Source organism: Undibacterium sp. TC4M20W (assembly GCF_049340245.1).
Taxonomy (GTDB): Bacteria; Pseudomonadota; Gammaproteobacteria; order Burkholderiales; family Burkholderiaceae_D; genus Undibacterium.
Genome location: NZ_JBMPPI010000001.1, coordinates 1 through 112,408, shown reverse-complemented (window position 1 = coordinate 112,408; position 112,408 = coordinate 1). Strand labels below are relative to the sequence as shown.

Below are 112,408 nucleotides of genomic sequence, written 5' to 3'. Positions count from 1 at the left end.
CAGGGAATTGGTGCCAGCAACCAGGCCGCCGCCCAGCAATTCGTCGAAACTGGGCAGCCCGGTAGAGGTGATGCGGGTTTCAAATTCTCTATAGTGTTCAGCTGCCACCAGCCGTGGGAATATTTTAAGGCCGCCAGTTTCAAGGATATAGTCGTGGTAGCCACCACGAAACTTGATGCCACGCATCTTGATGATATTGACACGGCGCCGCTCTTTGCCAAACTCTTGCGCAATTTGCTCCAGGCTGATGACGCCGTGGGCAATACTGTGCAACTGCTGATCAGGGCTATTCGACTTGTCGTCCAGCAGCAATACCGTGCAATCGCGCTGTGAGAAGAACTGTTTCAATGCCAGTATCTGCCTGCGGTAACGCAAGGGGTTTTGTGCCAGCAAGCGCATTTCTGAGAGACTGTCAAAAACCACGCGCAGGGGCTTTAGTTCATTGACGTGGTCCATCACAGTCTTGGTAGTTTCACCGAGTTCAACTTCAGATGGATGGAATATCGATTGCTGCGCATCCGGATGCAGAGAATTGTCATTGGCCAGTTCAAATACCGTGATCTTGCTGATGTCCCAGCCATGACTTTGCGCTACCGCATCGAGTTCATCTACCGTTTCTGACAAAGTAATGTACAGCCCGCGTTGGCCGTGCGCCACACCATCCAGCAAGAATTGCAAGCCCAGCGTAGTTTTGCCCGTGCCTGGTGAGCCCTCTACCAGATAAACACGTTGTGCAGTCAGGCCACCACAAAGAATATCGTCCAATCCCGCAACTCCAGTGGAAATGCGTGTGGTCGATGCAGCTGGTTTGCGGGTTTCGCTTGAATAGGATGTCTCTGTCATAGAAGGTCAGCGCATGATGCGTAAAATTTGAACAATAAAATGCATGAAATAGGAGCCAATCTACATCAGATTTTGCCAGGGAGTATTCGCTTACAGCTAAGTCACGATGAATTGTAATTCTTCGCGGTGATGCCGTATGTGCGAAAACATACATAACGCCCCAGTCCTCATGGCAAAAAGCCGGGTAGCGACTTTATAGAAAGTAAATCATAAATCACCATGAATTAATAAGTTAGGAGCGAGAATATTGTTATAAATATAGAAATAATGTGTTTTTATTTCAACACCTTGAAATGACAATGCATAGACTTTGCTCCTTCCATTTCTGCTGATTTCTAAATGCAAATGTCCGTGCTTTTTAGCGCTAATTTGTCATTTTCTTGTAATAACTCTGCCATCAGCCTGTTCGTAGGCCCTAGACATACTTGCTCAGTCGTAATGCCAATTACATCCCTGTCAACTAACCTCAAGGAGCTTTTATGCCGATCACCATTTCCCCTTTGCGCGCCATTGCTGCAATTACCTCGGTCTTTTTGCTGGCACTGGCTGCCGCGCCAGCGTCTGCTGACCCAGTCAAGAACATCATCCTGGTCCATGGTCAGTTCGCCGATGCTTCTGGCTGGAAACCCGTCTATGACATACTGACCAAAGACGGCTACAACGTGACCATGGTGCAGGAGCCCATCACCTCGCTGGACGAAGATGTTGCGGCCACGATCAGGGTAGTGGCTCGTCAGGATGGCAAAAGTATCCTGGTTGGGCATAGCTATGGCGGCGCAGTCATCACACAGGCCGGCTCTGATGCGCGGGTTGCTGGCCTAGTTTATGTCGCCGCACATGCACCGGATGCAGGCGAATCTACTGCATCCAACAAGAATAAAATCCCCGGCAAGATACGCACAGTCACCACACCTGACGGCTTCGTCTTCGTTGATCCTGCACATTTCCATGAAGACTTTGCTGCTGATCTGTCGGCCGACGTGGCCAACTTCATGGCACGCTCGCAAATACCTGCTGCGGCACGCGTCAACACGACACTGATCACCAATCCGGCATGGCGCCTCAAGCCAAGTTGGTATATGGTGGCAAAGCAGGACAGGGCGATTAATCCGGACCTGCAGCGCATGTATGCAGCACGCGCTGGTAGCCAGACCGTTGAACTTGACGGCGCGCATACTATTTATATCTCGCGCGCCAAAGAAGTGGCCGCGATGATAGAAGATGCTGCCAGATCGGCCAGCAAATAAGCTTGTCTTTTTCAGCGGTTTTCAGGATGGCGGTGAAGGGCCACGCTGATGCAGGTGATGATTTGGCTGGCTCTTTGCATCAGCGCTGCCGCCAATACTGAAGGAAGTGTGCATGAAAATACTGGTCATTGAAGACGAATCCAAAACGAGCGAATACCTGCGCAATGGTTTGACAGAGTCAGGCTATATTGTCGATACCGCATGCAACGGTATTGACGGGCTACATTTAGCCCGTGAGCTAGATTATGACCTGATCTTGCTGGATGTCATGATGCCCGATCTTGATGGCTGGGAAGTGATACGGCAATTGCGCCAGGGCAGCCACCGTTCTGAAACACCAGTGCTTTTTCTATCAGCAAAAGCTACGCTGGAAGATCGCCTGAAAGGCTTTGAGCTAGGCGCAGAAGATTATTTACTGAAGCCTTTTTCATTTGCAGAATTGCTCGCACGCGTGAAAATCATTTTGCGTCGCGGCGGACAAAAGCAGCTCGATAGTGTGCTGGTGCTGGCTGACCTTGAACTTGATATTCCCAAACGCAAAGTCATGCGTGCAGGCACGCGCATTACTTTGACAAACAAAGAATTCGCCCTTCTGCAATTTTTTCTGCAAAATCAGGGGCAGGTGCTACCCCGTTCTCTGATCGCTTCAAGAGTGTGGGATATGAATTTCGATAGTGACACCAATGTTGTTGATGTTGCCGTGCGCAGATTACGAAAAAAAATAGACGAACCTTTTGCTGTCACGCTTATTCACACCGTATATGGTGTTGGTTATCGTTGCGAGCTTGAAACTTGAAAACCCGTTCTTACTCCCTGGTTACCCGCCTCGCATTATTGTATGCCATGCTGTCATTCACAGTCTTGGCAGCCGTTGGATATGCGTTGTACATCGCTTTGGTAGCACAACTTGAGACGCGCGATGACGCCGCCCTGGTGGTAAGAGTGGAACAGATACGGGCCCTGATGCGCGATGTGAATATCGTCGATCTCGCCCGCGAAAAACCTGAAGTCTTTGCAAACATGCTGGGAAACCGCGAAGCATTACTGATCATAAAATATCCGGGTGAAAAGCCGCTGATTGAAGTCAACCCAGCAAGCATCGCCATTCCCGGCATACAACCAGTTGCTACAAACTCTGTACTGGCCTTGTCCTCAGTCATCCATTCCAGTATCGATGACACCCCTTTCATCATCGCCTCTGCATTGGTGAAAACTGGTGATGCCAGACAACAGGGAAAAGATTTGCAAATAACCACAGGCCGTCTTTTGACAGAGCGAACGCGCATGTTGATGGTATATCGCAACCAGGTATTTGCCGTTGCATTGCTGGCTGCATTGCTGACAGCCATGCTCGCGTACTGGCTGGCGCGGCGCAGTTTGCGTCCCCTGTCTTTGTTTGCAGCACAGACCAATTCCATCAGCATGGCCAAGCTCTCCACCCGCATTGATGATAGCAGCGGTAGCAACAGCAGCGCCAGCCCGCAAGAATTGCAGCCCCTCATAGAAGGTTTCAACGCCATGCTGCATCGCCTGGAAACCGGTTTTTCACAACTGAGCCAGGTCTCAGCAGACATGGCCCACGACCTGAGAACGCCTATCAATAATTTGCTTGGCCAGACTGAAGTCGCCTTGGGGAAAAAACGCAGCAATGAGTATTATGAAAAATTACTCGGCTCCAATTTCGAAGAATTGCAACGCCTGTCCCACATGACAGACAACATGCTGTTTCTAGCCCGCGCAGAACACGCGGACCATGCAATCGAACGCAAGGAACTGGACGTAGCATCAGAATTTACCCGGCTTGCTGAATACTTCGAAGGACTAGCGGAAGAGCGGGAAATAAAAATCCTCTGGCAAGGCAATGGCAAGATCTGGGCCGACCCGGACTTGCTACGCCGCGCACTGGCAAACCTGCTGTTAAATGCAGTCCGCTATGCAGACACCGGCACTACCATCACATTGGCAGCAAAAAAAGAAGACGACGGCACGTACATCAGTGTAGAAAATACCGGCGCAACAATCGAGCCACACCACCTCGCCCGCCTGTTCGAACGTTTCTATCGCGCCGACGTATCCCGCCGCGATTCTGCTGGTGCAAGTGGGCTAGGCTTGTCTATCGTCCGCAGTATCATGTTGCTGCATCAGGGCCGCTGGAGCGTGACAAGCGAGCAGGGCCTGACGTGCTTTAGTTTGTTTTTTCCAGATCGTTGCGATTTGTCAGGCGATAAATGAAGTGCAGACGGACTGGATTTTGAATAGAAGTTAAATGCATAGAACTATTTCTTAAAGGATAAGTCAAACGGCTAGTCTCGCAGCCTTGCGTGAAATACAAGCATTTGTCCTTCTTTTGGAAAGCAGATTTCAATGACAAAACTGATTGTCTCACTTTGCGTAGTCTGTAGTTTTATAGGAGCGACAGTCACTACTAATGCTGCAAATGCCAGTGACACGTCCGCAAAATCCCAACCCTCCGACACAGAAATCAAACAACAAATCGACCTCTACATAAAAAGCGAAATGCAGGAACGCCGCATACCCGGCATGCAACTGGCTGTGGTCAGGGGTGGCAAGATTGTTTTGTTGAAGTCGTATGGCTTGGCTGAGATACCCAATGCGGTCGCTGTGAATGACCAGAACGTGTTTTCCATTAACTCTGCGACCAAGTCATTTACTGGTGTTGCCGTCATGCAGTTGGTGGAGGAGGGCAAGTTGGATTTATCTGCGCCGGTGTCGCGTTATCTGGATGGTTTGCCTGTGGCCTGGCAGACGGTGACTGTGCGGCAGTTGCTCACGCACACATCGGGTATTCCTGACATCATCAGCAGCAAGATACCCTCGCTGGCGACGCCGCAAGAGGTGGATGCTGCCTGGGCAGCGATACAGACCTGGCCTATGGAGTTCAAGACGGGTGAGCGGTATCGCTATAACCAGACCAATTATATTTTGCTGGGCAAGATCATAGATCGCTTGAGTGGCATGCCGTTTATAGCGTTTTTCCAGAAGCGTCAGTTTGCTGTGGCGGGTATGCGCAGTGTGGGCTTTGGTGAGTCGCGCGATGTGATACCGCACAAGGCGGTGTCGTACAGGTATGAGGAGCCGGGTGGCAGCTTGCGGCATATCGTTGAGACCTATCCGCCTTTCTTGCGCACTGGTGCGGGCATGAATAGCAGTGCCGAGGATGTGGCGAACTGGCTCATCGCGCTGCAACAGGGCAAGCTGATTTCTGCTGCGGGTTTGAAGCAACTCTGGACGCCGGGTACTTTCAATAACGGGAAGCCGACTGTGTGGGCGCTCGGTTGGCCAGTGATGCGTCAGGGGGAGTATGCAGCGGTGGCTGGCGTGGGTGGTGCGCGTTCGGCGTTTTATGTATATCCCGGCCATGATCTTGCCATCGTCACGCTGACTAATCTGGCGGGTGCTGATCCGCAGGGCATGATCGATGATATCGCTGGCTTTTATTTGCCTGGTTTGAGAAAAGTGCATGGCGGCGCTTATACTGCGCATCTTTTGCGTGAACAGATTGCGCAGGATGGCTATGCGGGGCTGGCGGCGAAATTGAACAAGATCAAAATCGATAAGGGCTTGCCTGATCCTTCTGAAGATGATTTCAACTCCTGGGGTTATCGTTTGCTGAGCAAGAAGATGGTTGAGCAGGCGGTGACGGTGTTTGGTCTTGGTGTGCAGATTTATCCCAACAGTGCGAACCTGCATGACAGCCTGGCGGAGGTCTATGAGTTTCAGGCGGACAAGGTCGCGGCCTTGAAGCATTACCGTTTGTCGCTGGGGCTGGATGCGCAGAATACGCATGCGGCGGAGCGTATCGCGGCGCTGGGTGGGAAGTAAGTGTTCCCGTGTTGACAGCTGGTTTTAGGGCTAGCTGTCAACATTGCCATATCCGCTTGATATGCTGGTCACACTCCCCACAAGCGGCGGGCTTCTTCCGCAATCACATCTGGATATTCTTCCTGAAAAAACAGCTTCCCTTCTGGTATGACGCGTATGCCGTGCGACTGCGGAAATAACCGGTCAAGGTATTCCGCGTCAGCCATGGAAAACAAAGTATCGCTGCCGCCCCATACTATCCTGACGGGGATGCGGCTGCGCTTGAGAGTTGCCTCTATGCCCGCCAAGGGGTTAGGTTCCAGCGCAAGGTGGAAGTCGTGGTATTGCTGGCGGCGCAGTGCTGAGCTGACCAGTGGCGTGACGTAACAGGCGATATTGTCAGCAGTCAGTATTGCAGGGTTGTGGAAGACGGCAGCACCAAAGGTGGCACGGGCCAGAGCGGTGTCGCTCAGCCATTTGGCGGTTTCGTCAGCCAGGGTGCCAGCGCGAGCCATCTTGATGGCTGGCTGCACGCCTGCTGGCGGGCTGTCTGGCTCGACATCGCAGTTTGTCAGCAACATGCTGCGAACGCGTTCTGGATAGCGCGCGGCAAATAGCTGTGCTACTGCGCCGCCACTGTCGCTGGCGATGATATCGACTGCTACTATCTTTAAGTGATCGAGCAGGCTGATCAGCATGTCCAGCTGTGCATCAGCTGTTAGTGATTGCTGTGCTGGCACTTGCGTATAACCCAGGCCCATGAAGTCGGGCGCGATGCAGCGGCGGTAAGGTGAGAGCAGGTCTATCGCACCACGCCACTGGAAACCATTCAGTGGAGCGCCGTGCAAGAACAGGGCGGCGTCACCCCTACCTCGTTCGACATAAGCGATTTTACCGAATGGCAGGTTGGCAAAGCGTCGCATGGCGTGAAATGCTGCGGCATCCGTTGCTGGCTTCTGTATATCTGGTTCTTTGGATAGTGCCTGGGCTGGCATCAGCATTGCGGCGCTGAGGTTGCCAACTATGCCAACGCTGCCAACAATGGCTGCGGGGCTGAGTTGCAAGAAAAGCCGTCTCTTCATTTTTATCTCCAGATGGGATTTATTCGTGAACCGAAGCAATGGAGACGATGCTAGCAACATCAATTTGAAATGGCGCGCACAAATAGCCGACCATGAGCACAGACGGATGATTTGCGCTACATTAGTACTTCTTCAAGTGTGCATACTTTGAGGGCGCGATGACCAGACCTACATGTTATCCCCAGCCATCTGCAGCGCTGCTGGGCAGTGCTGGCAGCCATGATTTGCCGCTGCTGGATGTGCTGACTTCACCTGTGCCGATTGGACTGTTCAATTCCCCTGTTGATGCACGCCATGTACTCTGCCTGCATCTGGGCGACCCTGTACCTGTGTCTTATCGCGCTGGTTCTTATGAACGCCAGGGCGTGCGCCTGCATGGTCAGTTCTGTGTCGTACCTGGCGGCTCCAGCACACGCTGGACACTGACTCAGCCCGCCACATCCTTGCTGTTGCGCCTGTCACCGCAAATCCTGAGCGACACTGCTGAATCCATGAACTTGGGCACCCAGCATGTCGAATTGGCGCCCGCCATCCATATCCGTGACCCGCAGATAGAATGCATAGGCTGGATGATGCAGGCCGAGGATCATGATGCTTACCCAGGAGGTCGCATTTTTGCAGACAGTCTGGCAGTCGCCTTGGCTGCCCGCCTGTTTACCTTGCAGTCACGCCAGCCTGCGACAGATCAGCTAACTGGCCCCGGTTTACCAGGCTGGCGGCTGCGTCATGTCATTGATTATGTCGAGACACATCTCGATAGTGACCTCACCCTGGCTGAACTCGCTGCCGTGGCCGGGTTCAGCCTGTCGCACTTCAAGGCCTTGTTCAGACAGGCGACAGGTATGCCGGTGCACCGCTATGTCATGGAACGCCGCCTGCATCGCGCACGCCAGCTCATGATGGAAGGCAAGCAGAGCATGACAGACATCGCGCTGGAAACCGGTTTCGCCCACCCCAGCCATCTGGCCCGCAGCATGCAGCGTGTGCTGGGCTTGAGCCCGGCGCAGATTCGCGGGATGATGACATTCATTTGATGCTCAGAGATTTATCTTGTTTTGGAGTTCAAAAATACAGCAGCGCTGCTTAGTTATAGCCTCATGTCGTTCCACCGCCCAGTGTTGGGCTGATGAAGCGTAGCCCAACCTACGTAACTGGCGAGGTCCGTTCCAATCTGCGCAGCTCACAAAAAAATGGCTCATTATTCTGAAAATAATGAGCCATTTTTTTTGCACTTCTATTCTTAAACTTTTACATCCGTCCCCACACCATGCGCTTGCTGATCAGCATGGTAGCTTGAACGCACCATTGCACCAACGGCGGCATGGGCGAAGCCCATTTTGTAGGCTTCTTCTTCATACATCTTGAATACGTCTGGGTGGACATAGCGGCGTACTGGCAAGTGGTGGCCGCTAGGTGCCAGGTACTGGCCTATGGTCAGCATGTCGACGTTATGGGCGCGCATGTCGCGCATGACCTGTAAAACTTCTTCATCGGTTTCACCGAGGCCCACCATGATGCCGGATTTGGTTGGAGTGTTCGGGTGTTGTTCCTTGAAGCGCTTCAGCAGGTTCAGGGAGTACTCATAATCAGAACCCGGGCGCGCTTCCTTGTACAAACGCGGTGCGGTTTCGAGATTGTGGTTCATGACATCTGGTGGTGCCATATTGAGAATTTCCAGTGCACGGTCCATGCGGCCACGGAAATCCGGTGTCAGGATTTCTATGCGTGTCATTGGGGACAATTCGCGCACGCGGGTAATGCACTCGGCAAAGTGGGCGGCACCGCCGTCACGCAAATCATCGCGATCTACTGAGGTGATTACGACATAGCTGAGCTTCAATGCAGCGATGGTTTTTGCGAGATTGGCTGGTTCATCGACATCGAGTGGGTCTGGGCGTCCATGGCCGACATCGCAGAATGGGCAGCGGCGCGTGCATTTGTCGCCCATGATCATGAAGGTGGCCGTGCCTTTGCCAAAGCATTCGCCTATGTTGGGGCAGGAGGCTTCTTCGCAGACTGTCACCAGTTTGTTGGCGCGCAGGATGTCCTTGATTTCATAAAAGCGGGTGGTCGGTGAACCGGCCTTGACGCGTATCCAGTCTGGCTTGGGCAATCTTTCCATCGGGATGATCTTGATGGGGATGCGCGCAGTCTTACTTGCCCCTTTTTGTTTCTCGGTGGGATCGTAAGCGGCGGTGGCGACGTTGGTGTTTTCGGTTGTCATGGTATGAAGCGATGTCGAAAAATCAGGGGGCAGTCAAAAGATCTTGCAAATTCTGTGCGAGTGCATTCTGGACTTGGCTTAGCGGCACGGTCACGCCCAGGGTTTTCATGTCTACGGTGGCAAGGCCCGCATAGCCACAGGGGTTAATCCAGGAAAACGGTGTCAAATCCATATCTACATTCAGTGATACGCCATGATAGGTGCAGCCGTTGCCGCGCACTTTCAAGCCCAGGGCGGCGACTTTGGCGCCTTGCCATTGGCCATTGCTGACATAGATGCCTGGCGCGCCTTCCTTGCGTTCACCAGCGAGATTATACGCTTCCAGGGTGTTGATGACTGCCTGTTCTATCTTGTTGACGAATTCGCGGGCGAATAATCTTGCCTTAGGATGGCTGCGGCGCAAGTCTATTAGCAAGTAGATCACAACCTGGCCGGGGCCGTGGTAGGTGACTTCGCCACCACGGTCGGTCTGCACTACCGGGATGTCATGGGCGGCCAGCACATGTGACTGGTCGGCACCCAGGCCCAGGGTATACACGGGCGGGTGTTCCACGATCCAGAATTCATTTTGCGTATGCTCATCACGGGCATCAGTGAACGCGCGCATGGCGTCGAAAGTGAGCTGATAGGGCTCAATGCCGCGATGGATGATGCGGGGTGTTACGTTGGGGGCGAGGGCAGCTTGCATAGACCTCTAGTGTAACATTTTGTGGGGGCGAGGTCTTTGCTTGTGTAAATGCTATCCTAGATGAATAAGTGATAAGTTTATGGTGGGAGAGGGGATTGTAGGTTGGGACATAACGTAGGTTGGGCCGGGCCTCGCTAGGCTACGCTTCACCAGCCCAACACTGGGCCTTTAATAAACGAATACGTCATTGATAGGCTGAGTGTTGGGCTGATAAGGCGTAGCCCAACCTACAACACATTATGGCCTGCCCCATCAAATCCTGACCGCCATGGTCTTCTCCACTCTCGCTCTGCCACCCACCATAAGACTGGGTATCTGCCCCTGCTGTATCTCCAGTTCCACCTTGATCAGGCTGGGAGAGGCGGGTTCCATGAGTACACCTTGTTCTATTTGCAAGGTGGGGCCTTGGATGTTGTATTGGCTGTAGAGCAGGCAAGCCAGCGGCCCGGCGGCGGTGCCGGTGGCGGCTTCTTCGCCTATGCCGTAGCGTGGGGCGAACATGCGGGTGCTGGCGGCGTGGCTGCGGTCTTGCACATCGAGGGTGAAGGGGTAAAAGCCGACAAGGTCCAGCTCTTCGCTGATGTTGCCGATTTCTTCATGGTCGGGCTGGATATTGGCCAGGCATTCGCGGCCTATGATGGGGATGGCGAGAAAGGCATTGCCGGTATTGACGATGGTGGGCAGGCGGTCGCGCAGCAGGTCATGCTCGGTCAAGCCCATGCTTTGCAAGATGCGCTCATACAGGCTGGCAAAGCCATCACTGTCGTCTGCAGAAATGCTTTGATAGCGTGGCGTGCTTTGCTGCATGAAGGCGAGCTCACCCTTGATGAGGATGTCGCGGTTGCCATCTATGGTTTGCTTGCTGCACAGACCTTCGCTGACTTTGCCAAGTTCACGCAAAAGTGAAAACGTAGCGACTGTGGCGTGGCCGCAATGGGCAATCTGGCGGTTTGGGGTGAAAAATTCCAGCTTGTAGGTGGCGCAGTCTGAGCTGGAGACGAAGGCGGTTTCTGATAATCCTACGGCGCGGGCGATCTGTAATTTTTGCTGGGAGGTGTAAGTGTCGGCATTCAAGACCACACCAGCCGGGTTGCCGCCTTCGTTCTGTTGGGTAAATGCGTGAACGATATGCACTTCTACTGGCTCGCCCATGTCCATTCCTGAATTTGTTGGAATGGACATTATAGGAGTTTAATCCCCTGACTTGCCAGTTGGATTTCTAGAGGTATTACTTGGTATGCGCAGCAATGACGTCAGCAGTATTTTTGACAACGCAAAATTCATTGTGCAGGCTGGCGAGGTGAATGCGGTGGATTTCATCTGCTGGTATCAGTTCACCATTGACACCAGGGCGGTCAAAGGTGGCGCAGGCATCGGCCACCAGCTCTACGCTGAAGCCAAGGTTGCCCGCCATGCGGGTGGTGGTTGATACGCAGTGGTCTGTAGTCAAGCCGGCAATAACAAGCTGCTTGATGCCCTTGGCTTGCAACCATGCTTCGAGCTCAGTACCAATGAAGCCGCTATTCACTTTTTTGGTGAAGATGGCTTCACCTGGCAATGGGCGTGCGAGGGCTTTGAATTCAAAACCCTCTTGCCCGGCACGCAAAGGCGAATCTGGCTCTTGCGACTGGTGGCGTACATGGATCACAGGTAACTCTTGCTCACGCCAGTGTTGCAGCAGGGCAGCCATATATTGCTCGGCTGCCGGATTATTGCGCTGTCCCCACTTGGGATGATCAAAGCCTTGTTGTACGTCAATCAAGATCAGTGCAGTCTGTGCCATATTCGCCCCGGTGCTGCTTTTCTTTAAAAATCAAGCGAATGCCTGGCTCAATTTACGTGTCAGTTTTTGCAGGTAACTGGTGCCGGCCATGGTTTTAACGTTGATTACGCTGGATACAGCGGACAATTCGATAACGCTGGCTTGAGTTTCAGCTTCGATGACGACGAATTGATTCGCTGGTATGACCATGGATTCGCCAGTGCTGAGCCAGTAATCATCGACCTGGCCAGCAACTGTCAACCAGACGCGGCCGCATGCTACTTCAATTTTACGGGCCTGTTCGGCTGTGCCAGACAATGTGCCACCGGCGGCGATCATGTATGATGGGTTTGCGAAATTATTTGTCATTTCCTTACTCCTGGTATTTTACTGCTAAAGTGGCAATGCATTTACTAAACAGAGAGGGAATTCACTTTGTTGCACTGCGATGAAAGCATTGTAGTCTTGCATCACAAGAAAATAAAACGAGTAATTTTTGAATGCCTTGCTAAAATAATTCACAGTAAAGCTGTAATAAGCTTATAACAAATTCACCCTCAGCTGACGCCCCGTTTACCTACTATGGATTTTCGACGACTCCCCAATCTAGCTGCCCTGCGTGCCTTTGAAGCGGCGGCGCGCCATCAGAATTTTTCCAAGGCTGCGCAAGAAATTCACCTGACCCATGGGGCGATCAGCCATCAGGTCAGGGCATTGGAAGAAGAGCTGGGCGTACCGCTGTTCATCCGCCATGGCAAACGCATCAGCATCACGCCTGATGGTGAGCAGTTTGCTGCCACCATCAGAAAAGCCCTGATTGACCTGGGTGACGCTGCTGATTTGCTCAAGAAGCGCAACAAGCAAAAGCGCCTTGGTATTACCTCGCTGCCATCGTTTGCGGCGCGCTGGTTATCGCCGCGCCTGGGGCGGTTTATCGAACATCATCCTGACCTGGAAGTCAGCCTGCAGTCGAGTAGCCACCTGGCTGATTACAATATGGAATCGATAGATGTGGGCATACGCTTTGGCCTTGGCAATTATCCCGGCATGATCAGTGAGTTGTTGATGGGAGATTATTATTACCCGGTCGCCAGCCCGCATTTCCACGGCGGGCAGTTGCCACAAACACCAGCCGAACTGGCGCGCACGCAGTTATTGCGCTGTGATGGCGAACCCTGGGAGCCCTGGTTTCGCGCAGCAGGTCTGAATAATGAGGAGCCGACTGGTGGCCTGGTATTTCAGGACTCATCGATGCTGGCGCGTGCTGCGGTAGATGGTCAGGGCATAGCGCTGGGCAGGCATATTATTGTGCAGCCGGATATCAAGGCGGGCCTGCTGCAGCGCCTGTTCAATATCGATATACCTTGTGAAGTTGCCTATTACCTGGTGTACCCACCAGAGGCGCTGGCCAAGCCACAGGTAAAGGCATTCAGGGAATGGCTGCTGGCCGAAGTCGCTGAAGAGAAAAAGCAAATGGACATGTCAGGGGCTCTGACATAAGGATGTGCCTGACTGGCTGTGACCAGTCAGGCAAGATCGCTTACAGTACGAATTTCACCATAGGGTGAGAAGACAGTGCACGGTACAGATTATCCAGTTGCTCGCGGCTGGTGGCCAATACGGTCACCGTTACCGAGATGTAGGCACCTTTGCTGGATGGGCGCATCTCTACCTTGCCTGCATGAAAGGTCGGGTCAAACGAAGTCACGACTTCCACCATGGTCTGGGCGAAATCATCATGCATAGGTCCCATGACCTTGATGGGAAACTCACTAGGGTATTCAATCAGACTTTCTTCGGGGGGGATGGGTCTCATTTCCATAATGTTTCCAAATCTTAAAATAACTTAATGTCAGTATATGGGGTCTTGCTATTAAATTCCAATAGCATCGCTCGCTGCCCGCATGTCACCATGCCAGTTTTTGCTTCAGGCATGAAAGGCTGCAAGAGATGACAAAGGCACATGCAAAGATTCGGTTTGCGCCAGTTCTTCCAGCAAAAAATCCACCGTCGCCTTGACGCGCGGTGCAATCAGGGCGCGGTGTGGATATTGCAATACCATCTGCCGGTTGCCTGCCTCATGAAAAGTGCCCAGCACTATCTTGAGCTTGTTGTCGCGTAAATAACGCCATGAATGATGAACTGCCACCTGGGCAATGCCCAGGCCCATGACGGCTGCCTGCACTGCAGATTCTGGCGCTGACACTGTCAGGTCAGGTTCACGCGGGTAGGGGCGGTTTATCTCACCCTGCCTGAGTTTGAGGTTCCAGGTCGTCATTTTGCCATTCAAAAAACGCACGGCGATTTGCTTGTGCTGATCCAGGTCACTGATCTGTTGCGGCACGCCATATTGCTCAAGGTAAGAGGGAGCAGCCGCCAGTATGGTATACAGAGGGCAGACTGCGCGCGAAATGATGCTGGAATCTTCTATCATGCCGCCGCGCAAAGCGAGGTCATAACCGTCACGCACCAGGTCTATGCGATGGTCGTCAAAGTCTATTGCCAGTCGCAAGCCGGGATGACGCTGCCGTAATTTGGGCAGCAAGGGCAGCAGGTAATGCTGACCAAAGGCATTGCCCGTCGATATCCTGACTTGGCCCACCACTTCTGCATGCTGGCGGCTGACGCTTTCTACTGCATGGTCAAGTGCATCTATCGCTGCACGTGCGTTTTCCAAAAAAGTCTGACCCTCACTGGTCAATTGCAAAGAGCGGGTGCTGCGGTTCATGAGGCGCACGCCCAGGGTTTGCTCCAGACCTGCCACATTCTTGCTGACCGCTGCTGCCGATATATGCAGCGCTCTGGCCGCAGCCGCAAAGCTGCCACGGTCTGCCGCCTGTATGAAAGACAGCATGGCGGGAATACGTTGAGAGGCATCGAGCTTCATATTCGTAACCTGAAGTTGTGAGTGAAAATAAGAATAGCTGGCTTATCAGCATTAATCAATGAGATCACAATCGCTCCTATCAACACACAGACAGGAGAAACAAAATGCAAACAGCTACAAAGACAGTCGCAGTTCTGGGTAATGGTATCGTCGGCGTTGCCATCGCCAAAGGCTTTGCCAACCTCGGTTATGAAGTGATCTTTGGTACCCGCAACCCTGATAGCGATAAAAGCAAGGGGGCGCTGGCTGCAGTGCCAACGGCAAAGGCCAGCAGCTATGCAGATGCGGTCAAGGCTGCCGATCTGGTTTTCCTGGCTCTGCCATGGGATGGCTTATCTGAAAGCCTGGCACTGGCTGGTTCTGCCAACTTCGCTGGCAAAACCGTCATTGATGCTGTTAATCCACTACTGGATTTTGCTACAGGCTCGCCAAAACTGGCGGTAGGCTTCAGTGATTCTGCCGGTGAGCTGGTACAAAGACTGCTGCCGCAGGCGCGGGTGGTCAAGGCTTTCAATACCATCGTCACCACGCATATGGTGCAACCAAAATTCTCGGATGGTCAGCCGGATATGTTTATTGCGGGGAATGATGCTGGGGCCAAACAGGAGGTGACCGCCATCTTGCGTGATTTTGGCTGGCGTGGCGCGATAGACATGGGTGACATTACAGCGGCACGTTTGATCGAACCGCTGGCGATGTTGTGGATCAGCTATGCATTCCAGCGTCAGCATTGGACGCATGGGTTTAGTTTGTTGGGGCAGGCGAAGTAGGTTCCAATCGGTGGCAATGTCGTAGGTTGGGCTACGTTTCATCAGCCCAACACTGGGCTTTTAAGTAACGTATACGTTTGCAGAGGCCGAGTGTTGGGCTGATACCCCGTAGCCCAACCTACGCGTAATACGTTTTCGGTATTTTTAAGCTGCCTTGGCCGCCTGATAAGCCGCATACAACTGATGATAAACCGCACCGGGTTTGCCATCGCCTATCACCGTATCATCGAGCTTCACTACCGCCAGCACTTCCTTGGTGGCAGATGACAGCATGACTTCATCTGCGGCAAACACTTCTTCGCGGGTAATGCGGCGGGCTTCGAGCTTGATATTGTTGGCGGCACACAGTTCTTCTATCAGACCGTAGCGTATGCCTTCGAGTATCAGGTTGTCTTTCGGTGGGCCCATGAGGATGCCGTCTTTGACTATCCATACATTCGAGGCCGATGCTTCGGTCAGGTAACCGTCGCGGAATTGTATGCTCTCAGTCACGCCGTTTTCGGCGGCGTTTTGTGCTGCCAATACATTGCCCAGTAGCGAGATGGATTTGATCTCGCAACGCAGCCAGCGTTTGTCTTCCATAGCCACACAGGCCACTCCGTTTTCACGTGCAACTGCTGTTGGCAGCACGATGGGGTTGGTCATGATGAAGACCGTAGGTGTGACTTCATCCTTGGGGAAGGCATGGGCACGCTTGGCTACACCACGGGTGACTTGCAGATAGACCATCTGGTCGTCTGAATCATGTGCTGCCATGACCTTGGCGATCAGGGCCAGCCACTCGTCTTTGCTATGCGGATTGGTGATGCCTATGGCTGCCAGACTGCGGAACAGGCGGGCCAGATGCTGGTCGGCACGGAACATCTTGCGACCATACACAGGGATGACTTCATAGATACCATCACCAAAGATAAAGCCACGGTCAAGTACCGGGATTTTGGCTTCGGAAAGAGGCGTCATTTCGCCATTGAGATAGACCAGGGCTTCGTTCATGATAGGCAGGGCAGACAAAAAAAGTGAGAGACTTATTCTTACATGGAAAGCCGTTTTCGCTTATGCAAATACGGCATACAGCCATAGCCAGGGTTTATGTGCGAGCATCAACCCTGGCTAAGCGTTTACATCATTACTTGAACATCAGGCGTATTGAATCCCAGGCGCGGCCAAAGATGCTGGCCTGGTTGACTTGTTCCAGCGCAATCACCGGTACTTCGGCAACGGCTTTGCCATCGAGCATGACTTTCATGACGCCGACCTTGCTGTTCAAGGCAATCGGTGCGACCAGCGGGTCTTTGCGTTCCAGCGCCGGTTTCAGTTTGGCGGCAGATCCTTTTGGCAATGTGATATACAGTTCACGGTCAAAACCTATCTTGACCTGAGGCTGCGTGCCTTTCCAGACTTCTGGCGTGGCAATCGCCTGGCCTTTGTCATACAACTTCAGGGTTTCAAAGTTCAGGTAGCCCCAGTTCAGCAATTTCAAACTTTCTTGCGCACGTACTGAGTCACTTTCGGTGCCGATAACGACCGAGATCAGGCGGCGCTGGCCTGTGCCATTCGGGCGGTTGGCCGACGAGATCAGGCTATAGCCACCGCCAGTAGTATGGCCGGTTTTCATGCCATCGACGGTAGGGTCGAGCATCAGCAGGCGGTTGCGGTTAGGCTGGGTGATCTTGTTATAGGTATAGCTCTTGGTGGAGTAATAGGTCTTGTAGAACTCTGGATGATCAATGATCAGGCGTGCTGCCAGGTTAGACAAATCCTGTGCAGTTGAATAATTGTCCTTGCTCGGTAAACCATGTGGGTTGGCAAAGCGGGTGGCCTTCAGGCCCATGCGTTCTGCTTCGCGGTTCATTTGTACGACAAAGGCTTCTTCACTACCGGCTACCGCTTCTGCCAGGGCAACGGCGGCATCATTGCCGGATTGTACGATCAGGCCATACAGCAATTCATTGATGGTGACTGGCTTGTTCGGTTCAATAAACATCTTTGAACTGCTGCCATCAACCTTCCAGGCGCGGGTAGAGACATTGATGCTCTGGTTCAGGTCCAGCTTCTTGTCCTTGAGCGCAGAAAACACCAGATAGGCCGTCATGATCTTGGTCAGCGAGGCTGGCTCTACGCTCATGGTGGGTTCTTGTGCGGCGATGACCTGGTTGCTGGTGGCATCAAGCAAGAGCCAGGCTTTGGAAGCAATGGTAGGTGAAGGCAGGGTTTGCGCGACTGCGGCTGTCATGGTCAGCAGCGAGACGGCAATTGAGGCGAGGAATTTTTTCATTGATGAACTAGTAAAACAAAGGGTGACAAAAAACGAATAGTAGTGGGCTCGCCAGATGCATGGTCAGCTGTTGTCTGCATGGAATCTGGCGGTGACATCATCAGGCTTTATCCCACATGCTGATGATATGTTGTTTGATATGGTGCAGGCGACGGTGGAAGAAATGGTCTGCGCCGGGTATGACGGTGACGGGTATATCTTGCGGGCGCAGCCAGTCCAGCACGGCAGAGAGAGGGATGGTTTCATCGAGCTCACCATGCACCAGGACGGTATTTGCCGGTATAGCAGGCATATCCCATTTGCCAGCCGCTGCACCAACCAGTGCCAGGCGTTCTGCCGGCTTGCCATTCTCTTGCAAACGCTGTTGCAGGCGGGCCTGTACAAAGGTGCCAAATGAGAAACCCGCCAACGCCAGGGGCAAATCCGGGAAACGTGCACGCATGCTGTTGAGCAAGATTTCCATATCGTCAGTTTCACCTATCCCGGCATCGTATACACCCTGGGACTGATCGACCCCGCGAAAGTTCATGCGTACTGCGACATAACCCAGTGCAGTAAAGGCGCGCGCCAGGGTTTGCGCTACCTTGTTGTCCATGGTGCCGCCATATAGCGGATGCGGGTGGGCTACCAGTGCCAGGCCTATCGGCGCGGCATGTGTTTCAGGATCAGGCAAGTCCAGCGCGCATTGCAAATTGCCTGCTGCACCCTGGAGAGAAAAATGTTCAGTCTGGGCGTTCATGATAATTAAACCCTCAGACTTTCAAACGTTCGACGACACCGCCGCCTATCAGATCGACATCAATGATTTCATCAATATCGGATTGATCGACAAAGGTATACCAGGTGCCTTGTGGGTAAACCACGAGGACCGGGCCTTCTTCGCATCGATCGAGACAACCTGCTTTATTGATGCGGATTTTGCCCTGGCCACTCATGTTTAATTGTTTGACGCGGCGTTTGGCATGTTCCTGGGCGGCTTGTGCACCACGGTCTGCACAGCAGGGGCGGCCATCTTCGCGTTGATTCAGGCAAAAAAAAACGTGTTTTTGAAAATAAAGTTCTTCAGACATAAGATATCCAGCCTGCGGTTGATACCGCCACCGGGTGATGGCGCTTGTTGCCCGCTATGATACTGCAATTGTGCAGTCAGGTGACTTTTACCGCCGGGCGCGGCTTGCGTAGCAGCGCCCAGATCGCCAGAAACGGCCAGAACAAAGACAGGAATTGCGCCGCGCCATTAAAGTTCAAAAACTTGCCCTGCACCCAGGTTTGCATCGTCGCCGCAAAGTAGGGATTGTCCGAAACCAGGTTGATGACAATCAGCGATATCGTCAGCATCAGCAAGGCCAGCCGCTTTTGTACATGGGCCGGGGCAAAAGAAAAACCGTACAGCATGATGATGCTGATCAGCAAACCACCACGCGCGCCCGGAGTCAGCCAGGCAAACGCATATTCAGGTTTGAACAGCAGGGCGCTGGCCAGTGCCTTGATCGTCAATGCTGCACCCAGCAACAAGACTGACAAAATGGTTTTAGGTGCGTGGCGGTTCAGCAGGCTCAGGCAAATCAGCAGGGCACCGGTGCAACTGCAGGCAGTGATAATGGTTTCCGATAACAGGTATTCCTCTGCACTGAGTTCAAAACCCTGCAGCAGGAAGGCACTAATATCAATATCCATATCCATCATTTCGCTCAGGGTTTGCGAAATCACGGGCAAGACCTGGCCCAGGCCAAACAGATAGGCCTGGGGATAAATCTGTGCCATGGTCCACAAGCCAAGTACCAGGATTTCGCGGCTGGATTCCTTGTGTGTCCATTGCTTGCGCAATAATTGCAGGCGGCCTTTTTCCAGTATCAGTGGCGTTAGCAAGGCACCCAGTATCGCGCCCAGCATGGCACCTGAGCTATTCGTCAAAAAATCCAGTAAGGAAGTCACCCGGCTGGGCAAGAAGTTTTGCACTATTTCTGCCGTAGCCGATAACAGTGCACCGGCCAGTGTTGCCAGCAAGGCAGCCCACCAGCGCCTGACCAGTGGGTAAAGCGCAAACACTACCAGCATGCCAAAGGGGATATAGCCCACCACATTGATGGCGGCATCAAAGCCACCCCAGTAACGTGGCCATTGCTTGATCAGTTCAGGTAGCGCTGCCCAGCTATTGGTTTGCCAGCCGGTAAACGGATACCAGCTCGCATAGATGATCAGAAACAGATAGGCAACCAGGCTCACTCTGGCAAACGGCGAACTGCGCAAGCTTTGCAGTTGTTCGCTGGCTGGCGGGCTGATGGGCTCACCAGTTGGTGTATCTGGTAGTGCCTGATTGTGATCTGGCTGCATGCGCTTGGTTTCAGGAAGCAATAGGCTTGTGATGTCAGCTTATTTTAAAGGCAGGCCCACGATCCAGGCCTGGATGTCGTTGATGCTGGCATCAGCAGCTTCGCGCATTGCTCTTGCACCACCAGGTGCATCGGCAGTAGTTGCTGCAACTTTTTGCTGAAAGCTTTTCTGGGCGATCAGCTTGTGACCCTTGATAACAGACGCGCGCAGGCTGATCTGGGCCTCGCTTTGGCTGGCTGTCGTAAATATCTGGGAAAACTCATCAAGCTCCAGGCGCAATACCGGCAGGTTGGCGGCGCCATCGGTATTTGCCAATACATCGGCACCTTGCGCCACCAGACCGGCTTTCAGTCTTTGTGCCAGCAATTGTGCTGGTGGCATGCTCCAGCGGTGCAGGGAATATGCCTTGAGTTGCTGCACATTGTCATATTGCAGTCTGTATAACATGGCATTGCTGTCCAGCGCCGGTGCGATGTTGATTTCTGCAATGCTGATCTGGAATTTCGCAGGACTGGGTTGTGCGGGTGCAGTCACGGCAAGCGGGCCAAAATCATATTGCTGGGACTGTTGTACTACCGGTTTACTGCTACATGCAGATAGCAAAGTCAGCAAGGACAGGGCAAATAGTGAAAATGCGGTCGCGCCAGTGTTGCCGAATTTACTGAAGTGGCGAAAAAATGCAGGATAGCTCATACGGATTCCTTTACTTGGGAGCGACAAAGCCAGGCTCGCCCGGGCCAGGTGCAGGGGCGGGATTGCCAAACAAAAGGCTTTGCGGCCTTTCCTTGAGTGAATCTGACAGGCGGCCAAAAGAGCGCAGGCTGGATTTTGCATCACCTGCCACGCTTTGTACCTTGGGCAGGGTGTCCAGGATCAGGCTGTTGCCTACATTGTCCATGACCAGATTGAATTTTGCCAAAGGGCCATCTTCTGCCTGCAGGCTGGTGGTCAGTTGATTCAGGTTGTTGCTGAGCTTGCCGACATTGCCAGACAGGGTGCGTACTTCAACCATGGTCATTTTGGCCTGGTCTGCCAGCTCCGGCAGGCGCGCCAGAGTGGGTTCAAATTTGGCTGGCAACTCTTTCCATGCAGTAGCGGCCTGGCCCATGTTCTCTACCGCAGTCATCAGCGATTTTTGATTGGCCGGATCGAGCATGGTATTGAGCCTGCGCGTCAGTTCTTCTGCCTGGGCCAAGATGGCCTGGCCGCGTTTTTCGAGGTTTTGCATCATGCCCGGGCGCATGGGTATGCGTGGCACCACGTCAGGCTTATGGTTGGCTACCAGTAACTGTTTGGATGTGCCTTCATCATCCAGTTGTACGAAGGCGATGCCGGTAACGCCCTGATAGCCCAAGGTTGCATAGGTGGAGCTGGTGACCGGTGCATCGGGAATGATTTCCAGGCGCAGGATGATTTGCCCCGGATTATTGTCATCAAAATCAATATCAGTGACATTGCCGACCTTGATGCCCTTGTAGCGCACTGCTGCCTGCAGGTTCAGCCCGGACACTGCCGATGATGTGACCACGTCGTAAGGTATGCGCTTGATTTTGTCGCGTCCCAGCCAGATAGCCAATACGGTTGTGAGTGTCAGCAGGGCAATGGTAAAAAAGCCTGCCATGAGCGCATGAGATCTGTTTTCCATCGCTTATATCTCCTGATGCGTTTGGGGTGGTAGTGCTTCCATGGCGCGCTCGCCGCGCCCACCAAGGAAGAAACTGCGTATGAATGGATGTTGGTAAGCCACGACTTCTCTCGGTGTACCTATGGTAACCACATGTTTTTCTGCCAGCACGGCAATCCGGCTGGAGAGGGCAAACAGGCTGTCCAGGTCATGTGTCACCATGATGACGGTCAGGTGCAATTGCTGGTGCAGCGATAATATCAGTTCGACAAAGCTGTCTGAGCGGTCGGGGTCCAGCCCCGCTGTTGGCTCATCGAGGAATAGCAACTCCGGGTCCAGTGCCAGTGCACGCGCCAGCGCAATGCGCTTGATCATGCCACCCGACAAATCGGCGGGCATCTTGCGCGCATGTTCAAAGGCAATATCAACCATGTGCAGCTTCAGATAAACCAGATCATTGATGAGGTCTTCCGGCAGCGTGCCCAGTTCACGCATGGGCTGTGCGACATTGTCGAATACGCTCAGGGCAGAATACAGTGCACCATGCTGGAACAGCATGCCAGAACGCTTGCGCAGATAATCCAGATGCCGCGCTTGCGAATCATGCAAGTCTTCGCCAAACACCTTGATACTACCGCGTGTCGGTGTTTCCAGCCCCAGCATCTGCCGCATCAGCACCGTCTTGCCCGAACCTGAGCCGCCGACAATGGAAAGAATCTCGCCACGTTTGACATTCAGTTCCAGCCCGTCATGCACTACGGCGCGGCCAAACTGAGTACGCAAGTCGCGGATTTCTATGATGTTTTCGCTCGTCATCAGTAACCTGCCTTGCTGAAGATAATGGCGAATATGGCATCGGCGATGATGACTACCGTGATAGCAACCACCACGGAACTGGTGGTGCCGCGCCCCAGGCTCTCGGTATTTGGTTCTATGCGCAAGCCATAGTGGCAAGCGATCAGCGCGATCAGTATGCCGAAGGTGATGCCTTTGGACAGACCTATCCAGAAATTCAGCAACGGCACGACCTCTGGTAATTTATAGATGAAAAATTCTGGTGACATGCCCAGCAAAGCCTGGGCCGAGATCATGCCGCCCGTCAATGCCATAATATCTGTCCAGATCACCAGCAGGGGCATGGCAATTGCCAGCGCCAGTACCTTGGGCATGATCAGGCGAAATCCCTGCGGTATGCCCATGACGCGCATGGCATCCAGTTCTTCCGTCACCCGCATGACACCGAGTTGCGCCGTAATGGCAGAGCCAGAACGTCCGGCCACCAGGATCGCCGCCAGCATGGGCCCCAGTTCACGGATGATACTCATGCCGAGAATATTGACGATATACAGGTCACCACCAAAGGTGCGCAATTGCTGGGCCGACAGATACGACAACACCACGCCTATCAGTATGCCGACCAGGGCTGTAATGCCGAGTGCCTGCGTACCTGTGTGATAGATGTTGGCCGACAATTCTTTCCATGGTGCTTTGATGGGGTGGCGGACAAAGCGCAGCAAATCCAGCATGAGCTGGCCGAGCAGGGCAGTGAAGCTGTATAAATGCTGGAACAGGCCCAGCACTTTTGTGCCGAGCTGCATGATGCGCGTCAGCCTTTGTTTGGGCGGGCGCGGTACCAGGATTTTGCTGACTTCTTCCAGTCTGGCAAACAAGCCTTCATGGGCTGGCAGGATATTGACGTGTTCCGGTCTTTGCTTGCCCCAGGCCCGCCATAACATTTGCGCACCGATGTGATCGAGCGAGCTGATCTGACTTAAATCCCAGCGTACACCAGGCTGACGGGCGGCCTGGCTTAACTGAGTACTGATCTCCTGCATGGTGGCAGGTGGTGACAGGGCATGCACCAGCCAAGCACCTGCGACGATAGCAGTGGGCTGTTGCTGATGACTGATTTGCAGGGTGGGCGCGATCTCAAGAGGCATATTTTTGCAAGTGTAAGTGAGAAAGTACATTTGCTGCAATGAATGCCCCCTGGTAATCAGCTCGTATCAGTTTTTTATACCAATAGTTTATTTTTCTTGTACCAAAGGGGTCTTTTTATCCATGACTTCGCGGCAATCACCTTTGAGAGTGGCATTGTCATAATTGGTCCAGCCATAACTATCGACATAACGAGTATGTGGCTTGAGTTGCTTGCTGAGTATGCTCCACTCCAGTTTTTCATCCGGGTAGCGAATATTCGCCATATCCAGCAGGCTGTGAAAAATGTTTTCTGTCGATAGCCTGGCTTTCTGGTGCAAACGCAACTGCACTACCTTGTCAGGGAAGTGTTCCTGATACGCATCCGAATACCACATCAATGCTGGCACATGGAATTCATAATCAGTATTGTGACCATGAAAAGCCAGGTTGCAACTACCGTCATACAAGGTCTGCCCATGATCAGATATATATACTAGCGACGTTATCTGCGAGCTGGTTTTCAACTTCTGTATGACTTCTGACAGCATCCAGTCTGTATACAAGATGGAGTTGTCATAGCTGTTATTCAAGGCCTGCTTGTTTTTCAGGTCGGTATAAGCGGGATTGATAACCCCGTATAGCGACGGTTTCCAGTTATCAAAAGACTTTGGATGGCGATGGCTGTAATTCCAGTGATTGCCCAGAGTATGCAAGACGATGAGTTTTTTCGGTGCGGCATCTCGCATGGCATTTGCCATCGGTTCCAGCAAGACCTGGTCAAGATTGGAGCTATTGGTAAAGCCACCGAGGTTTAAAAACTGGGTGACATCAGCTTCCTTCGCGAACACCGAGGTGGGCGTATCAAACTGACCAAAGCTCATTTGATTGGATAACCAGTAAGTCTTGAAGCCGGCCTCCTTGAAAGCCGTCAAAAATGATTTTTCAGAAAATCCTGCCTTCAGGCTTTGTGCCGCCGGTTTGCGCGAGACGATGATGGGCACCGACAAACGGGTGGCAGAGACAGCAGTGACCACATCGCTGAAGCTGACCAGATTGCTCTCTTGTTTGAGCAGGGGATTGGTGTCACGTTCATAGCCATTCAGGCTCCAGCGGTCAAAGCGTGAGGATTCGCCTATCACCATGATGATGGTTTGCGGCGTTGCGGGATTGCCATCCAGATGTGCCTGGAAGCGGAAAGCCCGGCTTTTCTCTGACAGTTTGGCCAGGTAATCACGCTCTACCCAAAAATCATTGCCGCGCAAGACCAGGCCAAATGGCCAGCTGCGTATATAAATTTCTTCGTCATAGGGGATTTTGGCCCATTGCGGTAGCGGTGGCAGGTTCTGTTTAAGACTGGCATGCCAGCGTGCCAGTGTGCCTGCATCAGCGGCTGGAGCAGAGGACGCTGATGCAGAAGCTGAAGCGCTGGCTTCCTCCTCTTCATCTTCGTCTTTTTCTTCATCTTCTGTTGAGGCTGAGCTTGATGCTGCGTTTGAGCTTGAAGTTGCCCCTGAAGTTGGTGCCGCACTGGAGCTGGCCTTGCTGGTACTGGCAGATGGTGCAGCTTTGGCAACGCCTATCTGTTCGCCATAAGTCCAGGTGCCAATGCCGATGACAAACAGCAGTAATACTACCCAGCGTGAACGGTGGGTCCAGTCCAGGTGACTATGGGTTTTTGCAACGCGTAGCAGGCTCCACCACCAGGCCGTTACTGCAATCACCAGTAATAACAGCAGCCAGACTTTGTTGCCGAGGAACTCCATCGCTTCTTTAGGGCTGGTTTCCACCATGATACCCAGGTGATGAGTAGAGATACCTTGTCCAAAATATAAGCGCAGGTAAACTTCGACAGGTACGGCAAAGAAGGCAGGCAGCAACAGGTAATGAAACCAGCGTGGCCTTTGCAGCAAAGCCCAAAACCCCAGCCATGACACCAGCTCCATTGCCAGCAGATGCCAGGTTTTTTCCACGGGCTGGCCTTGCAGCAGCGGGAAAAACGGCAGACTGGAAATCAGCAGGTAACTGAGTAATAAATACAGCGAGGCTGGGCGAAACAGGGCGGGCATTGTGTTTTTGTACTTGCAACAGGGTTGGCCGCAGTCTGAGGCAAACCGGGATATCAATGCTGAGGCCCTGGTCTTGCGTGACGCGGCAGTTTAAGGGCGTAAATAGTAAATGATTTACTTTGGATTGGCGTCATATTGACGTCACATTCACCCGGTGAACGTCAGATTTAAGCATATTTTGCCTTTCAATCACATCCTGCAAGTCATTCAGCCCTTCCCCTTGTCCGGTAAACCTTGATTTCCTGCTGAAATTTTCTACCCTGAAAGGCTGCTCGCACATCCCCAAAATGAGCTAAGCGCTTGAATTGTAGAAATAAAAAGCGTTGACATGCTTGCGCAAGGCAGCATAAAATTGTGAGTTCTCGATTTTGGGTTTGCATTTGCTATTGTTGTTTTGCCCGGTTTTGTCAGGCTGACAATGCTTAAAAAGCAGGCAAAAGCAGGCGGCTGAGTCGGGTTGGTCTGAGGATTCAGGCTGAAAAATGATTTTAAGTTCCCGGGCAACCGTTTCCGGGTTTGTGTTTAACGTTGTATTTTGTTGGATTAAAAACGATGCCAACCATCAATCAACTGATTCGCCAACCACGTGTTTCTGCACGTGTGAAAAGCAAATCGCCGGCGCTGGAAAACAGCCCGCAAAAACGTGGCGTTTGCACCCGCGTTTATACGACAACTCCAAAAAAGCCTAACTCGGCTTTGCGTAAAGTTGCCAAAGTTCGCCTGACTAATGGTTTCGAAGTTATTTCGTACATTGGCGGTGAAGGCCATAACTTGCAAGAACATAGCGTAGTTTTGCTGCGCGGTGGTCGTGTAAAGGATTTGCCAGGTGTTCGTTACCATATGGTTCGCGGTGCTTTGGATACTCAAGGCGTTAAAGACCGTAAGCAAGCTCGCTCCAAATATGGTGCTAAGCGTGCTAAGGCAGTTAAGAAGTAATTATCTCGTAATTTAATCTCCGTAAACTATTACGGATCAGTGTCGGTTTGGAAATAAGCCGAGTAAGTGACCGGTTATGATGGCCTGTCGCGAGCGTGGAGCAAAATGTTGCTTTGTGCTCAACTGAAGATTGAAAGGAATTGAAATGCCACGTCGTCGTGAGGTCCCGAAACGGGACGTACTGCCGGATCCAAAATTCGGTAATGTAGAAGTAGCAAAATTTGTAAACGTTTTGATGTTGTCCGGCAAGAAGTCTGTTGCTGAAGGCATCATCTACGGCGCATTCGATCACATCCAACAAAAATCTGGTAAAGATCCTTTGGAAGTGTTTGCGCTGGCAATCAGCAACGCCAAGCCACTGGTTGAGGTTAAATCCCGCCGTGTTGGTGGCGCGAACTACCAGGTGCCTGTAGAAGTGCGCCCAGTTCGTCGTCTGGCTTTGTCTATGCGTTGGTTGCGTGAAGCCGCTAACAAGCGTAGCGAAAAATCCATGCCACAACGTTTGGGTGGTGAATTGCTGGAAGCCGCAGAAGGCCGCGGCGGCGCAATGAAGAAACGTGATGAAGTCCATCGTATGGCTGAAGCCAACAAGGCCTTCTCTCACTTCCGTTTCTAAGAGTAGGAGTAAGGAGCTGTTGTATGTCTTTAGTGCAACGGCTCTGGCAAGTATTTTGAATCAGGCCGGGCGCGATTTTTGTAAAAAAATGCGCTCGGTTTTGTCCATTAAAAGATTTAGGATTAGCTATGGCCCGTAAGACCCCCATTGAGCGCTACCGCAATATCGGTATTTCCGCTCACATTGATGCCGGTAAAACAACAACGACAGAACGCGTACTGTTTTACACAGGTGTAAACCACAAAATTGGTGAAGTGCATGATGGCGCGGCTACCATGGACTGGATGGAGCAAGAGCAGGAACGTGGTATTACCATTACTTCCGCTGCGACCACATGCTTCTGGAAGGGCATGGCGAACAACTTCCCAGAACATCACATCAACATCATCGATACACCAGGCCACGTTGACTTCACTATTGAAGTTGAGCGTTCCATGCGTGTTCTGGATGGCGCCTGCATGGTTTACTGTGCAGTAGGTGGCGTTCAGCCTCAGTCTGAAACCGTATGGCGTCAGGCTAACAAGTACAAAGTCCCACGTTTGGCATTCGTCAACAAGATGGACCGTACTGGCGCGAACTTCTTCAAAGTGTACGATCAAATGCGTGCACGTCTGAAAGCCAACCCAGTTCCTCTGCAAGTACCTATCGGTGCTGAAGACCTGTTTGAAGGCGTTATCGATCTGGTCAAGATGAAAGCAATCATTTGGGATGCAGCATCTCAAGGTATGAAATTTGAATACCGCGATATCCCTGAAAACCTGTTGGCTGACGCACAAAAGTGGCGTGAAAACATGGTTGAAGCAGCTGCTGAAGCCAGTGAAGAGCTGATGAACAAATACCTTGAAGAAGGTGATTTGACTGAAGAAGAAATCAAGGCTGCTTTGCGTCAACGTACTATCGCTTCTGAAATCGTTCCTATGATGTGCGGTACTGCATTTAAGAACAAAGGCGTTCAGGCGATGTTGGATGCGGTTGTTGAATACCTGCCATCCCCATTGGACATCCCACCAGTTCCTGGTGTGAACGAAGATGACGAGCCAGTTGTCCGTAAAGCTGAAGATACAGAGAAATTCTCTGCTCTGGCATTCAAAATCGCAACTGATCCATTCGTTGGTCAATTGTGCTTTATCCGTTGCTACTCCGGTACTTTGAATTCTGGCGACAGCGTTTACAACTCTGTTAAAGAGAAAAAAGAACGTATCGGCCGTCTGGTTCAAATGCACGCGAACCAACGTGAAGAAATCAAAGAAATGATGGCGGGTGATATCGCTGCCGTGGTTGGTCTGAAAGACACAACAACTGGTGATACGCTGTGTGACGAAAAAGCAATCGTTGTTCTGGAACGCATGATATTCCCAGAGCCAGTTATTTCTCAGGCTGTAGAACCAAAAACTAAAGCCGACCAGGAAAAAATGGGTCTGGCATTGAACCGTCTGGCCGCTGAAGATCCATCTTTCCGCGTACGTACTGACGAAGAATCTGGTCAAACAATTATCGCCGGTATGGGCGAGTTGCATCTGGATATTATCGTTGACCGTATGAAGCGTGAATTCAACGTTGAAGCGACAGTGGGTAAACCACAAGTTGCTTACCGCGAAACTATCCGCAAAACTTGCGAAGAAATCGAAGGTAAATTCGTTAAGCAATCCGGTGGTCGTGGTCAGTACGGTCACGTTGTTCTGAAGATCGAACCGCAAGAACCAGGTAAAGGCTTTGAATTCGTTGACGCGATCAAAGGCGGTACAGTTCCACGCGAATACATCCCTGCAGTTGAAAAAGGTGTTCGCGAAACACTGACTTCCGGTGTATTGGCTGGCTACCCGGTTGTTGACGTTAAAGTCACATTGTTCTTCGGTTCCTACCATGACGTTGACTCCAACGAAAACGCCTTCCGTATGGCGGGTTCGATGGCGTTCAAAGATGGCTGCCGTAAAGCAAGCCCAGTTATCCTGGAACCAATGATGGCTGTTGAAGTAGAAACACCTGAAGACTACGCTGGTACAGTCATGGGTGATCTGTCTTCACGTCGTGGTATGGTTCAAGGTATGGACGAAATCGCTGGCGGCGGTGGCAAGATCATCAAAGCTGAAGTGCCTTTGTCTGAGATGTTTGGTTATTCCACATCCCTGCGTTCTGCTACACAAGGTCGTGCAACGTATTCCATGGAATTCAAGCACTACTCTGAAGCACCTAAGAACGTGATTGACGCTATCGTCACATCCAAAGCTAAGTAATAAAGAATCAAAGGCCTGCCCCATGCCGGGGTAGGTTTTCTATTGTTGATAAATCGTTCTTTTTGAAGGAAGAATAAAATGGCAAAAGGTAAGTTCGAGCGCACCAAGCCGCACGTCAACGTCGGTACAATTGGTCACGTTGATCACGGTAAAACCACACTGACAGCAGCGATTGCAACAGTCCTGTCGAAAAAATTCGGCGGCGAAGCTAAAGCATACGACCAGATCGATGCAGCACCAGAAGAAAAAGCGCGCGGTATTACTATCAATACAGCCCACGTTGAGTACGAAACAGCTGGTCGTCACTACGCCCACGTTGACTGCCCAGGCCATGCTGACTATGTTAAAAACATGATCACTGGCGCGGCTCAGATGGACGGCGCGATCCTGGTTTGCTCCGCAGCAGACGGCCCAATGCCACAAACTCGTGAACACATCCTGTTGGCCCGCCAAGTTGGCGTTCCATACATCATCGTATTCCTGAACAAATGCGACATGGTTGATGACGCTGAGTTGCTGGAACTGGTTGAAATGGAAGTTCGTGAATTGTTGTCCAAATACGAATTCCCAGGCGACGACCTGCCTATCATTCAAGGTTCCGCTAAACTGGCCCTCGAAGGCGACAAAGGTCCTCTGGGCGAAGAAGCCATCATGAAACTGGCTGATGCTCTGGATACCTACATCCCAACACCAGAACGTGCTGTTGACGGCGCCTTCCTGTTGCCAGTAGAAGACGTATTCTCCATCTCCGGCCGCGGGACAGTTGTTACTGGCCGTATCGAACGCGGTATCGTCAAAGTTGGCGAAGAGATCGAAATCGTCGGTATCAAAGACACAGTCAAAACAACATGTACTGGCGTTGAAATGTTCCGCAAACTGCTCGACCAAGGTCAAGCAGGTGACAACGTCGGCGTATTGCTGCGTGGTACAAAACGTGAAGATATCCAACGTGGTCAAGTGTTGGCAAAACCAGGCTCAATCAAGCCTCACGCCCACTTCACAGGCGAGATCTATGTTCTGTCCAAAGATGAAGGTGGCCGTCATACACCATTCTTCAACAACTACCGTCCACAGTTCTACTTCCGTACAACGGACGTCACTGGTTCGATCGAGTTGCCGAAAGACAAAGAAATGGTCATGCCAGGTGATAACGTATCTATCACTGTTAAATTGATCAACCCGATCGCGATGGAAGAAGGCTTGCGCTTCGCTATCCGTGAAGGTGGCCGTACAGTCGGTGCTGGCGTTGTTGCTAAAATCATCGAGTAATATCTGCCGTAATTTGTAGTATACTAGTTGGCTGTCGTATTGAATTTAATGCGGCAGCCAATTTAGTTTTCGCTCTTTATTAAATATGCCGGCGGCTCTGCCGTACCTGGCTCGCTCTTTATAGGAATGAACATGTCCACACAAAATCAAAAAATCCGTATCCGTCTGAAGGCTTTCGATTACAAACTGATCGATCAGTCCGCTCTGGAAATCGTAGAAACAGCCAAGCGCACTGGCGCTGTTGTTAAAGGCCCGGTTCCTTTGCCTACACGTATCCAGCGTTTCGACGTACTGCGTTCCCCACACGTGAACAAAACTTCCCGTGATCAATTTGAAATCCGTACTCACCAGCGTTTGATGGACATCGTTGACCCAACTGACAAAACAGTTGACGCGTTGATGAAGCTCGATCTGCCAGCTGGCGTTGACGTAGAAATCAAACTGCAATAATTCTTATTGATTTGAAAATACTGATGCAAATTAGTATTCTCAGAAAAATACTGAAAATTCGACATACCACAATTTTTCGAAAATTCAAATAAATTAGTCTTGTAAATAAAAAATTTGCGGGCTATAATCGAAGGCTTAGATGTAGGTCAGCTCCGGCTGGCCTATTCGTTTAAGTTTTTTAAACATCAGCCTCACCCAATCGTAGGTGAGAATGGAGAAAACAATGAGCTTGGGCCTAGTTGGTCGCAAGGTTGGTATGATGCGCATCTTTACAGATGATGGGGATTCGATTCCTGTTACTGTTTTGGACGTATCCAACAACCGCGTGACGCAAGTCAAAACTCCTGAAACAGACGGTTACTCCGCTGTTCAGGTAACTTTCGGTCAGCGCCGTGCATCCCGCGTAACAAAAGCGGCTGCCGGTCACCTCGCAAAAGCAGGTGTTGAAGCTGGTACTGTATTAAAAGAATTCCGTATTGATGCTGCTAAAGCTGCTGAACTGAAAGCAGGCGATGTTGTGCCTGTTGGTATGTTCGAAGCTGGTCAAAAAGTAGACGTGCAAGGCGTAACGATTGGTAAAGGCTATGCCGGTACGATCAAACGTCACCATTTCTCTTCTGGTCGTGCAACTCACGGTAACTCCCGTTCGCATAATGTACCTGGTTCTATCGGTATGGCGCAGGATCCAGGTCGTGTATTCCCTGGTAAGCGCATGACTGGTCATCTGGGTGATGCAACTCGCACTGTGCAAAATCTGGAAATCGCTCGCGTAGATGCAGAGCGTCAGTTGTTGCTGGTGAAGGGTGCCGTGCCGGGTGCAAAAAATGGTCAGGTGATTGTATCTCCTGCTGTTAAAGTTAAAGCCAAGAAGGGAGCCTAATCCATGGAACTGAAGCTCCTAAACGAACAAGGTCAAGCAGCGTCGAACGTAGCCGCTCCTGATACTATCTTTGGTCGTGACTACAATGAAGCCTTGATCCATCAAGTCGTCGTTGCATTCCAAGCCAATGCTCGTAGCGGTAATCGCAAACAAAAAGATCGTGAAGAAGTCCATCACACAACCAAGAAGCCTTGGCGTCAAAAAGGTACTGGTCGTGCACGTGCTGGTATGTCTTCTTCTCCATTGTGGCGTGGCGGTGGTCGTATATTCCCGAACTCGCCTGATGAGAATTTCTCTCACAAAGTTAACAAAAAGATGTATCGCGCAGGTATCTGCTCGATTCTGTCTCAGTTGGCTCGTGAAGGTCGTTTGAATGTGGTTGACGATGTGACTGTTGACGCACCTAAGACAAAACTGTTGTCCGAAAAACTGAAAGCAATGGGTTGCCTGGATTCCGTCCTGATCATTACTGACGAATTCAATGAAAACCTGATGTTGGCAGCGCGTAACCTGGCAAACGTATTGGTTGTTGAGCCACGTTATGCTGATCCAGTTTCTTTGGTGTTCTACAAGAAAGTGTTGATCACTAAGCCAGCACTGGCAAAGATTGAGGAGATGCTGGCATGAGCGCACAAGTCAAAATTAGCGAAGAACGCCTGATGAAGGTGTTGCTGGCTCCTGTTATTTCTGAAAAAGCAACTATGGTTGCTGAAAAGAATGAGCAAGTGGTTTTCCTGGTTATGCCAGATGCAACCAAGCCAGAAATCAAAGCTGCCGTCGAATTGCTGTTCAAAGTACAAGTTGAATCTGTACAAGTGGCAAATCGTCAAGGTAAACAAAAACGTACCGGTAAATTTAATGGCCGCCGCAATCATACAAGACGCGCTTTTGTATGCTTGAAGCCAGGTCAGGAAATTAACTTCACTGAGGGGGCATAAGCATGGCACTCGTTAAGATGAAGCCAACCTCACCAGGTCGTCGTGGTATGGTGAAGGTAGTGACAGAAGGCCTGTACAAAGGTCGTCCGTTCGCTGCTTTGTTGGAAAAGAAATCAAAAACTGCTGGCCGTAATAACAACGGTCACATCACTACCCGTCATATCGGTGGTGGTCATAAGCAGCATTATCGTCTGGTTGACTTCAAACGCACCAAAGATGGTATCCCTGCAAAAGTAGAGCGTATTGAATACGATCCTAACCGTACAGCACACATTGCTTTGTTGTGCTACGCGGATGGTGAACGTGCATACATCATTGCCCCTAAAGGTATGGCTGCTGGTGATCAGGTCATGAACGGCTCTCAAGCGCCGATCAAATCTGGTAACTGCTTGCCTATCCGTAATATCCCGGTCGGTACAACTATGCATTGCGTAGAAATGCTGCCAGGTAAAGGTGCTCAGATTGCACGTACAGCTGGTGCTGGCGTTGTCCTGATGGCACGTGAAGGTACTTACGCTCAGGTTCGTCTGCGCTCCGGTGAAGTTCGTCGTATTCATATCGAATGCCGCGCGACTATCGGTGAAGTAGGCAACGGTGAGCATAACCTGCGCAAAATCGGTAAAGCTGGTGCAATGCGTTGGCGTGGTGTTCGTCCTACCGTTCGCGGTGTGGTCATGAACCCGGTCGATCACCCGCACGGTGGTGGTGAAGGTAAAACTGCAGCCGGCCGTCACCCAGTATCACCATGGGGTCAGCAAACCAAGGGTAAGAAGACTCGTCGCAACAAGCGCACTACTTCGATGATCGTCTCACGCCGTGGCAAGAAATAAGGGATAAAACATGACACGTTCATTGAAAAAAGGGCCGTTTTGCGACGCCCACCTGGTGAAGAAAGTCGAAACCGCTCAAGCGACTAAAGACAAAAAGCCAATCAAGACTTGGTCCCGTCGTTCGACAATTATGCCGGACTTCATCGGTTTGACCATTGCGGTTCATAACGGTAAGCAACACGTACCAGTTTATGTTTCCGAAAACATGGTTGGTCACAAGCTCGGCGAATTCGCGCTGACCCGTACGTTCAAGGGTCACGCTGCCGATAAAAAGGCTAAGAGATAAGGACCGATGATGGAAACTAAAGCAAATTTGCGCGGTGTGCGTCTGTCTGAGCAAAAAGGTCGCCTGGTGGCTGACCTGATTCGCGGTAAAAAAGTAGATCAGGCATTGAATATCCTGGCATTCAGCCCTAAAAAAGGTGCTGCGATCATCAAGAAAGTGTTGGAGTCTGCAATTGCAAACGCCGAGCACAATGATGGCGCGGATATCGACGAGCTGAAAGTAAAGACTATCTATGTCGAAAAAGGTGCGATTCTGAAGCGCTTCACAGCACGCGCTAAGGGTCGTGGTGATCGTATCTCTAAACAATCCTGTCACATTTATGTGACCGTTGGTAACTAAGGAGTCACGATGGGACAGAAGATACATCCAACCGGTTTTCGTTTGGCAGTAACACGTAACTGGTCTTCTCGTTGGTATGCTGGCAATGGTAACTTTGCCTCCATGCTCATCGAAGATCTGAAGGTACGTGAATACCTGAAGAAGAAACTGAAAAACGCGTCTGTAGGCCGCATCGTTATTGAGCGTCCTGCTAAAAACGCACGCATCACGATATACAGCTCCCGTCCAGGCGTTGTGATCGGTAAAAAAGGCGAAGATATTGAAGTATTGAAAGCTGAATTGTCGAAATTGATGGGCGTGCCAGTTCACGTCAACATCGAAGAAATTCGCAAGCCAGAAATCGATGCTCAACTGATCGCTGATTCTATCGCTCAGCAACTGGAAAAACGCATCATGTTCCGCCGCGCGATGAAACGTGCGATGCAAAATGCAATGCGTTTGGGCGCTCAAGGTATCAAGATCATGTCTGGTGGTCGTTTGAACGGTATTGAGATCGCACGTAAAGAATGGTATCGCGAAGGCCGCGTGCCTCTGCATACTCTGCGTGCTGACATCGACTACGGCTTTGGCGAAGCATCCACAACTTACGGCATCATTGGCGTAAAAGTATGGGTCTACAAAGGCGATCGTTTGGCAAATGGCGATGCGCCTGTTATCGAATCGACACCGGAAGACGACAAAAAACGTCGCGGTCCACGTCGTGATGATGGCAAGCCAAATAGCCGTCCACGCGCCAAGCGTCCAGAAGGACAAACACCGACGACCGGCGCAGCAGCCCCGGCAGCCAAGCGCGTACGCGCAAAAGCTGACGCTGCAGCACCGGCTGAGAAAGCAGGAGAATAATCATGCTGCAACCAGCACGCAGAAAATATCGCAAGGAACAGAAAGGCCGTAACAAGGGTATCTCGCATACTCGTGGTACAGCAGTTTCCTTCGGTGAGTTTGGCTTGAAGGCAGTTGGTCGTGGTCGTATCACAGCGCGTCAGATTGAAGCAGCGCGTCGTGCAATGACTCGTCACATTAAACGCGGTGGCCGTATCTGGATCCGCATTTTCCCGGACAAGCCAATTTCCCAGAAACCAGCGGAAGTCCGTATGGGTAATGGTAAAGGTAATCCAGAGTACTACGTTGCCGAGATTCAACCGGGCAAAATGTTGTACGAAATGGATGGTGTCGATGAGACGCTGGCACGCGAAGCGTTCCGCTTGGCTGCAGCTAAATTGCCGCTGTTGACAACGTTCGTCGTCCGTCAAGTCGGCCAATAATAGGAGTTGTAAATGAAAGTATCTGAACTCCAAGGTAAGGATCAGGCGGCTTTGACCAAAGAACTGAATGAATTGTTGAAGGCGCAATTCAGCCTGCGTATGCAAATCGCTACGCAACAGCTGACTAACACTTCTCAATTGAAGAAAGTTCGTCGTGACATCGCACGTGTGAAAACCGTCATGAACCAGAAGGATGCCAAATAATGAACGATCAAGTTAAAGTCGCACTGAAGCGCACATTGATTGGCAAGGTTGTTTCCGACAAGATGGACAAAACCGTAACAGTGGTTGTTGAACGTCACGTCAAGCATCCTTTGTACGGCAAGATCATCGTCCGTAGTGCTAAGTACCACGCACACGATGAAGCGAACCAGGCAAAGGCCGGCGACACCGTTGAAATTCAAGAAGGTCGTCCTATCTCCAAGACTAAAGCTTGGACAGTGACACGTGTGGTTCAAGTCGCACAAGTAGTATAAATTTATTGCACAAATCGTTTTTTGGTGTAATAATAATGGGCTGTCATTTGCAAAGTATGCGAGTGACAGCCTAAATGTCTTTCATAACGCCCTCTTGTTGTGAAAGTGTTAAAAAAATCGTCCACCTAATCAGTTGGCTCGTGCATTGTAGGTTATGTAGGGGTTAGCTGGCGGGACCAAGACTGACTACAAATTTGCATTGTGCAAGTTGTGTGGATTAAGTTGGGAAAGAGAACATTATGATTCAAACAGAAAGCCGGCTGGAAGTGGCTGACAATACTGGTGCGCGCGAAGTTTTGTGCATTAAAGTGTTGGGCGGTTCCAAGCGTCGTTATGCGGGTATTGGTGACGTAATTAAAGTCACTGTTAAGTCTGCTGCTCCGCGCGGTCGTGTAAAAAAAGGTGAAATTTACAACGCCGTTGTCGTGAGGACAGCTAAGGGTGTTCGTCGTCAAGATGGCTCGTTGGTCAAATTTGATGGCAATGCTGCAGTATTGTTGAATGCAAAACTTGAGCCTATCGGTACTCGTATTTTCGGCCCAGTAACACGCGAACTGCGTACTGAGCGCTTTATGAAAATCGTGTCTTTGGCTCCAGAAGTGCTGTAAGGGGTCGTGATGAACAAAATTCGTAAAAACGACGAAGTCATCGTCTTGACGGGTAAAGACAAAGGTAAGCGCGGTCAGGTGCAAGTTTGCATCGATAGCGATTACGTTGTTGTTGCAGGTATTAACGTCGCTAAAAAAGCTGTTAAGCCTAACCCAATGACTGGCGCAGTAGGTGGCATCGTGGATAAAGTGATGCCGATTCATGTGTCGAATGTTGCATTGTTTAATGCAGCGTCTGGCAAAGCAGACCGTGTAGGCTTCAAGGTAGTGGATGGCAAGAAAGTCCGTATCTACAAGTCGACTGGCGAAGTTGTGAAGGCATAACATCATGGCCCGTCTACAAGCAATATATAAAGATAAAATCGTTGGTGAACTGACTGAAAAGTACGCGTACAAATCAGTTATGGAAGTTCCACGTATCTTGAAAATCACCCTGAACATGGGTTTGTCTGAAGCAATTGCAGACAAAAAGATTATTGAGCATGCAGTTGGTGACCTCACCAAGATTGCTGGTCAAAAACCAGTAGTTACCAAAGCTCGCAAAGCGATCGCTGGTTTTAAAATCCGTGAAGGTTATCCAATTGGTTGTATGGTAACTTTGCGTGGCGCTCAGATGTATGAATTCCTGGACCGTTTCATCACAGTGGCACTGCCACGTGTACGTGACTTCCGTGGCGTTTCTGGTCGTGCGTTTGATGGTCGTGGTAACTACAATATCGGTGTCAAGGAACAGATCATTTTCCCTGAAATCGAATACGACAAGATCGACGCGTTGCGTGGTATGAACATCAGTATCACGACAACAGCAAAGACCGACGACGAAGCGAAAGCACTCCTCGCCGCATTTAAATTTCCGTTCAGAAACTGAGGTCGCCATGGCAAAACTGGCACTGATTAATCGTGAGCAAAAGCGTGCAGACCTGGTGAAGAAATTCGCTGGTAAGCGTGCCGAATTGAAGGCCATCATTGATGACCAATCAAAAACTGAAGAAGAGCAGTACGCTGCCCGTCTGAAGTTGCAGGCATTGCCACGTAACTCCAATCCGACTCGTCAGCGTAACCGCTGCGCTTTGACAGGTCGCCCACGTGGCACATTCCGTAAATTCGGTTTGGGCCGTATTAAACTCCGTGAAGTCGCCATGCGTGGTGAAATCCCGGGTATGACTAAAGCCAGCTGGTAATAGGAGAATAAGCAATGAGTATGAGCGATCCTATCGCCGATATGCTGACCCGCATCCGTAACGCACAAGTTGTTCAAAAGACTGTCGTCGCGATGCCGTCCTCTAAAGTAAAGATCGCAATTGCGAACGTACTTAAAGACGAAGGTTACATTGAAGATTTCGCAGTTTCTGAAACTGCAGGTAAGTCCGAATTAAAAATCGGCTTGAAATATTACGCAGGACGTCCTGTGATTGAACGCTTGGAACGTGTATCACGTCCAGGTCTCCGTATTTACAAAGGTAAAGACGAGATCCCAAGTGTCATGAACGGTTTGGGAGTGGCGATCGTTTCCACACCACAAGGCGTCATGACTGACCGCAAAGCGCGCGCAACCGGTGTCGGTGGCGAAGTGATTTGCTACGTCGCCTAAGGAGTGAAAGATGTCTCGAGTAGGTAAGATGCCAATCGCTTTGCCGGCAGGTGCTGAAGTCACCATTTCGACAGAGCAGATTACAATTAAAGGCCCACAGGGCGTATTGTCTCAATCCTTGAACGGCTTGGTGACAATTGCGAACGACAATGGCACTTTGAGTTTTTCCCCAGCAAATGATGGTCGTGAAGCCAATGCGATGAGCGGTACCTTGCGTGCCCTGGTCAACAACATGGTTAACGGCGTCACTAAAGGTTTCGAAAAGAAACTGAATCTGGTCGGTGTTGGTTACAAAGCGCAAGCTCAAGGCGACAAATTGAATTTGTCTCTTGGTTTCTCGCACCCGGTTGTTCACGCAATGCCAGCTGGCGTTACATGCGCAACACCAACTCCAACTGAAATCCTGATCAAAGGGATTGATAAGCAAAAAGTTGGTCAGGTTGCCGCTGAAGTTCGTGCATACCGCAGTCCAGAGCCTTATAAAGGCAAAGGCGTTCGCTATGCGGACGAAGTGGTTGTGATTAAAGAAACCAAGAAGAAGTAATAGGGGTTGACGATGGACAAGAAACAATCACGTCTGCGCCGCGCACGTCAAACCCGTGCCAAGATCGCAGAACTCAAAGTGAACCGCCTGGCCGTGCATCGCACAAACCTGCACATCTATGCAAACATCATTGGCCCAGACGCCAAAGTGTTGGCATCTGCCTCTACAGTAGAAGCAGAAGTACGTGCAGAGTTGGCTGGCAAGTCTGGTGCAGGCGGCAACGCTGCTGCAGCGAGCTTGATCGGCAAACGTGTTGCAGAGAAGGCAATCAAAGCAGGGGTTACCGAAGTTGCGTTTGACCGCTCCGGTTTCCGTTACCACGGTCGCGTCAAGGCGCTTGCAGAAGCAGCCCGTGAAGCTGGCTTGAAGTTCTAAGGAAAATTTGTCATGGCAAAAATGCAAGCAAAAACAGCAGCCGACAAGCCGGATGATGGCATGCGCGAAAAAATGATCGCGATCAACCGCGTGACCAAAGTGGTCAAGGGTGGTCGTATCATGGGTTTCGCGGCGCTGACAGTCGTTGGTGACGGCGATGGCCGTATCGGTATGGGCAAAGGGAAATCGAAAGAAGTTCCAGTTGCTGTACAAAAAGCGATGGAAGAAGCACGTCGTAAGATGATCAAAGTGACTTTGAAGAACGGTACTCTGCAACACACCGTTACTGGCAAGCACGGCGCGTCTTCCGTCATGATTTCTCCAGCAAAAGAAGGTACTGGCGTTATCGCTGGTGGTCCAATGCGCGCGATTTTTGAAGTAATGGGTATTGTAAACGTCGTGGCGAAATCCAACGGCTCCACAAATCCATACAACATGGTTCGTGCAACTTTGAATGGTTTGGCCAAGATGAGTACTCCATCTGAAATCGCTGCAAAGCGTGGCAAAACTGTTGAAGAAATTCTCGGTTAAGGAGCACCTCATGTCTAAGACAGTAAAAGTGCAATTGGTTAAAGGTTTGATCGGCACACGCCAGGATCACCGTGCAACTGTACGTGGCCTGGGTCTGCGTCGTGTTAATTCAGTTTCCGAACTGGAAGACACACCATCCGTACGTGGCATGATCAATAAAGTCTCGTATCTTGTGAAGGTTGTATCGTAAGCCGTCAGGTTTGCGATCGGAGCAAATTATGGAATTGAATACAATCCAGCCAGCTGATGGCGCAAAACACTACAAACGTCGTGTTGGTCGCGGTATCGGTTCAGGCTTAGGTAAAACAGCGGGTCGCGGTCATAAAGGCCAAAAATCCCGTTCAGGCGGCTTTCATAAAGTCGGTTTCGAAGGCGGTCAGATGCCTCTGCAACGTCGTTTGCCAAAACGTGGTTTCAAATCACTGGCAACACCGTACAAAGCAGAAGTTCGCTTGACAGATCTGGAAAACCTGCCAGTGACAGAGATCGACGTTTTGGCTTTGAAACAAGCCGGCGTAGTTTCTGAGCTCGCACGTGTAGTCCGTGTGATCTTGTCTGGTGCTATCACCAAGAAAGTTTCTTTGAACGGCTTGATCGTCACTAAAGGCGCTAAAGCTGCAATCGAAGCTGCTGGTGGCACAATCGCTTAATCGAAGCAGACAACCGGAGCATTAATTGGCAACATCTCCACAACAAGCTAAAAGTGCTGCAAGCGGGTTTCCCTGGGGGCGACTCTGGTTCTTGCTGGCGGCACTGGTTGTCTACAGGATTGGTGCACATGTTCCTGTGCCGGGTATAGACGCCAAAGTGCTGGAAGACATGTTCAAACAAAACCAGGGTGGTTTGCTGGGTATGTTTAATATGTTCTCTGGTGGTGCGATGCAAAGATTCACTGTATTCGCTCTGGGTATCATGCCGTATATTTCTGCGTCGATCATCATGCAATTGATGTCGATCGTCTCTCCTCAACTGGAAGCGCTCAAAAAAGAGGGCGAGTCCGGTCGTAGAAAGATTACGCAATTTACACGGTATGGCACTGTGGTTCTGGCCCTGATCGAAAGTTATTTTATTGCGTTCGGTCTCGAAGGTCAGGCCGGTCTGGTACTTGATCCTGGCATGGCATTTCGTTTGACGACGGTATTGTCGCTGGTGACGGGCACTATGTTCCTGATGTGGTTAGGTGAGCAAATCACTGAGCGCGGTCTGGGAAATGGTATCTCCATCATCATTTTCGCCGGTATTGCAGCAGGTTTGCCTGGTGGTCTGAGTAATTTGTTTGAACTGGTCCGTACTGGTCAAATGGGTAACTTTGCCGCACTGGTTATCTGTCTTGTTGTACCTGCAGTAACGTTTGCTGTCGTGTTTGTAGAGCGTGGTCAACGCAAAATCCTGGTGAATTATGCAAAACGCCAGGTTGGTAACAAGATCTACGGTGGTCAAAGCAGTCATTTGCCACTGAAGTTGAATATGGCTGGTGTTATTCCTCCTATTTTTGCTTCATCGATTATCTTGTTCCCGGCGACGATTACGAGCTGGTTTACCAAGGGTGCAGAATCTTCTACAAGTGGTTTTATCACTTTCCTGAAGGATCTGGCAGCGTCGATGGCGCCTGGTGAACCGATACACGCTTTGTTGTATGCAATAGCGATCATTTTCTTCTGCTTCTTTTATACCGCTTTGGTATTCAATAGCAAAGAAACCGCTGATAACCTGAAGAAGAGTGGTGCTTTTGTTCCCGGGATACGTCCAGGTGACCAGACCGCACGCTACATCGACAAGATATTGATGCGTTTGACGCTGGCAGGTGCGATTTACATTACGCTGGTTTGTCTGTTGCCAGAATTTTTGATTGCGAAGTGGAAAGTACCATTTTATTTCGGCGGAACGTCTCTGCTGATTATCGTGGTGGTAACCATGGACTTTATGGCGCAGGTACAGAACTATGTTATGTCCCAGCAATATGAATCGCTTCTTCGTAAAGCAAATTTCAAGGGCGGGATTCCTTCAAGGTAATCGCCCAGGGGACAGCAGATCGAATGGCAAAAGACGACGTTATACAGATGCAGGGCGAGATTCTTGAGAATCTTCCGAATGCAACATTTCGAGTTAAGTTGGAAAACGGGCATGTTGTACTTGGCCATATTTCCGGGAAGATGCGGATGAATTATATCCGTATCCTTCCAGGTGATAAGGTGACAGTGGAATTGACGCCTTATGATTTGAGCCGGGCGCGAATAGTGTTCCGTACCAAGTAAATTTAAAATGAACTAGAAGGAAAGAGGGCAAAAATGAAAGTTCTCGCATCAGTTAAGCGGATCTGCCGCAACTGCAAAATCATCAAGCGCAAGGGTGTTGTTCGTGTTATTTGCACAGAACCACGCCATAAGCAGCGCCAAGGTTAATTAACGTTATTGAACGAGGAATAACGAATGGCACGTATCGCAGGGGTTAATATCCCAAATCATCAGCATACCGTAATCGGCTTAACAGCTATCTATGGTATTGGCCGTCCACGCGCACAGAAAATCTGTGACGCAACAGGTGTTTTGACCAATAAAAAGGTTAAGGATCTGGATGACAACGAACTCGAGAAGCTTCGCGACGAAATCGGTAAATTTATCGTCGAAGGCGACTTGCGTCGTGAACTGTCCATGAACATCAAACGCTTGATGGACTTGGGTTGCTACCGTGGTCTCCGTCATCGTAAAGGCTTGCCTTGCCGTGGCCAACGTACACGTACAAATGCGCGTACTCGTAAGGGTCCACGTAAAGCAGCGCAATCTTTGAAGAAATAATCCAGGCTAGCCCGGATCCAAGGAAAACATTATGGCAAAAGCTCAAAATAACGCTGCAGCAGCACGTGCGCGTAAGAAAGTTAAAAAGAACGTTGCGGAAGGTATCGCTCACGTTCACGCTTCTTTCAACAACACCATCATCACGATCACTGATCGTCAAGGCAATGCGTTGTCTTGGGCAACAGCCGGTGGTGCTGGTTTTAAAGGCTCACGTAAATCTACTCCTTTTGCAGCGCAGGTCGCAGCAGAAGCAGCAGGTAAAGTGGCTGTTGAATGCGGTATCAAAAATCTGGAAGTTCGTATCAAAGGCCCAGGCCCAGGTCGCGAATCTTCAGTACGCGCTTTGAACAATCTGGGTATCAAGATCTCCCTGATTCAAGACGTTACTCCAGTTCCACATAACGGCTGCCGCCCTCCAAAGCGTCGTCGTATCTAAGTTGGAGCTCTAAGCCGCTTATTATTTAAGCGATTTAGGCAAGCAGATTTATTCTCTGCTGGCATTCTTGCGGAATCTCCGTTAGAATGCAGACCCGCCATTTCGTTGGCGGGTTTTGTGTTGTGGAAATTTCAGAGTACAAAAAAATAATCAAAGGCACAGCCTTTGTTGTTAAGACCACCGTCTGGTTGCAGGCAGATCAGACTAGCGTAGTGTAGAAAACATTACGTCATTTACAAGGAAAACATCGTGGCACGTTATATCGGACCAAAAGCAAAACTTTCCCGTCGCGAAGGCACGGACCTGTTCTTGAAGAGCGCACGTCGCTCCCTGGACTCTAAATGCAAACTGGACGCAAAACCAGGTCAACATGGTCGCACTTCTGGTGCTCGTACCTCTGACTACGGTAACCAATTGCGCGAAAAGCAAAAAGTTAAACGTATGTACGGCGTTTTGGAACGTCAGTTCCGCCGCTACTTCGCTGAAGCTGACCGTCAAAAAGGCAACACAGGCGAAACACTGTTGAAATTGCTGGAATCCCGTCTGGACAACGTTGCTTACCGTATGGGCTTCGGCTCCACACGCGCTGAAGCACGTCAGCTGGTAAGCCACAAAGCATTCACAGTCAACGGTATCGTTGTCAACATCGCTTCTTACCAGGTTAAAGCTGGTGATTTGATCGCTGTTCGTGAAAAAGCGAAAAAACAAGTTCGTATCGCTGAAGCGCTGTCTCTGGCAGAACAATCCGGCATGCCTACATGGGTAGCTGTTGATGCGAAAAAACTGGAAGGTACTTTCAAGTCCATGCCAGATCGTAGCGATATCGCTCACGATGTCAACGAATCCCTGATCGTTGAATTGTATTCTCGTTAATATTCAAGTTTCACCGCCTGCCTGTTTTACTACAGGCAGGCTTTTTTCTTTAATGCCGTCAGCCTTATCGGTGTAACGAACCGAGGGTATTGAAAAGGACATTCATGCAAAACAATCTGTTAAAACCACGTATTATCGATGTGGAAATGTTGGGTGCCGGTCACGCTAAAGTCGTGATGGAACCATTTGAACGTGGCTATGGCCACACACTGGGCAACGCTTTGCGTCGCGTACTGTTGTCCACTATGGTTGGTTATGCACCGACTGAAGTTGTGATCGCCGGTGTAGTTCATGAATACTCTTCCCTCGATGGCGTACAAGAAGACGTCGTCGACATCCTGTTGAACTTGAAAGGCGTAGTCTTCAAGTTGCACAACCGTGATGAAGTCACGCTGACATTGAAAAAAGATGGCGAAGGCGCTGTATTGGCTTCCGACATCGATCTGCCGCATGACGTAGAACTGATTAACCCAGATCACGTTATCGCCAATCTGACAGCCGGTGGTAAGCTGGACATGCAGATCAAGGTAGAAAAAGGCCGTGGCTATGTGCCAGGTAACGTTCGTCGCTTGTCTGAAGATGCGAACAAAACCATCGGTCGTATGATACTGGATGCGTCTTTCTCTCCAGTACGCCGTGTTTCCTACGCTGTGGAATCTGCCCGCGTTGAACAACGTACTGATCTGGATAAACTGGTTATCAATATTGAGACCAATGGCGTTATCTCCCCAGAAGAAGCAATCCGTCAATCTGCCCGCGTGCTGGTTGATCAATTGAATGTCTTCGCTGCACTGGAAGGTACTGAAGCCGCTGCTGAAGCTCCATCCCGCGCACCTGCAGTTGATCCTGTCCTGTTGCGTCCAGTCGATGATCTGGAATTGACAGTACGTTCAGCCAACTGCCTGAAAGCAGAAAACATTTACTACATTGGTGATCTGATCCAGCGTAGCGAAAATGAACTGTTGAAGACACCAAATCTGGGTCGCAAGTCCTTGAACGAAATCAAGGAAGTTTTGGCTTCCCGTGGTTTGTCTCTGGGCATGAAACTGGAAAACTGGCCACCTGCTGGCCTGGAAAAATAATTTTGTCCCAACGGGTGGGCTGAGACAGCCTGCCCGTTTTTTAACCGTAGTAAAAATAATTACCGGCCCGCGATAAGCTTGCTTATCGATAGAAGAGCTGGCATTTAAATCTGAAAGGAAATACCATGCGTCATCGTCACGGCTTACGTAAGCTGAATCGTACTTCTTCCCACCGTCTGGCAATGCTGCGCAACATGACAGTATCCCTGTTGCGCCACGAAGCCATCAAAACAACTTTGCCAAAAGCCAAAGAACTGCGCCGCGTTATCGAGCCGATTCTGACTTTGGGTAAAACAGACACACTGGCTAACAAGCGTCTGGCTTTCTCCCGTTTGCGCGATCGCGAAATGGTAGTCAAGCTGTTTGCTGAACTGGGCCCACGTTACGCAAATCGTAACGGCGGCTACCTGCGCATCCTGAAAATGGGTTTCCGCGTCGGCGACAATGCTCCTATGGCATACGTTGAACTGCTGGATCGTCCAGAAGGCGTAGATGCAGCTGATGCACCAGTTGCTGAGTAATTAGCAGTTGGGCATCATGCCCAGACTGCTCAAAGCTTAAATAAGCCGTTCAGTGTAAACTGAACGGCTTTTTGCTTATTAGTGCGTAATGGGTGCATACTTTTGACCGCGCCTGCGGCCAAGTGCAGATGTAAGCTTAAAAACACGTTCAAGCAAGATACTTGCAGGCATTTATTTTGCAATATGCTGTAATGCGTTTGCGGTACACCCGACCAAACATCATGCAGTTTTTATCAGGCGAATTGGCGCCGCCAGCGAACATGGAATAGCGATGGATGATGACAATCTGATCCTGGTATTAACTAACCTGCCAGACCGCGACATTGCCAAAAAACTGGCCAACCAGGTCGTCGCCGAAAAATTGGCTGCCTGCGTGAACATTTCTGCTGATATATTGTCCATCTACAACTGGGATGGTGAACAACAGGCTGACACTGAAGTTCAATTGATGATCAAGACCCGGCAAGCTTGCTATTCCAGGCTGGAAGCACTGATCATCGCCCAACATCCCTATGACCTACCCGAAATAATAGCCATCCCCCTGGTGGCCGGATTGCCGGCTTATCTGGACTGGGTGAGAAAAGAAACCGAAACGCCATGAATGCCTCAACACCGCTGTTTTCTGCACCCATGCCAGCCAAGCCACAAAACTTCCAGATAGCACAGCTATGGCGTCTGTGTGCCCTGGTGTTGGCCTTGCTGTTCACATCCTTATTCTCACACTTCGCCAGCGCAGAAGACTTCCTCGACCCTGAAGTAGCATTTAAGGTATCTGCCAAAATGGCAGAGCCAGGTGTGGCCGAAGTGACTTTTACGATAGCAGACGGTTACTACCTGTATCGCGAACGTTTCAAGTTCAGTTCAGACGATGCCAAACTCGGCGATATTGTCATGCCAGCTGGCAAGGTCAAGTTTGACGAAACCTTCCAGAAAGAAGTCGAGACTTACCGCCATTCCCTGGTAGTCCGCATACCCATACAGGCCGCAGCAGATTTCACGCTAAAGATAGGTCGCCAGGGTTGTGCCGATGGCGGCCTGTGTTATCCGCCGTTGGAGACGCCGGTTAAATTGCAGGTAGCTGGCGCGAGCGCTGCAAGCACACAATCAGCAGCCAATGTGAGCACCGACTCTGCTGTCAACGCCGGTACAGAAAGCAATATCAAAGCCACAGAATCCAGTCATGATGAAGAGACCAGCAGTATCAGTGCGGCCTTGAAGAGTGGCAGGCTCGTCCTTATCCTGCCCTTGTTCCTGTTGCTGGGCCTTGGCTTGTCTTTCACTCCCTGCGTCTTGCCCATGGTGCCTATCCTGTCTTTCATCATCGTAGGCGAAGGCACGGGCATCAAACGTAGCCGTGGTTTTCTTCTGTCCTTGTGCTATGCCCTGGGTATGGCGCTGGTGTACACCGCACTTGGTATTGCCGCTGGACTGGTTGGTGAAGGTTTGTCGGCGACTCTGCAAAATCCCTGGGTACTCGGTGCGTTCGCCTTGTTGATGGTGATACTGTCACTGTCCATGTTCAATGTGTATCAATTGCAGGTGCCAGCCGCCTTGCAAACCAAGTTGACTCAGGCATCTGAAGGCCAGCGCAATGGCAAACTGGTAGGTGTGTTTTTCATGGGGGCTATTTCAGCCCTGATCGTCGGGCCTTGCGTGGCCGCACCACTGGCAGGCGCTCTGGTATATATCAGCCAGACCCGTGACGTTGTTGTCGGTGGCTCTGCCCTGTTTGCCATGGCGATGGGTATGAGCGTACCTTTGCTGCTGGTGGGCATCTCGGCTGGCAGCCTGTTGCCACGTGCAGGCATGTGGATGGAAAGTATCAAGCGTTTCTTTGGTGTCCTGATGCTGGCTATGGCCTTGTGGATGATCAGCCCAGTGATACCCGTCTGGTCACAAATGCTGGGTTGGGCTATCTTGCTGATCGCTTATGCCAGCTATCAATTATTCTTCCAGCGCAGCGGTATGTTTGCCAAGGCAGTATCTGTCATATTCTTCTTCCTGGGGGCTGTGCAACTGGTCGGTGTTGCCACAGGTGGCCGTGATGTATTTTCCCCTGTTGCCCACTTGTACGGCGGTAGTACCGAACACGTCAAATTCACCCGTATACGAAGCATTGCCGAACTTGATGCCGCAGTGGCGCAATCCAAGGGCAAGACGGTCATGCTAGATTTTTATGCAGACTGGTGTGTGTCGTGTAAAGAGATGGAAAAACTGACTTTCCCGGAAGCCAAGGTCAAGGCCAGGCTCGACAATATGCTGCTGTTGCAAGCTGATGTCACGGCTAACAATGCCGACGATAAAGCCTTGCTGAAACGCTTTGGCCTGTTTGGTCCGCCAGGCATTATTTTCTTTGATGCCCAAGGCAAAGAAATTTCAGGCCAGCGGGTTATCGGTTATCAGAATGCAGATAAATTCTTGCAATCGCTGAACCGTGCAGAAGGCAAATAAAGTATATTCAAAGAATATATAAGCATGCAACTAAACTGTCCTTGAGTAAGCAGGGTAGAGCGGCTATATTCGAGTTCTCGTTTCTTTTTGGAGAAAAAAATGACTTTGCGTTTAGGCGACATCGCCCCTGATTTCGAGCAAGATTCTTCTATTGGCCCTTTGAAATTTCATGAATGGGCAGGTAATTCCTGGGTAGTCTTGTTTTCTCATCCAGCTGACTTCACACCGGTCTGCACGACAGAGCTGGGCCTGACTGCAAAGCTCAAGCCAGAGTTTGACAAGCGCAATGTAAAAGCAATCGCCTTGTCAGTCGATGGTGCAGAATCCCATCTGCAATGGATCAAGGATATTGAAGACACACAAAAAACGGTTGTCGGCTTTCCTATCGTTGCTGATGCTGACAAGAAAGTTGCAGCACTGTATGACATGATCCACCCTAACCAGTCCGAGACTGTCACGGTGCGTTCCTTGTTCGTCATTGATCCGAACAAAAAAGTCCGCCTCATCATCACTTACCCGCTGACCACAGGCCGCAATTTTGATGAAGTCTTGCGCGTCATTGATGCCCTGCAATTGACGGATGGCTACACCGTTGCGACACCAGGCAACTGGCGTGATGGCGATGACGTTATCATCCCGTTGTCAGTCAAGGATGAAGAAGTCATCAAGCAAAAATACCCTAAAGGCTACACTGCCGCCCGCCCATATTTGCGCGTGACACCACAGCCCAATAAGTAAGTCATGAAATAAGCCATGCCTTACGCATAAACAAAAAGCCACGAGTAATTCGTGGCTTTTTTTTTTGCCGTACTGGAAAGAAGATGAAGCTTATCTCGACGGCACGATCATTTCAGCATAGTCATACAAAGCACCCAGAATTTCTTCTGCTGCTTCATCTGCTGTTTCTGACAAAGTATCAATCTCATTGAAATACATCTCTACAGTTCTGGCATTGCCGACACCATCGAGCAAACGTGCTGCGCGGTGTTCTTCCCAGCTTTCCTGTTCTTCCATGCTCAGGCTGTCATGGAAATTACGGGCGCGGTAGCGGAATAATAATTCAGCCAGGCGCGGGTCCTGGAAGCTGGTGCTGGCCTTGGCGAGTTGCACGCCATTCATGCGGCGCAAATCATTCAAGAGGCGGCGGTCACCAGCGCCGACAAAGCCACCGTACAAGTCTTCATCGACATCACTGGCGGCTGCCTCTGGGCGCGCATACACTTGCTCCCATATCGCCTTGGCAGCGTCAGGCAGGGAAGCAGCTTTTTCGGCGTGCTGCTGTACCAGAGCCATATCTATCTTCCAATGTTCAGCCATGGATGCTGACAAGGTTTTTAAGTTGCCGATGACACTGGGTGATTTGTTGATATGTATGCTTTTCACTGGCAGGCGCTGTACGCCTTCAGGCAGGGCATCGCTTTTGCTGAACATGCGTAGCTGTATCGTCTCTGCATCCAGTCCTGCCAGCTCTGCCGGGTCATGGGTCAGGTCCCAGGCAATGACTTCATTCTTGTTCTTGGGGTGCATGGCTAATGGCCACATGACGGCCAGGCAGCCACGTTCTACCGGGAACATGCCCGACACATGCAAAAACGCTTTGTTCAAGACCGGCATATCGATTTCTGCCGCAACCTTGTCTTTCTTATGCAAGGCAAAGCAAAAGTCGAACAGCTTGGGCTGGCGCTCGCGTATCAGGCGCGCCAAAGCTATCGTGGCACGCACATCTGACAGCGCATCATGCGCTGCTTCATGCGCGATACCGTTGGCCTTGGTCAGGTGTTCAAGGCGAAAGCTGGGCTTGCCTTCATCATTCTTTGGCCAGTTGATACCCTCAGGGCGCAACGCATAACAGGTGCGTACCATGTCCATGATGTCCCAGCGGCCACAATTGTTTTGCCATTCGCGTGCATACGGGTCGATGAGGTTACGCCAGAACATGAAGCGGGTAATTTCATCATCAAAGCGTATGGTGTTATAGCCCACGCCTATAGTGCCGGTCTTGCCCAGTTCCTGTTCTATTTTTGCTGCAAATTCATGCTCAGGTATGCCGCGCTCAAGGCAGGTTTGTGGCGTGATATGGGTGATCAGGCAAGACTGCGGATCAGGCAAAAAATCATTGGCGGGCTGGCAGTACAGCATGACTGGTTTGCCTATCTCATTGAGTTCGGCATCCGTGCGTATGGCGGCAAATTGCGCAGGCCTGTCGCGGCGGGCAACTGCGCCAAAGGTTTCATAGTCATGCCAGAGAAAGGTATGTTCTTGCATTGGTATTTAAATGTGATTGTATGTTTTGAACTTGGAAAAATTTTGCGGTTTACTCTATCCTGCGGCTGGCCTGGTCTTGCAAATAGCGCTGGCTGCGGAAGTAAATCAACAAGAGCACGACGATGACACCCATCGCACCCATGGTGTACCAAAAGCCGGACGCGTGTTTGAGCAAAGGCATGACTTCAAAGTTCATGCCAAAAATACCTGTGATCAGTGTCAGTGGCATGAACAGAGCAGTAATGACAGTCAGGGTGCGCATGATTTCACTGGTTCTATGGGCCATCGCCGCAAAGTGGATTTGCACCGCTGATTCCAGCGATGCTTCGAGGCGGCGCGCGTGGTTCAATACGCGGCTGATATGTTCCATCACATCATTGGTGCGCACCAACAGCAAGTCCTTGGCGCGGCTATTGCCATCATGGGTATCGACGATATGGTCGCGCAATTCCTGCATGGCATCGCGCTGTTCTTCACACAGATTATCGAGCTTACGCAATTCCACGCGCGAATCCAGCAAGGCCAGCCAGTTATTGAAAGGCCGGCGTGGGTCCAGCAAGGCATGTTGCCAGCGGTCGAGCTGTTGGGTCAGCGGCTGGCGCAATTCCAGGTATTGATCAACCATGGCATTCAAGAGTCGCAACATCAGCTCTTCTGGTGAGGCTGGCAGGCGGCTGCCGTGGGTATTATTCTCTGCCCGCGATTTATAATCGAGCAGGCGCTGGCGTGCCAGTTCTACCGTGCGGCTCTGTGCCGGGCGTACTGTGATCAGGACATTTTGCATGAGCAAAAACGAGACAGGTGTGGTCGCCAGTTTATTCAATGCTGCAGGTATCTTGCGTTTCACGCCGTTCTTGTTGTCGCCATTCGCTTCTGTCAGTGTCAGTTTGCGAAACACCACTAGTTCATATTCTTCAGTCGCATCGAAGTAGGATGGGTGCGTGAGATTGCTGACATCCTTGAGATGCAATTCATAAATCTGTGTTCCCGTAATCGCTTCAACCCGGTTGCGCCAGGCAATCGGGTCAGCTGCGACTTCTTCATGGCTGGCATCCAGCCATAAAAAACCGCCAGCATTGACCAGGGCTTCAGGCTTGTCAGGATTTTGCAGTGTCTGCGTATCGTTAATGTGGAAGATGTCCATGCGTCTTTTGTCGTGAAAAAATAAGCCAGAGTCCACCCAGCGAAATCAGGCAGGTGGCAGTCAGCAAGGCCTGCGCTGGCGTAGATAAAGCAAAGGAATAAAACCAGCTGGCAGTAAAAAGGTTCATTATCAGGATGCACAGTATACGCACAGTCTCAGGCAGCAGATAAATACGGCCTCTTTCCATCAGGCCGCCTATGCACCACAGACCCATGACCAGCCAGCTCACATAGATGGTGGCGTTCAGCGCACTGATGTTTTTATAGACCAGTAAAAAGTGAGTTGCTGCCTCCAGCAAGAGGATGAATTGCGCTACGCAATACCAAGCCGTGGCCTTGCTCATGGACGGGTCATAAGCCGGCCTGTGAATATCAAATGTTGAAGGTGCAGATTGTGCCATGAGGTCAGCAGGACGCCAGCCCGGCGGGCGCAACCAGATCTGCAATTTATCCCGCCACCGTCGTGTATTCCATGCATCGCGCCAAACCTGTTCATACACTTCCAGATTGGCCCACAAGGGGTTCCAGCTACGCAAGGGCTTACGCGTTCCATACACGATGTCGACATGATCACGCTCTTCGATGAACGTCCCAAACAACCTGTCCCAGATCACGAGTATGCCGCCAAAGTTTTTGTCCAGATACATGTCATTGACAGCATGATGGACACGGTGATTCGATGGCGACACAAACACGCGGTCAAACCAGCCCAGCTTGCCTATCTGCTCGGTATGCACCCAGAACTGGTACAGCAAATCGATGAGGGCAACTGCAATAAATACATCGAGCGGAAAGCCTATCAGGGCCATCGGTAAATAAAAAATCCAGCCCGGTACTGGTTTGCCGTAATGCCGTACTCAGATTGTATTGTTCACTCTGGTGATGCACGACATGGGCTGCCCATAGCAGATTGGTCTGGTGCCCCATCCTGTGCAGCCAGTAGTATAAAAAGTCGTACAGCAGTAGGGCAGCTATCCACACCCAGACACTGTCTGATGGCAGGCTGAACAGTGACAGATACTTAAGCACCAGCGCATACATGCCTATCGAAAACAACTTGGAAAATGCCCCTATGATCTGGCTCATGACACCGAGACTCAGGCTATTGAGCGAATCATTCATACGGTACAAATGACGCTGGCGTTTGCGCGCGACGATAAACTCAAGAGCGATCAAAATGAAAAAAAACGGGCTGGCAAAGGTAATGATTTTTTCATGCATGATCCTGGCCTTATTCAGTAGGGGATGACGTGACCGAAGCTGCAATCAGCCACAGCGCCAGATAATAGCTGCTGAGGATGAGGAGAGGAGAATGCGTAATAGGCGTGTAGAAGCGGTTGTAAGCCAGCAGGGTATCAGACAGCATAAAGCAAAGGCCGCCAATCAATGCGAGACGACCAGACAGGCTGCGCAACTGCAGGCCGCGGCTGATAGCTTGCGCCGTCATGCAAAGCAAAAGACAGACATAGGCAACAACGGGAATTTGCAAAGCCGCTGGCAAACCCGGCCAGAGTATCACCAGGTTAATGATGCCAAGTGCAGCGATACCGGCAAAAGCCGGAGGCTTGCCAGCAAAGCGACTGTCACTGATCAGTGCTCGCAAGAAGCAGATATGCGCCAGCAAAAAACTCAGCAGGCCACATAAAAAACCATGGCGAAATACTGTGCCAGGTAACATCAAAAAGATGTCGCCAATCAGAGAACAGATGATGCCAATCAGTATGGCGGTTTGATAGGTGCGACTGACGATAGGCTTACTTCGCCAGGCAAAAAAGAAGATGGCGAGTGTTGTCAGCGGCTTGAAAATATAGTGCAGATATTGCGCACTGCCTATCTCTTTCCCCCATTCAGCACCGGCAATTGCCAGCGCAGCAAAAATGAAAATGAAGACAGCACGCAACATCGCAGGCATGGCAATATCAGCCAGTATGTTTCAGCAAACGCGCAACATCACGGGCGAAATACGTCAGGACACCATCAGCACCAGCACGCTTGAATGCCAGCATGGATTCCATCATGGTCTTGTTATGATCTAGCCAGCCATTTTGCGCTGCCGCCTTGATCATCGCATATTCACCACTGACCTGATAAGCAAAGGTCGGCACCTTGAATTCATCCTTGACCCTGCGCACGATATCCAGGTAAGGCATGCCGGGTTTGACCATGACCATGTCAGCACCTTCTGCCAGGTCCAGTGCCACTTCGCGCAAGGCTTCATCACTGTTGGCCGGGTCCATCTGGTAATTGGCTTTATCGCTTTTGCCCAGGTTGGCGGCAGAACCTACTGCCTCACGGAATGGTCCATAAAAGGCCGACGCATATTTGGCCGAGTAAGCCATGATGCGGGTGTGGATGAAATTGTTGGCTTCAAGCGCATGACGGATTGCGCCTATGCGGCCATCCATCATATCGCTGGGGGCAACAATATCAACACCGGCTTCAGCCTGCACCAGTGCCTGGCGTACCAGCATGGCGGTGGTTTCATCATTGAGGACATAGCCGTCAGCATTCAACAAACCATCCTGGCCGTGGCTGGTGTAAGGGTCCAGCGCCACGTCGGTCAATACACCCAGTTCAGGGAAGCGGCTTTTCAGTTCGCGTACGGCGCGTGGGATCAAACCTTTGGGGTTGGTGGCTTCTATGCCATCCGGTGTTTTCAAATGCGGGTTGATAGCAGGGAATAGCGCCAGCACCGGTATGCCCAGGGCGACGCAATCTTCTGCCACACCCATGAGCAAATCTATCGTTACTCTTTCCACGCCAGGCATGGATGAAACTTTTTCACTTTGATTGACACCGTCGATGACAAAAACCGGGTAAATCAAATCAGATGCAGTCACCGCGTTTTCACGCATGAGTGCGCGGGAAAACGCATCTTTACGCATGCGGCGCATACGGATGGCAGGGAAATGTGCAGAAGGGTGGGATGGCTTGGTGTATGACATAGAAAGATGACAATCAATGAAAAGAATTTTATGCAGGTTAATGAAACTTTTTTTAAGTTGCAACATCTTAATGCACAGGTTGGATCAACTCCACGCCTACCGCTTCTCCTCCCTGAGCGGGCACCGTGCGTCCCTATTCGTAACGGTGTTATTACCCCGGCAAAAAGACTAACTTTGCCGGGGTTTTTTTATTCTGCGTCAGCCGGCTTGTTTGCCTGGGCTTCTGCAGGTGCGTTCGCTGTATCTGCGTTGGCGTCTGTATTCGTATTTTCATAGGCCTCTGAATCTGTTTCACCGGCAGTATCACCAGTATCAACGATAGGGTCTCTATCCAGGCCGACCAGACGTTGCACGGCTGCATCGGCTTCTTCTATGCCTATGCGTTTCAGGGCAGAAAATAATTGCAGGCTGAAAGGGAAGAGCGGGCCTTCATCATCCACGTAACTGTCGAGTACCGCCTTGGCTTTGCGCAAGGCATCAGTGCATTCGCTGCGGTTAAGTTTATCTGCCTTGGTCAAAATGCAATGGATGGGGCGGCCAGTCGGTGCAAACCATTCCAGCATCTGTATATCCAAATCGGTAAATGGACGGCGGGCATCCATGATCAGCACCAGGGCTGCCAGTTGCGTGCGTCTTTGTACATAGGCACCGAGTAACTGGTTCCAGTGTTGCTTGGCGGCACCTGGTACCTCAGCATAGCCATAGCCTGGCAAATCCACCAGCAAGGCGCGAATTTCATCGACCCTGGTTTCGTCCTTGCGGTGCTGGCCCACATGGGCGCCACCGATGGAAAAATAATTAATATGTTGTGTGCGGCCCGGTGTTTTTGAGGCAAAACAGAGTTTTTTCTGATTGCACAGGGTATTGATAGCGGTCGATTTGCCAGCGTTGGAACGGCCAGCGAAAGCGATTTCGGGCACGTGGGTGCGCGGGAGATCGCGCAGATGATTCACCGTAGTGAAGAAGCGGGCTTGCCAGAGGATAGACATAGAGGAAAGGAATAATGGAAAAATGCAACATAAGGCAGTAAAAACGCCCGAAAGCTATTGTACAATAAGGGGTTAGGTCTTGGGCAGCGATTAAAACCATGTCCACATGCCAGTTTTGTACGTATTTCGTTGCAAAAAAGAGCCTTTTTACGTATCAACTCGCTGCAATATGTCGCCAATAGGGCAGATTTCTATTATTTAGTCTCAGGGTGTTTGAATGAACCGTGCTTTCTTATCGTTGTCTAAGTCCATCAGCGTCGCAGTCCTGGCGGTATCGTCTTTTGCCTCTTCGGTCCATGCTAATGAAGTAGCCAAGCCAGCCAAGGCCGACCCAGCCAAAGGTGAAGCACTGTATACCAATGGCGACGCAGCCCGCGGCATTACTGCCTGCGTATCCTGCCATGGCGCAGCCGGTAATTCCACCATTGCCGCCAATCCTAAACTGTCTGCCCAGCATGAAGCTTATCTGGTCAAGCAATTGACAGATTTTACTGGTGATACACGCAAAAATGCCATCATGACCACCTTTGCCAAGGCCATGACAGCAGATGATATAAAAAACGTTTCCGCTTACCTGTCTACGCAAAAATCCAAACCAGGCACAGCAAAAAACAAGGATATCGTTGAACTGGGCAAGCAAATCTATCGCGGTGGTATCGCTGAGAAAAATGTTCCAGCCTGTGCTGGCTGTCATAGCCCGAATGGTGCTGGTATTCCTGCACAATTCCCGCGCATCGCAGGTCAACATCAGGACTATACGATTGCCCAGTTGACAGGCTTCCAGAACGGTTCCCGCAAGGACGGCGCAAAAATCACCGGTGCCCGCCAAAATAGTGCGCAGATGATGACGATAGCCAAGAAAATGTCTGAAGACGAAATTAAAGCTGTTGCAGACTACGTCGCTGGTCTGAAGTAATACATCAGGTAAAGTATTTGAGGAGGGGGTGGCAATAGCCATCCCCTTTTTTCATGATGGATGTCTGTGTAGGACCATTACATGTAATGAGCCAGATTTTAATGAAGCGTGTACTATTCGTTGCGCCCGGATATTGATATAAAACACTTCCTGGTAAGGATGTTTCTTTTAACATCTGCAGCAAGCATTTTGCGCAAGCATCATCTGTCATATCCCAAGTAATAAGCAGAGAGTATGGAAAACAAGATAGAAGGCGATCAGCCTGCAGATACTGGCGGCATACAGCTGCAAACCCGGCGCGCCTGGCTGGCGGACGCGGTTGAATTACTGTCTTCCATGCGTTTTGCCATCAGCTTGTTAACACTGATCGCGATTGCCTCAGTGATAGGCACGGTGCTCGTGCAAAATGAGCCCATGCCTAACTATGTAAACAAGTTTGGCCCTTTCTGGTTTGAGATTTACAGCAAACTCGGCCTGTATGCCGTGTATTCAGCCTGGTGGTTCTTGCTCATCATGACTTTCCTGGTTATCTCGACTTCATTGTGCGTGATACGCAATGCACCGAAGATGATCAAGGACATGCGCAGCTGGCGCGATAATGTGCGTGAACAATCCTTGCGTAATTTCCATCATCGTTCTGAGTGGCAAAGCAGCAATGGCCGGGGTAAAGTGACTGAGCAGATACTGGCCCATCTGGCACGTGTCGGTTACCGTTTCAAGCTGGTTGAAAAAGAAGGCGCAACCCTGATCGCCGCCAAACAGGGCGCGGCAAATAAATGGGGCTATATCTTTGCCCATAGTGCGATTGTCATCATTTGTGTGGGCGGTCTGCTGGATTCTGAGCTACCTATCCGCTTTCAGAAATGGTTCATGGGCAAGGTCGCTTATGAAGGTGCTGGCCTGATTTCCCAAATACCTGAACAGCACCGCCTGTCCTTGGCCAACCCTACCTTCCGTGGTAATGCCATGATACCGGAAGGGGCTAGCAGCAGTACTGCTATTTTGCCGCAGGCGGATGGTGTGTTGATACAAGACTTGCCGTTCACTATCAAGCTGAAAAAATTTACTATCGATTTTTATTCTACCGGCATGCCCAAGTTATTTGCCAGCGATGTGGAGGTCACTGACCATGAAACTGGTAAATCCTTTGCTTCTACCATCAAGGTCAATGAACCTTTGATTTACAAGGGGATTTCGATCTATCAGTCGAGTTTTGATGATGGTGGTAGCCGTTTGCGCGTTAAGTCATACCCTATGCAGGGGGCTGACAACAGCACCACCGAACTGAGCGGGATCGTCAAAGAGAGTACGCCACTTCCTCTGCGAGAGGATGATGGCTCTACGATAGAGTGGGTGGAGTTCAAGCTTTACAATGTCGAAAATATGGCACGTAATGGCAGTGACGTCAGGGCGGTGAATCCCAACCAGACCCTAAATGAAAAATTCACGGCTGACCTGGACAAGCACCTGGGCTCTGCCGCCAAGAGTGCCAATAATAAAGATTTCAAGAATGTCGGCCCCAGCCTGCAATATAAATTGCGGGATAAAACTGGCCAGGCCAGGGAGTTTCATAACTACATGCAGCCCGTTGAGATCAATGGTGATTACATGATTTTGGCTGGCACGCGCGATTCACCAGGCGATGCCTTCCGCTATCTGCGTATTCCTGCTGATGATGAGGACAGTATCAAAGACTGGATGCGTTTGCGTGCGGCTGTGCAAAATCCTGAAATGCGTGCCCAGGCTGTAACGCGCTTCGCCGAGAATGCATTAAAAAGAAATCAATCCAGTGGTGCGCAAAAATCTGATTTGTGGGCAACTTCTGCGAAGATCAGTCTGGAGGCTTTCGCCGGAGATGATAAATTATCCGGCCTGAATGCTATTTCCAAATTGCTGGAAAAAGTCCCGCAGGCAGAACAAGAGAAGGTCGCCCAAGGTTTTATCAAGGTCTTGAACGGCACCATGTGGGAGTTGTGGATGGTGGCTCGCGAAAAAGAGGGTTTGCCCACGTTGGAGCTGGATGAAAAACATGCCCGCTTCCTGCAATTGGCGATAGGTGCGTTGTCTGACGCCACTTTCTACGGCGCGCCTGTGTATCTGCAACTCACCGGTTTTGATGAGGTCAAGGCATCCGTATTGCAGGTCACGCGTTCACCGGGCAAAAATGTGGTGTATCTTGGCAGCCTGTTTCTGGTCATAGGCGTGTTTTCCATGTTCTATATCCGTGAGCGCCGTCTGTGGGTATGGATCAAGGATAATGACTTGGGGGCACATGCACTGATGGCACTGAGTTCCCAGCGCAAGACACTGGATTTTGAAAAAGAATTTGAGCAATTGAAATTGCATTTACAGCAACTGAGTACGCAAGCCGGGCCGGAGAGTCAGGCAGCGCAGGCAGAACAGGCAGCACAGGCAGCGTCTGCAGATGCACCACGAAATGCAGAGTAATCGACTACACTATGAAGCAGTTGGCCTGATGGCCCGAGCATCTGGGGAAATATGATGGAAATTACGCAGAATTACACGCCCTATCAGGGCTTCTTTAAGCGCCTGTCTATCGCTGACTGGCTGTATGCTGTGGCCTTGTGCATGGCATCCTTGTTTGCTCTGAGCCGTTTTGGTGCCTACATGGATATTTATGAAAAAGGCATAGTCGTCCTCGCTGCGCCGACTTTTGCATGGCTGGGCTGGCACTGGAAACCGATACGTGTGTTGCTGGTGATACTGACAGTATTGAGCCTGCTGACTATACAGATGTACGGCGGCTCGCTGGAGATGGCGAACAAGAAATTTTTCCTGAAATACCTGTTATCCAGTCAGTCGGCGATTCTGTGGATGAGTACCCTGTTTGTACTTTCCACCCTGTTTTACTGGGGCGGCCTGATTGCGCGTTCTGATTTTGGTGCTTCAGTCGGTTCGGTTCTGTGCTGGTCTGCGGTCGTCATGGGTTTTACCGGCATGCTGGTGCGTTGGTATGAGTCTTATCTGATCGGTGCGGATGTCGGCCATATCCCGGTATCCAACCTGTATGAAGTGTTCATTCTGTTTGCCATGATTACGGCATTGTTCTATTTGTACTACGAACAGCAATACCGTACCCGCCAGCTGGGCCCTTTCGTGATGTTGGTGATTACCGCCGCAGTTGGCTTTTTGCTGTGGTATATGTTCAGCCGCGAAGCTGCAGAGATTCAACCCTTGTTGCCAGCCTTGCAAAGCTGGTGGATGAAGATACATGTGCCAGCCAATTTTATCGGTTACGGTACATTCTCGCTGGCTGCGATGGTGTCGATCGCCTACTTGCTCAAGTCCAAAGGCTATCTGGTTGATCGCTTGCCGGCGCTGGAAGTACTGGATGATGTCATGTACAAGGCGATTGCCGTCGGTTTTGCCTTCTTCACGATTGCGACTATCCTTGGTGCACTGTGGGCTGCCGATGCCTGGGGTGGCTACTGGTCATGGGACCCTAAAGAAACCTGGGCGCTGATCGTCTGGCTCAATTATGCCGCCTGGCTGCATATGCGCCTCATGAAAGGTCTGCGCGGGCAGGTCGCGGCCTGGTGGGCGCTGGTAGGTTTATTGGTGACTACCTTCGCTTTCCTGGGCGTGAACATGTTCTTGTCTGGCCTGCATTCTTACGGCAAGCTATAAATATCTCTCTTCAATTTGTAAGGATTAGCAGGAAACTCCGACTCATGAGAAACTAGGGCGTAATAGCGATGTCAAATTGCTGTTGCGCCATATTCAACCACGGAGTCCACCATGCTGATCAAACGTAGTCCTAATGGCATAGACTTGCCTTTCTCTTCTGAAATCACTCCGCGCGCTGTGTTTGACGCGCGCCGTGATTTTATCCGCAAGATGGCATTGGGTTCCATCGCTGGCACAACCCTGTTTGAAATGGCCAACCGCGCCGCTTTTGCCCAGAACCCTGGCGCGCAAAAACTGGCTGCAAATCCGAATTCTGCCTATGCGTTGATGGAAAAGCATACCGCCTACAAGGACGCGACGACCTACAATAATTTCTATGAGTTCGGTACCGACAAGGCCGACCCGGCAGTGACTGCTCACACACTCAAGCCGCGCCCTTGGTCTGTCAGCATAGAAGGTGAAGTCAAAAAGCCGATGACGCTGGACCTCGACAGTCTCATGAAACTGGCGCCTATGGAAGAACGCATTTATCGCCTGCGCTGTGTTGAGGGCTGGTCCATGGTGATACCCTGGGCAGGTTATTCACTGTCCAACCTCATCAAAAAAGTTGAACCTACGGGTAATGCCAAATATATAGAATTCGTCACACTCGATGACAAGAAGCAAATGCCAGGCTTGCGCAGCCCTGTGTTGCAATGGCCTTATGTAGAAGGTCTGCGCATGGATGAGGCAAATCATCCGCTGGCCTTGCTGACCTTTGGCATGTACGGCGAAGTCTTGCCTAATCAAAATGGTGCGCCAGTGCGCATGGTCTTGCCTTGGAAGTATGGTTTTAAATCTGCCAAGTCCATCGTCAAGATACGCTTCGTCAAGGAGCAGCCACGTACCGCCTGGAACCTGGCGGCAGCCAATGAATATGGTTTTTATTCGAACGTGAACCCTGAGGTTGATCACCCGCGCTGGTCGCAGGCGACTGAGCGCCGCATCGGTGAAGATGGTCTGTTTGCCCGCAAACGCAAGACCCTGATGTTCAATGGCTATAGCGAAGTGGCGTCTCTCTATTCAGGCATGGACTTGAAGAAGTTTTTCTAGGATAGACGCCCTCATGTTGCTCACCAATAAGCAGGTTTCCCAGTTCAAGATAGTCTTGTTTATTCTGGCATTGTTGCCGTTTATCCGGCTGGTCAGTTTTGTATTTCTGGATAAGCTGGGCGCCAACCCCGTTGAATTTATCACCCGTAATACGGGTGACTGGACCCTGTATTTCCTGTGCATGACTTTGGCTGTGACGCCTTTGCGCAAGCTCTTGCACATGCCCTGGCTAATCCGGTGTCGCCGCATGTTGGGGGTATATACTTTTTTTTACGCCTTCCTGCATTTCATGACTTTTTTGTGGTTCGACCACTTTTTTGATGTGGCTGAGATGTGGAAGGATGTCATCAAGCGCCCCTTCATCACCGTCGGCTTCATTGCCTTTGTCTTGCTGATCCCTCTGGCTGTGACCAGCACCAATGGCATGATCAAACGCCTCGGTGGCAAGCGCTGGCAGTGGTTACATAAGTTGATTTACCTGATCGCACCGCTGGGCGTACTTCATTATTTTTGGATGAAGGCCGGCAAGCATGACTTTTCGCAGCCGGTATTGTTTGGCCTCATCGTTGCCGCTCTGCTCATGATACGTCTTTGGTGGCGCTGGTCTGGCCGTGACACAGTGCTTGTGACGGGAGCCTGAGTCCTGTGCAGTTCGTCCACTTTGCATGTTGCGGGCGCACATTGATCTTGTTTTACAGCGCATATTTCTTCTTGGCATAATCGCGTTTTTGAAGAATGCGGGCACAGACCCGCTCATTGCGTAAAACATGGAAGACTATTTACTCGAAAAAAAGACGGTTGCGACACTTACCCAGCGTGTCGCGGTTGGCACCCTGGGTTTGATAGGCTGGCGCGTACGGTACCGCCCCTTGCCCGGGCCGCGTGGTGTCATCATTGTTTATCCCCATACTTCAAACTGGGATTTTGTCGTCGGTGTCCTGGTCAAGCTGGCGATAGGCATGCCTTTTCATTTCATTGCCAAATCCACTTTGTTTGAGGGCTTGACTGGTGCCACCATAGGCCGTCTGGTACGTTACCTTGGTGGTGAGCCGGTAGAGCGCGGTGTATCAAGCGGGACAATCGCCCGCCTGGCAGAAAAAATCAATCGATCGGACTGGTACTGGATGGCGATTACGCCTGAGGGAACACGTAGCAAGAAGCCGTATTGGCGCAGCGGTTTTTATCATATTGCCACTACGGCAAAAGTACCTTTAGGCTGCGCCCGCTTTGACTTTGCCAGGCGAGAAGTCACACTGGTCGATTACCTGACACTGACAGGTGAGCAGGCACAGGATCTGGCCAGTATTGCTGCTGTATATCAAGGTGTGCAAGGCTGCCGCCCTGAGCAGGCTGGCCCTATCGTTTTTCGCCCTGAGGATGGCAATACTTAGGGTGGCAATGCTCAGGGCTGAGCTGGCGTGTTGTTTGTGCTGACAGGTGCAGGCTTGGCTGGCATGACCAGGGGGCCTTTCTGGCCGCAAGCCGTCAATAAAGACATGATGAAAAATAGGCTAATCAGTTTGCGCATCTTGTATTCCCTGAACACCGTATAGAATGGCGTTTTTACATATAAAGACGCTGGAGTGTAGCATGACTGAATCTGAATTCCTGGTACTGGCAGATACTTGCTTGCAGCAAGTTGAGGAATTATTCGAACTAGCCTTTGAAAACGATGAATACGATGTCGAATGCAGCCGTAGCGGCAATGTGCTGACGGTGGAATTTATCGATACCAACTCAAAAATCATCATCAATAGCCAGGCACCGATGCAAGAGATGTGGGTGGCTGCGCGCAGTGGTGGTTTCCACTATAAGTATGATGGCCAGCACTGGCTTAATACACGCGATGGATCGGAGTTGTTTGCAACCTTGTCCCGCGTGGCGCAAGAACAAGGTCACTGAACAAGCTTATAAGGCTATTCTTCTATGATACTTATCGGTGGTGCCAGGGTACTCACACCTGATCCTGGTGGGTTTTCAGCGTAATAATAATCGCCGTCAGCAGCAATAATGCCTTTTGGTACTGGCCTTTCTTCTATCGGGAATTCTTTCAGGATTTTTTGCATATAGCCTATCCAGATAGGCAAGGCCAGGCCACCGCCGGTTTCTTTATTGCCGAGGTTTCTTGGCTGATCAAAGCCTATCCACGCTATGCCAACGACCTTAGACTGATAACCGGCAAACCAGGCATCAAAAGAATCATTGGTGGTACCTGTCTTACCGGCAATATCAGGACGTTTCAAGATCAATGCCTTGGTCGCAGTTCCCATCTTCACCACGTCACGCATCATGCTGTCCATCAGGAAGGCATTGCGCTCATCGATGACGCGATTGGCTTCATTACCCGCCATGTCAGGTTTGGTCTGCACCAATACCTGGCCATAGCTGTCGGTAATCTTGGAAATCAGGTAAGGGTTGACCTTGTAACCACCATTGGCAAATACGGCATAGGCACCGGCCATTTGCAGAGGGGTGACCGCGCCAGCACCCAGGGCCAGGGTCAGGTAAGGCGGGTTTTTCTCAGGCAAAAAGCCAAAACGGTTGGTATATTCCTGCCCGTATTTCGCGCCTATCTTGTGCAGGATGCGGATGGAAATCATGTTTTTGGACTTGGTCAAGCCACGACGCATGGTCATCGGGCCTTCATACTTGCCATCATAATTCTTGGGTTCCCAGGCCTGACCACCGGTCTGCCCCGCATCAAAGCTGATCGGCTCATCATTGATGATGGTCGATGGCGACAGGCCTTTTTCCAGCGAAGCTGAATAAATGAAGGGTTTGAAACTGGAACCGGGCTGGCGCCATGCCTGGGTCACATGGTTGAATTTGTTGAGGTTATAGTCAAAACCACCGACCAGGGCGCGGATCGCTCCATCGGTGGTGTTCGCCGCCACAAAGGCCGATTGCACTTCAGGCATCTGGGTAATGCTCCAGCTTTTGCCTTCCAATACCACACGTATCACGGCACCGCGTTGTATGCGCTTGTTAGCCGGTGTTTTGGCCGACAGGCCGCTGGCGGCAAAAGTCAGGCCAGTATCTTCGATACGGATTTCTTCTCCCGATGACAAGACTGCGCGTACCAGTTTCGGTGTCGCTTCCAGTACCATCGCTACCTGCAAGTCATCGCTGTCAGTATGCTCTGCCAGCTCTTTTTCTATGGCGTCTTCGGCAGCTTCCTTGCCTTCGGGTATGGTGATGATGGCTTCCGGACCACGATAGCCATGACGTTTTTCGTAATCCATGACGCCACGGCGTAAAGACAAATAAGCAGTGTCCTGATCAGTCTTGGTAATCGTCGTGTAAACATTCAGGCCGCGGGTATAGGTTTCTTCCTTGAATTGCTCATATACCAACTGACGCGCCATTTCTGCAACATATTCGGCGTGGATGCCAAATTCATTGCTATTGGTTTTGGTGATCAGTTCTTCATTCTTGGCTTGTTCGTATTGTGCTTCGGTGATGTAGCCAAGATTGCGCATCCTTTGCAGGATATATTGCTGCCTGACTGTTGCGCGCTTGGGATTGGCGACCGGATTATAGGCAGAGGGAGCTTTTGGCAAACCGGCCAGCATCGCCGCTTCGGCTATCGTCACATCTTTCAAGTCTTTGCCAAAATAGATTTGTGCGGCAGAAGAAAAGCCATAAGCACGCTGACCCAGATAAATCTGGTTCATATAAATTTCCAGAATCTGATCCTTGCTGAGATTTTGTTCTATCTTCCAGGCCAGCAGGATTTCATAAATCTTGCGCTTGAAGGTTTGCTCGCTGGACAGGAAGAAATTCCTGGCGACCTGCTGGGTAATGGTAGAGGCACCCTGTTTGGCGCCACCAGTCAGATTGTGTATCGTTGCCCTGGTAATACCCTGGTAATCGACGCCGCCATGCTCATAAAAGCGGTCATCCTCAATCGCCAGCACGGCTTTTTTCATGATCTCAGGAATGTCCTTGAAGCGCACGACATTGCGTCGTTCCTCGCCAAATTCAGCAATGAGCATATTGTCTGCCGAGAACACCCGCAGTGGCATTTTCGGTTTGTAACTGGTAATGGAATCCAGTTCGGGCAGATTTGGATAAGCCATTGTAAGTGCAAAACCAATAATTAATACTCCTGCTACAACTAATCCGAATAAAACTCCCGCAGTTCCGAGTACAATGCGGGCGAAAAGCTTTCCAGCACTGCGCTTTTGTGGCTCAGGTTGATTGTCGGGTTCTTTGTTTTGCTCTGACATAGGGGCTAATTGTAAATAAGGCAGCGCACATTATAGCTGTCTTCGGTGAGCATTAGACTGTCAGCAGATAAGCGGATTTGTAAGCAAATTTTCAGAATATTCATAATATACGTGGATATTTGGCAACGCATAAGGGTAGTGCTGCGCGGAAATTGCTTTACCAATGCCAGTCTTATTGCTAGGATTTCATGTAAGCTTGGATAATTGTCTTGTAAATAGCGGTTTTTAAAGGCAATTTACTTTTGGCAATATAATGTTTCGCACATGTAATTTTGTGTAAATTGAAATGATGATGTAATCGTGAGGGGATATTCTTGGCTTTAGATCTGGCTTCGTTGCTCGGCAGAAAAAATCCGCCACTATTTGGTCTGGATATCAGTTCTCTCGATATCAAGCTTGTTGAACTTTCGGAAGGAAGCAACAAGTCCTATCGACTTGAGCGCTATGCCTCAGAACCACTGCCAAAAGGCGCGGTGCTGGATGGCAATATCGAGAATATTGAACAAGTGACCGAGGCAGTCCGCAAACTCGTGAAGAAAAGCGGAACCTCGGCAAAAAACGTAGCAATGGCAATGCCGGCATCTGCCGTCATTACAAAAAAAATTATACTCGCCGGTACTCTGACCGAACAGGCACTCGAAGTGCAGGTTGAGTCAGAGGCAAGTCAGTACATACCTTTCTCCATGGATGAAGTCAGCCTGGATTTCTGTGTGCTGGGGCCGGCGGCCAATGCGGAAGAAGATATAGAAGTGATGCTCGCTGCGTCCAGAAAAGAAAAAATTGAAGATCGCGTAGCCATCATACAGGCAGCGGGTTTGCAAGCCAAAGTCATGGATATTGAATCCTATGCTGCGCGTGCTGCTGTTTCACGTCTGGTCGATCAGCAGGCCAATGGCGGCAAGGATCAGATCTACGCTATTTTCCAGATAGGCTCCAAGCGCACTTATATTTTTATCATGCTCAATGGTGAAGTCATTTATGAGCGTGAGCAGCAGTTTGGTGGCGCCCAACTGACCCAGGATATCGTCAGGAATTATGGCTTGTCCATAGAAGAAGCAGAGCAGAAAAAGAAAAATGGTGATCTGCCTGACACCTATGAAATGGAATTGCTTGAACCTTTCCTGGAAAGTGCGGCGCTGGAAGTAACGCGCGCCATACAGTTCTTCTTCACTTCCACCCCTTTTACGCGGGTAGATCAGATTTATCTGTCTGGTGGTTGTGCGGTGATATCCGGTCTGGTCGATATTATTGCTGAACGCACCAAGATTTCTACGGCAGTGGTCAGCCCGTTCAAGGGCATGGAACTGGGTTCGGGCGTCAATGAAAAAGCTTTGCGCAATGATGCTCCGGCTTACATGGTTGCCTGTGGTCTGGCATTACGGAGATTTGGCTGATGATCAAGATTAATCTCCTGCCGCACAGGGAAGAAAAGCGCAAGCAGCTCAAGAGTGATTTTTATGGTCTGTTGTTATTGGCCGCGATAGCTGGTGCTCTGGTGGTGGTGGTGGTGAGTGCTTACTTTGGGCGTGAGCTGTCAATTCAGAATGATAAGAACGACTTTATCAAGAAAGAGATTGTCCAGCTTGATGAGCGCATCAAGGAAATCGCTACGCTAAGGCAGGAAATTGATGGTTTGAAAGCACGCCAGCAAGCCGTTGAGGATTTGCAGGGAGATCGTAATCAGCCCGTATATTTGCTTGATGAACTGGTCAAGCTGACACCTGAAGGGGTTTACCTCAAGCAATTGAATCAGGATGGTCAGAAGGTTACCTTGGCTGGTTACGCACAATCCCAGGACAGGGTCGCTGAATTTATTCGTAACCTGGGTAATAAATCGGATTGGATGTTCAAGCCAGAATTGAATGACATTCACTCAACCGGTTTGGGACAGGGCAGGGATGCAAAGAAAGTATTTGAGTTTAAGGTGAATGCAGGTATCAAGCGTCCGCGTGAAAGAGAAGAGGCAGCTTCGCAAGCCGCCGCCTCGGCCGCTGCCGCTACTGCTACACCTGGTTCTGTTGCTCCTGCTGTGCCAGCGCCTGCTTCGTCAGCCGCCAGTGCAGCCTCAAAACCTTAGTGTGTGATTATTTATGCAATGCAACGGAAGATTGTAAATGGCGATTAATCTGAATGAAGTTGGCCAGTCTTTAAGCGCCCAATTTCAAGGCTTGAATGGACTGCACCCTGGCTTGTGGCCAGTTGCGCCCCGCATGGCGTCTGCTTTGGGCGTCTTGATTGTGGTGGTTGCACTGGGTTGGTATGGTCAATGGGATGGCCAGATGACGGCCATAGAAACAGGTCAGGCTGAAGAGGTCAAACTCCGGGGCGAATACAAACAAAAGCTGCAGCAGGCGATTAATCTGGACGCCCTGAAAGAGCAACGCAAGCTGGTGCAACAATATGTTGCTACTATGGAGAAGCAATTGCCTAGCCAGGCAGAAATGGCGGCTTTGCTGGCCGATATCAATCAGGCTGGTCAGGGTCGTGGATTGGCGTTTGACTCTTTTGTACCGGGTTTGCCAGCAGTTAAAGATTATTATGCAGAGTTGCCGATTGCCATCAAGATTCAGGGCAATTATCACGACCTCGGACAATTTGTCGCAGACATCGCGAAATTGCCAAGGATTGTTACCTTGAATAATTTGAATATTACCCGTGCTACGGATGGCAACCTGATACTTGATGTGACAGCCAAGACATTCCGCTATTTGAACAGAGATGAAGTTCTTGATCAGGCTGAGAAGAAGAAGAAGGAGCCTAAAAAATGAAGAACATCGTCATTAAGCCGACGCTTTGTTTATTCCTGGCGCTTTCCTTATCTGCTTGCGGCGATAGCCAGGAAACAGAATTGCGTGCCTGGATGGCCGCAGAGAAAAGCCAGGCAAAAGCAGTGATTCCCAAAATCAGTCCCCCCAAAGTTTACGTACCGTTTGCTTATGGTGGTAAAGAGAGTACAGAACCATTTGATCCCGCCAAATTACTTTTGGTGCTTGCACGTCTGAAGGCAGAGTCCAGCAATGGTCTCAAACCTGACCTGACCAGACCAAGGGAGGCGCTGGAGTCGTTTCCCATGGATAGTCTCAAGATGGTGGGCACGATAGAAAAAAACAAGCTGGTTTATGCCCTCGTACAAGTAGATAAGACTGTGTATCAAGCCAAACTCGGATCCTATCTGGGTCAGAATTTTGGCATGGTTACAAAAATTTCGGAGAATGAAATCGAAATCAAGGAAACAGTTCAGGATGCTGCGGGTGATTGGACAGAGCGGCAATCCAAGTTAGAGTTGCAGGAGGCAAAGAAATGAATGCGTTGATAAATACAAGTATAAGGGGCGCCAAATTGGTTAAATTTATTTTATTTGCGCTGCTTGGTTTTTGCAGTGCTGCGTTTGCGCAGACAAACTCGATAGAGTCACTGACAGCCAATCAGCAGGGTGCAAACATTATCGTCAAGATCACCCTGAAAAAACCATTGGAAAAACTTCCTTTGGGTTTTGCTATTGCCAATCCATCCCGTATCGCCATCGATTTCGCAGATGTCAGCAATAACACTGGCAAAACTACATTCGATATGAACATGGGTGATTTGCGGGTGATTAACCTGATTGAAGCAACCGGACGTTCGCGCCTGATTTTCAATCTCAACAAATCCTTGAATTACGCAACAGCAATCGATGGCAACTCACTCATTGTCACGATTGATGCTTCTGGTGGTGTTGCAACTGCAGTTAATTCCCAGGGCTTGCCAGTCAATGTGCAACCAGCAGTTGTTGGAAAGCGCGCCTTGCGTGATATTGATTTCCGTCGTGGTGCTGCAGGTGAAGGTCGTGTAGTCATCGATTTGCCGCTGGATCAGGTTGCCGTCGATATCCGTCAGCAAGGACAAAAAATTGTTGTTGATTTCCTCAAGGTCAGTTTGCCTGAATCCCTGCGCCGCCGTCTCGACGTGGCCGACTATGGTTCTCCAGTGCAATTGATTACAACGACCCCAAGCGGTGAAAATGTCCGCATGGTGATTGAGCCTACCGGATTGTGGGAGCACAGTGCTTATCAAAGCGATACTCAGTTTGTGATTGAAGTCAAACCTATCAAGGAAGACCCAAACAAATTGACGCAAGGTACCCAGGGTTACCGTGGTGAGCGCTTGTCCTTCAATTTCCAGAATATTGAAATCCGTGCCATTTTGCAAATCATTGCAGAAGTCAGCAGCCTCAATATTATTGCCAGTGATACTGTGAATGGAACGATCACCTTGCGCCTGAAAGACGTGCCATGGGATCAGGCACTCGATATCATCATGCAGTCCAAGGGACTGGATATGCGCAAAAATGGTTCTGTGATCTGGATCGCGCCAAAAGAAGAGTTATTGACCAAAGAAAAACTTGAACTTGAGCAAAAAGCGCAGATCGCTGAACTGGAACCCGTAAAAACCGAATCTTTCCAGCTCAATTATCAAAAGGTCGAAGCATTTAAACAGGTTTTTGGTGTTGATGGTGCAAGTACAAACCGCATACTTTCCAAGCGTGGTAGTGCAGTCATTGAGCCTCGTACCAATCAATTGTTTGTTACCGATATTCCTTCCAAACTGGAAGAAGTGCGCAAGCTGATCGCTAAAACCGATATCGCTTCAAGACAGGTATTGATAGAGGCACGTATAGTCGAGGCCGATGATAAATTCAGTAAAAATCTCGGTGCCAAACTGGGCTTTGCTGACTTGCGTGGTATTGCCGGTGGTAACACTGGTTACCAAGTGGCAGGAAATCAAAGGGTAGCATTGACAGGTAATTATCTTGGTGTCGGTGAGCAAACTGGCCAGGCAAAGATTACTGAACAAAGTTTTATTCCTAATACCCAATTCGTCAGCTTGCCTGCTTCTGGCATTAATGGTTTGAATCCGGGAAGTTTGGCCGTCAGTTTGTTCTCATCAGCTGCCAATCGCTTCCTGAATCTGGAATTGTCAGCGCTGGAAGCCGATGGCAAGGGTAAAATAGTGTCAAGTCCACGCGTTGTGACGGCTGACCAGTTGAAAGCATCGATAGAGCAAGGTACAGAATTGCCATATCAAGTGGCTACTTCCAGCGGCGCTACTTCTATCTTCTTCCGTAAGGCAACATTGCGACTGGAAGTGACTCCGCAAATTACGCCTGATGGGAATGTTATCCTGGATGTTGATGTTCATAAAGATAGTGTTGGCCAGGAAACCAGGGCCGGTTTTGCGATTGATACCAAAGAGGTGAAAACCATCGTTCTGGTAGAAAATGGCGGCACGGTAGTCCTCGGTGGTATCTTCCAGCAAACTGAGCGTGATAGTGTGACAAAAGTACCGTTCTTTGGCGATCTTCCATTGTTTGGCAATTTGTTTAAAACCACTGGCCGCACGAATGACAAAACTGAATTGCTGATTTTTATTACTCCCAAAATTGTTGCTGAGAAATTTAGCAACAAACAATAAAGAGTTCTGGGCTTGTGATGTGTGTCATAGAATGGCAACCGATTTTCTGAATTCGTAAAAATATAGGTGTTTCATGATGAAGTATATACGCGGTTTATTCGCACTGATCTTACTGATAGGCCTCACGGCCTGTGGCGGTGGAGGTGGCTCTGCTGGTAATACCAGTAATGGTGCCAGGTTGTTCACTACAGCACCTGACACAGTTACCGTGAGTCCCGGTGCTACGCAAACCTTTACCGTAGGTGGCGGTGTACCTGCCTATTCTGCCAGCAGCAGCAATGGCGCTGCCATAGTGTCGCTAACCGGTAACACTCTCACTATCAAGGGCGGCGGCGGCGGTTCAGCAATAGTTACAGTCAAGGACGCTGCAGGTGTTACCGTCACCATCAGCGTGACTATCGGTTCAGGGTTGGACCTGTTCACGACTGCGCCAGATGCTGTAACTGTTGCAGTGGGCGGACAATCAGCTGAATACACCATAGGCGGCGGCACCCAGGTCTATGACGTAGCGTCCAGTGACAATTCCATTGCCAATGTGGTTTTTGCCGGCAATCGTTTCATCATTGTTGGTGTGACAGGTGGTAAGGCAGACGTCACTGTGCGTGACTCCATCGGTGGCAAAGTATTGATCAAAGTTACCGTAGGCTCGGTTGATGCACTGTTCTCTACCGCAGGTAATGACATCAACGTTGGCGTCAATGCCGCTGTTACTTACACGGTAGGTGGTGGTAATGGTCCGTACAGTGTGGGCAGCAGCAACACCGCGGTTGCAACAGCAAATATCTCTGGTTCCAAACTGACGGTGACTGGTGTAGGTGTAGGTACGGCCAACATTATTCTCCGCGATGCGACTATTGGTAACGTCACCATCAAGGTCACGGTGGGCTCAACAGCCGACCTGTTCACTTCAGCACCTGCATTGCTGACTGTTGGCATTGGTACATCCAGCCCGACATTCACTATTGGTGGTGGTAGCCAGGTCTACACGGTTACCAGTGGCAATACCCAGATCGCTAGTGTCGGTATTAATGGAAATAAATTTACCATCAACGGTGTTTCTGCCGGTGACACAACAGTCATAGTCAAAGATAGTCTGGGTCACAATGTAACAATTGGCGTTACCGTTGGTTCCGGCGCTAAGTTCTATACGACTGCTCCTAGTGATGTTACCCTGACTGCGAATGGCACTGGTACTTATGTCATTGGTGGTGGTACCGCCCCTTACACGGCCACGAGCAGCAATACCTCGGTTGTTACTGCTTCGGCTTCGGGAAATACTCTGACATTGACTGGCGTTGGATCAGGTAAGGCTGTAGTTATATTGCGTGATGCGGCTGGTGCAACACTCCCAATCAATGTTACTTTGGGTTCAGGCAACGTCAACGCCGTTTTCACAACTGCGCCTAGCGCAGTGACGATCGCTGTCGGTGCCAGCCCTGCTTATCAAATTGGTGGTGGTTCTGCGCCATATTCGATCAGTAGTAGCAATATTGCGATTGCAACGGCCACGCTTACTGGCTCTAACTTCACAATTACCGGCGTAGCAACTGGTACTGCAAATATCATCGTAAAAGATGCTGCTGGTACCCCTGTCACGATTGTTGTGAGTGTTGGTACAGGTGCAACCGTTGCGCTGTACACATCCGCACCATCTACTGTGACGCTTGCACCTGGCGCTTCACCGACTTATCTTGTTGGTGGCGGTACCGCACCTTATGCCGTGACCAGCAGTAACACCACGGTCGTGACAGCAAGCATTGCTGGCGGTACCATGACAATTACTGGTGTCGCTGCCGGTACTGCAACGGTGAGATTGGTGGATAGTGCTGGTACACCAATCACCTTCACTGTCAACGTTGTATCAGGTACAAACACTGCGCTTTCCGTTGCTCCGTTATCGATTAGTGGCTATGTTGGAGACGTAGTTAACATTCGTATCGATGGTGGTAGTGCTCCATACACTATTACTTCCAGTGTTCCGTTGACTGCCACTGTCACATCCGGTTCAACCCTGGGTGCTGCGGGTTCTATTTCTGTCTTGATGGCAAGGATTGGTACAGCCAATATTATTGTGACGGATGCTCAAGGTACCGTTTCATCTGTTGGGATTACGGTTATTGCTGCGCCGGGTGGATTAACTCTGAGCCCAGCAGTGTGGACTATTAACGAAACAAATAATTCAACTATCCCATTGACTATTTCAGGTGGTGCAGTTCCTTACCAAGTGTTTACAAGTAATACTGTTTTGAGCAGTGTTGCAGGTACATCTCCTGATGCTTTGAATCCGTTGACCTTCACTGGCACTACTGTGAACGTCAGTGTGGGAACTCAGGGTACACGTTGCGTGGTTACTGATACTCCGGTGACTATTACTGTCAAAGACAGCCGTAATGTAACGACTACCAGTACCATGACTATCAAGGACTTGAATGGTGGTGCTGGCTGTTAATATAGGCTGACAGGCCTGCATGAAGCGGAAAATTTCTACAAAATAGCTGTTTGTTTGCTTCTAACTGGTAATATTCCCCTGGGCATGAAAGCCCGGGGAAGTCAGCAAAAGTCATAGCCAGGTAAACAGTTTTGAAGAACATTTTTCTCGTAGGCCTGATGGGCTCCGGCAAAACCACGGTTGGCCGGGCCCTGGCAAAAAAACTCAATAAGCGTTTTATTGATTCTGATCACGAAATTGAGGCACGTACTGGTGTCTCGATTCCCGTGATTTTTGAGATTGAAGGCGAGGCTAGTTTTCGACAGCGGGAAGCGGATGTGATCCGTGACTTGACTGGGCAAGAAAATATAGTCCTGGCTACAGGTGGTGGTGCCGTGTTGAATGCAGAGAGTCGTCAATATCTGCATGAACGCGGCATTGTCATTTATTTGCGGGCGGGTATACACAGTATTTTGCAACGTACCCGTCACGACAAGAACCGTCCCCTTTTGCGCACTGCAGACCCGCGCAAAAAACTCGAAGAGCTGGAATCCCAGCGAGCTCCCCTCTATCAGGAAGTTGCCCACATCAGCATTGAGACCGGCAGGCCCAATGTACAATTTTTGGTGCAAACCGTCCTGGACAAATTAGCGCAGGAAAAATTATTCGATATTCCTGAAGCCTTACTCAGCAATCACAAAACAACTATGTCAGCAGAAAGCACCGCCAGCAGCAGTAGTACAAGTACCAATACCACGCTCCTGAATGTGGATCTGGGTGAGCGCAGTTACCCAATTGCCATAGGCACTTCACTGTTGACCGATAGCCAGTTCCTGCAGTCGAAAATCAAGGGCAAGAAAACTGTCATCGTCACCAATACCGTTGTTGCCCCTCTTTATCTTGCCACGCTGGAAGCCTCTCTGCGCGCCGCTGGCAAGGAAGTACTGTCCGTGGTATTGCCTGATGGTGAAGAGCAAAAGAACTGGGCCAGCCTGATGCTGATTTTTGATGCCCTGCTCGAACATAAATGCGATAGAAAAACCACTTTGCTGGCACTCGGCGGTGGTGTCATCGGCGACATGACAGGCTTTGCCGCCTCTGCTTACATGCGCGGCGTGCCTTTTGTGCAAATCCCGACGACCTTGTTATCGCAGGTCGATTCATCCGTGGGTGGCAAGACCGGTATCAACCACCCCCTGGGCAAGAACATGATAGGGGCGTTTTACCAGCCCGAGGCCGTGATCGCTGACATAGGCAGCCTGCAAAGCTTGCCCGACAATGAACTCTCCGCAGGCTTGGCCGAAGTCATCAAACATGGTGCGATCATTGATCCAGTGTTTTTCGACTGGATAGAAACCAATATGTCTGCCTTGCGCGCCAAAGACCCCAAGGCACTCACGCATGCGATTTTGCGTTCCTGCGAAATCAAGGCCGATATCGTGCGCCAGGATGAGCGCGAAGGTGGTTTGCGTGCCATCCTGAATTTTGGCCATACCTTTGGCCATGCGATTGAATCTGGCCTGGGCTACGGCAAATGGCTGCATGGCGAAGCAGTAGGCTGTGGCATGGTCATGGCCGCTGATTTATCTTGCCGCCTGGGCTATATCGACTACGTGACCAAAACCCGTATCAAGCAGGTAGTAGAAGCAGCAGGCCTGCCAGGCGTAGCACCAGACCTTGGTGAAGACCGCTGGCTGGAACTCATGGAAGTCGACAAGAAAAATGAAGGCGGCAAAATCAAGTTCATCCTGCTGAAACCTTTGGGCAAGGCGCATATCACTACCGTGCCCAAAGAAATTTTGCTCGAAACCCTGCGTAGCTGCATTACCAGTTAAGCATCATCAATTAACAAGCATGTTCACAGACGCCCACCTCGCCCCCTATGCTGCACAATCTGCCAGTTCGCGAGGGCGGCGTTACAATGAAGAATCTTCTTCCTCACGCAGTGAATACCAGCGCGACCGTGACCGCATCATCCACAGCACAGCTTTCCGCCGTCTCGAATACAAGACCCAGGTCTTCGTCAATCATGAGGGCGATTTATTCCGTAATCGCCTCACGCATAGCCTGGAAGTAGCCCAGATAGGCCGCTCTATCGCCCGCAACCTGCGCCTGAATGAAGATTTGGTTGAGGCTATCTCGCTGGCGCATGATCTTGGCCATACTCCATTTGGACACGCAGGTCAGGATGCCCTGAATGCCTGCATGAAGCCCTTTGGCGGCTTTGAACATAATCTGCAAAGCCTGCGTGTGGTCGATGAACTCGAAGAGCGCTATGGTGCTTTTGACGGCCTCAACCTGACGTATGAAACCCGCGAAGGCATACTCAAGCACTGCTCCATCAACAATGCCAGATTGCTGGGCGATGTAGGGCAACGCTTTATCGATAAAAAACGTCCGTCGCTGGAGGCGCAAGTCACCAACCTGGCAGATTCCATCGCTTACAATAATCATGATATCGATGATGGCTTGCGCTCCGGGCTATTACTGGAATCGCAGATGCTCGAGGTGGATATCTACGCGCGCCACCGGGCAATTGTCGATGCCACTTATCCCGGCATCAGTGGCCGCCGTGGCATCGCCGAGACCATACGCCGCATGATCAATACCCTCATTGTCGATTTGATTGAGACATCGGCACAGAAAATCCAGGATTGTCAGCCACGCTCCGTCGATGACGTGCGCAATATGGAAAGAATGATTGCCTTTTCAGACAACATGTACCAGGAAGCGCAAACCCTGAAGCAGTTTTTGTTTGAAAATCTGTACCGCCATTACCAGGTCAACCGCATGACCTTCAAGGCCAGGCGTACCATCACCGGATTATTTGATGCCCTGCATGCTCAGCCCAACCTGCTGCCGCCAGATTATCAGGTAAGCCAGGCAGGCAGCGAAGAGCAGCAGCAATTGCAAGTCAGAAAAATAGCCGACTACATCGCTGGCATGACAGACCGCTATGCCATGCGTGAACACAGACGCTTATACATGGTGGATGAAGTTTAGCGATCATTGAAAACTGGCTTTGCGGTCATCTGCAGTTGCCGGACATTTCTCTCCCTGTTTTGTCTTTACATAATTTGTACTTTCAAACTCTGGATATAGACTGTACTTTGTATAGAATACCAAGTCTTTACCAGGAGGAAACCGTGCCATCCATGTCAACAGTATTTACCCGCCTGCTGCTTGCCAGCAGCTTTGTTATCGCCACCACAGCAGCAAACGCCATGTCGTTCGCTGACCTGAGCAACCAGGATGCCAGCACAGGCCTGAAAGCCGCACTGGATAAAGGCTCATCCGCTGCAGTCAGCAAGCTTGGCGTCGATGGTGGCTTCCTGAATAATGACAAGGTCAAGATACAACTGCCATCCATCCTCGAAAAAGCCCGCCCTATCCTGCAAATGACAGGCAAGGGCCAGCAGCTTGATGAACTGGTTGTCTCCATGAACCGCGCCGCAGAATCTGCCGTGCCCATGGCCAAACCTTTGCTCGTGAATGCGGTCAAATCCATGAGCCTGACGGATGCCAAAAATATCCTGACTGGCGGTGAAACTTCAGTCACAGATTTCTTCAGGGAAAAAACTTCTGCACCCTTAAGCGAAAAATTTCTGCCCATGGTCAAAGGCGTGACTGACAAGGCAGGCTTGTCGGCAAAATACAATGCCGTCATGGGCCAGGCACAAAAATTTGGCGCAGTCGCCAAACAAGAGGCAACAGTAGAAGGCTATGTCACCCAAAAAGCCATGGACGCCCTGTTCCTCATGATCGCCGAAGAAGAAAAGTCCATACGCCAGGACCCGTTGGGCGCTGGTAGCAAGGCCATCAGCAAAGTATTCAGCCTGTTGAAATAAGCTTCAGCTTCCTATAAATGCAGCACGACAGGGCAGCAAAACTGTCTTGTCCGCGCACCTGAAACCGGGTGCCTGATGCGTACGGTATTCTTTTCTGATGAAAATTTTGCGGCTTTTTTGCAGCACTCCATTCTCATCAATAAATTTTTTAATGCCAGTGACATGAAAATCTTTCATCGAAAGCTTGAAAGAGTTTCTTTCTGTAACAAACTTCTGCACCATTTTGCTGCATCTGGCACACAATTCCCTGGCTAAAGCCTTGCTGCATAAGGCTTTGCCCCCTCCGAGCGTCCCGCATTATTCTTCGCCCCGCATTTTTGCGTAGTTTTACTTAAGTAGAATGGAGCCTGAGATTTTTTCGATTTCCTGTTAATTTATCGTGGTAATTCATAAATTCATTTTTGAAGTACTTACATAAAAAATCAGGAGACAAACATGTCATACAAAGTTAAAGCCCTAGTCGCGTCTATTGTTATGGGTCTGGCTGCTGCAAGCAATGCAGCAGACCCTATCAAAATCGGTGTTGCCGGCCCTTTCACCGGTGGTTCAGCCCCTATGGGCGTATCCATGCGTGATGGCGTCAAACTCGCCGTCAGTGAGATCAATGCCAAAGGCGGCGTGTTGGGCAGACAGTTGCAACTGGTAGAACGTGATGACGAAGCCAAAAATGAACGCGGTGTGCAGGTCGCGCAAGAGCTCATCAACAAAGAAAAAGTGGTTGCTACCGTCGGTTATATCAATACCGGCGTGGCACTGGCATCCCAGCGGTTTTATCAGGAAGCCAAAATCCCCGTCATCAACAATGTGGCGACAGGCAGCGTGATCACCAAGCAGTTCGTTGGTCCTGAACACAAAGATAACTACATCTTCCGTACGGCAGCAAATGACGTCATCCAGTCTGCGATGATCGTGGATGAAGCTGTGGTCAAGAACAAATTCACCAAGGTCGCCATCCTGGCTGACTCAACCAACTATGGTCAACTGGGTCGTGAAGATCTGGAAAAAACCCTGGGTGTCAAAGGCATCAAGCCAGTCGCTGTAGAAAAATTCAATATCAAGGATGTCGATATGACAGCCCAGTTGTTGAAAGCCAAGCAGGGCGGCGCACAAGCCGTGCTGACTTATGGCATCGGCCCAGAACTGGCACAAATCGCCAACGGTATGGAAAAACTGGGCTGGAAAGTACCTATCATCGGCAGCTGGACTTTGTCCATGGGTAATTTCCTCGACAACGCTGGCAAAAACGGTGATGGCGCAACCATGCCACAAACCTTCATCCAGGATCCAAACACACCAAAACGCAAAGCTTTTATCGAAGCCTATCAAAAGGCTTACAAGGTTGACCGTATGCCTTCCGCCGTCTCTGCCGCGCAGGGATATGACTCCATCTACCTGCTGGCTGCAGCCATCAAGCAAGCTGGTGGTACAGACGGCGTCAAAGTACGCGAAGCGCTGGAAAACCTGAGCGAAAAAGTGGAAGGCGTGATCACCACCTACAACAAGCCTTATTCGCATGACGATCATGAAGCCATCAAGCCTGGCATGCCTGTCATGGGCGAAGCCAAAGGCGGCCACATCGTCCAGGGTAAATAAAGACAGGGCGCTGCCTCAGCGCCTGGATTAGCCCTCAGCCCGGTCACCTGCACGCCGTATTGCGCAAGATGGCTGGGCTGTTATTCAGACAGACAGCTTCAAGGCGATCCAACATCGGGTGGATGGTCCTGGCAGGCTGCACTCCTTGGGTGAACAACATGGAAATTTTACTTCAGCTCGTCTTCAGCGGCATAGCCCTGGGGATGATTTATGCTGTCATCGCATTTGGCTATCAGCTCACATTTGCGACTTCAGGCACCTTGAACTTTGGCCAGGGTGAAGCCCTGATGCTGGGCGCCCTGGTCGGTCTCAGCGTGGTCGGCAATGTGCATGGCGGCCCGTATATGAATTATTGGCTGATGATACCGATAGTCCTGATCTTCGGCGGCCTGCAAGGCATGGTCGTTGAATGGATAGGCGTGCGCCCGGCCATCAAGATCAAATCAGAATTTGGCTGGATCATGTCCACCATCGCACTTGCCATCATCTTTAAAAACGTCGCAGAAAATATCTGGGGCAAGGATGATCTGACTTTCCCGTCCCCCTTGTCTGCTGCACCTTTTCAGGTGTTTGGCGCCAACGTGCAGGCCATGCAGGTTGTGGTCGTTATCGGCGCGCTGGCGATGATGCTGGCGGTGGAATTCTTCAACCGCAAATCCATTTACGGCAAAGCCGTTGTCGCCACATCGAATGACAGGGATGCGGCTGGCCTCATGGGTATCAATACCAGCATGGTTATCACTTTCTCATATGCGCTGTCTTCCGCCACTGCAGCCTTCGCAGGCGTACTGGTGGCACCACTGACTTTGACTGGCGCCACGATGGGATCGGCACTGGGTTTAAAAGCCTTTGCCGTGGCGATTATTGGTGGTCTGACTTCTGGCGTAGGCGCCATCGTCGGCGGCCTGATTCTGGGCATTGCTGAAACACTGACCGGCTTCTACATCTCCACAGGCTACAAAGAGGTACCGGGCCTGGTCCTGTTGTTACTGGTGCTGGCCGTCAAACCTGCCGGTTTGTTTGGCAAAGCCGCCATCAAGAAAGTGTGAGGCACAAGTATGAATAAGCAGACTCTCGCTCTTTCCGTCCTGGGTATAGGCGCACTGGCGCTGACACCCATAATAATGCATAACCCTTATTACCTGCATCTGGCAGAGACCATACTGATCTACGCCATCCTGCTGTTTGGCCTGGATATCGTGGTTGGTTACACGGGTCAGGTGTCACTCGGTCACGCCGGTTTGTTTGGCATAGGCTCGTATACAACGGGCGTGCTGGTGTTCAAGCTCGGCATGTCGGTGTTTGTCGCCATCCCCTGCAGTATCGCCGTCACGGCCGTATTTGGTGCCTTGCTGGCCCTGCCTGCACTGCGTGTGACCGGGCCTTACCTGGCCATGGTGACACTGGCCTTTGGTACCATCATCCAGATTCTCATCAATGAAATGAGTTTCCTGACCGAAGGGCCAATGGGTATCAAACTCACCAAGCCTGTGATCTTTGGGCAAAAACTCGGTGAAGTTGGTTTCTTTTATCTGGTTGCCATCATGCTGGTGCTGGCGCTGGTCGTGGTGCACCGTGTTTTACGCTCTCACTATGGCCGTGCTTTTCAGGCCTTGCGTGACAGCCCGATCGCGTCTGACTGCATGGGCGTGTCAGTTTACAAATACAAAGTCATCGCCTTTGTCATCAGTGCGGCACTGGCTGGTCTGGCAGGCAGCCTGTATGCCTATTCGGAGGAATATATTTCACCGAATACCTACAATTTTGAACTGACCATCATGTTCCTGCTGGCAGTCATCATGGGCGGGCGCAAGACCCGTACTGGTTCATTGCTGGGTGCTTTGATTGTCGTGATGTTGCCATCGCTGCTGGCTGATATAGAACTGTTCCGCAAGATTGCTACCGTCGCTGCAGTCATTGCCGTGATTGCCGGTGGTGCTGCCATCGCCAAGCAGCGCAAAACCGTCAGGGAACTCATCGTTCCTGTGGGCGCGACTGTCGCCATGGCCTTGTTCTCTTACAAACTGGAAAACATCACTGACTGGCGTCTGACCATCTTTGGTCTGATGACCTTGTTTGTCGTGTACTACCTGCAAGACGGCATCGTCGGCTTCGTCAACAGCTTGCTGGGCAAGGGGCAGCAGCATCTGGTCGTCAATGTAGAAAGCGCAGAGACCAATGCCAGCAACGCCATCGTCAACGCCAGCGATACCCGCGTTGGTGTGCTGCTGACAGGCCGGAAAATTCTCATGCAATTCGGTGGCTTGAAAGCGCTGAACCAGGTTGATCTGCAAATCAACAAAGGCACGGTACATGGTTTGATCGGCCCTAACGGTTCCGGTAAAAGTACCATGATGAATGTGCTGACCGGCATCTACCAGCCTACCGATGGTGTGGTGGAGTTTGGTGGTAAAGTCATCTCAGGCAGCACGCCATCTGCAATTGCTTTAGGTGGCGTGGCGCGTACTTTCCAGAACGTGCAATTGTTTGGGGAGATGACGGCAACAGAAAACATCCTGGTGGGCTTGCACAGTACCTTCCGTAGTAATGTCGGCGATGCCATGCTGCATACTCCGCGCTATCTGCGTGAGGAAAGGCTGGCAAGAGAACGTGCAGCCAGCATCCTGCAATTCGTCGGTCTGGCTGACCTGGCCAATGAAGAGGCGCGCAATCTGCCTTACGGCAAACAACGCCTGCTCGAAATTGGCCGCGCACTGGGTCTCAATCCACAACTGCTGTTGCTCGATGAACCTGCTGCTGGTTTGACAGCGCCCGACATCAAGGACCTGATCGCCATCATCCGCAAGATTCGTGAACATGGCATCACTATCATCCTCATTGAGCACCATATGGATGTGGTCATGTCGATTTGCGATACCGTGACTGTGCTAGATTTTGGTCAGAAAATTGCAGAGGGCAAACCCGCAGCAGTGCAGGCCGACCCCAAAGTGATAGAAGCCTATCTCGGTGGCAGCGTAGCTGATGCCGCTGAAGTTACCCCAGCCTGAGGAGAATGCAATGTTAACTATTTCAAATCTGCATGCAGCCTATGGCAAGGTTGAAGTCTTGCATGGTATTTCCATGGAAGTGCCTAAGGGTAAAGTCGTCACACTGATAGGTTCCAACGGCGCCGGCAAGACCACCACCATGCGCGCTATCTCCGGCATGTTGAAACCCAAAGAAGGTACAGTGACACTGGCCGGTAAAGATGTCACTGGCCTCGACTCACACAAGATCGCCAGGGCAGGTCTCGCACATTCACCAGAAGGGCGGCGTGTGTTTGCCACCATGTCGGTGACAGACAATCTCTTGCTCGGTGCCTTCCCGCGTTTCACCCGCAGCCGCCCGCGTGGCGACATAGAAAGCGATCTGCAAAAAGCCATGGAATTGTTCCCGCGTTTAAAAGAACGCAAGAATCAGCTCGCTGGCACCTTGTCTGGCGGTGAGCAGCAAATGCTGGCGATGGCGAGAGCAGTCATGCTCAATCCTGACGTGGTCTTGCTGGATGAACCCTCCATGGGCCTGGCACCGATATTGGTCGATGAAGTCTTTCGCATCATCGTACGTCTGAAAGAGCAGGGCACCACCATGCTGCTGGTGGAGCAGTTTGCAGCGGCTGCTTTAGCCGTGGCTGATTATGGTTATGTGCTGGAAAATGGTCGGATATCGGTACATGGTCCGGCGGCCAGTTTGCAGAATGATCCGGCGGTGAAGGCGGCTTATCTGGGTGGTGGTGCGCAGCATTAAATCTGTTTCAAGGCCTTTATAAATGCAATTATGGAAATGGGGAGCAAGCTCCCCATTTCTTATTTTTCTGTCGCAATGTATTTAAGGGATTAAGGTACATACAAGCTGCGTTGTCTTCAATGCCAGCACAATTTTATTGACGTCATTCCTGCGTGCTTTTTGGCAGGAATCTACCGGGCTGGCGCTCCAGCGGCGTTCGTTGTATGCTTTTGAGTATATTAATTTCAGATTTTTGTTGTTTTACATTTCTGATTTTAAATACCTGCACATGTAATTTATGATTGCCGGTCGGGGGTAGCCCGACAGCTACTCACTTTTCTTGTCTCGCCAAGAAAAGTAAGCCAAAGAAGGCGACCCAGGCGTAGCCGCCCCTAAAGGGGGTCCCGTTTGTGCAGTACAAAAAATGGGAAGATCCGAAACTCGCTCCGCTCAGACAGCGGCTCTTCTTAATCCATTTTCTGTACAGCACAAACGGCGGCTTCACATGGGAACTGCGGAAAATCAAAAACAACGTCATCGCGACCTTCGTGCAAATTTCGTGAGCTACGATTGATCAAAGCTTTGATCGGTCATTCTTGCAATTACCCTTCTAAATACCGCAAAGGATGCGCATGAGCAGGCCAGGCTTCTGCAAAGAATCCTGTGACTTGTTCTGCTGTCACTTCAGCCAATGTGGCAGGTGACCAGCGTGGCGCATTGTCTTTGTCTACCACCAGGGCGCGCACACCTTCCAGCACTTCACCATGCTTGAAGCAATGGCGTACCATATTTCTTTCCATACGCAGGCAGGCTGACACTGTCATGTCTTTGCTGCGGCGTAGTTGTTCCAGCGTGACTGACATCAGCAATGGCGAACGTTTTTGCATGGTGGCCAGTGTTTGCTGAGCGAATTCGCTGTTGTTTTGCTGTAGTTTTTCACAGATGGCAGTAACATTATTGCCCGCGAAGATGTCATTGATGGCCGCATGTTGAGTTGCCAGTTTGCTGGTATCCGGTTTCGCCTGGTCTGCAAAAGCTGCAGCGAAATCGCGTATCGCCAGGCGCAGGTCTGTGGCTGTGCTTTCAATGAGCAAATTCATCAGTGCAGGTATTTCTGCAGTAGGTATATAGACATCCGCCAGACCTGCATAGATGGCGTCGGCAGCGGTGATGATTTCGCCAGTCAGTCCCAGGTAAGTACCAATTTCCCCCTCAGTGCGCGACAGGAAATAACCACCGCCTACGTCAGGGAACAGGCCGATATTCACTTCCGGCATCGCCATCTTGGTACGCTCGGTGACGATGCGCAAACGGCAATCTTCACCTGCCTGCGCGATACCCATGCCACCGCCCATGACCACGCCATTCATCAGCGCGATATAGGGTTTCGGGTAGAAATGGATTAAATGATTTAAGGCATATTCTTCAGTGAAAAAATCTTCCAGCAGGGCAGAATCACCTTTGGGTGTGGCCGTGCCCACGTCATAGAAAAAACGAATATCTCCACCCGCGCAAAATGCCTTTTTGCTGCTGCTTTGAATAAACACCGCGCGCACACTCTGATCATCCTGCCAGGTCAGCAAGGTCGTCGTCAGCGCTCTTACCATATCGAGTGACAGCGAGTTCAATGCTTTGGGTCTGTCTAGGGTGATGTAGCCTATATTGTTCTTGACGGAGGTAAGTACAAATTCGCTCATGGTGGTTGACTATGCAGGTAAGGGATGAAGCTGCCATTTTAACTTTGTCGGGCTTGGGCGTCACGGGGTGTATATGTTTATGAGGAAATAGAGTAAGGGCGGCATGATCGTTGCCGTTGCTGTCGGGTTTGACTTTGGGGTTGCAGTTGTTTTTGATTTTCTGCAGTTCCCATGTGTAGCCGCCGTTTGTGCAGTACAGAAAATGGATTAAGAAGAGCCGCTGTCTGAGCGGAGCGAGTTTCGGATCTTCCCATTTTTTGTACTGCACAAACGGGTACCCCGAAGGGGCGGCTACGCCTGGGTCGCCTTTCTTTGAATACTTACTTTGGCGACGCAAAGAAAGTATTTCGGCTGCCGGGCCGAGACCCGGCTTGTGTCCACGAAGGGCAAACGTTTTCATAAAGGTGCGGTATGTAACAAGCGTTGCGGCATACCACGAAAGCCACTGGATTCCAGCTAAAAGCACGCTGGAATGACGTTAACATGTGTACGGATTGTCGCAAGGCAATTCAGTTAATGATTGATGTAAATTGTTAACCTCAAAACCATTAACCCAACAAAAAGGACGCCTTTTAGCGTCCTTGTTTTGGATGTCCGTAACCCTGTTCAGGTAAGGACTGGGGTCTTATGAAGCCGATGCCGGATCAGGTATGTGCTTGATGGCGTCGTGCTGATGGTCTTGCATTTTATCTTTATGCTTGATGACCTGGCGATCAAGTTTATCTACCAGTGCATCGATTGCTGCATACAGATCATGCGCCAGGCTTTCAACGTGAATATCTTTACCGCTGATATGCAAATTGATGTCGGCTTTGTGTCGTTTTTCCTTTTCCCGGAGCTTGTCCACCGTCAGGATGACGGCGATATCAATGACCTGGTCGAAATGCCGCCTGATACGTTCTAGTTTGGTATGTACATATTCACGAATTGCAGGAGTTACTTCGACGTGATGTCCACTGATGGTGAGATTCATACTGTGCTCCTATAGTGATGTTGCTTGCTATAACGATACGCTCTCAGCATTTATTTGCCTTGAGCTAAATCATATATAGCAATTCAAACCGTGATTACAAGGACTGCTTACAAAGATTTACGCAAACTGACTGGGGGGATTTTGAGGGCTTCACGGTATTTGGCAACTGTCCGTCGGGCAATTACCATGCCCTGTTCACCCAGCATGTCTGCAATTTTGCTATCAGAGAGTGGGCTTTTCTGGTCTTCTGCTCCTATCAACTGCTTGATGAGTGCACGTATCGCGGTGGAAGATGCTTCACCCCCTGTTTCCGTCGCGACATGGCTGCCGAAAAAGTACTTCAACTCAAACATGCCATGTGGGGTCAACATGTATTTTTGGGTTGTTACACGCGAGATAGTGCTCTCGTGTAATCCTAGTGTATCAGCAATTTCGCGCAAAACAAGGGGGCGCATTGCAACAGCACCGTGGGTGAAAAAATTGCGTTGCCTTTCGACTATGGCTTGTGCAACGCGCAATATAGTCTCAAAACGTTGCCGCATATTCTTGATCAGCCAGCGGGCTTCCTGCAATTGCGCGCCCATGCCAGCCTCGCCACGGTTTTGCTTCATGATGTTGGCATACATGCTGCTTACCCGCAGCCTGGGCATGACATCCTGATTCAACATGACTTGCCAGCCGTTGCCGGATTTTCTGACGATCACATCGGGTACGACATAGTCCGATTCATCGGCAGCAAAGGCCAGGCCAGGTCGTGGTTTGCACAGGCGGATGATAGTTTGTGCATCGCGCAAATCTTCATCATCGCAATCGAAGATTTTCTTGAGTTTGGTGAAATCTCTTTGGGCAAATAAAGCCAGTTGCGTTTCAACAATTTGCAATGCCAGCCTGCGTGTGACGAAAGCAACTTTTGGCAGACGCCTGATTTGCAAGGCCAGACATTCAGACGGGCTGCGCGCACCGACACCAGCCGGGTCAAAGCTTTGCAACATGTTCAGCGCAAACGCCAGCTCTTCTGGTTCTACGCACAGTTCCAGTGGCAAACTGGCATGTATTTCATCTAATGTTTCGGTCAGGTAACCGTTATTGTCGATCGCATCGATCATCAACTCGACCAGGGCACGGTCACGCGGTTCGCGCAGGTTAAGACGCATCTGTTCCTGCAAGTGCTCACGCAGGGTGATATGGGCTGCACCGAGCTGCGGGCGGCCATCTTCATCATCGCCAGATTTGCTGCCATGCTGTACATCATCAAAGCCCCAGTCTTCTTCGCTGGAAGTGGTGCTGTCATTGCTGATGACGGTTTCTGCATCAGCGGCAGCCGGTTCTGCTGACCTGTCACTGTCTTCTCTTGCTGCCGGTGCTTCCATGCCAGCATCTGCAGAAGTACTGCTGGTATTGATGGCACCGTCAGCCAGCAGGCGTACGGCGTGATCGAGGGGATCATCGACACGTTCCAGCATGGGGTTATCAGTCAGCAGCGTCTCCAGCTCCTGATGCAATTCCAAAGTGGATAACTGCAATAATCGTATTGATTGCTGCAATTGCGGCGTTAAGGCCAGATGTTGTGAGGTACGTAGTTGCAGGCTTTGTTTCATGATGATTCCCGTCACATCCGGAAGTGTTCTCCGAGATAAACGCGACGTACAGATTCATTTTGTATGATGTCGTCAGGCTTGCCGCTGGCAAGTACCGCGCCCTGGTTGATGATATAGGCGTGATCGCAGATGCCCAGGGTTTCGCGTACATTATGATCGGTAATCAGCACGCCTATGCCGCGTTCCTTGAGGAAGCGCACAATGCGTTGAATTTCGATGACGGCGATAGGATCAACACCGGCAAAGGGCTCATCCAGCAAGACAAAGCGTGGGTTGGTCGCCAGTGCGCGGGCAATTTCGACGCGGCGGCGTTCACCGCCTGACAGTGACAGGGCCTGGCTTTCACGTATTTTTTCTATCTGCAAATCTGCCAGCAGGGCATTGAGCCTTTGCTCAATTTTCTTGGCACCGAGATATTTGCCTTCGCTGTCTTTTTGCAATTCGAGTACGGCGCGGATATTGTCTTCTACTGTCAGCTTGCGAAATACCGAAGCTTCCTGTGGCAGGTAAGACAAACCCAGTACGGCACGTTCATGGATAGGTAGTTGCGAAATATTCACGTCATCAATCGTGATATCTCCAGCATCTGAAGGTACCAGGCCAACGATCATGTAAAACGAGGTGGTCTTGCCTGCGCCATTCGGCCCCAGCAAACCCACCACCTCACCGCTTTTCAATAGCAGTGAGACATCGCGCACGACCTGGCGCGCGCCATAGCGCTTTTGCAAGCCCTTGACAAGCAAGGTGCTGCTTGACTGTGCAGTCATCTTATTTAGCCTGTTTTTCTGGTTTTGGTTGCAAGGTGATGGTGATATTGCCTGAGCCATCTACATGCTGGCCACTGGTCGAATTCGTGCCAACAAAAACATCATTCTTGCTGTCATAAGACAGGTACTCACCTTCCTGTTCCTGGGTGACGCGTTTGCCTTCGAGGTAGCGTACCTTGGCCTTGGAAATGAATTTGACGATTTCTGTACTCTGGTTGTATTCAGCACGGTCAGCTTCTCCATCTACCCACAGATCAGGGCCACCATCGCGCTTCTGGCGGAAGGTGACTTTGCGGCCACTGCCACCTGTCAGAACAACAAACTGATCGCCATTCGGGGCTTCGGTCACGACAGCACTCTCAGAAGTGACGGTCAGGGTGCCGCGCACCAGAGACACGCCCTTGGATAATCTGCTGACGCTGGCTTTGCCATCACTGATGCCATAACCGGCTTTGATGATGGTTTCTTTATTACTGTCGGCTTTTTCTGCATTTGCAGAAACACAGGCCAGGCCCAGGCAGGCCAGGCTGATCAAGCGTGTGACGCTAAATGATGTTTTGATCATGTGCATATTCGCTTTCTTGCTTATTTATTCCCGGTTTTGGGAGCTGGTTCACGTTTCTTGAGTTGAATGTAAACCTTGCTCAGCAATTCCAGGCCTTGGGTTGAATTATTGGCAATCATGCCAGTTGCAGTTGAATGCAGTTTGCCGGTCGTAATTGAAACCGGTTTGTCGGTTTTAACGATATCGTCATCCGGCAGGAGCAAAAGATAATCAGACTCCACACGCACGAATTGTGAACTCAGGCCCTCGGGCCTTTCCATGCTGACATTGTCATACAGGTGAACCATGTCATGCTCACGCTTGGGCGTGGTCAGCGATGATTTTTGCGATACAACGGCGAGTTCAGCACGCAGGTGCAGCGGTGGCCTGTCCTTGTCAAAGCTGTTGATCTGCGGATGCTTGATTTCTATATTGTCGGTCCGTGGCAAATGCACCAGGCTGTCACCAGTGATATGGTAATTGGCCTTGCCATTGTTTGACAGCCGGATGAAATTGAATTTCTCGACATAGTAATCAGGCGCTGATCTGGCGGAAGTGCGGTTTTGCTCATCATCGGCATGGCGGCGTATGACTTCCATGACCCAGATCGTGCCCATGGTGATCACGCCCAGCAGGATCACGGCCAGCCAGATGCGGAAGCGGTCTATGGTCATTTGGGGTTTCATGTCAGATATGCTTGTAAAGCCTGTTCATATTTGCCCTGGGCACGCAGGATGAAGTCGCAGACTTCGCGCGCAGCACCCTGGCCGCCACTGACCCTGGTGATGTACTGAACACGTTGTTGTACTTCAGCATGGGCATTCGGTACGCTGGCTGCAAAGCCAACCCTGGTCAGTATCGGTAAATCAATCACGTCGTCACCGATAAAGCCGCAGTGTTCCACAGGGATATCCAGCTTCGCCAGCAGGTCAAGAAATGCACTCTTCTTGTCATGGATACCCTGGCTGACATGGCTGATGCCAAGATCAGCAGCACGCTTGCTGACGATGGCCGATTGCCGTGCGCTGATGATGGCCGTGATAATGCCAGCCTGCTGCAAGAGTTTGATACCCTGGCCATCCAGCACATTAAAGCATTTCATCATTTCGCCGTCTGGCCCAAAGTACAGGCTGCCGTCGGTCAGTATGCCATCGACATCAAAAATCATGAGCCGGACTTTGCTGGCTCTTTCTACAGAATCTACAGGATTATTCATCAGATCACCTTGGCCCTGGTCAGGTCATGGATATGCAAGGCACCCACCAGCTTGCCGCTGTCGTCAGCGACCAGCAACTGGTTGATGCGGTAAGTTTCCATGACTTCGACGGCTTCGACAGCCAATTGTTCCGGGCGTATGCGGCGCGGAGCGTGGTTCATGACATCGGCAATGCGCAACTGGGTGAAATCACGCGTGCCATCCATCAGACGGCGCAAGTCACCATCGGTGAAGATGCCCAATACCGTTTGATGTTCATCCACCACGGCGGTCATCGCCATGCCTTTTTTGGTAATTTCCAGCAGCGCAGTTTTCAGGCTGGTTTCTGGCCCCACCTGCGGGATGTCTCCATTGGTGCGCATGACATCCCTGACGTGCGTCAGCAGACGGCGACCGAGTGATCCGCCAGGGTGCGAGCGGGCAAAGTCTTCTTCGCGAAAACCGCGTGCATCCAGCACCGCCACCGCCAGCGCATCACCGAGTGCCAGCGTGACCGTGGTGCTGGCCGTTGGTGCCAGGTTCAGCGGGCAGGCTTCTTTGTCTACATGCAGGTTCAAATGAATATCAGCCAGTTTGCCCAGACTGGATTCCGGGTTGCCGGTCATGGCAATCAGTTTTACACCCAGACGCTTGATGATAGGCAGGATAGACATCAACTCAGATGCTTCGCCAGAATAAGAGATGGCGATAAACACATCCTGCGGTGTCACCATGCCCAGGTCCCCATGGGCAGCCTCAGCCGGATGGACAAAAAACGATGGGGTGCCGGTGGAGGCAAAGGTCGACGCAATCTTGCGCGCAATATGACCAGACTTGCCTATGCCAGAAACCACGACCCTACCGTGGCATGCCAACAACATGCTGACTGCCTGTGCGAATCCGGCAGCATCGCCATTGCCCAGGCGTTTTTGCAGGGCAAGCAGGGCGTCAGCCTCGATTTGCAGGGTCTCGCGAGCCAGTTTCAGGGCGCGTTGCGCTGCGACAGCCGGGTCTGTCGGTGCTTGTTGTTTAAAAGTTAAAGGTGCATTCAGTTCATTCATGCCAGAAGTATAAACGAAATCCTCAAAGCAAAAACTTTGCCAGTTGTAACGTAATGAATTATGTTTGCCCAAAAGCAGGATAGCAAGGCGATAAATCGGCAATAATAGGCGACATGACAGGACTGGACACCACACTTTTATTGCTGGCTGCTGCCGTATTGGGCGTGGTCGCATTCCGTATGCTGCAACTACCGCCTATGCTGGGTTATCTGGTGGTTGGCATCTTCATAGGCCCGCACGGTTTTGGCATGGCAGAAGACAGTGCCGTGACCCATGAACTGGCCGAATTTGGCGTGGTCTTCCTGATGTTTTCGATAGGACTGGAGTTCTCGCTGTCCAAACTCATGGCCATGCGCAAGGCGGTATTTGGCCTCGGGATGGCGCAGGTACTGGTCACTATACTGACCAGCATGGTATTTGGCTGGGTAGCCAGCCGCTTTTTACCAGGCATGTTCCAGATCAGTTGGGAAGCCTCATTCGCCCTTGGCGGCGCATTGGCGATGTCCTCAACCGCCATCGTCTCGAAAATGCTGACGGAAAGGCTGGAGCTGGAAAGCCTGCATGGCAGGCAGATTATCAGCGTGCTGCTGTTCCAGGATCTGGCCGTGGTGCCGCTGCTGATCCTCGTGCCTGCGCTGGCATCAAAATCCCCTGATCTTGGTAAAACCCTGGCGCTGGCGAGTGGCAAGGCGGTGGTGGTGCTGGTCTTGCTGCTGGTGGTGGGGCAAAAACTCATGCGCGCCTGGTTTCACATCGTGGTCAAGCGGCGCTCGCAAGAGTTGTTCATGTTGAATCTCTTGTTCATTACCCTGGGCGCTGCCTGGCTGACCGAGAAAGCCGGTTTGTCGATGGCGCTGGGTGCCTTTGTCGCCGGCATGCTGATTTCAGAAACCGAATACCGCCATCAGGTGGAAGAAGACATCAAGCCCTTCCGTGATGTCTTGCTGGGCTTGTTCTTTATTACCGTTGGCATGTTGCTCAATGTGCGTCTGGTGTATGAGCAATTCTGGCTGGTGTTGCTGCTGCTGACTGGGCCGGTGTTGCTGAAGTTTGTGTTGATTGCTGCTTTGGCGAGAGTTTTTGGCAATTCCACCAGCGTTGCCATGCGTACTGGTCTGGGTCTGGCACAGGCCGGTGAATTCGGCTTCGTTTTGTTGAACCAGGCAGGGGGCTTGCAACTGGTTGATCCTATGCTGGTGCAATTGATTTTGGCGTCAATGGTGATTTCCATGCTGATCTCACCCTTCATTTTGTCCAAGTCTGATGCCATCGTCATGAAATTCTCTGCCAACGAATGGATGATGCAATCGCTGGCACTGACCCAGATCGCTGCCCGCACCATGACCACCAAGAAGCATGTGATCATTGCCGGTTTTGGCCGTAGCGGCCAGAGCCTGGCGCGTATTCTGGCAGAAGAAAATATCGATTACCACGCACTCGATCTTGACCCCGACCGCGTCAGGGAAGCACAAACTGCTGGTGCCAATGTCTCGTATGGCGATGCGGCAAGACGTGAAAGCCTGCTGGCGGCTGGCGTCAACCGCGCCTCGGCCCTCGTGGTGACTTATACCAGCACCGCATCTGCGCTCAAGGTTTTGCATTTCGTCAATGAGATGAACCCCAGCCTGCCTGTTATCGTGCGCAGCCATGATGATGTTGATCTGGATAAACTCAGGGCAGCCGGTGCCACAGAGGTGGTGCCAGAACTCATGGAGGGCAGCCTGATGCTGGCGTCCCATGCCCTGGTCATGCTGGGTGTGCCTTTGCGGCGCGTGGTACACAGGGTGCAGGCGGCACGTGAGGCGCGCTATGAATCCCTGCGCGGCTTCTTTCATGGTGCCAGCGATGCTGCCGACAGCCCGGAAAGCATGCAGATACGCCTGCATACCGTAGTACTGACCGAACGTGCCAATGCACTGGGTTTGCATTTGGCAGACTTGAAGCTGGAAGAATTTGAAGTCGATATCCATGCCGTACGGCGCGGTAAAGCCAGGCTTGATCATCTGGATGACATCGTTTTACAGAATGGCGACGTGGTCGTCGTCAGGGGAACTTCCGAAGCAGTCGCTAGAGCAGAGCAGCGGCTGTTAAAATAGCGGGTTATTTTAAAATTTGAAGGACATGCTTGATGTTAAATCGATCAGAGTACATTAAAGAACATATACGCACGGTGGAAAACTGGCCACAAGCAGGCGTGATGTTCCGCGACATTACCCCCTTGTTGCAAAATCCTAAAGTATTCCGCGTACTCATCGATATGTTCGTACATCGTTACATGGATGAAAAGCTCGACGTCGTGGCTGGCCTGGATGCACGCGGCTTTATCATAGGCTCAGTGGTCGCCTATGAGCTGAACCTGGGTTTCGTACCTATTCGCAAGAAAGGCAAGCTGCCTTTCCATACTGTGTCCGAGCAATATGAGCTTGAATATGGCAGCGCGACGGTGGAATTGCATTCCGATGCCTGCAAAAAAGGTGACCGTGTCGTCCTCATCGACGACCTGATTGCCACTGGCGGCACCATGATGGCAGGCAAAAAATTGCTGGAGCGCCTGGGCGCAACGGTAGTCGAAGGTGCTGTCATCGTCGATTTGCCTGAGCTTGGTGGCTCGAAGATTATCAAGGACAGTGGCTTGCCTTTGTTCACCGTTTGTAATTTCGACGGACATTGACAGGCTGGCAGGTACTTACTCGCATGCATGAGTTTCACGTCGCGGCATCAGACCCGGCCTTGCCCGAGGCCGCTGTTTTGCTGGATGAGCTTTCCGACCGCCTGGCTGCGATCACCGGTAGCAGTGGGCGTTCATCCTTTGATGCAGAGGATGTACGCGTACCCGGTGCGCTGTTTGTGCTGGCACGCAGTGCCGATGGCAAGGCAGTAGGCTGTGGTGCTTTTCGCCCCATGGGCGAAGGCGTGGCAGAAGTCAAGCGCATGTATGCGCAGGTAGCGGGTGCAGGCCTGGCCGTATTGACACATCTTGAGGCTGCTGCCAAAGAATATGGCTACCTGAAGCTGCGGCTGGAAACCCGCCTGATCAATCAGCGTGCCGTTGCCTTTTATGAAAAACATGGTTATTACCGCATTCCCAATTTCGGCAAGTATGTGGGCAAGGCAGAGGCGGTCTGCTTTGAAAAAGAAATAAAAAAGCATTAAACAGAAAAAGTAATCCCAAAACCTCTATGGAACAGCACTTTTCTGGTTTCTTTGATAACGCAAGAACTCAGCAAAAATGCCAGAGCTGCGCTATACTTCAAAACTTCCAAGGAGCGTTGCGACGAAAACTACGAGTTTTTGCCAGGCTTGGGATATCCATAACCGCGCTCACGTTACTTTTTTCATCAGAAAGGAGGGCGTGATGAACGCCGTCGTAGCAAACACATCCAATACTTCCCAAGATTTTTTCGTTGCTGACCTGAGTCTGGCTGACTGGGGCCGCAAGGAAATCCGCATTGCTGAAACAGAAATGCCAGGCCTGATGGCGATCCGTGAAGAGTTCGCGGCTACCCAGCCTCTGAAGGGTGCGCGTATCACCGGCTCCCTGCACATGACTATCCAGACTGCCGTGTTGATTGAAACACTGCTGGCCCTGGGTGCAGAAGTGCGCTGGGCATCTTGCAATATCTACTCCACACAAGATCACGCAGCCGCAGCGATTGCTGCTGGCGGCACACCCGTGTTCGCTTTCAAAGGCGAAAACCTGGATGAATACTGGGATTTCACCCACCGCATTTTCGAATGGAAAGACGGCGGCTATTCCAACATGATTCTTGATGATGGTGGCGATGCGACATTGTTGCTGCATCTGGGTACACGTGCTGAGACAGATATTTCTGTATTGGCCAATCCAGGTTCAGAAGAAGAAATCTGCCTGTTCAACGCGATCAAAAAACACCTGGCGATTGATGCTACCTGGTACTCCAAACGCCTGGCAGAAATCAAGGGCGTGACAGAAGAAACAACGACAGGCGTACACCGTCTGTACCAGATGCACAAAGATGGCAAACTGGCTTTCCCTGCTATCAACGTTAATGATTCCGTCACCAAGTCCAAGTTCGACAACCTGTATGGTTGCCGCGAATCTCTGGTCGATGGCATCAAGCGTGCAACTGACGTCATGATCGCTGGCAAGGTTGCTGTTATCGCCGGTTACGGTGATGTAGGCAAGGGTTCTGCGCAAGCCATGCGTGCTTTGTCTGCCCAGGTATGGGTAACTGAAATCGATCCTATCTGCGCATTGCAGGCAGCGATGGAAGGCTACCGCGTTGTGACCATGGAATATGCTGCTGAACACGGCGACATTTTCGTGACGACAACAGGCAACTACCACGTCATCAGCCATGCACATATGCTGAAGATGAAAGACCAGGCCATCGTTTGCAACATCGGTCACTTCGATAATGAAATCGACGTCGCTGCATTGAAGCAATACACCTGGGAAAACATCAAGCCACAAGTAGATCACGTGATTTTCCCTGACGGCAAGCGCATCATCCTGCTGGCAGAAGGTCGTCTGGTGAACCTGGGTTGCGGTACAGGTCACCCATCCTATGTCATGAGTTCTTCTTTTGCTAACCAGACTATTGCGCAAATCGAATTGTTTGCCAATACAGCGAAATATCCAGTCGGCGTTTACACTTTGCCTAAACACCTGGATGAAAAAGTCGCCCGTCTGCAATTGAAAAAACTCAATGCACAACTGAGCGTGCTGACAGAAGAGCAGGCTACTTATATCGGCGTGAGCCAAAACGGCCCTTACAAGCCAGATCACTACCGTTATTAATCCACGATAGCGCCTGTCCGGGTTTGCAGCTTGTAGTTTGAAGCTTGCAGACCTGGGCAGGTGTGCAATGAAGCTGTATCTTGTGGCTACAGCTTCATCCCTCTACAACAGGAGCATGTATGCGTTTACTGGCAACCTGGTTGGTCAATGCGCTGGCTTTGCTGGCGATTCCTTATCTCATTTCGTCGGTGCAGATCGACACGTTTGGTACGGCACTGGTCGTGGCAGTCGTGCTGGGCCTGGTCAACACCATCATTCGCCCTATCGTATTGATACTGACCTTACCAGCAACCGTATTGAGTCTGGGCCTGTTCATCTTCATCATTAATGGTCTGATGTTCTGGGGCGTGGCAAATATGGTAGATGGTTTCCACGTTACCGGCTTCTGGGCGGCGGTAGGTGGCGCATTGTTGTACAGCGTGATCTCCTGGGCACTTTCGACCTTATTGTTGCAAAATAAAAAAGATGAAGACGCCTAATTTCAGCATAGAATTTTTTCCGCCCAAGACGGCGGAAGGCACGGAAAAGCTGCGTGTCACCAGGGCCAAGCTGGCCGAACTGAAACCCAAATATTTCTCTGTCACTTTCGGCGCTGGCGGCACGACTCAACAGGGCACGCTTGATACCGTGACCGAGATACGCCGTGAGGGGCATGACGCTGCACCGCATTTGTCCTGCGTGGGTGGTACCCATGAATCCATCCGTACTATTCTCAATGAATTCAAGGCCAATGACATCCGCCGCCTGGTCGCCCTGCGTGGCGACTTGCCCAGTGGTTATGGCATGGGTGGTGAATTTCGCTATGCCAATGAACTGGTCGAATTTATCCGTGCCGAGACTGGTGACTGGTTCCATATCGAAGTGGCAGCCTATCCTGAAATGCACCCACAGGCCCGTTCACCGCAAGATGATCTGAACAGCTTCGTGCGCAAGATGAATGCTGGTGCGAATGCCGCCATCACCCAGTATTTTTACAATGCTGATGCCTACTTCCGTTTTGTTGAAGAAGCGCGTAAGGCAGGCGTGACAGCACCTATCGTGGCAGGCATCATGCCTATCACGAATAGCACACAGCTACAGCGTTTCTCTGAAATGTGCGGCGCAGAAATCCCGCGCTGGATACGTTTGAAGCTGGCCAGCTATGGTGACGATACTGCGTCTATCAAAGCCTTTGGTCTGGATGTAGTAACTGCCATGTGTGAACGCCTGCTCGCAGGTGGTGCTCCGGGCCTGCATTTCTATTCTTTGAACCAGGCGGCTGCGACGACAGCTATCTGGCAAAGACTGGTTTAATATAGCTTGCTCATCTCAACACTATCCCCGCCAGAGATGATCTGCCGGGGATTTTTTATGTCAGGTTTTTTGCAGCCATGGGAATCTACTTCGCTATTCTGTTCCTCTTCATTGCCGTTGCCTGGATGTTCTGGTCTGTAGTGGAACTTTTCAGAGCCAGTCAAAGCGTGCACTGGCCTACGGTGCAGGCAAAAGTCAGGGTATGCAGAGTACGAAGGTACTTCCATAACACGACGGGATATAAAGACAGTGCCATACAAGAATGGAGTTTCCAGTTACAGTATGACTACACTGTCAATGGTCAGGTTTATCAGGGAAACAAAGCATTTTTTTGTGGCTGGCCGGGCAAGCGGGTCGCAAGGAATATCGTCGCCAAATATCCCGAGGGTAGTACCGTCAGCATTACTTACCATCCAGGTAAGCCGGGTGTGAGCGCGCTGATCCCCGGGCTTAACCGCTTTGCCTGGCTAGTCTTGCTGCCAGGCCCCATGGCGCTGGTGCCGGCCTATGTTGCCTGGCGAATGTTCTAACGCAAACCCAGCCACAGTCCTAAAGGTACAAATAGCACCGCTGCGGCATTGCCGAGCAAAACGATAGACGCGACCTTGTCAGGTTCCTGTTTATATTGCTCCGCCACCATGAAGCAAAATACAGCGGGCGGCAGCGCCGCAAACAAATACATCTGGCCGCGCTGGGTGGCTGTGAGAGGCAAGATAAATTCCAGTATCCCGGCCACCAGCAGGCCTGCCAATGGGCAGACGATGGCACCTGCCATGCCTATGCGCCAGCTGGCAAAATTGATGTCCAGCATACGCACCCCGAGTGCAAACAGCATGATGGGGATGCAGGCATCTCCCGTCATTTTCAAGGCCAGGAAAAGTGTGGGCTGTAATGGGATATGCAAGACCGCAAACAGCATGCCCGCTGCCATTGCCAGCATCATCGGGCTCAGCAAAAAGCGCCAGGGGTTATCCTGATGATCAGGATGACCATGCTGGATGATGCGTATGCCCACCGTGAAATACACGAGGTTGCAAGCCATGAATAGCGCCACCGCAGCCGACAGGCCGCTGGTGCCAAAGGCCAGTGCTGCCAGTGGCAAACCCATATTGCCGCAATTGTTATACATCATCGGTGGCACGAAGCTGCGCACGTCGTAACCCAGCAGGCGCGCCACCGGCCATGCCAGCAGACCTGAGCCCAGCGCAATCAAGGCGCCGGCCAGTATCAGCCACAGGTTGTGGGCAACATCAAAGTCCTTGCCCGCCAGCGCAGTGAAAATCAGCAAGGGGCACAGCACATCCATGCTGATGCGGTTGACCGAGACCATATCCGCCGCCGCAGCCGGGCCCTTGCGCCGTGCATAGGCATAGCCTAGGCCGATGATGATGAACACAGGAAGGATGATGGATAGTATGCGTTCTATCATGCGTGCGTTTGCCTGGAAAAAGGAGAGACAGGTTTACTTCTGTTCACAAGAGTCTAGCCGCTTTGCCGTCTTTGCGCTGTGGCAGAAAGCACAGATGACAAGATTTCATGTGAGCTGGATTAGCCATGGCTTGATCCATGTCAAGAACGGTTTAGCCAGTTTTTCTACAATACCATTTCACACTATGGTATGCGGGGCTCAATTGGCGATAGAACTTTTTAATGACGGCAAACACATCTGCGTGATGTTTAATGATCTGCTGGATGACACTGCAGACCATGCCGTCCAGGCCAACCAGTTCCTTGTCGTATCAGAAGGTGAGGGAGCCTTGATCGATCCTTCCGGTAATCTGACCTATAATGCATTGCTGGTCAGCCTGCACAAATACCTGCCAAAAAAGGACCTCAAGTATCTGTTTGCATCGCATCAGGACCCTGACATCATAGGCGCACTCGACAAGTGGCTCATGGGTACGAATTGCGATCTGTATGTCTCCAAATTATGGTCACGCTTTGTGCCGCATTTTTGTAACCTGAACCGTGCAGAAGGCCGCATCGTCGGTATCCCCGATGAAGGCATGCCGGTGCGTTTGCGCGATACCATCATCCACGCCGTGCCTGCGCATTTCCTGCATGCTGAAGGCAATTTCCAGTTCTACGACAGCAAATCAAAAATCCTGTTTTCTGGTGACGTCGGTGCCTCCATGGTTGATGCGCACGACATAGAAACAGCCATCACCACCAGGGCACAATTTCTTGATCATGTGCATACCATGAGTGGCTTTCACAAGCGCTATATGGTGTCCAACAAGGTCTGCCGCCTGTGGGCGAACATGGTCAGGAAAATGGATGTGGATATGCTGGTGCCACAGCATGGCCGCTATTTCCAGGGGCGTGAGGCGATTACGGCTTTTTTGGACTGGATAGAAAACCTGCAATGCGGTATCGATCTGTTCACGCAGGAACATTACCGCTTCCGTGGATAAGCAGATGGCCTGTTTTTTGTAGGAGCGGCTTCAGCCGCGAACATTCCTGCCGTATCGTGCATTCGCGGCTGAAGTCGCTCCTACGAAGGAATTAACGCTTGCCTAGGCTTTACCGCTTTTAAGCACTGCATAATTGAGCGGCAAAGCGGTCGTGTTCTTGATGACTTCCATCACAAAGCTGGAGCTGACATCCTGCAGGTCAGCTACCTTTACCAGCTTTTTATAGACCTGATCAAAGCCCGCCATGTCGGGCACATAGACTTTTAGCAGATAGTCGATGTCGCCACTCATGCGCAGGATTTCAACAATCTCTGGTATCGCGCCCACGCCAGCAATAAAACGCTGCATCCATTTTTCATTATGCTGGGCTGCCTTCAGCGCCACCATCACCGTCAAACCCAGGTTCAGCTTGACCGGGTCACAGAGTGTGACTTGCTGTCTGATGACACCATCTTCCTGCAATTTTTGCACACGGCGCCAGCAGGGCGTGACGGACAAGTGCACGGCCTGGGCCAGATCGGCCAGTGCAATGGAGGCATCTTTCTGCAAGATATTCAGTATTTCTAGATCAATTTTGTCCATATATTCTAATTTGTAGGAAATTTTTCTAAAAATAACATAAATCCTTGAATAATTTGGTAAAAATTTCTTATTGGCTGTTGCTAGGATATGTCTGGTACCACCTTGACGTGATCATGGTCTTTATCGATACATATCAGGGTAGCAATCAGTTAATGCATAGAAATAACAAAGGAATCACCATGATTATCGTCGAGCCCGTATTACAAACCGCCACCCGCCTGACCCATGCCGGTCGCAAGGGCAAGGACCATGCAGCGTTTGTGAACCCTTCCATAGTGCGCGCTTCGACCATGCTGTTTCCTGATGTCGCTTCCCTCAAGAACGCCTGTGGCACACGCCGTGCCTATGGCCGCCATGGCAATGAAACCACGCAAGCGCTGGAACAGGCACTGTGCGCGGCTGAGGGCGCTGCTGCCTGCATGCTGACTCCGTCTGGCTTGTCCGCAGTCACAACCACCTTGCTGGCCCTGCTGCAGCCTGGCGACCATTTACTGATGGTCGATACCGTATATGACCCGACCCGTCTGTTTTGCGATGGCATGTTGAAGCAAATGGGCGTTACCACTACTTATTATGATCCGCTGGTAGGCCGTGGCATTGCTGATCTCATGCAATTCAATACCAAGGTGATCTTTGTAGAGTCGCCAGGGTCCCTGACGTTTGAAATACAGGACATTCCCGGCATCGCCGCTGCCGCCCATGCGCGTGGTGCTGTCGTCGTGTCTGACTCTACCTGGGCCACGCCTATAGGCTGGGATTCGTTTGAGCTGGGCATCGATGTCTCCATCCATGCCGCCACCAAATACATCGTCGGCCATTCTGATGCGCTGATGGGTGCGATTTTGACGACGGCAGCGCTGGAAGAGCGTATCCGCAATACTTATCGCCAGCTAGGCCTGACCATAGGTGCAGATGATGCCGCGCTGGCCTTGCGGGGTTTGCGCACGCTGGCAGCACGCCTGGCAGCGCACAGGGAAAGCGCCCACATCGTCGCGCGCTGGTTGAAAGAGCAGCCAGAAGTGGCCGAGGTCTTGTATCCGCCCATGCCAGGCAGCCCTGGCCATGAATTGTGGAAGCGTGATTTCAAAGAAGAATATGCCTGCGGCCTGATGGGGGCAGTATTCCGCACCGACATCACAGAACAGCAAGTCGCTGCCTTGATAGACCGCACCCGCCTGTTTGGCATCGGTTTTAGCTGGGGTGGTTTTGAGAGCCTGATCTTGCCGACCAGCCCTGCCTCTTACCGCAGCGTCAATGCCGCCAAATGGCAGGCACCGATGTTGCGCCTGCATGTGGGGCTGGAAGCAGTACAAGACTTATTAGCTGATCTCGATCAAGGCTTTACCGCCTTGCGCAAGGGCCAGGAGACTGGGCGTGAGCGCAATTATCTGAAGGCGGTCGTGTAACTGAAATGCCGGGCTGAAATAAAGAGCTGAAATGCAGAGTTGAAAACAAGCCACCAGTTCAGCTATTCACCCAGGCTATCGCCTTCTTGAATATGCCGGAAGGTGGCGGGGTAAAGGCCTCAGCATTGCTGGTGCTGGGTTCGTCTGGTTCGAGGTGGCGCATCATCGAGAGCGTGTGTTGCTGGCGTATCAGGCCCTGACGGTTGATTGTGGCAATGATGTTGGCGATTTTACCGGCGGCGATGTCGAGATCGAATTCATAGAATTCATCCCCACGTTTGCCACGGCGCTCATGCTGGAACAGTTTCAGGATTTCATCAAGGGCCTGGCCGCAATCCTTGGTATGCAGTTCAAATGCGCATTCATACTGGCCGGGTATCAGTTGTTGCTGGTCACGGTTGAGTTCCATGGCCTTGGAGACACCAGAGCGGCGGGTAGCACCGATCTTGTACAAACCCTGGCGCAGGCCATCGTTTTGCAAAATGTAGATAGTACCTGGCGTGCCATGCATGAATTGTGGTTCGCGTGGCAAAGACCTTTGTGGGCGGTAGGTAGTAGTCATCTCTTAACCTGACATTGTGTAAAGCGATGCAGAAGAGTCTACAAAATGTGCAAGGTGTTTCAGGCGCGGAATAAGAGGGTGCTTTGCGCTCTGTTTGATGAATAGAAGTTTGATTGACAAGAATTTGTGAGATTTACCACCATCCTGTTTTGCTTCCCGCACAGGATTTCAGCCCGTTGGCCTCTGCCAGCGGGCTTTTTTTATGGCGAGCATGATTTGTCATGCGCTTGTCATGTCCAGCCACTACCATGCGCCCATCCTGAAATGTTTTACCTCCAAAGGTCGGGATACTTACCCGCAGAGCGATCTGCGGGTTTTTTCTATGTGGGCTACTGCGTGGCCGAACTTGCAGCCGGAGCAGCTACTGGCGCATTCCCCATATCCAGCGTGCGCACACCGGCACCGTTCAGGAATTCATTAAACATCCAGTCACCCTCGGCATTGCTGATGCCTTCAGGCACGGCACGCACGACTTCAGGCTTGCCAGTCAGTGCCACGCGCATGGTGTCTATCCAGATAGGCAAGGCAAGGGTAGAACCAAACTCGCGGCCACCGAGGGTCTTGGGATCGTCATAACCCATCCAGGCCACGGCCACGACATTGGCGGCATAGCCAGCAAACCAGCCATCAACCGCGTCGCTGGTGGTGCCTGTCTTGCCTGCCAGGTCGCGACGACCAAGTTTCGCCGTGGCGCTGGCACCTGTGCCGCTGCGCACCACCTCACGCAACATCTGGTCAGTGATGTAGGCATTGCGGGCATCGATGACACGGGATTCTTCCTGCGCTTTGGCAGGTGGCTTGTTTTCAAACAGCACAACGCCCTTGCCATCCACCACTTTGCTGATCAGCCAGGGGTTGACCGCATAACCACCATTGGCAAATACCGCATAAGCCGATGCCAGTTGCAAAGGGGTTACTGAACCAGTACCCAGTGCCATGGTCAGGTTGGCAGGATGCTTGTCCTTGTCAAAGCCAAAGCGTGGCAACCATGTCTTGGCATGGTCGACGCCTATGGCTTTCAAGATGCGTACCGACACCACGTTCTTGGATTGCGCCAGTGCCGTGCGCATGCTGATAGGGCCGTCATATTTGCCATCATCATTACGCGGGTCCCAGCGCAGATTACTGTCCGATGTCTCTGACAGTTGTACGTCATTGATCAGGGTGCCGGGGTAAAAACCCTTTTCCAGCGCGGCAGAATAAATGAAGGGCTTGATGCTCGACCCAGGCTGACGCCAGGCGCTGGTCACATGGTTGAATTTCTTGCGGTTGTAATCAAAACCACCGACCATCGCGCGAAAAGAGCCATCGTCCGCATTCAGCGCCACGAATGAACCCTCGACTTCAGGTATCTGCGTAATTGCCCAGCGTTTTTTGGCATCCTGCATCACCCGTATCACCGAGCCCGGGCGTATCTTGATGCCCGGCTTGGCTTTTTCTGTCAGCGCTGCTGCTGCAAAGCGCAAGCCATCACCATTGATTTCTATGCTGTCACCGGATTGCAGTTCGGCCTTGACGATTTTGCCGGACGCCTGGGTCACCACTGCTGCCAATACCTTGTCATTGTCAGGATGCTTGCGCAAGATCTGGTCTATCGCATCGTCGCGTTCGTCTTCATCTGCTGGCAAGTCTATATGGGCCTCGGGGCCGTCATAACCATGGCGCTGGTCGTAGGCCATGATGTTGCGGCGCACGGCTTCATAAGCGGCATCCTGCTCGGCTTTGTTGATGGTGGTATAGACCCTGATACCCTTGGTATAGGTATCTTCCTTGTATTGCGCATAGATACTCTGGCGTACCATCTCGGCTACATAGTCAGCATGGGCATCAAATTGCTGGCCTTTGATGACCTTGATGTCTTCCTTGGCTGCGACTTCCATCTGGGCTTCGGTGATAAAACCATTCCTGACCATGCTCTTCAAGACCAGCAACTGTCTTTGCTTGGTTTTTTCAAAATTGACGGCGGGATTATGTCGCACCGGGTTTTGCGGTACACCAGCCAGCATGGCGGCTTCTGCCAGCGTCAATTGATCGAGCGATTTGCCAAAGTAGGTTTTTGCGGCACTGGAAAAACCATGGCTGCGTTTGCCCAGGAAAATCTGGTTCATATACAGTTCCAGGATCTGGTCTTTAGTCAGTGCGTCTTCGATGCGGTAAGTCAGCAAAATTTCTTTCATTTTGCGTTCTACCGATTTTTCATTGGTCAGGAAGAAGTTGCGTGCAACCTGCATGGTGATGGTGGATGCACCCTGATGAAAACCACCGCGCAAGTCCGCCAAAATGGCGCGCCCGGCACCGATGAAGGAGATGCCGCCATGCTCATAAAAACGCGCATCTTCTATCGACAGCAGCGCATTTTTCATGACCGCCGGGATTTGCTTGATCGGTACAAAGTCGCGGTGTTCTTCGCCAAATTCACCGATCAGGGCATTGTCAGCCGTGTAGATGCGCAGCGGGATTTTTGGGCGGTAATCGGTCACTGCTTCCAGAGTAGGCAAACCCGGGGCCACCACAAAAAATATAAAGGCCAGGCTTGCCAGCGCCAGAGTCACGGCAACACTGATGCCGAACACGATCCATTTCTTCATGCTATTCCTTATTCTTCCAGGGTTTGCAGCAAATACAGGCGCTGGTATATGCCCTGATCCACCTGCATTAATTCTTGATGATTACCTTGCTCGGCCAGCTTGCCGTGGTTCAGCACGATGATGCTGTCGGCGTCACGTATGGTAGAGAGCCTGTGGGCAATCGCGATGATACTGACCTTGCCGCGCAATTCTGTCAGCGCGGTTTGTACTACCTGCTCGGTTTCACTGTCGATATGCGATGTTGCTTCATCGAGGAACAGGATGCGCGGCTTGCCAGCCAGTGCACGGGCAATTGCCAGCAATTGTTTTTGCCCGGTGGACAGGCGCGCACCACCTTCACCCAGTGGTGTGTCGTAGCCATTTTCCAGTTGCAAAATAAAATCATGGACATGTGCAGCCTTGGCCGCAGCGATGATATCTGCCTCGCTGATGTCACGTCCCATGGCGATATTTTCGCGGGCATTGGCGGCCAGCAAAAACGGTTCTTGCGGCACCAGCCCTACCTTTTCGCGAAAGTGCGCATCCGTGATGCTGGCCAGCGGCTGAGCATCGACTTCCATGCGGCCAGACTGCGGCGTATAAAAACGTAGCAAGAGACTCAGCAGGGTAGATTTGCCACTGCCAGTATGGCCGACGATGCCATAAAAACTGCCCGCCGGGATATCCAGGCTAAAGTCATGCAAGACTGGCCGCGCAGGGTCATAACCAAAATTCACTTTGTCCAGCGTCAGGTGGCCTTCAGTAATGCGCGCATCGCTGCTGGCCTGTACATGCTGGTGTTCATTGAGCAGTGTGTTGACACGCGCAGCAGAAACCACGGCTTGCTGTATCTGGCCAAATTGCAGGGTGATCTGTATCAGCGGCTCCACGACGCGGGCGATGTAGCTGACAAAGGCATACAGCACACCTATCTCCACACCAGAAAAACTGCGCTGGCTGAAAGTGAAAATCACCACCACCAGCAACAGCGAATTCATCAGGTCCAGCGCCGGGCGCAACAGCCAGGCATTGGCGCGCAATTCATCCAGCCTGGCGGCGTAATGCAATTGATTGGTTTTGGCAAAGCGCTCACCAAAGCGGCGTTCGGCATTGCTGGCTTGCAGCGTGCTCATGCCATTGATGCTCTCTGCGACCTGGGCATTAATTTCACTGCGCAACTGGCGCGCCTTGCTGACGGCTGGCGCACTCCAGCGCTGGTAAAACCAGACGATGATGATGACCGCCGGTATCAGCATGAGGACGATCAGCATCAAGCGCCATTCCAGCCAGGCCATGGCAGTCAGTGCGCCAATGACGACGATGGTGCTGTCGAGCATGACGAACAAGACTTGCACATACAGGCTCTTGACGGACTCAGTGTCATTCGTCACGCGGCTCACCAGTTGCCCGGTGATGGCCTTGTCAAAAAAAGCCATGGGCAGGCGCAAGACATGTTCATACACTTGTTCACGCAAGCGCCGTACTGAACGCATGGCCACGCCAGCCAGTCTGGTCAATTGCAGGTAGCGCAGCCAGGTCGCAGCCCAGCCTGATAACACATAGGCAGCCAGCAAGCCTATGACCATGCTCATATCCATCTGATGCGGCAACAGGTAACGGTCTATGAAAGCCTTGCCCATCAAGGGGCCAACAGCCTCCAGGCCAGCAGCGATAAATAAAAAGAAGATGCCCAGCCAGACATGGCGTTTTTCACTGCGGGCTGCGTGCAGCAGCAAATGCACTGCCTGTTTTTTTTCCGACATGGCAGCGGGTAATTGTTTGGTATCAGGCTGCATCCAGGCTTGCTTCCAATTGTTGATAACGCCATTGCGTTGCATACCAGCCATTCAAGTCCAGCAAAGCCTGGTGATTGCCCTGTTCTATAATTTTGCCTTCACGCAAAACCAGGATGTGATTGGCTTCCAGCACCGCACTCAGGCGGTGGCTGACGATGACGGCACTGCGTTCAGGATGTTCTTGTCGCAACTCTGCCAGATGTTGCAGGATATGCGTTTCTGTTTGCGTATCGACTGCTGACAGGGCATCGTCCAGCAATAATAAAGGGCTGGCCGTCAGCAAGGCACGGGCGATGGCCACGCGCTGTTTCTGGCCGCCAGACAGGGTGACACCACGCTCACCCACCAGCGTGTCATAGCCATGCGGGAAGCGCTGTATATCATCATCCACTGATGCCAGTTGCGCAGCCTTCATGACCTCGGCACGGCTGGCTGCTGGGTTGCTGAGCGAGATATTGTCAGCTATCGATGCCGAGAACAAAAACGGTTCCTGCGCCACCCAGTTGATGGACAGACGCAGCGCCTGCAATTTATAGTCTGCCAGCGCATGCCCACCCCAATTCACCTCGCCTTGCTCAGCCTCGATCTGGCGCAGCAACAGGCGAACCACGCTGGATTTGCCTGAGCCGGTAGGGCCGACTATGCCCAGCGTATGGCCCGGCGCGATACGGAGGCTGATGTCTTGCAGGGCTGGCCTGGTTTGTCCAGGGTAAGCAAAGCTGACATTCTCCACGACCAGATCACCGGCAGGTGGTGTATCCAGCTTGCCCTCGTCATTAACGCTGAGTTCCTGCGTCAATACCGGTTCCAGCCGTGCCCAGGCTGCCTTGCCGCGTTCAAGCAGCGACAAGACCCAGCCAGCGGCAAACATAGGCCAGATCAATTGGCCCAGATACATGGAAAAGCTGGTCAAGGCACCGATGCTCATTTCACCATGCCAGACCAGATAACCACCGACACCCAGTGTCAGTGCACCAGCCGCAGTCAGGGACAGGCCCACTGCCGGTTCATAAGCTGCTTCCCAGCGTTGGGCATTCAGGCTGGCCGCCGCAGCGTTTTCTGCCAGTTCGGCAAACTGTGCGGCGCTGCGTTGTTCCAGGCCCAGGGCGCGCAGGGTGCGCACGCCGGATAAAGTCTCTTGCACTTGATCATTGAGTTTGCTGAAACGGTCGAGAGAATCGCGTGAAGCATCCTGTATATGATGGGTAATATGCTTGAAGGCCCAGGCCATGAAAGGGAAGGGCAGCAGAGCTGCCAGTGCCAGCCGCCAGTCTACGCCCAGCAACATCATGCCTATCACCAGGGCAAAGGTCATGCTGCCATCAAAACCAGCGAGAGCGGCTTCACCTGCGGCCAGTTCTATGGCATCTGCATCATTGGTGCCCAGCGCCATCAGGTCGCCAGTTCTCTGTTGCTGGAAAAAGCGCGAGCCCTGCACACTCAGACGCTCATACAAACGGGTACGCAATTGCATGCCCAGTTGATAAGAAGCGGTAAATAATTGCGTGCGCCAGCCTACGCGCAGGAAGTAAATTGCCAGGCCCATGCCCAGCAACCAGGACAGTTCCCACATCAAGGCTGTGTTGTCAAAACGGCCTGCCACCATGCCATCGATAATCATGCCGACACGGCGCGGTATCAGCACCGTCATGACGGCAACGGCAAACAGCATCAGGCCGGCACTGATGTACTGACGCCAGTGCTGGCGGATAAATTGTGCTAAAAGCTGGTACAGACTCATAGATGGTTCAGACCAGAAAGACAGAAAATGGTTGCATGCATCTGGGGCGTGTGGATGGCAAAGCAGGAAATGATACAGTATCCTCAAATTCTGATTTCATTCTCTGTGATTTACCTTACGCCAGTATTCATTTTCCATTTGTTTGTTGAATGGCTCTGCATTTTTGTTCACCACACATGGTTTTGTTTTTATGAAAAGTAAAAACATAAAGTTTTTGTCTTCCATGAGCGGATGTTGCTTGTCTATATTTCTATCTCATTTTTTATCTCCTTTTTCTCCTATCGCGCACTAGAGGTTTACTTCTCCCTCAAGGCGCTCAGTCCGCTATATAATCCGCCCCCTCACTGTTGAAACCCCCACGCTTGTTGCAAAATATCCCGGGCTTAATTGCATAGCCCCTCTGTATTACCTATACTCAGGCAATAGCTGCTCATTGTAGTTATGCGCTGCCTGAACATCTTTGCAACAGCTTCCACATAAATGTCTCGATAAATTTTGCCTTTTTTTAGAGCATAAGGAAACCATATGAAATTGCGCTGTATTCTTCAGGCTGGCGTTTTTGCGTCTGCCGCTATTCTTTCCCAGTTGTCTTCTGCTGACACACTGGACCGTATCAAAAAAAGCCAGACCGTCAATATTGCGTATCGTGAGTCTGCCCTGCCTTTCTCTTATTTGTCAGACAGCAAAGCGCCGGTCGGCTACACCATCGACATCTGCAAAAAAATGGTTGATGCGCTTAAAAAAGAATTGAAATTACCGCAACTGAAAATCAATTTTTTGCCTGTCACGGCAGATAACCGCATAGAGGCCATGACATCCGGCAAGGCAGATATGGAATGTGGTTCAACCAGCAATACTGCAGACCGCAGGAAAGTAGTTGATTTTACGATACCGCATTTCTTTTCCACTTTGCGCATGATGGTCAATACCAGTTCCGGCATCAAGAACTGGACAGACTTGAAGGGCAAGAAGGTCGTCTTCACCAAAGGTACATCTACTGACAAATTCATCCTCGAGCGTGACAAGGTACGCGCACTGAACATGAAACTGGTAGAGGGCAAAGACCACAGCGATTCTTTCAACATGCTGGAAACCAACCAGGTCGATGCCTTTGCCCAGGATGAAGCTCTTTTGTTTGGCTTGAAAGCCAAGGCCAAGGACCCTTCCAAGCTGACCATCGTTGGTGACCCACTGGCTTCTGAAGCCTATGCCATCATGCTGCCCAAAGGTGACGCCGCATTCAAGAAAATCATCGATGCTGAAATGGCACGCCAGATGACTGACGGTGAAATCACCAAGCTGCATGAAAAATGGTTCACCAAACCGATACAGCCTAACAATATGAACCTGGCCTGGCCCATGGGTGCACTGTTGAAGGAAACCATACGCTTTCCTTCTGATAAAGTGAATTAAGTTCTTTGCAACTTATTCAGCTGCGTATCTATGTATGTTCATTAACCCGGGATATTTGCCCGGGTTTTTTTTGATATTGCTCAAATGCGTAAGCTTAATAAGGCGTTGAATCATGACATTAAGCAAAATGCATGAATTTTTGATTGTTGTTGCGTAGAAATATTCCTATAATCCCGGCCTGCGGTGTTTTTGTCGCAACTGATATCGGGTTCACTTTGGTCTGGCAAGTATCGCGCAGTATTTATCCATCAGCGCGACAGCATCTGACGATGCTATTGAAGTAGCATCGCTCCTCATTTCCTTGCCCTGATTTCTCCGTCTAAATCAGTTCTTTATCATCCCCATTACTCCAACCGGGTCAAGGAAGTAGCATGAAATTTCGTCGCTTTATCAAAGCAAGTTTAATTTTTTCAAGTTGTATGCTGGCACAGTTATCCTCTGCAGCCGATACACTTGAGCGTATCAAAAAAACCAATACGATCAACATCGCATTCAGGGAAACCTCGCTCCCATTCTCTTATCTGTCAGAGAATAAAACACCTATCGGTTACTCGATTGATATCTGCGCCAAATTTGTGGATGCGATCAAAAAAGAGTTAAAACTACCGCAGTTGAAGATCAACTACATCCCTGTTACATCAGATACGCGCATGGAGGCGATGACCTCAGGCAAGGCAGATATCGAGTGTGGTTCTACCGCCAATAATGCAGAACGACGTACCAAAGTAAATTACACGTTGCCGCATTTTTTCGCCACGATACGCATGATGGTCTTTGCTGATTCCGGCATCAAGAACTGGCAGGATCTGAAAGATAAAAAAGTGGTGGTGACCAAGGGAACCTCTACAGATAAATATCTGCTGGAAAGGGATAAAGTGCGCTCCCTGAATATGAAGATGGTCGAGAGCAAGGATCATATCGAATCAGTCAGCATGCTGGAAAACAAGCAGGTCGATGCATTTGCGCAGCACGATGCAATCCTGGCTGGTTTCAAGGCCAGGTCCAAGCTTCGCGATAAACTCGTCATCGTCGGTGACCCACTGTCTTCAGAAGCCTATGCAATGATGCTGCCCAAGGGCGATGCCGCTTTCAAGAAGCTAATTGATATGGAGATGGTGCGCATGATGACAGATGGTGAGCTGACCAGACTCTATGAGAAATGGTTTACAAAACCGGTACAGCCGAATGGCGTGAACATGACCTTGCCCATGAGCGTCCTGTTGCGTGAAACCATACGCTTCCCGTCGGATAAAGTCGATTAAGCGAAAAAAAAGCAGCCGCACTGGCTGCTTTTTTCATCGTACCTGACTCAATTAATTGATTGGTTAATTGATTGGTTAATTGATTGGTTAATTGATTAATTAATTGATTACTTAATGCACCTGCACCGCATCATTGTCACGCTTGAGCATATTCCACAAGAAAGTATAAACAATGGCGTCCATGTCGGCACGTTGTGCATTGTTGGCCGCACCACCGTGGCCGCCCTCTATGTTTTCGTAATACCAGACATTCTTGTGACCCTGCTCCATCATTTTGGCAGCCATTTTGCGCGCATGGCCGGGGTGTACGCGGTCATCCTTGGTGGAAGTAATAAACAGCACATTAGGATAAGTCACACCTGCCTTGACGTTCTGGTAGGGCGAATATTTGGAGATGTAATCCCACTCGGCAGGCACGTCCGGGTTGCCATATTCACCCATCCATGATGCACCGGCCAGCAACTGGTTAAAGCGGCGCATGTCGAGCAAAGGCACGCGGCTGACAACCGCATTGAACAAGTCAGGGCGCTGGGTCAGGGCGACACCAGCCAGCAAGCCGCCGTTACTGCCACCCATGGCACCCAGGTGTTTCGGGCTGGTGATTTTGCTGGCGATCAGATCTTCTGCTACGGCAGCAAAGTCATCATAGGCGCGTTGACGATTTTCTTTCAAGGCCAGTTGATGCCAGCGCGGGCCAAACTCGCCGCCGCCACGGATATTGGCAACGACATAGACGCCACCTTTTTCCAGCCAGCTCTTGCCCAGACCACCGGAATACGAAGGCGTCATGGGAATCTCGAAGCCACCGTAGCCATACAGCAGGGTAGGATTATTGCTGTCGAATTTCACATCCTTGCGACGCACGATAAAGTAAGGCACCTTGGTACCATCTTTGGATGTCGTGAATTTTTGCGTGGTTTCATAGGCACTTGCATCGAAGAAGCTTGGTGCCGACTTCAGCAATTCACGCTTGTCATTGCCCGCATGGGCCATCATATAAACACTCGGTGTCAGGTAATCAGAATAGCCGAGCAGGTAATCATCAGAATTTTCAGCATCCACTGCAGTCACAGTAATGGCACCCAGCGTAGGCAGAGTGACCTGACGCGCTGACCATTTACCGCCACTGAATTTCCATTCTTTCAGGCTGCTCTTGACGTTATCCAGGGTTTGCAACAACAGATGATTTTTCGTAATGGCAGCACCAGTGTATGACGTGGTATCGCTGGGTTCAAATAATACGGTGAATTCACGATTGCCTTTCATGAAGGCATCAAAGTCGATGGCCAGTACACTGCCTGACGCATAAGTCTTGCCACCAACTGTCCATGCTTCTCGCGGGGTGATCACCGCCTGTTTGTCAAAGAAATACAGATTGCTCTTGGCCGGAATATCCAGCTTGCTCAGCTTGTCGCCTTCTTTCAGATATTGCTCTGATGTGTAGAAGGTGATCTGGCGACCCACCAGTTCCCTGTGTATTCCTTTATGGTCACTGGAATTGGCACCTACGGCCATATCGGTTTTCTGGCCTTCAAACAAGGTCTTGGCTGCAGATAATTCCGTGCCGCGCTTCCATTCCTTGACAACGCGTGCATAGCCGGAATCTGTCAGTGTGCCGGCACCAAAGTCGGTAGCAACAAACAGGGTGTCTTTATTAACCCAGTCCAGGCTCATTTTTGCTTCTGGCAGGCTGAAGCCACCTTTGACGAAGGATTTGCTGGCAAGATCAAATTCACGGGTGACCACCGCATCTGAACCACCGCGCGAGAGCTCAATCAGGCAACGGTCATAGACTGGTTCACGGCATACGCTGGCCTTGTATACCCAGCTCTCATTTTCTGCCTTGGCCAGTGCATCAACATCGAGCACCACTTCCCATTTAGGTTGGGCTTTCTTGTATTCTTCCAGAGAGGTTTTACGCCACACACCGCGTGGGTGTTCTGCGTCCATCCAGTAGTTATATACGGCGTCCCCCATTTTGCGTATGGAGGGGATGCGGTCTTTGGAATTGAGCACCACCTGCAAATCAGCTTTCAGTTTATTGAAGCCTGCATCATTGTCGAGCTTGCTGCGGGTGACCTTGTTCTGGTCTTTGACCCAGCTCAGGGCCTTGTCACCGGTGATATCTTCCAGCCACTGGTGTTTGTCTTCTGCCTGGGCCAGCGCCAGGCTGCTCGCGCCTGCCATGCACAGCACGGCAATTAGTTTTAATTGTGGTTTCATTGCTTTCCTTATTGTTGGACAGGCGGTCTCAGCCTGGTATTTTTTCACGGGATGACCATGAACTATATTGATAGCCAGTAATTAGCCAATAATTGACCCCGCGAGCAGGCGTTCGGTTCAGCGCGCCCGTCAAGAATTCTAAAGCCATGCTTTCCGATAGTGCGATGTGATTTGCGTGATGATACAAAACTAAGTTTTGCTTTTTGGATAAAAACTGTTGAAGTCGTCAGGTTGATGTTTTTTTAATAATTTATTGAAAATAATTAGGACTTACGCAAAACGCATAGAAATAGAAGGATTTCTGAGTTGCTGACATAAGTAATGGTCCAAAAGGCCGTGTTTAATGCGATAAGCGGTTTGTTTGGTAGTTCTGGCAATGTCGGTGAGGCGT

Annotated in this window: 116 protein-coding genes, 2 pseudogenes and 1 riboswitch (1 of these 119 cut by a window edge); of the genes and pseudogenes, 74 read left to right on the top strand and 44 right to left on the bottom strand. The window is 51.0% G+C overall.

The features are described from left to right. On the bottom strand, positions 1-843 hold the 5' portion of the coding sequence (locus tag ACO0LL_RS00590) for an ATPase domain-containing protein (RefSeq protein ID WP_422948955.1). Its footprint begins 681 nt before the window's first position; 843 of the gene's 1,524 nt are visible here — the first part of the coding sequence; its start codon is at positions 841-843; the stop codon falls past the left edge of the window. A 479-nt stretch (positions 844-1,322) separates the two neighbouring features. Between ACO0LL_RS00590 and ACO0LL_RS00585 the strand changes: the two genes are divergently transcribed. The 4 genes from ACO0LL_RS00585 (at position 1,323) to ACO0LL_RS00570 (ending at position 5,933) form a co-directional block, all read left to right on the top strand. Beyond that, positions 1,323-2,090 (top strand): alpha/beta fold hydrolase, encoded by a 768-nt coding sequence (locus ACO0LL_RS00585; protein ID WP_422948954.1) that lies wholly within the window; start codon positions 1,323-1,325, stop codon positions 2,088-2,090. Positions 2,091-2,202: 112 nt separating this feature from the next. Beyond that, positions 2,203-2,886, top strand: a complete 684-nt coding sequence (locus ACO0LL_RS00580) for a heavy metal response regulator transcription factor (protein ID WP_422948953.1) — start codon at positions 2,203-2,205, stop codon at positions 2,884-2,886. Further along, positions 2,883-4,322: a heavy metal sensor histidine kinase gene (locus ACO0LL_RS00575; protein WP_422948952.1), complete on the top strand. Its 1,440-nt coding sequence runs from the start codon at positions 2,883-2,885 to the stop codon at positions 4,320-4,322. The genes ACO0LL_RS00580 and ACO0LL_RS00575 overlap by 4 nt, the downstream gene beginning before the upstream one ends. A gap of 132 nt (positions 4,323-4,454) precedes the next feature. Next, positions 4,455-5,933, top strand: coding sequence for a serine hydrolase (locus tag ACO0LL_RS00570; RefSeq protein WP_422948951.1), 1,479 nt, complete (start codon positions 4,455-4,457; stop codon positions 5,931-5,933). A gap of 68 nt (positions 5,934-6,001) precedes the next feature. Here the strand turns inward: ACO0LL_RS00570 and ACO0LL_RS00565 are convergent, their stop codons facing one another. Continuing rightward, positions 6,002-6,994, bottom strand: coding sequence for an alpha/beta fold hydrolase (locus tag ACO0LL_RS00565; protein WP_422948950.1), 993 nt, complete (start codon positions 6,992-6,994; stop codon positions 6,002-6,004). A 158-nt stretch (positions 6,995-7,152) separates the two neighbouring features. Here ACO0LL_RS00565 and ACO0LL_RS00560 point away from each other — a divergent pair, with 158 nt between their 5' ends. Further along, the gene (locus tag ACO0LL_RS00560; protein WP_422948949.1) at positions 7,153-8,028 is read left to right on the top strand and encodes a helix-turn-helix domain-containing protein; all 876 of its coding nucleotides are present in this window, start codon (positions 7,153-7,155) and stop codon (positions 8,026-8,028) included. 206 nt (positions 8,029-8,234) lie between these two features. On the opposite strand, the gene lipA is transcribed toward ACO0LL_RS00560, so the two are convergent. The 5 genes from lipA to ACO0LL_RS00535 form a co-directional block, all read right to left on the bottom strand. Beyond that, complete coding sequence (gene lipA / locus ACO0LL_RS00555) at positions 8,235-9,218, bottom strand: lipoyl synthase (protein ID WP_422948948.1); 984 nt, start codon at positions 9,216-9,218, stop codon at positions 8,235-8,237. 22 nt (positions 9,219-9,240) lie between these two features. Continuing rightward, positions 9,241-9,906, bottom strand: coding sequence for a lipoyl(octanoyl) transferase LipB (lipB, locus tag ACO0LL_RS00550; protein ID WP_422948947.1), 666 nt, complete (start codon positions 9,904-9,906; stop codon positions 9,241-9,243). Between the two features lie 252 nt (positions 9,907-10,158). After that, positions 10,159-11,058: a PhzF family phenazine biosynthesis protein gene (locus tag ACO0LL_RS00545; protein WP_422948946.1), complete on the bottom strand. Its 900-nt coding sequence runs from the start codon at positions 11,056-11,058 to the stop codon at positions 10,159-10,161. A gap of 76 nt (positions 11,059-11,134) precedes the next feature. Then, entirely contained in the window at positions 11,135-11,689 is a 555-nt protein-coding gene (locus tag ACO0LL_RS00540; protein WP_422948945.1) for a cysteine hydrolase family protein, read from the bottom strand. Between the two features lie 30 nt (positions 11,690-11,719). Next, the gene (locus tag ACO0LL_RS00535) at positions 11,720-12,037 is read right to left on the bottom strand and encodes a DUF2917 domain-containing protein (protein WP_422948944.1); all 318 of its coding nucleotides are present in this window, start codon (positions 12,035-12,037) and stop codon (positions 11,720-11,722) included. Between the two features lie 213 nt (positions 12,038-12,250). Here ACO0LL_RS00535 and gcvA point away from each other — a divergent pair, with 213 nt between their 5' ends. Continuing rightward, positions 12,251-13,168, top strand: a complete 918-nt coding sequence (gene gcvA / locus ACO0LL_RS00530; protein WP_422948943.1) for a transcriptional regulator GcvA — start codon at positions 12,251-12,253, stop codon at positions 13,166-13,168. Positions 13,169-13,208: 40 nt separating this feature from the next. Here gcvA and ACO0LL_RS00525 read toward each other — a convergent pair whose 3' ends face one another. Both ACO0LL_RS00525 and ACO0LL_RS00520 read right to left on the bottom strand, forming a co-directional pair. Then, positions 13,209-13,490, bottom strand: coding sequence for a DUF493 family protein (locus ACO0LL_RS00525; protein ID WP_422948942.1), 282 nt, complete (start codon positions 13,488-13,490; stop codon positions 13,209-13,211). 105 nt (positions 13,491-13,595) lie between these two features. Then, on the bottom strand, positions 13,596-14,555 hold the full coding sequence (locus tag ACO0LL_RS00520; RefSeq protein ID WP_422948941.1) for a LysR substrate-binding domain-containing protein: 960 nt from the start codon (positions 14,553-14,555) through the stop codon (positions 13,596-13,598). Positions 14,556-14,650: 95 nt separating this feature from the next. Between ACO0LL_RS00520 and ACO0LL_RS00515 the strand changes: the two are divergent. After that, positions 14,651-15,325 (top strand): annotated as a pseudogene (locus tag ACO0LL_RS00515) (NADPH-dependent F420 reductase); the annotation flags it as partial. A gap of 144 nt (positions 15,326-15,469) precedes the next feature. Here the strand turns inward: ACO0LL_RS00515 and ACO0LL_RS00510 are convergent. From ACO0LL_RS00510 to ACO0LL_RS00465, 10 genes are all read right to left on the bottom strand, one after another. Further along, positions 15,470-16,318 carry a D-amino acid aminotransferase gene (locus tag ACO0LL_RS00510; protein ID WP_422948940.1) on the bottom strand — a complete coding sequence of 283 codons (849 nt, stop codon included), beginning with the start codon at positions 16,316-16,318 and terminating at the stop codon, positions 15,470-15,472. Positions 16,319-16,451: 133 nt separating this feature from the next. Then, entirely contained in the window at positions 16,452-17,600 is a 1,149-nt protein-coding gene (locus tag ACO0LL_RS00505; protein WP_422948939.1) for a D-alanyl-D-alanine carboxypeptidase family protein, read from the bottom strand. 100 nt (positions 17,601-17,700) lie between these two features. Then, on the bottom strand, positions 17,701-18,339 hold the full coding sequence (locus ACO0LL_RS00500; protein ID WP_422948938.1) for an alpha/beta hydrolase: 639 nt from the start codon (positions 18,337-18,339) through the stop codon (positions 17,701-17,703). A gap of 13 nt (positions 18,340-18,352) precedes the next feature. Beyond that, positions 18,353-18,670, bottom strand: a complete 318-nt coding sequence (locus ACO0LL_RS00495) for a (2Fe-2S) ferredoxin domain-containing protein (RefSeq protein ID WP_422948937.1) — start codon at positions 18,668-18,670, stop codon at positions 18,353-18,355. 76 nt (positions 18,671-18,746) lie between these two features. Continuing rightward, entirely contained in the window at positions 18,747-19,934 is a 1,188-nt protein-coding gene (locus ACO0LL_RS00490) for a VanZ family protein (RefSeq protein ID WP_422948936.1), read from the bottom strand. 39 nt (positions 19,935-19,973) lie between these two features. Further along, positions 19,974-20,627 carry an ABC-type transport auxiliary lipoprotein family protein gene (locus ACO0LL_RS00485; RefSeq protein ID WP_422948935.1) on the bottom strand — a complete coding sequence of 218 codons (654 nt, stop codon included), beginning with the start codon at positions 20,625-20,627 and terminating at the stop codon, positions 19,974-19,976. Between the two features lie 10 nt (positions 20,628-20,637). Beyond that, positions 20,638-21,579 (bottom strand): MlaD family protein, encoded by a 942-nt coding sequence (locus ACO0LL_RS00480; RefSeq protein ID WP_422948934.1) that lies wholly within the window; start codon positions 21,577-21,579, stop codon positions 20,638-20,640. A gap of 3 nt (positions 21,580-21,582) precedes the next feature. Continuing rightward, positions 21,583-22,374, bottom strand: a complete 792-nt coding sequence (locus ACO0LL_RS00475; RefSeq protein WP_422948933.1) for an ABC transporter ATP-binding protein — start codon at positions 22,372-22,374, stop codon at positions 21,583-21,585. After that, complete coding sequence (locus ACO0LL_RS00470) at positions 22,374-23,498, bottom strand: MlaE family ABC transporter permease (protein WP_422948932.1); 1,125 nt, start codon at positions 23,496-23,498, stop codon at positions 22,374-22,376. The genes ACO0LL_RS00475 and ACO0LL_RS00470 overlap by 1 nt, the downstream gene beginning before the upstream one ends. An 87-nt stretch (positions 23,499-23,585) precedes the next feature. After that, the gene (locus ACO0LL_RS00465; RefSeq protein WP_422948931.1) at positions 23,586-25,544 is read right to left on the bottom strand and encodes a phosphoethanolamine transferase; all 1,959 of its coding nucleotides are present in this window, start codon (positions 25,542-25,544) and stop codon (positions 23,586-23,588) included. A 552-nt stretch (positions 25,545-26,096) separates the two neighbouring features. Here ACO0LL_RS00465 and rpsL point away from each other — a divergent pair. The 36 genes from rpsL (at position 26,097) to ACO0LL_RS00285 (ending at position 48,608) form a co-directional block, all read left to right on the top strand. After that, positions 26,097-26,480, top strand: coding sequence for a 30S ribosomal protein S12 (gene rpsL, locus ACO0LL_RS00460; protein WP_110258019.1), 384 nt, complete (start codon positions 26,097-26,099; stop codon positions 26,478-26,480). A 145-nt stretch (positions 26,481-26,625) separates the two neighbouring features. Further along, positions 26,626-27,096: a 30S ribosomal protein S7 gene (rpsG, locus tag ACO0LL_RS00455; protein ID WP_186957171.1), complete on the top strand. Its 471-nt coding sequence runs from the start codon at positions 26,626-26,628 to the stop codon at positions 27,094-27,096. Positions 27,097-27,224: 128 nt separating this feature from the next. Next, positions 27,225-29,330 carry an elongation factor G gene (gene fusA, locus ACO0LL_RS00450; RefSeq protein ID WP_422637204.1) on the top strand — a complete coding sequence of 702 codons (2,106 nt, stop codon included), beginning with the start codon at positions 27,225-27,227 and terminating at the stop codon, positions 29,328-29,330. Between the two features lie 78 nt (positions 29,331-29,408). Continuing rightward, the gene (tuf, locus tag ACO0LL_RS00445; protein ID WP_422948930.1) at positions 29,409-30,599 is read left to right on the top strand and encodes an elongation factor Tu; all 1,191 of its coding nucleotides are present in this window, start codon (positions 29,409-29,411) and stop codon (positions 30,597-30,599) included. 132 nt (positions 30,600-30,731) lie between these two features. Beyond that, positions 30,732-31,049, top strand: a complete 318-nt coding sequence (gene rpsJ, locus ACO0LL_RS00440) for a 30S ribosomal protein S10 (protein WP_110255911.1) — start codon at positions 30,732-30,734, stop codon at positions 31,047-31,049. A gap of 223 nt (positions 31,050-31,272) precedes the next feature. Next, a complete protein-coding gene (gene rplC, locus ACO0LL_RS00435) occupies positions 31,273-31,929 on the top strand; it encodes a 50S ribosomal protein L3 (protein ID WP_110255912.1) in 657 nt (218 codons plus the stop codon). A gap of 3 nt (positions 31,930-31,932) precedes the next feature. After that, a complete protein-coding gene (rplD, locus tag ACO0LL_RS00430; protein WP_422948929.1) occupies positions 31,933-32,556 on the top strand; it encodes a 50S ribosomal protein L4 in 624 nt (207 codons plus the stop codon). Next, the gene (rplW, locus tag ACO0LL_RS00425) at positions 32,553-32,867 is read left to right on the top strand and encodes a 50S ribosomal protein L23 (protein WP_110255914.1); all 315 of its coding nucleotides are present in this window, start codon (positions 32,553-32,555) and stop codon (positions 32,865-32,867) included. The genes rplD and rplW overlap by 4 nt, the downstream gene beginning before the upstream one ends. A gap of 2 nt (positions 32,868-32,869) precedes the next feature. Next, complete coding sequence (gene rplB, locus ACO0LL_RS00420; RefSeq protein WP_110255915.1) at positions 32,870-33,697, top strand: 50S ribosomal protein L2; 828 nt, start codon at positions 32,870-32,872, stop codon at positions 33,695-33,697. Between the two features lie 10 nt (positions 33,698-33,707). After that, positions 33,708-33,983: a 30S ribosomal protein S19 gene (rpsS, locus tag ACO0LL_RS00415; protein WP_110255916.1), complete on the top strand. Its 276-nt coding sequence runs from the start codon at positions 33,708-33,710 to the stop codon at positions 33,981-33,983. 6 nt (positions 33,984-33,989) lie between these two features. Then, positions 33,990-34,322 carry a 50S ribosomal protein L22 gene (gene rplV, locus ACO0LL_RS00410; protein WP_174244915.1) on the top strand — a complete coding sequence of 111 codons (333 nt, stop codon included), beginning with the start codon at positions 33,990-33,992 and terminating at the stop codon, positions 34,320-34,322. A gap of 9 nt (positions 34,323-34,331) precedes the next feature. Beyond that, the gene (gene rpsC, locus ACO0LL_RS00405; RefSeq protein WP_422948928.1) at positions 34,332-35,165 is read left to right on the top strand and encodes a 30S ribosomal protein S3; all 834 of its coding nucleotides are present in this window, start codon (positions 34,332-34,334) and stop codon (positions 35,163-35,165) included. 2 nt (positions 35,166-35,167) lie between these two features. Beyond that, positions 35,168-35,587 (top strand): 50S ribosomal protein L16, encoded by a 420-nt coding sequence (gene rplP, locus ACO0LL_RS00400; protein WP_110255918.1) that lies wholly within the window; start codon positions 35,168-35,170, stop codon positions 35,585-35,587. A 12-nt stretch (positions 35,588-35,599) separates the two neighbouring features. Further along, positions 35,600-35,791 (top strand): 50S ribosomal protein L29, encoded by a 192-nt coding sequence (gene rpmC / locus ACO0LL_RS00395; protein WP_110255919.1) that lies wholly within the window; start codon positions 35,600-35,602, stop codon positions 35,789-35,791. Further along, positions 35,791-36,063 (top strand): 30S ribosomal protein S17, encoded by a 273-nt coding sequence (gene rpsQ / locus ACO0LL_RS00390; RefSeq protein ID WP_110255920.1) that lies wholly within the window; start codon positions 35,791-35,793, stop codon positions 36,061-36,063. Before rpmC ends, rpsQ begins: the two co-directional genes overlap by 1 nt. A gap of 239 nt (positions 36,064-36,302) precedes the next feature. Then, positions 36,303-36,671, top strand: coding sequence for a 50S ribosomal protein L14 (gene rplN, locus ACO0LL_RS00385; protein ID WP_006464924.1), 369 nt, complete (start codon positions 36,303-36,305; stop codon positions 36,669-36,671). Positions 36,672-36,680: 9 nt separating this feature from the next. After that, on the top strand, positions 36,681-36,995 hold the full coding sequence (gene rplX, locus ACO0LL_RS00380; RefSeq protein ID WP_110255921.1) for a 50S ribosomal protein L24: 315 nt from the start codon (positions 36,681-36,683) through the stop codon (positions 36,993-36,995). A 4-nt stretch (positions 36,996-36,999) separates the two neighbouring features. Beyond that, on the top strand, positions 37,000-37,539 hold the full coding sequence (gene rplE, locus ACO0LL_RS00375) for a 50S ribosomal protein L5 (protein ID WP_110255922.1): 540 nt from the start codon (positions 37,000-37,002) through the stop codon (positions 37,537-37,539). 7 nt (positions 37,540-37,546) lie between these two features. Beyond that, the gene (rpsN, locus tag ACO0LL_RS00370) at positions 37,547-37,852 is read left to right on the top strand and encodes a 30S ribosomal protein S14 (protein ID WP_110255923.1); all 306 of its coding nucleotides are present in this window, start codon (positions 37,547-37,549) and stop codon (positions 37,850-37,852) included. A gap of 14 nt (positions 37,853-37,866) precedes the next feature. Then, the gene (gene rpsH, locus ACO0LL_RS00365; protein ID WP_110255924.1) at positions 37,867-38,262 is read left to right on the top strand and encodes a 30S ribosomal protein S8; all 396 of its coding nucleotides are present in this window, start codon (positions 37,867-37,869) and stop codon (positions 38,260-38,262) included. A gap of 10 nt (positions 38,263-38,272) precedes the next feature. Continuing rightward, on the top strand, positions 38,273-38,806 hold the full coding sequence (rplF, locus tag ACO0LL_RS00360) for a 50S ribosomal protein L6 (RefSeq protein WP_422948927.1): 534 nt from the start codon (positions 38,273-38,275) through the stop codon (positions 38,804-38,806). A gap of 12 nt (positions 38,807-38,818) precedes the next feature. Next, positions 38,819-39,181: a 50S ribosomal protein L18 gene (gene rplR, locus ACO0LL_RS00355; RefSeq protein ID WP_110255926.1), complete on the top strand. Its 363-nt coding sequence runs from the start codon at positions 38,819-38,821 to the stop codon at positions 39,179-39,181. Positions 39,182-39,193: 12 nt separating this feature from the next. Beyond that, positions 39,194-39,712 (top strand): 30S ribosomal protein S5, encoded by a 519-nt coding sequence (rpsE, locus tag ACO0LL_RS00350; RefSeq protein WP_110255927.1) that lies wholly within the window; start codon positions 39,194-39,196, stop codon positions 39,710-39,712. 10 nt (positions 39,713-39,722) lie between these two features. Beyond that, entirely contained in the window at positions 39,723-39,902 is a 180-nt protein-coding gene (rpmD, locus tag ACO0LL_RS00345) for a 50S ribosomal protein L30 (RefSeq protein ID WP_110255928.1), read from the top strand. A 28-nt stretch (positions 39,903-39,930) separates the two neighbouring features. Continuing rightward, positions 39,931-40,362: a 50S ribosomal protein L15 gene (gene rplO / locus ACO0LL_RS00340; RefSeq protein ID WP_110255929.1), complete on the top strand. Its 432-nt coding sequence runs from the start codon at positions 39,931-39,933 to the stop codon at positions 40,360-40,362. A 25-nt stretch (positions 40,363-40,387) separates the two neighbouring features. After that, positions 40,388-41,725 carry a preprotein translocase subunit SecY gene (gene secY / locus ACO0LL_RS00335; RefSeq protein WP_422948926.1) on the top strand — a complete coding sequence of 446 codons (1,338 nt, stop codon included), beginning with the start codon at positions 40,388-40,390 and terminating at the stop codon, positions 41,723-41,725. Between the two features lie 23 nt (positions 41,726-41,748). Beyond that, positions 41,749-41,967 carry a translation initiation factor IF-1 gene (gene infA / locus ACO0LL_RS00330; protein WP_005663428.1) on the top strand — a complete coding sequence of 73 codons (219 nt, stop codon included), beginning with the start codon at positions 41,749-41,751 and terminating at the stop codon, positions 41,965-41,967. A gap of 33 nt (positions 41,968-42,000) precedes the next feature. Beyond that, positions 42,001-42,114 carry a 50S ribosomal protein L36 gene (gene rpmJ / locus ACO0LL_RS00325; protein WP_014004415.1) on the top strand — a complete coding sequence of 38 codons (114 nt, stop codon included), beginning with the start codon at positions 42,001-42,003 and terminating at the stop codon, positions 42,112-42,114. A 27-nt stretch (positions 42,115-42,141) separates the two neighbouring features. Beyond that, a complete protein-coding gene (rpsM, locus tag ACO0LL_RS00320; RefSeq protein WP_186950499.1) occupies positions 42,142-42,507 on the top strand; it encodes a 30S ribosomal protein S13 in 366 nt (121 codons plus the stop codon). Positions 42,508-42,538: 31 nt separating this feature from the next. Next, positions 42,539-42,943: a 30S ribosomal protein S11 gene (gene rpsK, locus ACO0LL_RS00315; RefSeq protein ID WP_110255932.1), complete on the top strand. Its 405-nt coding sequence runs from the start codon at positions 42,539-42,541 to the stop codon at positions 42,941-42,943. Positions 42,944-43,192: 249 nt separating this feature from the next. Further along, positions 43,193-43,816, top strand: coding sequence for a 30S ribosomal protein S4 (gene rpsD / locus ACO0LL_RS00310; protein WP_422948925.1), 624 nt, complete (start codon positions 43,193-43,195; stop codon positions 43,814-43,816). Between the two features lie 104 nt (positions 43,817-43,920). Further along, entirely contained in the window at positions 43,921-44,898 is a 978-nt protein-coding gene (locus ACO0LL_RS00305; protein ID WP_110255934.1) for a DNA-directed RNA polymerase subunit alpha, read from the top strand. A gap of 125 nt (positions 44,899-45,023) precedes the next feature. Next, positions 45,024-45,419, top strand: a complete 396-nt coding sequence (gene rplQ, locus ACO0LL_RS00300) for a 50S ribosomal protein L17 (protein ID WP_110255935.1) — start codon at positions 45,024-45,026, stop codon at positions 45,417-45,419. 271 nt (positions 45,420-45,690) lie between these two features. After that, positions 45,691-46,020 (top strand): divalent-cation tolerance protein CutA, encoded by a 330-nt coding sequence (cutA, locus tag ACO0LL_RS00295; protein WP_422948924.1) that lies wholly within the window; start codon positions 45,691-45,693, stop codon positions 46,018-46,020. Next, on the top strand, positions 46,017-47,870 hold the full coding sequence (gene dsbD, locus ACO0LL_RS00290; RefSeq protein ID WP_422948923.1) for a protein-disulfide reductase DsbD: 1,854 nt from the start codon (positions 46,017-46,019) through the stop codon (positions 47,868-47,870). The genes cutA and dsbD overlap by 4 nt, the downstream gene beginning before the upstream one ends. A gap of 99 nt (positions 47,871-47,969) precedes the next feature. Beyond that, complete coding sequence (locus ACO0LL_RS00285; protein ID WP_422948922.1) at positions 47,970-48,608, top strand: peroxiredoxin; 639 nt, start codon at positions 47,970-47,972, stop codon at positions 48,606-48,608. 90 nt (positions 48,609-48,698) lie between these two features. Here the strand turns inward: ACO0LL_RS00285 and sbcB are convergent, their stop codons facing one another. From sbcB to yihA, 7 genes are all read right to left on the bottom strand, one after another. Continuing rightward, positions 48,699-50,135 carry an exodeoxyribonuclease I gene (gene sbcB / locus ACO0LL_RS00280; protein ID WP_422948921.1) on the bottom strand — a complete coding sequence of 479 codons (1,437 nt, stop codon included), beginning with the start codon at positions 50,133-50,135 and terminating at the stop codon, positions 48,699-48,701. Between the two features lie 49 nt (positions 50,136-50,184). Beyond that, a complete protein-coding gene (locus ACO0LL_RS00275; RefSeq protein WP_422948920.1) occupies positions 50,185-51,279 on the bottom strand; it encodes a magnesium transporter CorA family protein in 1,095 nt (364 codons plus the stop codon). Continuing rightward, positions 51,260-52,087: a sterol desaturase family protein gene (locus ACO0LL_RS00270; RefSeq protein WP_422948919.1), complete on the bottom strand. Its 828-nt coding sequence runs from the start codon at positions 52,085-52,087 to the stop codon at positions 51,260-51,262. The genes ACO0LL_RS00275 and ACO0LL_RS00270 overlap by 20 nt, the downstream gene beginning before the upstream one ends. Continuing rightward, positions 51,978-52,499: a sterol desaturase family protein gene (locus tag ACO0LL_RS00265; protein ID WP_422948918.1), complete on the bottom strand. Its 522-nt coding sequence runs from the start codon at positions 52,497-52,499 to the stop codon at positions 51,978-51,980. Before ACO0LL_RS00265 ends, ACO0LL_RS00270 begins: the two co-directional genes overlap by 110 nt. A gap of 10 nt (positions 52,500-52,509) precedes the next feature. Then, entirely contained in the window at positions 52,510-53,190 is a 681-nt protein-coding gene (locus tag ACO0LL_RS00260) for a lysoplasmalogenase (protein ID WP_422948917.1), read from the bottom strand. A 7-nt stretch (positions 53,191-53,197) separates the two neighbouring features. Beyond that, positions 53,198-54,223 (bottom strand): porphobilinogen synthase, encoded by a 1,026-nt coding sequence (hemB, locus tag ACO0LL_RS00255; RefSeq protein ID WP_422948916.1) that lies wholly within the window; start codon positions 54,221-54,223, stop codon positions 53,198-53,200. 188 nt (positions 54,224-54,411) lie between these two features. Then, positions 54,412-55,212 (bottom strand): ribosome biogenesis GTP-binding protein YihA/YsxC, encoded by an 801-nt coding sequence (gene yihA / locus ACO0LL_RS00250; protein WP_422948915.1) that lies wholly within the window; start codon positions 55,210-55,212, stop codon positions 54,412-54,414. A 217-nt stretch (positions 55,213-55,429) separates the two neighbouring features. Between yihA and ACO0LL_RS00245 the strand changes: the two genes are divergently transcribed. From ACO0LL_RS00245 to ACO0LL_RS00220, 6 genes are all read left to right on the top strand, one after another. Then, positions 55,430-56,128: a c-type cytochrome gene (locus ACO0LL_RS00245; RefSeq protein WP_422948914.1), complete on the top strand. Its 699-nt coding sequence runs from the start codon at positions 55,430-55,432 to the stop codon at positions 56,126-56,128. A 234-nt stretch (positions 56,129-56,362) separates the two neighbouring features. Continuing rightward, positions 56,363-58,576 carry a cytochrome c biogenesis protein ResB gene (locus tag ACO0LL_RS00240; protein ID WP_422948913.1) on the top strand — a complete coding sequence of 738 codons (2,214 nt, stop codon included), beginning with the start codon at positions 56,363-56,365 and terminating at the stop codon, positions 58,574-58,576. A 51-nt stretch (positions 58,577-58,627) separates the two neighbouring features. After that, complete coding sequence (gene ccsB / locus ACO0LL_RS00235) at positions 58,628-59,776, top strand: c-type cytochrome biogenesis protein CcsB (protein WP_422948912.1); 1,149 nt, start codon at positions 58,628-58,630, stop codon at positions 59,774-59,776. A 111-nt stretch (positions 59,777-59,887) separates the two neighbouring features. Next, positions 59,888-60,868 carry a protein-methionine-sulfoxide reductase catalytic subunit MsrP gene (gene msrP, locus ACO0LL_RS00230; protein ID WP_422948911.1) on the top strand — a complete coding sequence of 327 codons (981 nt, stop codon included), beginning with the start codon at positions 59,888-59,890 and terminating at the stop codon, positions 60,866-60,868. 13 nt (positions 60,869-60,881) lie between these two features. Continuing rightward, positions 60,882-61,508 (top strand): sulfite oxidase heme-binding subunit YedZ, encoded by a 627-nt coding sequence (locus ACO0LL_RS00225; protein WP_422948910.1) that lies wholly within the window; start codon positions 60,882-60,884, stop codon positions 61,506-61,508. Between the two features lie 127 nt (positions 61,509-61,635). Continuing rightward, positions 61,636-62,259: a 1-acyl-sn-glycerol-3-phosphate acyltransferase gene (locus tag ACO0LL_RS00220; protein ID WP_422948909.1), complete on the top strand. Its 624-nt coding sequence runs from the start codon at positions 61,636-61,638 to the stop codon at positions 62,257-62,259. A gap of 11 nt (positions 62,260-62,270) precedes the next feature. On the opposite strand, the gene lptM is transcribed toward ACO0LL_RS00220, so the two are convergent. Beyond that, entirely contained in the window at positions 62,271-62,396 is a 126-nt protein-coding gene (lptM, locus tag ACO0LL_RS00215; RefSeq protein ID WP_422948908.1) for an LPS translocon maturation chaperone LptM, read from the bottom strand. Positions 62,397-62,458: 62 nt separating this feature from the next. Between lptM and cyaY the strand changes: the two genes are divergently transcribed. Beyond that, the gene (gene cyaY / locus ACO0LL_RS00210; RefSeq protein WP_422948907.1) at positions 62,459-62,770 is read left to right on the top strand and encodes an iron donor protein CyaY; all 312 of its coding nucleotides are present in this window, start codon (positions 62,459-62,461) and stop codon (positions 62,768-62,770) included. Between the two features lie 14 nt (positions 62,771-62,784). Here cyaY and ACO0LL_RS00205 read toward each other — a convergent pair whose 3' ends face one another. Continuing rightward, positions 62,785-64,947, bottom strand: a complete 2,163-nt coding sequence (locus ACO0LL_RS00205) for a penicillin-binding protein 1A (RefSeq protein WP_422948906.1) — start codon at positions 64,945-64,947, stop codon at positions 62,785-62,787. Between the two features lie 464 nt (positions 64,948-65,411). Between ACO0LL_RS00205 and ACO0LL_RS00200 the strand changes: the two genes are divergently transcribed. The 13 genes from ACO0LL_RS00200 (at position 65,412) to ACO0LL_RS00140 (ending at position 82,164) form a co-directional block, all read left to right on the top strand. Further along, positions 65,412-66,491, top strand: coding sequence for a pilus assembly protein PilM (locus tag ACO0LL_RS00200; RefSeq protein WP_422948905.1), 1,080 nt, complete (start codon positions 65,412-65,414; stop codon positions 66,489-66,491). After that, positions 66,491-67,174, top strand: a complete 684-nt coding sequence (locus ACO0LL_RS00195) for a PilN domain-containing protein (protein ID WP_422948904.1) — start codon at positions 66,491-66,493, stop codon at positions 67,172-67,174. The genes ACO0LL_RS00200 and ACO0LL_RS00195 overlap by 1 nt, the downstream gene beginning before the upstream one ends. 37 nt (positions 67,175-67,211) lie before the next feature. Beyond that, positions 67,212-67,865: a type 4a pilus biogenesis protein PilO gene (locus tag ACO0LL_RS00190; RefSeq protein ID WP_422948903.1), complete on the top strand. Its 654-nt coding sequence runs from the start codon at positions 67,212-67,214 to the stop codon at positions 67,863-67,865. Then, the gene (locus ACO0LL_RS00185; RefSeq protein ID WP_422948902.1) at positions 67,862-68,401 is read left to right on the top strand and encodes a pilus assembly protein PilP; all 540 of its coding nucleotides are present in this window, start codon (positions 67,862-67,864) and stop codon (positions 68,399-68,401) included. The genes ACO0LL_RS00190 and ACO0LL_RS00185 overlap by 4 nt, the downstream gene beginning before the upstream one ends. Then, the gene (pilQ, locus tag ACO0LL_RS00180; RefSeq protein ID WP_422948901.1) at positions 68,398-70,548 is read left to right on the top strand and encodes a type IV pilus secretin PilQ; all 2,151 of its coding nucleotides are present in this window, start codon (positions 68,398-68,400) and stop codon (positions 70,546-70,548) included. The genes ACO0LL_RS00185 and pilQ overlap by 4 nt, the downstream gene beginning before the upstream one ends. Positions 70,549-70,621: 73 nt before the next feature. Beyond that, on the top strand, positions 70,622-72,997 hold the full coding sequence (locus ACO0LL_RS00175) for a beta strand repeat-containing protein (RefSeq protein WP_422948900.1): 2,376 nt from the start codon (positions 70,622-70,624) through the stop codon (positions 72,995-72,997). 158 nt (positions 72,998-73,155) lie between these two features. Further along, on the top strand, positions 73,156-74,811 hold the full coding sequence (gene aroKB, locus ACO0LL_RS00170; RefSeq protein ID WP_422949318.1) for a bifunctional shikimate kinase/3-dehydroquinate synthase AroKB: 1,656 nt from the start codon (positions 73,156-73,158) through the stop codon (positions 74,809-74,811). A gap of 19 nt (positions 74,812-74,830) precedes the next feature. Beyond that, positions 74,831-75,979, top strand: coding sequence for a deoxyguanosinetriphosphate triphosphohydrolase (locus tag ACO0LL_RS00165; protein ID WP_422948899.1), 1,149 nt, complete (start codon positions 74,831-74,833; stop codon positions 75,977-75,979). 152 nt (positions 75,980-76,131) lie between these two features. Then, a complete protein-coding gene (locus ACO0LL_RS00160) occupies positions 76,132-76,824 on the top strand; it encodes a DUF4197 domain-containing protein (RefSeq protein ID WP_422949317.1) in 693 nt (230 codons plus the stop codon). Positions 76,825-77,259: 435 nt separating this feature from the next. Next, the gene (locus ACO0LL_RS00155) at positions 77,260-78,417 is read left to right on the top strand and encodes an ABC transporter substrate-binding protein (RefSeq protein ID WP_422948898.1); all 1,158 of its coding nucleotides are present in this window, start codon (positions 77,260-77,262) and stop codon (positions 78,415-78,417) included. Between the two features lie 158 nt (positions 78,418-78,575). Beyond that, positions 78,576-79,466, top strand: coding sequence for a branched-chain amino acid ABC transporter permease (locus tag ACO0LL_RS00150; protein WP_110256242.1), 891 nt, complete (start codon positions 78,576-78,578; stop codon positions 79,464-79,466). 9 nt (positions 79,467-79,475) lie between these two features. Then, positions 79,476-81,425, top strand: coding sequence for an ABC transporter permease subunit (locus ACO0LL_RS00145; RefSeq protein WP_422948897.1), 1,950 nt, complete (start codon positions 79,476-79,478; stop codon positions 81,423-81,425). 10 nt (positions 81,426-81,435) lie between these two features. Continuing rightward, positions 81,436-82,164 carry an ABC transporter ATP-binding protein gene (locus ACO0LL_RS00140; protein ID WP_162039592.1) on the top strand — a complete coding sequence of 243 codons (729 nt, stop codon included), beginning with the start codon at positions 81,436-81,438 and terminating at the stop codon, positions 82,162-82,164. 581 nt (positions 82,165-82,745) lie between these two features. Here ACO0LL_RS00140 and ACO0LL_RS00135 read toward each other — a convergent pair. The 8 genes from ACO0LL_RS00135 to ACO0LL_RS00100 form a co-directional block, all read right to left on the bottom strand. After that, the gene (locus ACO0LL_RS00135) at positions 82,746-83,840 is read right to left on the bottom strand and encodes an enoyl-CoA hydratase/isomerase family protein (RefSeq protein WP_422948896.1); all 1,095 of its coding nucleotides are present in this window, start codon (positions 83,838-83,840) and stop codon (positions 82,746-82,748) included. Positions 83,841-84,465: 625 nt separating this feature from the next. Then, positions 84,466-84,813 carry a ribosome hibernation-promoting factor, HPF/YfiA family gene (gene hpf / locus ACO0LL_RS00130; protein WP_422948895.1) on the bottom strand — a complete coding sequence of 116 codons (348 nt, stop codon included), beginning with the start codon at positions 84,811-84,813 and terminating at the stop codon, positions 84,466-84,468. 107 nt (positions 84,814-84,920) lie between these two features. Beyond that, a complete protein-coding gene (locus ACO0LL_RS00125) occupies positions 84,921-86,411 on the bottom strand; it encodes an RNA polymerase factor sigma-54 (protein WP_422948894.1) in 1,491 nt (496 codons plus the stop codon). An 11-nt stretch (positions 86,412-86,422) separates the two neighbouring features. After that, positions 86,423-87,178, bottom strand: a complete 756-nt coding sequence (gene lptB / locus ACO0LL_RS00120) for an LPS export ABC transporter ATP-binding protein (protein WP_162039597.1) — start codon at positions 87,176-87,178, stop codon at positions 86,423-86,425. Between the two features lies 1 nt (position 87,179). Beyond that, on the bottom strand, positions 87,180-87,743 hold the full coding sequence (locus ACO0LL_RS00115) for an LptA/OstA family protein (RefSeq protein WP_162057449.1): 564 nt from the start codon (positions 87,741-87,743) through the stop codon (positions 87,180-87,182). A 20-nt stretch (positions 87,744-87,763) separates the two neighbouring features. Further along, the gene (lptC, locus tag ACO0LL_RS00110) at positions 87,764-88,408 is read right to left on the bottom strand and encodes an LPS export ABC transporter periplasmic protein LptC (protein WP_422948893.1); all 645 of its coding nucleotides are present in this window, start codon (positions 88,406-88,408) and stop codon (positions 87,764-87,766) included. After that, positions 88,405-88,938, bottom strand: coding sequence for a KdsC family phosphatase (locus ACO0LL_RS00105; RefSeq protein WP_422948892.1), 534 nt, complete (start codon positions 88,936-88,938; stop codon positions 88,405-88,407). Before ACO0LL_RS00105 ends, lptC begins: the two co-directional genes overlap by 4 nt. Then, positions 88,938-89,978, bottom strand: coding sequence for a KpsF/GutQ family sugar-phosphate isomerase (locus ACO0LL_RS00100; protein WP_422948891.1), 1,041 nt, complete (start codon positions 89,976-89,978; stop codon positions 88,938-88,940). The genes ACO0LL_RS00105 and ACO0LL_RS00100 overlap by 1 nt, the downstream gene beginning before the upstream one ends. Before the next feature lie 113 nt (positions 89,979-90,091). On the opposite strand from ACO0LL_RS00100, the gene ACO0LL_RS00095 reads away from it, so the two are divergent. From ACO0LL_RS00095 to ACO0LL_RS00065, 7 genes are all read left to right on the top strand, one after another. Continuing rightward, positions 90,092-92,074 (top strand): monovalent cation:proton antiporter-2 (CPA2) family protein, encoded by a 1,983-nt coding sequence (locus tag ACO0LL_RS00095; protein WP_422948890.1) that lies wholly within the window; start codon positions 90,092-90,094, stop codon positions 92,072-92,074. A gap of 32 nt (positions 92,075-92,106) precedes the next feature. Further along, on the top strand, positions 92,107-92,649 hold the full coding sequence (locus ACO0LL_RS00090; RefSeq protein ID WP_422948889.1) for an adenine phosphoribosyltransferase: 543 nt from the start codon (positions 92,107-92,109) through the stop codon (positions 92,647-92,649). A gap of 23 nt (positions 92,650-92,672) precedes the next feature. Further along, complete coding sequence (locus ACO0LL_RS00085) at positions 92,673-93,131, top strand: GNAT family N-acetyltransferase (protein ID WP_422948888.1); 459 nt, start codon at positions 92,673-92,675, stop codon at positions 93,129-93,131. A 102-nt stretch (positions 93,132-93,233) separates the two neighbouring features. Beyond that, a riboswitch (S-adenosyl-L-homocysteine riboswitch) is annotated at positions 93,234-93,308 on the top strand. Positions 93,309-93,333: 25 nt separating this feature from the next. Continuing rightward, entirely contained in the window at positions 93,334-94,758 is a 1,425-nt protein-coding gene (gene ahcY / locus ACO0LL_RS00080; protein ID WP_422948887.1) for an adenosylhomocysteinase, read from the top strand. A 119-nt stretch (positions 94,759-94,877) separates the two neighbouring features. Then, positions 94,878-95,237 carry a phage holin family protein gene (locus ACO0LL_RS00075; protein WP_162039606.1) on the top strand — a complete coding sequence of 120 codons (360 nt, stop codon included), beginning with the start codon at positions 94,878-94,880 and terminating at the stop codon, positions 95,235-95,237. Then, entirely contained in the window at positions 95,224-96,051 is an 828-nt protein-coding gene (gene metF, locus ACO0LL_RS00070) for a methylenetetrahydrofolate reductase [NAD(P)H] (protein ID WP_422948886.1), read from the top strand. Before ACO0LL_RS00075 ends, metF begins: the two co-directional genes overlap by 14 nt. A gap of 77 nt (positions 96,052-96,128) precedes the next feature. Continuing rightward, the gene (locus tag ACO0LL_RS00065) at positions 96,129-96,581 is read left to right on the top strand and encodes a DUF3592 domain-containing protein (RefSeq protein WP_422948885.1); all 453 of its coding nucleotides are present in this window, start codon (positions 96,129-96,131) and stop codon (positions 96,579-96,581) included. Here ACO0LL_RS00065 and ACO0LL_RS00060 read toward each other — a convergent pair. Beyond that, on the bottom strand, positions 96,578-97,480 hold the full coding sequence (locus tag ACO0LL_RS00060) for an AEC family transporter (RefSeq protein ID WP_422948884.1): 903 nt from the start codon (positions 97,478-97,480) through the stop codon (positions 96,578-96,580). The genes ACO0LL_RS00065 and ACO0LL_RS00060 overlap by 4 nt on opposite strands. 202 nt (positions 97,481-97,682) lie before the next feature. On the opposite strand from ACO0LL_RS00060, the gene ACO0LL_RS00055 reads away from it, so the two are divergent. After that, entirely contained in the window at positions 97,683-98,465 is a 783-nt protein-coding gene (locus ACO0LL_RS00055; protein ID WP_422948883.1) for an MBL fold metallo-hydrolase, read from the top strand. A gap of 102 nt (positions 98,466-98,567) precedes the next feature. Here ACO0LL_RS00055 and ACO0LL_RS00050 read toward each other — a convergent pair whose 3' ends face one another. Beyond that, the gene (locus ACO0LL_RS00050) at positions 98,568-99,047 is read right to left on the bottom strand and encodes an Lrp/AsnC family transcriptional regulator (RefSeq protein WP_422948882.1); all 480 of its coding nucleotides are present in this window, start codon (positions 99,045-99,047) and stop codon (positions 98,568-98,570) included. 179 nt (positions 99,048-99,226) lie between these two features. Here ACO0LL_RS00050 and metC point away from each other — a divergent pair, with 179 nt between their 5' ends. Beyond that, positions 99,227-100,453, top strand: a complete 1,227-nt coding sequence (metC, locus tag ACO0LL_RS00045; protein WP_422948881.1) for a cystathionine beta-lyase — start codon at positions 99,227-99,229, stop codon at positions 100,451-100,453. 58 nt (positions 100,454-100,511) lie between these two features. Here metC and ACO0LL_RS00040 read toward each other — a convergent pair whose 3' ends face one another. The 4 genes from ACO0LL_RS00040 to ACO0LL_RS00025 form a co-directional block, all read right to left on the bottom strand. Then, positions 100,512-101,015 carry a hypothetical protein gene (locus ACO0LL_RS00040; RefSeq protein ID WP_422948880.1) on the bottom strand — a complete coding sequence of 168 codons (504 nt, stop codon included), beginning with the start codon at positions 101,013-101,015 and terminating at the stop codon, positions 100,512-100,514. Between the two features lie 329 nt (positions 101,016-101,344). Continuing rightward, positions 101,345-103,603 (bottom strand): penicillin-binding protein 1A, encoded by a 2,259-nt coding sequence (locus ACO0LL_RS00035; RefSeq protein WP_422948879.1) that lies wholly within the window; start codon positions 103,601-103,603, stop codon positions 101,345-101,347. Positions 103,604-103,611: 8 nt separating this feature from the next. Then, on the bottom strand, positions 103,612-105,378 hold the full coding sequence (locus tag ACO0LL_RS00030; protein WP_422949316.1) for an ABC transporter ATP-binding protein: 1,767 nt from the start codon (positions 105,376-105,378) through the stop codon (positions 103,612-103,614). Further along, positions 105,368-107,119 (bottom strand): ABC transporter ATP-binding protein, encoded by a 1,752-nt coding sequence (locus tag ACO0LL_RS00025; protein ID WP_422948878.1) that lies wholly within the window; start codon positions 107,117-107,119, stop codon positions 105,368-105,370. Before ACO0LL_RS00025 ends, ACO0LL_RS00030 begins: the two co-directional genes overlap by 11 nt. Before the next feature lie 525 nt (positions 107,120-107,644). Here ACO0LL_RS00025 and ACO0LL_RS00020 point away from each other — a divergent pair. Continuing rightward, positions 107,645-108,532 (top strand): amino acid ABC transporter substrate-binding protein, encoded by an 888-nt coding sequence (locus ACO0LL_RS00020; protein ID WP_422948877.1) that lies wholly within the window; start codon positions 107,645-107,647, stop codon positions 108,530-108,532. A gap of 419 nt (positions 108,533-108,951) precedes the next feature. After that, a complete protein-coding gene (locus ACO0LL_RS00015; RefSeq protein ID WP_422948876.1) occupies positions 108,952-109,794 on the top strand; it encodes an amino acid ABC transporter substrate-binding protein in 843 nt (280 codons plus the stop codon). A gap of 111 nt (positions 109,795-109,905) precedes the next feature. On the opposite strand, the gene ACO0LL_RS00010 is transcribed toward ACO0LL_RS00015, so the two are convergent. Together ACO0LL_RS00010 and ACO0LL_RS00005 are read right to left on the bottom strand one after the other, a co-directional pair. Beyond that, on the bottom strand, positions 109,906-112,017 hold the full coding sequence (locus tag ACO0LL_RS00010; protein ID WP_422948875.1) for a prolyl oligopeptidase family serine peptidase: 2,112 nt from the start codon (positions 112,015-112,017) through the stop codon (positions 109,906-109,908). Positions 112,018-112,287: 270 nt separating this feature from the next. Continuing rightward, positions 112,288-112,408, bottom strand: a pseudogene (locus tag ACO0LL_RS00005) (IS701 family transposase); the annotation flags it as partial.

Excerpts from the sequence above, each read along its gene's own strand:
- rpsH (WP_110255924.1), top strand. The coding sequence starts at position 37,867 with ATGAGTATGAGCGATCCTATCGCCGATATGCTGACCCGCATCCGTAAC.
- ACO0LL_RS00075 (WP_162039606.1), top strand. The coding sequence starts at position 94,878 with ATGCGTTTACTGGCAACCTGGTTGGTCAATGCGCTGGCTTTGCTGGCG.
- ACO0LL_RS00580 (WP_422948953.1), top strand. The coding sequence starts at position 2,203 with ATGAAAATACTGGTCATTGAAGACGAATCCAAAACGAGCGAATACCTG.
- ACO0LL_RS00560 (WP_422948949.1), top strand. The coding sequence starts at position 7,153 with ATGACCAGACCTACATGTTATCCCCAGCCATCTGCAGCGCTGCTGGGC.
- rplR (WP_110255926.1), top strand. The coding sequence starts at position 38,819 with ATGGACAAGAAACAATCACGTCTGCGCCGCGCACGTCAAACCCGTGCC.
- ACO0LL_RS00150 (WP_110256242.1), top strand. The coding sequence starts at position 78,576 with ATGGAAATTTTACTTCAGCTCGTCTTCAGCGGCATAGCCCTGGGGATG.
- lptC (WP_422948893.1), bottom strand. The coding sequence starts at position 88,408 with ATGAAACCCCAAATGACCATAGACCGCTTCCGCATCTGGCTGGCCGTG.
- sbcB (WP_422948921.1), bottom strand. The coding sequence starts at position 50,135 with ATGCAAGAACATACCTTTCTCTGGCATGACTATGAAACCTTTGGCGCA.
- ccsB (WP_422948912.1), top strand. The coding sequence starts at position 58,628 with ATGATGGAAATTACGCAGAATTACACGCCCTATCAGGGCTTCTTTAAG.
- cyaY (WP_422948907.1), top strand. The coding sequence starts at position 62,459 with ATGACTGAATCTGAATTCCTGGTACTGGCAGATACTTGCTTGCAGCAA.
- ACO0LL_RS00175 (WP_422948900.1), top strand. The coding sequence starts at position 70,622 with ATGATGAAGTATATACGCGGTTTATTCGCACTGATCTTACTGATAGGC.
- fusA (WP_422637204.1), top strand. The coding sequence starts at position 27,225 with ATGGCCCGTAAGACCCCCATTGAGCGCTACCGCAATATCGGTATTTCC.
- ACO0LL_RS00475 (WP_422948933.1), bottom strand. The coding sequence starts at position 22,374 with ATGACGAGCGAAAACATCATAGAAATCCGCGACTTGCGTACTCAGTTT.
- rplN (WP_006464924.1), top strand. The coding sequence starts at position 36,303 with ATGATTCAAACAGAAAGCCGGCTGGAAGTGGCTGACAATACTGGTGCG.
- ACO0LL_RS00265 (WP_422948918.1), bottom strand. The coding sequence starts at position 52,499 with ATGCATGAAAAAATCATTACCTTTGCCAGCCCGTTTTTTTTCATTTTG.
- rplD (WP_422948929.1), top strand. The coding sequence starts at position 31,933 with ATGGAACTGAAGCTCCTAAACGAACAAGGTCAAGCAGCGTCGAACGTA.
- rplV (WP_174244915.1), top strand. The coding sequence starts at position 33,990 with ATGATGGAAACTAAAGCAAATTTGCGCGGTGTGCGTCTGTCTGAGCAA.
- ACO0LL_RS00565 (WP_422948950.1), bottom strand. The coding sequence starts at position 6,994 with ATGAAGAGACGGCTTTTCTTGCAACTCAGCCCCGCAGCCATTGTTGGC.
- ACO0LL_RS00135 (WP_422948896.1), bottom strand. The coding sequence starts at position 83,840 with ATGAGCGAATTTGTACTTACCTCCGTCAAGAACAATATAGGCTACATC.
- cutA (WP_422948924.1), top strand. The coding sequence starts at position 45,691 with ATGGATGATGACAATCTGATCCTGGTATTAACTAACCTGCCAGACCGC.
- rpsK (WP_110255932.1), top strand. The coding sequence starts at position 42,539 with ATGGCAAAAGCTCAAAATAACGCTGCAGCAGCACGTGCGCGTAAGAAA.
- yihA (WP_422948915.1), bottom strand. The coding sequence starts at position 55,212 with ATGTCTATCCTCTGGCAAGCCCGCTTCTTCACTACGGTGAATCATCTG.
- rpsC (WP_422948928.1), top strand. The coding sequence starts at position 34,332 with ATGGGACAGAAGATACATCCAACCGGTTTTCGTTTGGCAGTAACACGT.
- tuf (WP_422948930.1), top strand. The coding sequence starts at position 29,409 with ATGGCAAAAGGTAAGTTCGAGCGCACCAAGCCGCACGTCAACGTCGGT.
- ACO0LL_RS00505 (WP_422948939.1), bottom strand. The coding sequence starts at position 17,600 with ATGAAAAAATTCCTCGCCTCAATTGCCGTCTCGCTGCTGACCATGACA.
- ACO0LL_RS00465 (WP_422948931.1), bottom strand. The coding sequence starts at position 25,544 with ATGCCCGCCCTGTTTCGCCCAGCCTCGCTGTATTTATTACTCAGTTAC.
- rpsJ (WP_110255911.1), top strand. The coding sequence starts at position 30,732 with ATGTCCACACAAAATCAAAAAATCCGTATCCGTCTGAAGGCTTTCGAT.
- metF (WP_422948886.1), top strand. The coding sequence starts at position 95,224 with ATGAAGACGCCTAATTTCAGCATAGAATTTTTTCCGCCCAAGACGGCG.
- hpf (WP_422948895.1), bottom strand. The coding sequence starts at position 84,813 with ATGAATCTCACCATCAGTGGACATCACGTCGAAGTAACTCCTGCAATT.
- rplP (WP_110255918.1), top strand. The coding sequence starts at position 35,168 with ATGCTGCAACCAGCACGCAGAAAATATCGCAAGGAACAGAAAGGCCGT.
- ACO0LL_RS00100 (WP_422948891.1), bottom strand. The coding sequence starts at position 89,978 with ATGAATGAACTGAATGCACCTTTAACTTTTAAACAACAAGCACCGACA.
- ACO0LL_RS00025 (WP_422948878.1), bottom strand. The coding sequence starts at position 107,119 with ATGAGTCTGTACCAGCTTTTAGCACAATTTATCCGCCAGCACTGGCGT.
- ACO0LL_RS00570 (WP_422948951.1), top strand. The coding sequence starts at position 4,455 with ATGACAAAACTGATTGTCTCACTTTGCGTAGTCTGTAGTTTTATAGGA.
- lipB (WP_422948947.1), bottom strand. The coding sequence starts at position 9,906 with ATGCAAGCTGCCCTCGCCCCCAACGTAACACCCCGCATCATCCATCGC.
- ACO0LL_RS00105 (WP_422948892.1), bottom strand. The coding sequence starts at position 88,938 with ATGAATAATCCTGTAGATTCTGTAGAAAGAGCCAGCAAAGTCCGGCTC.
- ACO0LL_RS00155 (WP_422948898.1), top strand. The coding sequence starts at position 77,260 with ATGTCATACAAAGTTAAAGCCCTAGTCGCGTCTATTGTTATGGGTCTG.
- ACO0LL_RS00500 (WP_422948938.1), bottom strand. The coding sequence starts at position 18,339 with ATGAACGCCCAGACTGAACATTTTTCTCTCCAGGGTGCAGCAGGCAAT.
- ACO0LL_RS00140 (WP_162039592.1), top strand. The coding sequence starts at position 81,436 with ATGTTAACTATTTCAAATCTGCATGCAGCCTATGGCAAGGTTGAAGTC.
- ACO0LL_RS00085 (WP_422948888.1), top strand. The coding sequence starts at position 92,673 with ATGCATGAGTTTCACGTCGCGGCATCAGACCCGGCCTTGCCCGAGGCC.
- rplQ (WP_110255935.1), top strand. The coding sequence starts at position 45,024 with ATGCGTCATCGTCACGGCTTACGTAAGCTGAATCGTACTTCTTCCCAC.
- ACO0LL_RS00245 (WP_422948914.1), top strand. The coding sequence starts at position 55,430 with ATGAACCGTGCTTTCTTATCGTTGTCTAAGTCCATCAGCGTCGCAGTC.
- aroKB (WP_422949318.1), top strand. The coding sequence starts at position 73,156 with ATGGGCTCCGGCAAAACCACGGTTGGCCGGGCCCTGGCAAAAAAACTC.
- rpsQ (WP_110255920.1), top strand. The coding sequence starts at position 35,791 with ATGAACGATCAAGTTAAAGTCGCACTGAAGCGCACATTGATTGGCAAG.
- ACO0LL_RS00160 (WP_422949317.1), top strand. The coding sequence starts at position 76,132 with ATGTCAACAGTATTTACCCGCCTGCTGCTTGCCAGCAGCTTTGTTATC.
- ACO0LL_RS00470 (WP_422948932.1), bottom strand. The coding sequence starts at position 23,498 with ATGCCTCTTGAGATCGCGCCCACCCTGCAAATCAGTCATCAGCAACAG.
- ACO0LL_RS00485 (WP_422948935.1), bottom strand. The coding sequence starts at position 20,627 with ATGAGCTATCCTGCATTTTTTCGCCACTTCAGTAAATTCGGCAACACT.
- ACO0LL_RS00040 (WP_422948880.1), bottom strand. The coding sequence starts at position 101,015 with ATGACTACTACCTACCGCCCACAAAGGTCTTTGCCACGCGAACCACAA.
- ahcY (WP_422948887.1), top strand. The coding sequence starts at position 93,334 with ATGAACGCCGTCGTAGCAAACACATCCAATACTTCCCAAGATTTTTTC.
- ACO0LL_RS00125 (WP_422948894.1), bottom strand. The coding sequence starts at position 86,411 with ATGAAACAAAGCCTGCAACTACGTACCTCACAACATCTGGCCTTAACG.
- metC (WP_422948881.1), top strand. The coding sequence starts at position 99,227 with ATGATTATCGTCGAGCCCGTATTACAAACCGCCACCCGCCTGACCCAT.
- ACO0LL_RS00480 (WP_422948934.1), bottom strand. The coding sequence starts at position 21,579 with ATGGAAAACAGATCTCATGCGCTCATGGCAGGCTTTTTTACCATTGCC.
- ACO0LL_RS00035 (WP_422948879.1), bottom strand. The coding sequence starts at position 103,603 with ATGAAGAAATGGATCGTGTTCGGCATCAGTGTTGCCGTGACTCTGGCG.
- ACO0LL_RS00115 (WP_162057449.1), bottom strand. The coding sequence starts at position 87,743 with ATGATCAAAACATCATTTAGCGTCACACGCTTGATCAGCCTGGCCTGC.
- ACO0LL_RS00270 (WP_422948919.1), bottom strand. The coding sequence starts at position 52,087 with ATGGCCCTGATAGGCTTTCCGCTCGATGTATTTATTGCAGTTGCCCTC.
- rplO (WP_110255929.1), top strand. The coding sequence starts at position 39,931 with ATGGAATTGAATACAATCCAGCCAGCTGATGGCGCAAAACACTACAAA.
- ACO0LL_RS00490 (WP_422948936.1), bottom strand. The coding sequence starts at position 19,934 with ATGCAGCCAGATCACAATCAGGCACTACCAGATACACCAACTGGTGAG.
- ACO0LL_RS00060 (WP_422948884.1), bottom strand. The coding sequence starts at position 97,480 with ATGATAGAACGCATACTATCCATCATCCTTCCTGTGTTCATCATCATC.
- rpmC (WP_110255919.1), top strand. The coding sequence starts at position 35,600 with ATGAAAGTATCTGAACTCCAAGGTAAGGATCAGGCGGCTTTGACCAAA.
- dsbD (WP_422948923.1), top strand. The coding sequence starts at position 46,017 with ATGAATGCCTCAACACCGCTGTTTTCTGCACCCATGCCAGCCAAGCCA.
- ACO0LL_RS00260 (WP_422948917.1), bottom strand. The coding sequence starts at position 53,190 with ATGCCTGCGATGTTGCGTGCTGTCTTCATTTTCATTTTTGCTGCGCTG.
- pilQ (WP_422948901.1), top strand. The coding sequence starts at position 68,398 with ATGAATGCGTTGATAAATACAAGTATAAGGGGCGCCAAATTGGTTAAA.
- ACO0LL_RS00205 (WP_422948906.1), bottom strand. The coding sequence starts at position 64,947 with ATGGCTTATCCAAATCTGCCCGAACTGGATTCCATTACCAGTTACAAA.
- rpmJ (WP_014004415.1), top strand. The coding sequence starts at position 42,001 with ATGAAAGTTCTCGCATCAGTTAAGCGGATCTGCCGCAACTGCAAAATC.
- ACO0LL_RS00535 (WP_422948944.1), bottom strand. The coding sequence starts at position 12,037 with ATGACAAATAATTTCGCAAACCCATCATACATGATCGCCGCCGGTGGC.
- ACO0LL_RS00090 (WP_422948889.1), top strand. The coding sequence starts at position 92,107 with ATGTTAAATCGATCAGAGTACATTAAAGAACATATACGCACGGTGGAA.
- ACO0LL_RS00585 (WP_422948954.1), top strand. The coding sequence starts at position 1,323 with ATGCCGATCACCATTTCCCCTTTGCGCGCCATTGCTGCAATTACCTCG.
- ACO0LL_RS00540 (WP_422948945.1), bottom strand. The coding sequence starts at position 11,689 with ATGGCACAGACTGCACTGATCTTGATTGACGTACAACAAGGCTTTGAT.
- ACO0LL_RS00220 (WP_422948909.1), top strand. The coding sequence starts at position 61,636 with ATGGAAGACTATTTACTCGAAAAAAAGACGGTTGCGACACTTACCCAG.
- ACO0LL_RS00275 (WP_422948920.1), bottom strand. The coding sequence starts at position 51,279 with ATGGACATCTTCCACATTAACGATACGCAGACACTGCAAAATCCTGAC.
- lipA (WP_422948948.1), bottom strand. The coding sequence starts at position 9,218 with ATGACAACCGAAAACACCAACGTCGCCACCGCCGCTTACGATCCCACC.
- ACO0LL_RS00095 (WP_422948890.1), top strand. The coding sequence starts at position 90,092 with ATGACAGGACTGGACACCACACTTTTATTGCTGGCTGCTGCCGTATTG.
- ACO0LL_RS00195 (WP_422948904.1), top strand. The coding sequence starts at position 66,491 with ATGATCAAGATTAATCTCCTGCCGCACAGGGAAGAAAAGCGCAAGCAG.
- rplC (WP_110255912.1), top strand. The coding sequence starts at position 31,273 with ATGAGCTTGGGCCTAGTTGGTCGCAAGGTTGGTATGATGCGCATCTTT.
- rpsN (WP_110255923.1), top strand. The coding sequence starts at position 37,547 with ATGGCAAAACTGGCACTGATTAATCGTGAGCAAAAGCGTGCAGACCTG.
- ACO0LL_RS00520 (WP_422948941.1), bottom strand. The coding sequence starts at position 14,555 with ATGAAGCTCGATGCCTCTCAACGTATTCCCGCCATGCTGTCTTTCATA.
- ACO0LL_RS00020 (WP_422948877.1), top strand. The coding sequence starts at position 107,645 with ATGAAATTGCGCTGTATTCTTCAGGCTGGCGTTTTTGCGTCTGCCGCT.
- ACO0LL_RS00185 (WP_422948902.1), top strand. The coding sequence starts at position 67,862 with ATGAAGAACATCGTCATTAAGCCGACGCTTTGTTTATTCCTGGCGCTT.
- rplB (WP_110255915.1), top strand. The coding sequence starts at position 32,870 with ATGGCACTCGTTAAGATGAAGCCAACCTCACCAGGTCGTCGTGGTATG.
- ACO0LL_RS00065 (WP_422948885.1), top strand. The coding sequence starts at position 96,129 with ATGGGAATCTACTTCGCTATTCTGTTCCTCTTCATTGCCGTTGCCTGG.
- ACO0LL_RS00545 (WP_422948946.1), bottom strand. The coding sequence starts at position 11,058 with ATGGGCGAGCCAGTAGAAGTGCATATCGTTCACGCATTTACCCAACAG.
- rpsG (WP_186957171.1), top strand. The coding sequence starts at position 26,626 with ATGCCACGTCGTCGTGAGGTCCCGAAACGGGACGTACTGCCGGATCCA.
- ACO0LL_RS00285 (WP_422948922.1), top strand. The coding sequence starts at position 47,970 with ATGACTTTGCGTTTAGGCGACATCGCCCCTGATTTCGAGCAAGATTCT.
- lptM (WP_422948908.1), bottom strand. The coding sequence starts at position 62,396 with ATGCGCAAACTGATTAGCCTATTTTTCATCATGTCTTTATTGACGGCT.
- ACO0LL_RS00305 (WP_110255934.1), top strand. The coding sequence starts at position 43,921 with ATGCAAAACAATCTGTTAAAACCACGTATTATCGATGTGGAAATGTTG.
- rpsS (WP_110255916.1), top strand. The coding sequence starts at position 33,708 with ATGACACGTTCATTGAAAAAAGGGCCGTTTTGCGACGCCCACCTGGTG.
- rplX (WP_110255921.1), top strand. The coding sequence starts at position 36,681 with ATGAACAAAATTCGTAAAAACGACGAAGTCATCGTCTTGACGGGTAAA.
- rplW (WP_110255914.1), top strand. The coding sequence starts at position 32,553 with ATGAGCGCACAAGTCAAAATTAGCGAAGAACGCCTGATGAAGGTGTTG.
- ACO0LL_RS00050 (WP_422948882.1), bottom strand. The coding sequence starts at position 99,047 with ATGGACAAAATTGATCTAGAAATACTGAATATCTTGCAGAAAGATGCC.
- rplF (WP_422948927.1), top strand. The coding sequence starts at position 38,273 with ATGTCTCGAGTAGGTAAGATGCCAATCGCTTTGCCGGCAGGTGCTGAA.
- ACO0LL_RS00190 (WP_422948903.1), top strand. The coding sequence starts at position 67,212 with ATGGCGATTAATCTGAATGAAGTTGGCCAGTCTTTAAGCGCCCAATTT.
- hemB (WP_422948916.1), bottom strand. The coding sequence starts at position 54,223 with ATGTCATACACCAAGCCATCCCACCCTTCTGCACATTTCCCTGCCATC.
- rpsM (WP_186950499.1), top strand. The coding sequence starts at position 42,142 with ATGGCACGTATCGCAGGGGTTAATATCCCAAATCATCAGCATACCGTA.
- rplE (WP_110255922.1), top strand. The coding sequence starts at position 37,000 with ATGGCCCGTCTACAAGCAATATATAAAGATAAAATCGTTGGTGAACTG.
- ACO0LL_RS00010 (WP_422948875.1), bottom strand. The coding sequence starts at position 112,017 with ATGAAACCACAATTAAAACTAATTGCCGTGCTGTGCATGGCAGGCGCG.
- msrP (WP_422948911.1), top strand. The coding sequence starts at position 59,888 with ATGCTGATCAAACGTAGTCCTAATGGCATAGACTTGCCTTTCTCTTCT.
- ACO0LL_RS00225 (WP_422948910.1), top strand. The coding sequence starts at position 60,882 with ATGTTGCTCACCAATAAGCAGGTTTCCCAGTTCAAGATAGTCTTGTTT.
- ACO0LL_RS00145 (WP_422948897.1), top strand. The coding sequence starts at position 79,476 with ATGAATAAGCAGACTCTCGCTCTTTCCGTCCTGGGTATAGGCGCACTG.
- ACO0LL_RS00510 (WP_422948940.1), bottom strand. The coding sequence starts at position 16,318 with ATGAACGAAGCCCTGGTCTATCTCAATGGCGAAATGACGCCTCTTTCC.
- ACO0LL_RS00165 (WP_422948899.1), top strand. The coding sequence starts at position 74,831 with ATGTTCACAGACGCCCACCTCGCCCCCTATGCTGCACAATCTGCCAGT.
- ACO0LL_RS00525 (WP_422948942.1), bottom strand. The coding sequence starts at position 13,490 with ATGGAAATGAGACCCATCCCCCCCGAAGAAAGTCTGATTGAATACCCT.
- rpsL (WP_110258019.1), top strand. The coding sequence starts at position 26,097 with ATGCCAACCATCAATCAACTGATTCGCCAACCACGTGTTTCTGCACGT.
- ACO0LL_RS00240 (WP_422948913.1), top strand. The coding sequence starts at position 56,363 with ATGGAAAACAAGATAGAAGGCGATCAGCCTGCAGATACTGGCGGCATA.
- ACO0LL_RS00015 (WP_422948876.1), top strand. The coding sequence starts at position 108,952 with ATGCTGGCACAGTTATCCTCTGCAGCCGATACACTTGAGCGTATCAAA.
- ACO0LL_RS00495 (WP_422948937.1), bottom strand. The coding sequence starts at position 18,670 with ATGTCTGAAGAACTTTATTTTCAAAAACACGTTTTTTTTTGCCTGAAT.
- ACO0LL_RS00030 (WP_422949316.1), bottom strand. The coding sequence starts at position 105,378 with ATGCAGCCTGATACCAAACAATTACCCGCTGCCATGTCGGAAAAAAAA.
- infA (WP_005663428.1), top strand. The coding sequence starts at position 41,749 with ATGGCAAAAGACGACGTTATACAGATGCAGGGCGAGATTCTTGAGAAT.
- rpsE (WP_110255927.1), top strand. The coding sequence starts at position 39,194 with ATGGCAAAAATGCAAGCAAAAACAGCAGCCGACAAGCCGGATGATGGC.
- rpmD (WP_110255928.1), top strand. The coding sequence starts at position 39,723 with ATGTCTAAGACAGTAAAAGTGCAATTGGTTAAAGGTTTGATCGGCACA.
- lptB (WP_162039597.1), bottom strand. The coding sequence starts at position 87,178 with ATGACTGCACAGTCAAGCAGCACCTTGCTTGTCAAGGGCTTGCAAAAG.
- gcvA (WP_422948943.1), top strand. The coding sequence starts at position 12,251 with ATGGATTTTCGACGACTCCCCAATCTAGCTGCCCTGCGTGCCTTTGAA.